The sequence below is a fragment of the Enterobacter sp. MGH 38 genome (assembly GCF_000492855.1).
GTDB lineage: Bacteria > Pseudomonadota > Gammaproteobacteria > Enterobacterales > Enterobacteriaceae > Enterobacter > Enterobacter hormaechei_C.
Genome location: NZ_KI535608.1, coordinates 1,851,053 through 1,965,922 on the forward strand (window position 1 = coordinate 1,851,053; position 114,870 = coordinate 1,965,922).

Here is a 114,870-nt window from a genome sequence, read left to right on the forward strand (position 1 = left end):
CCGAGTTTCTCGAAGATCTTCCCGAGCTTCTCTTCCAGAGTCGCCGCGGTGAATGGCTTCACCACGTAGCCGCTTGCGCCCGCCTGTGCAGCGGCAATAATGTTCTCTTTCTTCGCTTCTGCGGTCACCATCAGCACCGGCAGAGAGGCCATGCCTGCATCCGCGCGGATGGTTTTCAGCAGTTCGAGACCGTCCATGTTCGGCATGTTCCAGTCGGAAATCACAAAGCCAAACCCGCCAGCCTGGAGCTTGTTCAGCGCATCCACCCCGTCTTCTGCTTCTTCAACATTGTTGAAGCCCAGCTCTTTCAGCAGGTTGCGCACAATGCGACGCATGGTGGAAAAGTCATCCACAACCAAAAACTTAAGCTCTTTATCCGCCATAAAATAATACTCCTGAGTCAAATACGTATTGCCTGTCCGGCACTGATTTTCGCCAGCATCTGCTGGCTTACCTGGCTAAGATCGACCACTTCGCTTACGCCACCCATATTGATGGCCTCGCGCGGCATGCCGAACACCACACAACTTGCTTCATTCTGCGCAATCGTCCAGGCGCCAGCCTGGTGCATCGCAAGCATTCCGGCGGCGCCGTCGTTACCCATCCCCGTCAGGATCACCCCAACGGCGTTGCGCCCCGCATGTTTCGCCACCGAATGAAACAGCACATCCACCGACGGACGGTGCCGGTTAACCGGCGGCCCGTCATGAATTTTGACTTGATAGTTCGCCCCGCTGCGCGCCAGCTCCATGTGCTTGTCACCCGGGGCGATATAGGCGTGACCCGGCAGCACGCGCTCGCCGTCTTCCGCCTCTTTCACGCTGATCTGGCACAGCTTATTCAGGCGCTCCGCGAACGAGCGGGTAAAGCCCGGCGGCATATGTTGCGTAATCAGAATACCCGGGCTTGAGAGCGGCAATGGCTGGAGTACATGGCGAATTGCCTCTGTTCCTCCGGTTGACGCGCCAATCACCAGCAACTTTTCCGAGCTGAGTAACGGCCCCGCCTTCAGGGTTGCCGGGGCTGCCGTCGGTTTATGCGCGGCAAGCTTCGCCCGGGACGCGGTGCGGATCTTCTCGGCGATCATCTCGCTGTACGCCAGCATCCCCTCGCGAATGCCGAGCTGCGGCTTGGTGACAAAATCCACCGCCCCCAGCTCCAGCGCGCGCAGGGTGATTTCTGAACCCTTACCGGTCAGAGATGACACCATCACCACCGGCATCGGGCGCAGGCGCATTAATTTTTCCAGGAAATCGATGCCATCCATGCGCGGCATTTCAACATCCAGCGTCAGCACGTCGGGGTTATATTTTTTGATTAAATCCCGCGCGACCAGCGGATCGGGCGCTGTCGCCACCATCTCCATATCGCTGTGGCTATTGATGATTTCGGTCATGATCTGACGCATCAGCGCCGAATCATCGACAGACAATACCCTGATTTTACTCATGCTTTTTCCTTACTCAGCGCATATACCGTTTGCCCACGCAGGCTAAACTCACGCACGAGGTTGCTGAAGTTTTCCGAGTGCCCGGCAAACAGTAAACCGTCAGGCTTGAGCAACGGAACAAAGCGACGCAAAATGTCCTGCTGCGTCGTTTTATCAAAATAGATCATCACGTTACGACAAAAAATGGCGTCGAATGGCCCCGGCACGTTGTACTGCTTATCCAGTAAATTAACGGGGGCAAATTCCACGCAGTTCGCCAGCTCCTGGCGTACGCGCACCAGTCCTTCATGCGGGCCGGTACCGCGCATGAAGTAACGCTGTAGCTGCTGGGGAGACAGCGTTTTCAGCTCATCCTGGCGATAAACGCCGTTACGGGCTTTTTCCAGCACTTCCGTGTCGATGTCGCTGGCGTACACTTTCCAGCGACCCGGCGCCATGCCCAGGGTGTCCGCCAGGGTGATGGCCAGCGAGTACGGCTCTTCCCCGGTAGAGGCCGCCGCGCTCCAGACGCGATACTCTCCGCCACGGCGGCGGGCGTGTTCCGCCAGCACCGGGAAGTGATGCGCCTCGCGGAAAAACGCGGTCAGGTTGGTGGTTAATGAGTTGATAAATGCCTGCCATTCGGCGCTGTTCTGGTTCGCTTCGAGCATGCTCAGATAGCGGCCAAAATCGTCCAGCCCCAGCGTGCGCAAGCGCCGCACCAGCCGGTTGTAGACCATGTCTCGCTTATGGTCCGCAAGCACGATCCCCGCACGCTGGTAGATTAACTGACATATCCGACGAAAATGCGCGTCGGACAGCGCGAGGCGCTGTGTCATCTGCAACAATAATGACGTTTGCCCTGAGGGCATGGGTGATGTCATAGCGCCTTCTCAATCACATTCAGGATACAACGGGCACGGCCTGTGACCGTCCGACTTCTGTTACTGCTTCAACGTGCTCTTTCACATTAAATACGGCGACTAACCCGGTAAGGTGATCCGCCTGGTTTGCCAGCTGATCGGTCGCAGCCGCCGCCTCTTCCACCAGTGAGGCGTTCTGCTGTGTAACCTGATCCATCTGTGTAACGGCCTGCGCCACCTGCTCAATACCACGGCGTTGTTCATCAGACGCCGAGGCAATCTCGCCCATAATGTCGTTAACCCGCATCACGGAGGTGACTATCTCGTGCATGGTCTGCGCGGCGGTATCCACCAGCGCGGAGCCCTGCTGAACCCGGGAGACCGACTCTTCTATCAGCCCTTTGATCTCTTTCGCCGCATTGGCGCTGCGGCTGGCGAGGTTTCGGACTTCACCGGCAACCACCGCGAACCCGCGCCCCTGCTCGCCGGCACGCGCCGCTTCCACCGCCGCGTTCAGCGCCAGAATATTGGTCTGGAACGCGATACCGTCGATAACGCTGATAATGTCGCCAATTTTCTGCGAGCTGGCGGCAATCTCCTGCATCGTGCTGGCAACGTGAGAAGCCTGATCGCCCCCACGTTTCGCCGTCATCGCTGCCTGTTTTGACAAGTCGGACGCCTGACGCGCGTTATCGGCGTTCTGGCTTACCGTCGCGGTCAGCTGCTCCATGCTGGCCGCCGTCTGCGCCAGCGATGCCGCCTGCTGTTCAGTGCGGGAAGAGAGGTCGTTATTGCCTGCCGCAATCTCGGAGATCCCGGTATGCATGGCGTAACTGCCCTGGCGAACGTTGCTTACCGTTTCCCGCAGCGAACTCTGCATCGCCTTCAGGCTGGCGAAAATCGCTGATATTTCATTCCTGCCATACACGGCCACCGGACGCGCCAGGTCGCCCTTCGCAATACTGTCGAAGTGACTGCTGACGATGGCCAGCGGCTGGACGATCATTTTGCGCGACCACCACAGCGAGCCGCCGGTCAGCAGGGCCGCCAGGATTACCATAGTCAGGAATATCACCCCTGACATGCGGTAACTGGTACGGCTGTCCGCACCGGCACGCGCCACAAACTGGTTAATATCCTGCTGCCATGCGTTAAAGCTGTCGTCAAACGCCGCCTGAGACGCCTGCACCGGCGCGGTCAGGAAGTCAGAAAGTTGGTTGTTCTCCAGCCACGTCGCCTGATGGTCGAGATCGCCGTACCACACATCAAAGGTCTTTTTCATGGCGACTTTGAGCGCTTTCTCTTTCTCACTGACCGCCTCCTGCGCCGTAAAAGCCTTAAACTGCGCGTCGGCCTGCTTCAGGCTGCTGCGGGCCACAACCATCAGCGCCTTAATATCCTCCGGCGGATAGCTCAGCGCGGTTAACGTCCCTGCTTTGTTCAGCGCAGTGCTTGCCTGCAACAGCACGGCACGCGTTTGTGCCAGTGCGGAGCGCTGCTGATTACTCGTCTCAACTTCCTGCAAATTCTGATAGCCATCGCGAAACGCCCAGAAAGACAACCCGTTACTGCCAACCTGCAAAACCCCACACAGGATCAGAATCAAAAACAGTGTGGTCGAGATACGAATACGATTTAACATCCACGCTCCCATCAAGCGGCAAGCAGCCGCGGTTTAATTGTCAGTCAAAATGTTTCCCAGTTTTCATCTTGTCCGGTCACCGCTGCGCGCGTACGTGCTGTCACGGGCGCCGGGGCTGCTTCGCCGTACACCGACCGCGAGCTGACCGTATTTGTTGTTTTTGAAGTAAGACGGAACGCCGAGACGGCCATTTTCAGGCGGCTCGCCTGGTCCTCCAGCGCAGCGGCCGCGGCAGCGGACTCCTGCACCAGGGCGGCGTTTTGCTGCGTCACACGATCCATTTCCGATACCGCCAGGGCGACCTGGTCAATACCACGACTCTGCTCATCCGATGCAGAGGCGATTTCACCCATGATGTCCGTCACGCGCGTCACGGCATTCACGATGTCATTCATGGTTTCACCCGCACTTTCCACCAGCACCGAGCCGGTATCCACGCGTGAAACAGAGTCTTCAATCAGAGCTTTGATCTCTTTCGCCGCATTGGCGCTGCGGCTGGCGAGGTTACGCACTTCGCCGGCGACTACGGCAAACCCGCGGCCCTGCTCGCCCGCACGCGCCGCTTCAACGGCCGCGTTCAGCGCCAGGATGTTGGTCTGGAAGGCGATGCCGTCGATAACGCTGATGATGTCGGCGATTTTCTTCGAGCTGTCGGCAATGTCATGCATGGTTTTCACCACGCCGTCGACCACCCGACCGCCGCGCTGGGCGGTGTCGGACGCGCTTTCTGCAAGCTGCGACGCCTGACGGGCGTTGTCGGCATTCTGCTTCACGGTCGCGGTGAGCTGCTCCATGCTGGCCGCCGTCTCTTCCAGAGCGGACGCCTGCTGTTCGGTACGGGACGAAAGATCGTTGTTGCCCATCGCGATTTCACTCGTGCCGGTATAGATGGCATCCGCCCCCTCGCGCACGTTGGCGACGGTATCAATCAGCGAACGCTGCATATGGTCGACGCTGGTTGCCAGCTCGGAGATCTCATTGCGGCCAATAACGGACAGCGTTTTCGTGAGATCGCCCCGGCCTATATCACGGATATGGGCAATGACGCGGCCAAGCGGGTTAAGAAGGATATGACGAATGCCGTACCACACGGCCACCAGCACAATGACCAGCGCGAGGGCGAGAACCGCCATCTGCCATTTCGCGAAACGGTAGTCGTTCTGGCTTTGCGTAAAGGCGGAGTGATAAAGCTCGCCACTGGCTTTGGCGTACTCGCCGAGCGCCGCGCCGAGGGCGTTCTGCATTCCCTGGGTCGGCTGCGCGAAATAGGCGTCCATATTGCCCTTCTCCAGGAACTGCACCAGCTCCGTGAGGCCGGCGAAGTAGGCCTGATATTTTTCATCTATGTTCGCGCTCGCCTGCGCCATTGCCGGCTGAGGGGCGATTTTTTTGAAGGCGTCGTAATGTTTCGCCGCGTCTGCCAGCGTGGCGCGCGCATTCTTCAGCAGTTCCGTTTTTGCGCTGCTCTGCTGGTTATTTGGGTCCATCATCATGCGGGCAGACGAGCGGCTCAGGTTGATACGCGTCTGCAACATCAGATCCCAGGTCGTGGTCAGTTCGCTTTGCTGCATTCGCAAATCGTTCGAGGCCGCGAAGCTGTCCTGGTTCTGTTTTAACGACGAGAAAAAGAGGCCGCCAGAAGTAAGCTGAAGAAGTGCGAAAATGACCAGCACCATCATAAGCATTGTGACAACGCGGATACGGTTCAACATACAACACCTTCTCATAGATTTATTAACGGTGTTATCGGCACAGGCCACAGGAACTTTACATTTGCGAAAGGGAAAAGCGCGGGAGTCAGAATGCGACGTCGACAATCAGCGTGTCGGTGTAGGTTCCGGCAGGCGGCGTGGCCTGGCTGGTCAGAACTTTGGCGGTGTAGTTGTAGGTACGTAAAAGCCCGTCCGTACTGACCTGCGATGAGCTGGCGCTGGCCCAGCGCTCGCTGCCGCTGCTACCCCAGCGGTTGCTGGTCGCCTCTTTGTAGATGTCGTAACTCATGAAGTTGCTGCCGCTGACCATACGACGCACGTTGTTCAGGGCATTTGCCCCATTATTAATGCCTATGGTGTAGGTGCTGCCTTTGGTACAGGTGACGGCAACCGACTGTGAAACGGTGGGAAAATTTTGCACCAGCGGCGCGCTGTTAAAATTCACGTCCGGCGTGGTCATGGTGCTGCAATCGTTGGTGACGGTCATGTTGACGAGAATGGAGGTGGTTGCCGTGCCGGTTTGCGGGGTCAGGCACGCACCGACCGCGCCAACAGCGCACACGTTGTAGTTGATGCTGAACGTTAACAACACCTGGTACGGCCCGGCAGTGACGTTCTGCCCCATTACGGTCCGGAAATAAAGGGGAATGTTGTAGCGCCTTGAACCCAGCAGCCCGAGCAGCGTGTTTCCACTCCAGGTATAGGCTTTGCTGATTTGTACTTCACTGTTTCCGCCGCAGCCGGACGCCCCGCACAGGCGCGTAGGAATGACATCGGTAATAGCCGCGTTGTCCGTACGCTTCATGGTCGCCCGGCTATTCGCAAAGACGGATGCCGAAGTGTAATTCAGCGTCACCGAGTCGTTGGTTAACAGGTTGAGAACGGTATCGCAGGTCACCACCAGCGTGCCCGTCGTTTCCACTTCTCCGGTGCCGCTGAGTGCGAACGAGGTGACGCTGCCAAACGAGGCATTCACCGTACTGACGGTACAGGCCGCCCAGCTGCCGCCGGAGCACAGCAGCAGAAGCGCGATTAACAGGCGTCTCACGGCGCCTCCCGACAGGTCAGCGGACCGTAGGTTTGCAGCTTATGCTCAGGGTTTGCGCCAACGGTCAGCGTTGCCGTACACCGTTTACCCTCCGGGGTGATGACCTCAAGCGGATTCACATCGTTGAGGTTTTCCAGCCAGGCGAGGCCGTCATAGCCGACAACCGCGCTGCTGCGGGATGCGCGTCTGACCTGGCTTCCCACCGGGATCGCATTGCCCTGCGCATCGTGCAGAATGACGCTGGCAACCCGCTCCTGCTCCATCGGGAAATCCACCAGATAACCGTTATGCCGACGAATCGCCACCCGACGCTCGGTCTCTTTCAGCCGGGTATCCGCAGGTAAGTTCAGGGTATCAATGCGGTAGCTTGCCGGGTAATAGGCGGAAACGCCGCTGACCAACAGATAACCTTTGTTATTGGTTTTACCAACCGGCTGGTTTTCGTAGCTGACGGGTACGTCCGGATGTCCGTCGGTGCTGATCACCACAAACGCATCGTTGATTTTGTTCGCCGCAAATAGCTCACCGTCCATCAGCACGACAGAACCCATCGCCTCGCCCCACCAGGTCATCATGCCCTTCTCACCGTAGCCGCCGCCCTGTAGCTCCACGTTGTTATTCCGCCAGCCGAGCGTGGCCTGCTGATAGTTACTCGACCGCGACTGGTTGGCCCAGGCCATGTTCCAGCTAAAGCCGCCGTCTGAAGGCATCGAGTGGTTGTAGTTAATGCGTTGAGTGCTGCCTGCGTCAGGAGTGTTTTCAAAGGTGACGGCCGCGCTGTCACGTTCGCCGAGGGGAACCTGCAACGACAGCGCAACCGTCCAGTCGCCCCGCTGCTGGTCACGGCTGGCAGCCAGATAAATACTGCTTGAGTCCCACAAATTACGGCTCCAGGAGAGGTTGAGCAGCTCAGTTTTTTTGCTGTCAAAACTTTCAACCCCGATCCACGCCGCGCCGATATTGCCGTAACCGCCGAGGTTAAAGGTTAAGGAATACTGGTCGGTATTGCGGCTCAGGCTGGCAACGGGGTTATCATTTTCATCATAAACGGTGGGCTGATCGTACAGGGCGAGGTTGCCGAAGCCACGGTCGCGCCGGGTATGCTGGGTCGCTACGCTAAACTCGCTGGTGTTGTACTGATAGCCCCAGTTTATCTGGCCGCCGCTATCGCCGCGCATGCGGCTTTGGGTCCACGAGGTATTTACCACGCCAAAACGCCCGAGCTTCAGCACCGTGCCCGCTCCGCCGAGCGCCAGCGACTCCGCCCCTTCCGCATGCCCCTCCAGCGTCAGCCAGTCGGTCACCCCGTAGCGATACGATCCGCTGCCCGCCGCCGGGCCATAGTCAAAATTCTCAATACCGTAGTTACGCCGCAGGCTGCCCAGCGTCACGGCGCCGTCGCTTAACCCCTGCTTAAGCAGATCGCTGCTGACATAAAACGGCAGCGTGGTACTCACCTGACGACCCAGCGCATCAGTGGTAACCAGCACCGCATCCCCGGCACCGTTGATATACGGCAGATTGGTGAGGGTAAACGGCCCCGGCTGAAGGCGGGTGGAGCCGGAACGGTAGCCATTAATAAAGAGATCGACCGAGGTCGGGACAGCCGCCTCGCCGGAAAACGCCGGCAGCGGCCAGGTCACCAGATCAGGACGCAGGGAGAAGTCGCGCCCGTAGCTGATCCCGCCCATGCGCACGCTGGTGCTCCAGCTCAGCGCATCGCTGATGACGTCCCCGACGGTCCAGGTGGTGGCATCTTCCTCGTTGGTGATCAGAAACGTTGAGTCGTAGCGCACGTACCCTTCCTGCTGCCCGCTGTTACCGGTGAAATTCTGCCGGGCGTAACCCGTCGATGAAAACGAATAATCCTCATTGAAATAGCGGAACTCGTGCCAGACCGACGCCTGGCCGCCCGTGTGCTCGGAATGGTTGGTATAAACGTCGTAATTGAGCAGCGCGCCGCGGCCATAGTGCGGCTTGCTATGCGTGTTCTGTTCGCTGAACGGCGTGATCCGCGCGGCGACCCAGTCCCGGGGGACCGTCAGCAACAGACGCTGGGCCGTGCTGTCGTACTCTGCGCGTACCGACGTAAGCGTCGAGAGATTCACCTCTCCGGCAGGCACATGCGCGGGCGGCAGCCCGGCGCGGAGCAAATCCGCGCCCGAAATAAACCAGGCGCCCTCGCGCTGCGTCACCGGCACCACCAGACCCGTGTCATAGTGGTTCAGCACCAGGGCGAGCTGGAATACTGCTTCGCCGTTCATCGTCCTTGCATCCGGCGGCGGCGGTAAACTGTCGTCACCGGTTTCGGCAAAGGCGCTGGTACTGACGCAAAGCAGGATCATCATCGCCGGTTTCAGTTGACGGGCGTCGATTGCCATTGCGTATCCCTGGCATTAATTTGCGCGCTCATCCGGTTCGGCTGATAAATCCCTGCCGGAAGCGGCCAGCTTCGGGTGCTGCCTGGCAGCACATAACCCAGCAGCCCCTCGGCAACCGTGCGTTTTTGCCCGCCCTGCTCAACCGCAACCTGGCTGAGCCGGACGTGAACATCCCCCTGATTACGGACCTGAAGCGCGGGTTTCCCCCCCTCCTGAACGACCCGCCAGCTCAGCTGTTGGGTGTTCGCCAGCGCGTGGTGTGCCCCTTCGTTGAGGGTGGGGATCCCCTGCCCATAAACAAATAAAGGAATCGAATAGCGCATTTGCAGTTTGAGGCCCATGGACGGTTCCGCTTTGGCATCCGGCTGGGGAATTTCATCCACAATAATGCGGTAGGCCTGCTCAACCCCCGACGGGATCGTCCCCTGCTTGATCAGGCGAATAAGCTGTTTACTGCCTTTAGCGATAGTCACGATCGGCGGGCTGGCGACCACATCCTGCTGGGCGGTGTAACGCTCATATCCGCCCTCCTGTTTCCAGCGCACAATGCGTATCTGCATTGTCGTGGCGCTGTTGCCCTGATTCTGGATCCACAATTCAGTTGCTCTGGCCTCTGCCGAAAGCCACGGATCGATGGGCCACAAAAGAATGGTTGCCGCTGCCTGCGCCTGGCCCGCTGCCAGAGCCGTTGCCCCCAACAGACCCACCAGGCCTGATCGCCTGAAAAATGGCTTCATCGATGTTCTCCCTTTCCTACCATGACAAGGTCACGGTGAGTTGATCTGAATATGTTCCCGGCAGGCTAAACCCCGTCAGGAGCGCGACGCCAAAAAGAGGCAGCGCGATGTTATTGCTGTTGGTATAGGTAATCGGTATGGCCTGGTTAACGCCAATTTCACTGTTCGCGGCCAGTGAGCTGCTGCTGTAGAGCCGGTAACCGACCACCTCTGTCCCGCCTGAACGCGTCATCCGCCTCACAGAGCTATAATTCTGACCGCCGTTAATGCTCATACTTAGCGCCACACCCGGTGTGCAGGCGATGGACAACGCGCCGTCGGCGACAAAGCTGGTGCTGACCGGCGTGTTGTCCACGCCATTGCGGGTTCCAAAATCCAGCGTCCCAAAGCGCCCGCCCGTGCCGGTACTCACCGAGCATCCTGGTACTACCGTCGCGCTCACCCTGAAGGACTGGGATGTCACCGCCCTGGCGTCGCAGATCATCATCAGCCCGACGATCAGGGCCAAAAAAGGGTGCACGACGCCCTCTGCGCTTTCGCGCAGACATAAACACAATGCCTTCATGGCTGAATCAGTAGGTGACGCTGACGTTAATCGTGTCGGTATAGGTTCCCGGTACAACCGTTACGCTATTGCCGCCGCCCGTTATGCGCCCGTAGAGGGTATAGCTGTTCACCCCGCCCGCTGTGGAAGCTACGGGCAACGCGGCGTTGTTAGCAATCACGTTGTTGTACCCGCTGTCGCTATAGAGGCTGTATGCCACGCCCTGTGCCGCATTGGCGGTGTTCACCAGATATCGGGCGGGTGTGCCGGGGGTGCCGACAACGGTTCCGGGTGCGGTCGCGTTGGTGTTGCCGGTGATCGCCACCGTGTAACTGGCAGTGGTACATTGAATGGTAAAGGTATTTCCGCCGCTGGCCCCGGTTAACTGGGTTGTCAGGGTGGAGAATGTCGCAGGATGGGTCCCGAAATCGAGTGTCCCGAAGTTAATGCCGTTTTGCGTTGGCGAGCCGTTGATCAAACAACCGTTCGTCAACGTCAGCGTCGCCCCGATAGTACCGCTACTGGTGACTGCCAGCGCCTGACCGACAGTCGCCGCCGTCAGCAGTGTACCCGCGCAGATAAAAAGAAGTTTTCTTTTCATTTACCACCCTCCAGAAGAAATAATGGTCCGCTTGCCATATTTTATTCATACTGTTCAGTATGTTAGCCCCGCTTAAACATTCCCCGGCGCGGTTACTGAGAATTTAGTTTATGGTTCACGCTTCAACCACTTTCAACGAAGGTGAGACACCCGCCCCCAATTAACAGACTATTAACAAACATTACAAAGAGTTAGCAAAATAAAACGGGCATTATTCTTGCTTAATCTGAGGATATATCGCGTGTAATGTGATCTGCATCACAATATATCGTTATGATAAAAACAACGAATTTCATAAAAATTAAAAACAAGTTGTAACTCACGCAGCTTTACTTCAATTTATGCCTCGAATATTTTCCTGCGCTTAAATAAAAATTTTGTATGCATCGACGCAGGAAACTCTTTTAGCGCATAGAGGATCTTTTTGTGGCAAGTGCAAACAAACTCACGCTCTTCATCGTGATTTTCATGCTGGCGGGTATTCTTTCAGGTGCGGCGATCCATGAGTATGCTTCGTCCGACGCGATACAGGCCTGGTCGGAGAACATTACGCTACTGACCGATATTTTCCTGCGGCTGATTAAGATGGTGATTGCCCCGCTGGTGTTCAGCACCCTGACGGTGGGCATTATGAAGCTGGGTGAAACGTCGACGATTGGGCGCGTCGGGGGTAAAGCGATGGTGTGGTTTATCAGCTCATCCGTGCTTTCCATTCTGGTGGGGCTGTTTATTGTTACCCTTGAACAACCCGGCAGCGGTCTGAACCTGAGCATTCCCACAGAGACGGTTGATACCGGCCTGGCCGTTAGTGGGATGTCGCTGAAAGCCTTCCTGTCACATACCATTCCAACCAGCATTGCCGGCGCGATGGCGAACAATGAGATCCTGCAAATTGTGGTCTTCTCGATGTTCTTCGGCATTGGCGGCGCGTCACTGGGCCAAAAATTCAACGCCCCGCTGGTCGCGGCGCTGGATGTGGTCTCCCACATTATGCTGAAGGTGACGGGCTACGTGATGTACGTTGCGCCGCTGGCCATTTTTGCCGCAATTTCGTCCGTCATTGCCACCCAGGGGCTGGGCATTTTGCTGAACTATGCCTCGTTTATTGGCGGTTACTATGTGGCGATCCTTCTGACCTGTCTGGTATTGCTGGCGGTAGGTTACATGGTGCTGAAAAAAGAGATTTTTCGTCTGGTGGCGATGCTGAAAGATCCGGTGCTGGTCGCGTTTACCACCAGCAGCTCTGAAGCGGCATACCCGAAAACGCTGGAGCAGTTAGCGCGCTTCGGCTGTTCACGTAATATCGCCTCTTTCGTCCTGCCGATCGGCTACTCGTTTAACCTGGTCGGCTCCATGGTGTACTGCTCGTTCGCCTCAATGTTTATCGCCCAGGCGTACAACATTCACCTGAGTTTCACCGAGGTGACGGTGCTGATGTTAACGCTGATGCTGGCCTCGAAAGGCATTGCGGGTGTACCGCGCTCGTCGCTGGTGGTGCTGGCGGCAACCATTCCGAGCTTTAACATTCCGGTGGCCGGGATCCTGCTGCTGATGGGGATTGATCATTTCCTGGATATGGGACGGTCCGCCATTAACGTGCTGGGGAACGGGATTGCGACGGCGATGCTGTCGCAGAATGAAGGGGCGCGGGAAGCGGAGGCAGAGCTGGTGGAGCAGGAGGCGTAAGGATACAAAAGAGCCGGGTGGCGCTGACGCTTACCCGGCTTCATTTTATGCTACATGATTCGCCGCAATATCCAGCAGCGCCATCTCTTCACTGTTCAGCAGCTTCTCAATATTCACCAGAATTAGCATACGCTCGCCGAGCGCACCCAACCCCGTCAGGTATTCCGTCGACAGCGTGACCGCAAACTCCGGCGCAGGACGGATTTGATCTGCGGTCAGCGACAGTACATCAGACACGCCATCCACCACGATCCCCACCACGCGCTGCCCCAGATTCAGGACGATCACCACCGTGTTATCGTTGTACTCCACATCGCCCTGGCTGAACTTCACGCGCAGGTCCACGATAGGCACAATCACACCGCGCAGGTTGGTCACACCCTTGATAAACGCTGGCGTGTTCGCAATGCGCGTTACCTGGTCGTAACCACGAATTTCCTGCACTTTCAGGATGTCGATACCGTACTCTTCATCACCTAAAGTGAAAACCAGGAATTCCTGCCCCGATGGCTCGCCCGCCAGTTTCGTTACGTTACTCATACCGGTCATGTTATTACCTTTTACTTAATCAGGCGGCTGTGTTCGCCACACGTTGTTCACGATTTAATCCCTGAAGTGCCGATACATCGACGATCAGCGCGACGCTACCATCACCCAGGATGGTGGCAGCAGAGATCCCCGGCACTTTGCGGTAGTTACTTTCCAGGTTCTTAACCACCACCTGATGCTGACCAATCAGCTGATCAACCAGCAGCGCGTAGCGGCGTCCGGCGCTTTGCAGGATCACAACGATACCCTGCGTGGCCTCGGTTTTTGCCCCGTCCACTTCGAACACTTTCCACAGTTCCACCAGCGGCAGATACTCGCCGCGTACTTCGAGCACGCGCTCCCCGCCCGCCAGCGGATGCAGATCTTCTTCACGCGGCTGGAGGGACTCCATCACCGCGTTCAGCGGCAGAATAAAGACTTCGTCCGCCACTTTAACGGACATGCCGTCAAGAATGGCCAGCGTCAGCGGCAGCAGGATACGAATCGTGGTGCCTGCACCCTGCTTAGACTGGATCTCAACGTGACCGCCCATCTCCTGAATGTTACGTTTCACCACGTCCATGCCCACGCCACGGCCGGAAACGTCGGTGACCTGCTCTGCGGTTGAGAAGCCCGGGGCAAAAATCAGCATGCCCACTTCTTCGTCCGTCATGTTTTCGTTGACCGCCATTCCCTGCGAGATCGCCTTCGCCAGAATGCGCTCGCGGTTCAGGCCCGCGCCGTCATCGGTCACTTCGATGCAGATGTTGCCGCCCTGATGTTCCGCTGACAGGATCAGGTTGCCCACGGGCGATTTTCCGGCTGCCACGCGATTTTCCGGCAGCTCGATGCCGTGGTCGAGGCTGTTACGCACCAGGTGCGTTAACGGGTCGATAATGCGTTCGATCAGGCTCTTGTCCAGCTCGGTGGAGCTGCCCATCAGCGTGAGTTCGATCTGTTTGTTGAGCTTGCCGGCCAGGTCGCGCACCAGGCGCGGGAAGCGGCTGAAGACATATTCCATCGGCATCATGCGGATGGACATCACCGATTCCTGCAAATCGCGGGCGTTACGTTGTAACTGGCCCATGCTGGTGATGAGATCGCCGTGAGTCACCGGGTCCAGCTCGTTGGAACGCTGGGCCAGCATCGACTGGGTGATCACCAGTTCACCCACCAGGTTGATTAGCTGATCCACTTTCTCCACCGCCACGCGAATGCTCGTGGACTCGCTGGAACGCGCCGCCGGTTTTTCACCGCGGGCCGGGGCAGCCGTCTCTTTTGGCACGGCTTTCAGTGCCGGGGCAGCGGCAACTACCGCAGGGGTATTCTCTGCCGGAGCTGGCGCTTCAACTGCCGCCGCCTCGGTTTCAAACGCAATCTGATCCGCTTCAATCACGAAGCACAGCACTGCCACGATGTCATCCTGACCGATCCCGCCGTCAAGCGTCGCGGCCAGGCTGTCTTTGCCCTTCACCACGTTGCTGAGCGTCGCCAGGTTCCCCAGCTCCTCTTCCAGCAGGTTGACCTCGTTCTCCTTCAGACGTGACAGCACCACGCGCAGTTTTCCTGCGGGCGCGTCAGGCGCCGTAGCGGGTTCGGCCACGGCGTCAACAACGCTCAGTTTTGCCGCAGGGACAGCGGGCGCAGACGCCTCACCTTTGGCTTCCAGCGCTAACTGACGCAGCGCGTTGCAGATGTATTCAAAGCTGGCGGCATCAGGCTCTGCCGAACTTTTATAGGCGTCGAGCTGTTCCTGCATAATATCTTTCGTTTCCAAAAACAGGTTGATAATGTCGGTATTGAGCTGCATCTCACCGCGTCGTGCTTCATCCAGCAGGTTTTCCATTAAATGGGTGGTTTCCTGCAAAATGGTAAATCCAAACGTTCCGGCTCCGCCTTTAATGGAATGCGCCGCACGGAAGATGGCATTGAGCTGTTCTGAGTCCGGCGCCTCGGGCACCAGATCCAGCAAATGTTGCTCCATATCGGCCAACAATTCGTCGGCTTCATCAAAAAATGTCTGGTAAAAATCGGTAATATCCATGCTCACGCTATCACCTCGGATTGGCTGGTGGCGATGTTGGAACGGCAGCCGAAGGGACGGCCCCAGGCTGTTTTAAATCGTCCAGTGACTCATTCTGACTTTCGGCGTTTTCATGCAGGATGGCCTGCTCCGCCTGCTGGTTCAGCACTAAAAGACTGATACGACGGTTGATGGCGTCATCCGGTCCGCGGTCGGTAAGGCGCATGGTTGCAGCCATGCCGACCACGCGCAGGACCTTGCCATCATCAAGCCCACCCGCCACCAGCTCGCGACGCGAGGCGTTGGCGCGATCGGCAGAAAGCTCCCAGTTGCTGTATCCTTTCTCTCCCGTGGCGTACGGGAAATCATCCGTGTGTCCGGACAGGCTAATGCGGTTAGGAATACCGTTCAGTACCGGTGCAATCGCACGCAGAATATCGCGCATGTAGGGCTCGACTTCGGCGCTGCCGGTTTTAAACATCGGCCGGTTCTGGCTGTCGATGATCTGAATACGCAGCCCTTCCTGTACCAGGTCAATTTTCAGATGCGGACGCAGCGCGCGCAGCTTGGGGTCCGCTTCAATCAGCTGATCCAGGTCACCGCGCAGTTTTTTCAGGCGCGCCTGCTCCATCCGTTTTTTCAGCTCGTCGATGTTAGGCTGTTTTTTCACTTCGCCCTGCTGCTGGGTGTAATCATCACCGCCGCCGGGGATCGGGCTGTCGCTGTTCGAAATGCGCGGCCCGCCGGTGACCGCCGTCGCCAGCGGCGTCCTGAAATATTCCGCAATCTGGATAAGCTCTTTCGGGCTGGAGATGGAGATCAGCCACATCACCAGGAAGAACGCCATCATGGCGGTCATAAAGTCGGCGTACGCGATCTTCCAGGAGCCGTGAGAACCGTGCCCGTGCGCCTTATGCTTGCGCTTTTTTACGATGACGATCGGATGGGACTGGTTTTTCATACGTCCTCAGTTGTCGTCTGTTGGTTGGGGTTTTTCACCGCGCGCACGTGCTCTTCCAGTTCGATAAACGACGGACGTTCGCTGGAGTAGAGCGTCTTACGACCAAATTCGACGGCGATCGGCGGGGCATAACCGTTGAGGTTTGAGAGCAGCGTAATTTTCACGCACTGCATCATTTTGGTGGTTTCGGCGCTCTTCTGGCGCAGCACGCTCGCCAGCGGGGAGATAAAGCCGTAGGCCAGTAAAATACCGAGGAACGTCCCCACCATCGCGTGGGCAATCAGCGCGCCCAGCTCAGCCGCCGGGCGATCCGCCGAGGCCAGGGCATGTACCACGCCCATTACCGCCGCCACGATGCCGAACGCCGGAAGCGAGTCGCCCACCAGCGCCAGGCTGTTGGCCGGCACTTCGGATTCGCTCTCATGGGTTTCAATCTCTTCGTCCATCAGGGCTTCAATTTCGAAGGTGTTCATGTTGCCGCTGATGATCAGGCGCAGGTAATCGACGATAAAATCGAGCATCATCGCGTCGGCCAGAATACGCGGGTAGCTGGCGAAAATTTCGCTCTCTTTCGGGTTTTCGATGTCCCGCTCCAGCGAGAACATCCCCTGCTGACGTGACTTCGCCATCAGGCGATAGAGCAGCGCCAGCAGATCCATATACATGCTTTTGGTGTATTTCGAGCGACGAAACAGCAGCGGAATCGCCTTCAGCGTGCCCTTGATCGATTTACCGTTGTTACCAACGATAAAAGCCCCTACCCCTGCACCGCCGATGATGACAAGTTCAGCCGGTTGATAGAGTGCTCCAAGGTGCCCGCCGGTCATCATGTAACCGCCGAAAACTGTACCGAGAACTACCAGGTAACCTAATAAGATAAGCACGACATCATCCTTCCGCTAGTGACTATGGCAGGACGTTCATTTCGAGCGCGAGACCTGAACGCAGGGTAAAAAAAAGCAGCGGTAATCGCTTACCGCTGCTGGAATCTTGCCCACAGGTTCGGGTTAAACAGCGTGTTCGATCTGTTCATCCAGCAGTTGTGGAATAATATCGGCAGCATCCCGGGAAAGTTTACGTCTTTTTACGGCTCGGGATGGAGGCTGGCACAAACTACAGGCGAAGCTGCCCGCAGGCTGATGCGCGTGGGTAATAAAATTGCCGTCACAGCAGTTGCAGCGCGACAATTCAAGCATGCCGCTTTCAACAAAACGCACCAGCGTCCAGGCGCGGGTCAGCGCCAGCAGAGGTCCCTCTTCCTGCTGCGGGCATTGCTCAAGGTAAAGTTTGTAGGCTTTGATCACGGCATCAACGCCGCTGCATAAACCCGTTTTAAGCAGGTACTGCCAGGCGTTACAGAACATGGAAGCATGAATGTTCTGCTCCCAGGTCATGAACCAGTCAGTGGAAAACGGCAGCATGCCTTTTGGCGGCGGGCTACCACGCAATTCTTTGTACAGCTTGATCAGACGACCACGGCTCAACTGCGTCTCGCTTTCCAGCATTTGTAAACGCGCGCCCAGCGTGATGAGTTCCATTGCCAGCTGGATATCACGGGCTTCCTGAACAATGCTTTTTTCGCTCATTGTTAAGCCCTTTTCTTCCGGGCTACGTCATCAGGCTGGCTGATTTCGTTGAGCAGGCGGGTGGAGAGAAGAATACCGGTGTGGATTTGTTGCAGATCGTCCACGCGGGATTCCTGAGTCAGACGCGTAATGGTCTGCGGGTTATCAAAACGGAACTGGCAGACAAGTTGATTGGTTTCAGCCAGCTTGACCATTTGCGGGAGGGTTAATCCACCCAGCATGGTTGCCATCTCTTCGTTAACACCCAGACGAAACATCGCTGACGGTTTGTCCTGACTAATCAAACGCTGCGCGAGCAATAAATACGACAAATTGATGTCATAAATATGTTTTAGCAACTCGGATGTATGCATTTTTCCCATCCCGAATAACCAACTATTATTTTTATGCGGAAAGACCGCACCCCGTGATGTCGCCGGGAAATCACCCGGTATAAAAAGAAAAGGCCAAATGCATAGTTGAATTTAGGTTTGTACGTCGTAAAGCGCGTGACCGGTTAACATGGCCAAAATGTCGGTTACACATTTTATCTTTTCTTACAAATAACTAAGATTTTTCCTAATTCGACGCAAACTCTACTCGTCAGTTTTGACACATACAATGCAGCCCCCCCTGGAATTTAAAAAAAATGTGATCTTCGTCACATAATTTACGCGAATGTAACCCATAAATCCATCAGCACGACTTGTAATTTGACTATTTATTGAGCAACCAAAGCTTGGTTATATTCTTGTGGAACGAATACTCATGCAGAGGGATGAGTGGATCGGGTATGAAAATTGCTATGTCGGAGAAGCGCTGCCCTTCCGCGTCTGAACGGGCGCGAACGTCAGGGAACAGCCAGAGTTAATTAAGTAAAAACAGCAGGTTAAGCTTTCAATTCGAGACAGGAGCTTCCAGGGGTCAGCATCACGCTTGCGTTGACGATCGGTTAACGCGATTTAACAGCACGGAAGGCTAAATGTGTGATTTACGTTAAGTTGTTAATTACTTTCATTTAGCGCCGCCATTTCGTTATTCTTCTTATAAGAATAATTAATGAATAATTATGATAAGGTTCACACTATTGTCGCATGTACCTCTTGCAGAAGCGGCAGATTCGCGGTAAAGCTTGAGAAACGTGTCATTCTGACATAAAAGGAGTGTGTGATGAGTTACTCCCATCTTCTTGTTTCTGTTGCGGTTTCCCCAGAAAGTCATCAACTCGTCGCCCGTGCCGTTTCCATTGCCCGCCCGAACAACGCCCGCATAAGTCTGATCACCCTGGCAGCTGAACCCGAAATGTATAACCAACTGGCAGCGCCTATGCTGGAAGATATTCGTGAGGTTCTTCAGGAAGAAACGCAGCAATTTCTGCGCGAGCTGGTTGAGCGGGCAAACTATCCTGTCCATCAGACGGTGATTGCCACCGGGGAATTAAGTGAACATATTCTCGACATTTGTCGGAAACAGAATATTGACCTGGTCATTTGCGGAAATCATAACCAGAGCTTTTTTTCCCGGGCGGCATGCTCGGCAAAATCCATCGTTTCGTCAAGCCAGGTGGATGTCCTGCTGGTGCCTCTCGGGGGCAATTAATGCCCCCGAAGGAAATCAGGCGAGTTTAGGGAAGGTCGCGATCTTTTTTTGCAGATCACCTTCCTGACTTTGCGGCTGGATCGCGCGTAAATCGTCAATAAAACGCGCCTGCCAGCGGTTGATATCATTCTTGACGATGGTCTCCATCATTTCCGAATGACGTGAAATGCGTTCCGCAAGCGGCATGGTTAACGCGCGATTCAGGGCATTTGCCACGTCATCGCGATCGTAAGGGTTCACAATCAGCGCTGAGGTTAACTCGTTTGCCGCACCGGCAAATTGGGACAGCACCAGCACGCCCGGGTCAGCAGGATCTTGTGCTGCTACATACTCTTTTGCCACCAGATTCATCCCGTCGCGCAGCGGCGTGACCAGCCCGACGTCCGCATAGCGGAACACTTTCATCAGTATTTTGCGCTCAAAATGCTGATTCAGATAGAAAAGTGGAGTCCAGCCGAGCTGGCCATAGCGTCCGTTGATGCGCCCTGCTTCGGTCTCAAGCTGGTGACGAATATCCTGGTAGGCCTGAACCTCACCGCGCGAGGTCGGCGCTATCTGGGTGTAGCGGATCTTGCCATGATGCTGCGGGAATTTATCCAGCAGGGTTTCATAGGCGAGGAATCGCTCCGGCAACCCTTTGGAATAATCCAGTCGTTCAACCGAAAAGATATTCTTAACGTGCTTGAGTTCGTCCTTGAGCTGGGCAAGCTTCGGCGGCAGCGGACCGGAGGCCTGCTCGGCAATTTCGTCTGGCTCAATACCGATTGGGTAGACTTCGGTATGGAAATTTCGTCCCCACGCAGTATGAGATTTACCGCCGTGAGTGACCAGCCGGGTTTTGCCCGACACGCTGTCGAGGAAGGCCAGCCTGTCATTTTCCGTCTGGAAACCGAGCAGGTCGTAATCTGACAGCGCCTCCAGGATCTCCTCGTGCTGCGGCAGCGCCGTAAAGATCTCCGGGGTCGGGAACGGAATATGCAGGAAGAAACCGATTCGGTTATTCACACCCCGTTTCCGCAACTCCCTGGCGAAGGGCAGCAGATGATAATCGTGGATCCATAAGATATCGTCTTCTTCGATCAGCGGCAGTAGTTTATCTGCCAGCAGCGCGTTGACGCGCATGTAGCCTTCATAGGATTCACGCTGGAATTTCACCAGATCCAGACGATAGTGAAACGCTGGCCACAGCACGGCGTTTGAGAACTCGGAATAATATTCATCATAGTCCTTCTCGCTAAGGGCGAAGGAGGCCCACGTGATATTGCCCCGTGACACCTTTTTTAGCGGTTTCTCTTCGTTACTGATTTCCCCGCTCCAGCCAAACCAGAGACCACCCGCGGCTTTGAGGGCACCTAATACCCCGACCGCCAGGCCACCGGCACTGGCTTTTTTATCATCCGGCGGTGCGATGCGATTAGAGACGACGACTAAGCGACCCATAATGATTTCTCCCGTTGTTTTGCGCTATTTGTTGTTGTTGCTGGTTAGCGACGTCAGATATCCACTGCCAGACGCTGGCGACATTTTCCAGCCGCCATCCGGCAATGGTTTCACCAGATCCAACCTTGACAGACATGCCCTGGGCCTGGTTTACCACCCTGAACCCGGCCTCGTCGGTCAGGTCATCCCCAAAAAAGACTGGCGTACGCCCTTTGAACGGCGCTTCCGCCATAAACGCTGCAATGGCAGCGCCTTTGTTAATTCCTGCCGGTTTAATCTCGACCACACATTTACCCGGCTGTAACGCCAGCTCCGGATGGGCTTCGGCCACGCTTCTTGCTATCGAAAATATCGCCGCCTCATGATGGGGCGCCTGACGGTAGTGCAGCGCAAAAGCCATGCCTTTGGCTTCCAGTTCCGTACCGGGAAGCATTTCCAGAGCCGAAGAGAGTTGCGCATGCAGCGCCTGAATCAGCGTGTCGGGGAGTGAAACTATATGCAGTTGATCATGGATATCGCGGCGCTCCGCTCCGTGCACACCGGCCAGCGGAAAGTGATAAGGACTGGCGAGCACGTCCAGCTCGGCCATTGAGCGCCCTGAAATCAATGCCAGTGCCCCCTCGTTCTGTCGGGAGAGCTGCTGCAAATTCTCTAACACCGTGTCCGGTACAACAACGTCATCCGGATGCGGTTCAATCCCGGCGAGCGTCCCGTCGAGGTCAAAAAAGAAAGCAAATTTTCCGGGCAGTACAGGCGGTGCGGTTAACAAGTCAGCCACCCTAATCCTCCTTACAGTGAACAAAACAGCCATGTAAGTATAGACAGTGTGACGGTGCTCGCCATTTAGCAACCGGCCCGTCAGCAAAACTGGCGGGCCGGTCAGGGGGTCAACTATGATTAATAGTTGAGCAGGTTAGTGGCTAAAAATAAATCAGACGGTACGCTTCGCTTTTTGCTTGTAACGGTCGAAGATCACCGCTGCCAGCAGGATCAGGCCGCGTACGACGTACTGAGAGAACGGAGAAATATTGAGCAGGTTCATGGCGTTCTCCACGGTTCCCAGAATCAGGATCCCCGCCACCACATATGAGATTTTTCCGATGCCGCCCTTGAGGGAAACGCCCCCCAAAACGCAGGCTGAGATAACGATCAGCTCATAACCAATGGAGGTCATAGGCTGGCCGCTGGTCATGCGCGACGCCAGAATAATCCCCGCCGCCGCCGATACCAGCCCGGAAAGCACGAAGATAATGATCTTGGTCCGTACGACCGGGACACCCGCCAGACGCGCCGCCTCTTCATTGCCGCCAATCGCCAGGGTATTTCGGCCAAAGGTGGTGCGGTTGAGCAGGAAACCGAACAGGATCAAACAGCCTACCGTCAGCCAGATTGGCGCAGGCAGCCCCAGCCAGTTGGCATAGCCCAGCGTGAAGAAACGCTCGTCTTCGATCCCGACCGCTTTGCCGTCGGAGATGATATAGGCCAGACCGCGCACGATTTGCATGGTCGCCAGCGTCGTAATCAGGGCGTTAATCTTCAGGCGCGCAATGACAAACCCGTTCACCAGGCCGCTCAACACGCCGAGCAGCAGCCCGGCCAGCACGCCGATCCACAGGCTTTCGGTCATGTTGATCACCACGGCAGTGGTGACGCCTGCACAGGCAATCACCGAGGCGACCGACAGGTCAAAATCACCGGAGGCCAGGCAGAACAGCATTCCGCAGGCCACCATGCCGGACATGGAGATAGCCAGCCCCAGCCCCTTCATATTGATGAACGTGGCGAAGTTCGGCACAAAAATCGCGCAGGCGACGAAGAGGGCAGCAAAGACCACCAGCATGCCGTACTGGTCCCAGATGCGGCCAAAACTGAAAGCCGACTTCGGCGCTCCGGATGTAGTAACAGAGGACATCATTGACTCCTTACTCAGGCGACAGCCTGGCTAACTTTAGGCATGGCGAGACTCAACGCCTGTTGTTCATTCGCCTGTTCATGCAGCAATTCACCGGCAATTTCGCCTTCACGCATCACTACAATGCGGTCGGCGACGCCCAGCACCTCGGGCAGATCGCTGGAGGCGAACAGGACCGCCACACCACGTTTTGCCAGTTCATAGATGACGTTATAGATTTCGTGTTTCGCCCCCACGTCAATACCGCGCGTTGGTTCATCCAGCAAAATGACCTTCATATCTTCCGATAGCCAGCGCCCCAGAATGGCTTTTTGCTGGTTACCGCCGGACAGGTTCATGATCAGCTGTTCAGCGCCGGGGGTTTTAATGTTCAGCGAACGGATATGGTGATCCGCGTTGCTCGCCTCCCAGCCGTCGTTAATCAGACATCCCGCGCGGATAAACTTGCGCCGGGCAGAGATGTTGATGTTGTCGCGCACCGAGTGCACCGGAATAATGCCCTCTGCCTTTCGATCCTCCGGGCAGAGCATAATCCCCGCGTTAATCGCCTGCGCAGGCTTCTGAATATCGACCTTTTTCCCGTCGACGAAAACCTGGCCCAGGGTTATGCGCGTCCCGCCAAACAGCCCTTTCATCAGCTCGCTGCGCCCTGCCCCCACAAGGCCAAACAGCCCGACGATTTCGCCGCTGCGCACCGAGAGTGAAATGGGCGTGCGCACGCCTGGGGCTTTGACGTTATCCAGACGCAGACGCTCCGGGCCATACTCGCGCGGTTTCCAGTGGTAAATGTCCCCCAGATCGCGTCCGACCATCGCCTGCACCAGCTGATCGTGATTAACCTGCTGCATATCGGTGAAGGTGCGCACGTAGCGTCCATCTTTAAACACGGTGATGGCATCGCTTAAGGCAAAAATCTCTTCCATACGGTGAGAAACGTACAGAATGATGCGGCCCTCTTTGCGCAGCTCGCGGATCACGCGAAAGAGATTTTCTATTTCACGCGCCGAGAGCGAGCTGGTTGGCTCATCGAAGGCGATAATTTTGGCGTTACGCGCCAGCGCTTTGGCAATTTCCACCATCTGCCACTGGCCGATGGAGAGATACTTAAGGGGCGTTTGCGGATCGACATCCAGCCCAAGGTGCTTGAGCTGCAAGCCCGCTTCATAATTGAGCAGCGAGCGGTTGACCACGCCGCTTTTATGCGGAAGCTGGCCCAGATAGATGTTCTCCGCCACGGTCATTTCAGGAATGAGATGCAGCTCCTGATAGATGATGGCGACGCCCGCATTTAATGCTGCCGTGGTGTCGGCAAAGGCCACCTCTTCGCCGCGAATAGCCAGCGTGCCGGTGGTGGGCGTGTAGTTGCCGCTGAGAATTTTTAGCAGCGTGGATTTTCCCGCGCCATTCTCCCCCATCAGGGCGTGAACCTGGCCGGCATAGCAGTCGAAGCTGATATCGGTCAGCGCGTTTACACCGGGGAACGTTTTACCGATGCCGCGGAAAGAGAGATACGGATCAGACTGTTGCATAACGACTCCGTGATTCCTGTAGTGTGTACGTCTGGCCCCTCACGGTGAGGGAGGGGCGCAATCACAGCGTATTACTTACCGCCCAGTCCTTTTTTCGCCAGCTCCTCTTTGAAGTTATCGCGGGTGATCAGCACCACATCGGTCACTTCAGTGAATTTCGGCGGTTCAGCCCCTTTGGTCACCCAGTTGTAGAGCATTTCGCTGGATTTATAGCCGTGGACATCCGGGCTTGGCAGCAGTGAGCCATAGAAGCCGGTCGCCTGCGCTTTAGACAGTTCGCTCACGGCGTCAACGCCGTTAATGCCGATCCCGATCACGTCCGGTGCTTTAAAGCCCTGGCCTTCCGTTGCACGCACGCCGCCCAGTACGGTGTTGTCGTTCATCCCCACCACCAGCCAGTGCTTCACTTCCGGATGCTGGACGAGCATGGAGTTCGCCGCATCAAAGGCGCCCGGAATATCGTTGGATTTGGTCGGGACTTTGTAGATCTGTTTTTCCGGGAAGCCAGCCGCTTTCAGGGCGTCCATGGACCCGGTGGTACGACGACGGGCAGTGTCCAGCTCGTCAGCGGTAATGGCCATCACGGCGGTCTCTTTGACATCCCAGCCGCGTTTTTGCATCTCTTTATAGAGCTCCTGGCCCTGACGCTCACCGATTTTAGTGGCCGCCATCATTACCAGCGGAACGGTATCCATCGGTTTACCTTTGGCGTTCACGAACTGATCGTCCACCGCAATCACTTTCATGTCGTAACCGCGCGCTTTCGCGGCAATCGCTGACCCCAGTTTTGGATCCGGCGTACAGATAACGAAACCTTTCGCACCGCTGGCCGCCAGGCTATCAATGGCGTTCAGCGTTTTCTCACCGTCAGGTACGGCGATTTTAATTACCTCAAATCCCAAATCTTTTCCGGCTTTATCAGCAAATTTCCATTCGGTCTGGAACCACGGTTCTTCAGGCTGTTTAACCAGAAAACCGAGCTTTAAATTTTCAGCGATAGCGGATTGTGACATAACGGCAGCCAGGCCGATGGCCGCCAGCGCTTTAGTAAATTTGTGCATGGTAAACTCCAGCTTAAGCATTCTTATCTGTAGGGAATAATGGCGAACAACTTATTTAATCGGACTTAAAACAAGGCATTAGCGCTTACCTTGTTATAAGCGTTATTGCTGGAGATAGTTTTAGCGGGAAATTAATCATCCATAAGAGAGCGACATCACACCGCAGAATTACAGTAATTGCGTACATAAATTCAGCGAAAAATGACATAAAAAAGGACGTAATTGTCCTACAAATGGAAAGGAGTTAAGCAGGATTATCCATAAGGTCAGCTAAGAAATCCCTGTAAGCCGGACGCCTTAGCGTCCGGCAGAAAATTTACCAGCGGTAATAGATGTGTTCAGCATGATCGCGCACGGGGGCGTCGTCACCCAACAAATGAGCAGAGAGCGTCAGCGCAAAGTCAAAAGCGTGCCCCAGCCCCTTGCCGCTGATGAGGTTATTATCCTCCACGACCGGCGCATCTACATATACTCCATCATCAACGCTCTGCCACAGATCGCCGGAACAGACGTAGCGGCGCCCCTTCAGTAGCCCGTTACCGCCCAGCACCCGCGCGGCCGCAGAGCAGATCGGGCAGATAAGTTTGCCGTGCTCGTCATGCGCGGAAACAAAGCGGATCACCTCCTGGTTAGCAGCAAGATTGACGCTCCCCTGCGGCCCACCGGGCAATACGACCGCGTCATACAGCTTATTAATGCGCTCCGTTAACGTACTGTCAGCCACCATGGGGATATTATGGTAACTCACTACCGCACGGGACTCCGCGCAGGCCAGCGTCTCCACCTCAATCTGTAAACGCCGCAGAATATCAATAGTGATAATCGCTTCTGCTTCTTCAAAACCAGGTGCCAGCAGCACCGCAACGTTAGCCATCATAAACCTCAAATAATGAAACAATGTAAAACATCGTTTCATTTTCTCGCGTTATCAGATCACAATCTTGCGCCGCGATCACAGAACCGTATATTGAGTGAAAATTGATTTAGCTCAAATTTGATACGACAGGATATATTTGCAAATATTATTTCTGATTTATCACTTTTACAGAATTTCCCGCCAAAGAACGTTTCCTGAAACGATAAAAATGAGCAATATTGATTTTACACCCTTTTAAATCAACACGTTATATAATTACCAATCTCGTAACCTTCTTTCTATTCTGGGCTATATTTAAATTTGTAATCTATGGTAAACACAGCCCAATTAAGAGTTTTCTTAAGTCGAAGAGAAGCGTAAGCTTATTTAAATCGAACACAGGAAGTGAATTTTCGAGTTTTTACCTTGCAGAAATCTATTTCTGCCATTCAATCGTCAATACCTGCCGGGTCAGGTTAAGTAGCGGACATCAAGTCCCACAGTCAATAAGGATATGAGAATGACTACCCAAACGATGATGCAAAAACTGAATGCCCAGATGAACCTGGAGTTTTATGCTTCAAATCTGCATCTGCATTTGAGCGCGTGGTGTTCCAGAAAAAGCCTCAACGGCACTGCCACCTTCTTTCGTACTCAGGCGCAAAGTAACGTCACGCACATGATGCGTGTCTTTAACTTTTTGAAAGCTGTCGGGGCAAACCCTACCGTCAAAGAGCTTGAAACGATTGAAGATAATTACACTTCTCTGGAAGAACTGTTCCAGAAAACGCTCGAAGAGTATGAGCAACGCTGTGCGAAGCTGAGCAAACTGGCTGATGAAGCCAAAGCGCAACAGGACATCATTACCCTCACGTTTTTACGCGATATGGACAGAGAGCAGCAGCAGGATGGCATGCTGCTGAAGACGCTCGCAGATGAAATCCGCAACGCGAAACGTGCGGGGATTTGTCTGGAGCAGACGGACCGCCATCTTCTCGACATAGCTACCGTGCAACACCACTAAGTCCCTTCACCCGCTCCCGTCAGGGGGTGGGTACCAACTCCCTGCTTTTGCTGACATTTAACAAATCAGATCTTGCTCCCAATGAATAACCACACATCGTGTAATGATTTGTTTAATTACATTCATTGACGAGGGAGCATCATGATCACCATTGAGTTTATTGTCATTATCCTCTGCCTGCTGATAGGCACCCGCTTCGGCGGGATGGGCCTGGGGCTGATAAGCGGTATCGGCCTGTTTATTTTAAGTTTTGTCTTTGGTCTGCAACCCGGTAAACCGCCCGTTGACGTGATGCTCACAATCCTCGCCGTCATCGGCTGTGCGGCCACGCTACAGACCGCCGGTGGCCTTAATGTAATGATGCAGTTTGCAGAGCGCCTGCTGCGTAAACATCCCCAACACATCACCCTTCTCGCACCGTTTACCACCTGGATGTTGACCTTCCTCTGCGGGACCGGTCACGTCGTCTACACCATGTTTCCCATTATCGCGGATATCGCCCTGAAAAAAGGCATTCGCCCGGAACGGCCGATGGCGGTGGCCTCGGTGGCCTCTCAGATGGCGATCACCGCCTCCCCCGTTTCCGTGGCCGTCGTTTCGCTGGTCTCGATTCTTGGTGCGCAGCACGGCATCGGTCACGCGTGGGGGATCCTCGAAATCCTCGCCGTTTCCGTACCGGCCTCACTGTCTGGCGTCGCCATTGCGGCACTGTGGAGCCTGCGCCGGGGGAAAAACCTCGCAGACGATACTGAATTTCAGGAAAAGCTGAAAGATCCGAAACAGCGGGAGTTTATCTATGGAGGAACGGAGACGTTGATGGATCAGCGTTTCCCGAAACAGGCCTACTGGTCCACGTGGATCTTCTTCGCCGGAATTGCCGTAGTGGTCCTGCTGGGTGCGCTGCCCGAGCTGCGTCCGGCGTTTGAGATCAAAGGCAAAATGACGGCCCTGTCGATGAACCTTGTCATTCAAATGATGATGCTGATCGCCGGGGCCATCATGCTGATGACCTGCAAGGTGAATGCGTCGGCCATTTCAAACGGGGCGGTATTTAAGGCGGGGATGGTCGCGATTTTCTCGGTGTTTGGCGTGGCGTGGATGAGCGATACCTTTTTTCAGGCGCATCTCGACGAGCTAAAAATGGCGCTGGAGGGGGTGGTGAAGAGTCATCCCTGGACGTATGCCATCGTGCTGTTCCTGGTATCAAAACTGGTCAACAGCCAGGCTGCGGCCTTGACCGCGGTAGCCCCGATGGGGTTGATGCTGGGTATCGATCCGAAAATGCTGGTGGCCTTCTTCCCGGCATCCTACGGCTACTTTGTGCTGCCGACCTATCCGAGCGATCTGGCCTGTATCGGATTCGATCGCTCCGGTACCACCCGCATCGGTAAATTCATCATCAACCACAGCTTTATTCTGCCGGGGCTGATTGGCGTCAGCTGTGCCTGCGTGGTGAGCTATCTGCTGGTGCAGTCGTTCTTCTGATCCTTCTGCGGGCGACAGGCTTTGTCGCCCTTCGACGTAAAAGCAGAAAAGGGTTTCTAATTTTAAAACATCGATTTATTTTAGTGTGACTCACCCTGCGGTGTGAAGCGGAGTTCAATCAGCGCAATCGCTTTCTGGATCGCGCGGAGCGTAACCGGGTCCGCCGCAGCAGGATGGTTGGTGAAATCGATGTTTTTCAGTTGGGTCGACATCTTTTCGCGTACCTCAACCGGCGCGATAACGTCAATCACATCAAGGATTTGTTTGATAACCAGCTGGCAGGCGACGACGTCAGATACCAGTTCCTGATCGGCGCTCAGGTTTTGTGACATGGGGTTCTCCTTATTCAAAGGCCGCCATAGTAGCAAAACAGACGCCCTTCCATCTCCCTCTCGTCGTCCGCAGACATAAAAAAACCTGCCGAAGCAGGTTTTTTTATCAGAACATCGCACCCGGTGGGACGTCTTTAAACGTTGTGCAGTAGTTTGCCCACATGCTTTTCAGGATTTTGCGCAGTTTCATTATGTTGCTCCAGTAACGTGTTATGCAGGTGTTATTATCAATACGCTTATAATATGACCACCATCACAAAAATCAACCATTTTGTGACCTGCATCACGGTTATTAAACCCTCAGTGCTGCTGGTTTGTTAAAAAAAGCCATGATAAATCCGCACGTTACAGGCTTATAAATTCCAGTAAATGTTTATAAAATTTTTTGAGCGGGCAGGAAGAGAATGAGTGAAAACGTATCCGGCAAAGAGAGCCGTGGATTATCGCCTGCGGCGCTGCTGGTGGCCGGTGCTTTCTTTATGGAGTTTCTGGACGGGACGGTGATTGCCACCGCGCTGCCGGACATGGCAAAAAGCTTCGGTGTACAGGCCGTGGATCTGAATATCGGCATCAGCGCCTACCTGATCACCCTGGCCGTGCTGATCCCCGCCAGCGGCTGGATCGCCGACCGCTTCGGCGCGCGAAAAGTGTTTGCCCTCGCGCTGGCAATCTTCACGCTGGCCTCGGTATTTTGCGGCCTGTCCACCACGCTCGATCAGTTCGTCGCGATGCGCGTCCTTCAGGGCATGGGTGGCGCGCTGATGGTGCCCGTGGGTCGCCTGGCCGTGCTACGCACCACGCCAAAACATCAGCTCATCACGGCAATCGCCACCCTGACGTGGCCTGCGCTGGTCGCGCCGATCATCGGCCCGCCGCTGGGTGGGTTCATTACCAGCTATGCCGACTGGCGCTGGATCTTCTTTATTAACGTGCCGCTGGGGATAATCGCCATTTTGCTGGCACTGCGCATCATTCCAGACCTGCATGAAGATACGCGCCGACCGTTTGATTTACCGGGTTTTGTTGTCACCACCCTTGCCATGGTGAGCCTGGTTTATGCGATGGAGTTGATGGGCGCAGAGCCACTGCGGACAGGATTAACCGCCACGCTGTTTATCGTCGGTATCGTCGCGTTAAGTCTGGCACTGCGTCACTTTAAGCGGGCAACCTGGCCGATGATCAGACTCGATGCGATGCAGGTGCCGACGTTTCGCGTCACCCTGTACGGCGGATCGCTGTTTCGCGCCTCCATCAGCGCGGTTCCGTTCCTGTTACCGCTGATGTTCCAGGTCGGCTTTGGCATGGACGCGTTCCATTCGGGCCTGCTGGTGCTGGCGGTTTTCGTTGGCAATCTCACCATTAAACCGGCGACGACGCCGCTTATCCGCAGCCTGGGGTTTAAACGGCTGTTGCTGATTAACGGTGCGTTGAATGTCCTGGCGTTGCTGGCCTGCGCGTTTCTGACGCCGCAGACGCCCGCGTGGCTCGTCATGCTGATCCTCTATCTGGGCGGCGTTTTCCGTTCGATTCAGTTTACAGCCATCAGTATGCTGGCTTTTGCGGATGTGCCATCGGTGCAGATGAGCTATGCCAATACTCTGTTTTCAACCGCAACGCAGCTTGCCGTGGGGCTTGGGATCACGCTCGGGGCGATTGGTATTCGTATCGGGGAAAAAGTCAGTGAGGCGATGGGGATTGCCGGCATGCCGGGAATGAGCTTCCGGCTGGCATTTGTGGCGATCGCACTAATCTGCCTGGTGGGAATGGTTGACACGCTGCGTCTGACCAAAGATGCAGGCAGCGCGGTCTCATCGAAAAAGTAACGCTATCTGCCGGGCAGGCAACGCACCGCCCGGCAAAACGGAATCAGCCAACAATACCGCGCACGAAGGCTTCGATCTCTTTGTCCTGGCAGTTCTCGAAGAAGCACTGCTGGAAGCGCTGGCCTGAGACGGCGGTTTTAACCAGCTCAGGATCGATTGCTCGCAGGGTATCCAGATAGTTTTCTTTCACCACCGCCGCTTTCACCTGGTTCAGGATCCCGGCGTTACGCACCTGCGGCTCTTTACGCTCTGGTGGATAACCTTCGCCATTGCGTCCGGTAAACGCTTTCTCAAAGATAAAGCGTACGTTCAGTTCTGCCCCCCAGCCGAAGCCCTTCGCAAAAGGCAGAGAAAGCGCGTTACCGTTGTTGATTTGCGCAAACAGGAAGGCATCCGCAGGATCGATGCAGTAACCGCAAATCACACCCGGATGGATGTTCAGGGACATCAACGCGCCCTGCCCGGTACCGCAGCCGGTGACAACAAAATCGACAGCTTTAGCGTTAAGCAGAATGCTCGCCATGATGCCCAGGTGAATATAGGTGAGATGATGATCGTTCTCATCACTCATACCGACGTTATAGACCGGGAAACCTTTCTCATCAGCAACGGCTTTCAGCTCATTAAGGATGATGGGATTTTTAGCGGCCTGGCTGTTTTCCATCATCAGTGCAATTTTCATCTTGTCTCTCCTGAATGCATGGCGGGCGATCCCGCTGTGGATACTTTTTCCACTTAACCTTACTATCAAACAAACACACTTTCAAATTAAGTGAAAACTTGTTTTAAAAAACAAAGATGCGCTCACAATTTCGCGCGGTGGCCCGGCTCGTTGCACAGTGAGAGGGCAGATCCTCCGGCTATTCCGGCCATTGCGTCACATCGCGTTGGTTACAATGGCGTATTTCCCGTCACGCAGAGTGAACCATGAAACGTATAATCATAGCCGGAACGATCCTGTTGCTCGCCGGGTGCAGTATCAACCGTCAGGCAGAAATCAGCAGTACGGATGCCCCAAACGGAATTGTGCGCCTCGACTATGGCCAGGCCATGCTGCAAAACGCCTGGTCTGATGAGTATGTTAATAACGGTACGGCAACCAAAGCCTGTCAACATATGGGGTACGCCACTGCGTCAGCCTACGGGCAGCCAATTAAAACCTGCACCCTGATCAGCGGTTCACTCTGTCTGAACGAAAGTGTGACCATTCAGTATAAATGTCAGGGATATGCTGTTACCTCTTCCAGCCAGAATCCGTGGTATTAACCGCTACTGCCAGTCATGCTGGCAGTTTATTTAATAAGAACTAAAACAATTCTCATTAATAAATATAAATATCGGCAATGCGTTTTATTCCCATTCGTATTTTTAATAAAGAAATATTTATTTTACTTTTTGCAAATAATTAAATAACAAATTATAGTGTCGCTCATCGTGAACCAGAATTAATAAACCGGAGCTGCACCATGTTAAAAACTGAAATGATCGACAAGCTCAATGCGCAAATGAATCTTGAGCTTTTTTCTTCCCTGCTTTATCAGCAGATGAGCGCCTGGTGCAGCTATCACAGCTTTGAAGGAGCGGCCGCCTTCCTGCGTCGTCATGCCCAGGAAGAGATGACGCACATGCAGCGTCTGTTTGATTACCTGACGGACACCGGCAGCCTGCCGCGTATTGATAACGTGGCATCCCCTTTTGCCGAATACGGCTCTCTTGATGAACTGTTCCGCGCCACCTATGAGCACGAACAGCTGATCACCCAGAAAATTAATGAACTGGCTCATGCCGCCATGACCAGCCAGGATTATCCAACCTTTAATTTCCTTCAGTGGTATGTGGCTGAACAGCACGAAGAAGAGAAGCTGTTTAAATCCGTGCTGGATAAATTATCTCTGGCAGGTAAATCCGGGGAAGGTCTGTACTTCATTGATAAAGAGCTGTCGACGCTCGACACGCAGAATTAACAGAAAAGCGGTGCTGAGTTTTCAGCACCGTTTTATTTAATGACGGCAAATTTTACTTTCGTGAGTGGAAAATCCGTCTGCTGCCGGAATGAATTTTCCGCGCGCCGCCAGAAACGCCACCAGCTCCGCGGCCGTCATCTCCGAAGCTGAACAGGTATGGAAACGCGCCGCTTCGCCAAAGCGGGCATGTATCGCCTCAACCAGACTCTCCTCCGTATACCGCTCACCTGACTCAATCATCATATTCAGCACGTCGTGTCCGTGAATTGACATGGTTACCTCTCGTAAATAAAAAGCAGACTAAACGCTCCCTCCACGGCACGCTTTGCGCTGGCTCAGGTTACCCTTTTCTTTTTGTAAATTAATTTTTACACCCTATGTAACGGTGATTTGACGAGACCGGGCTTTTCCCTTACTCTGCGCCGCAGAATGAGTCGCGGTATGGAAGCGTTGTAGAGGAAAGCGTGAAGAACAGAACTCTGGGAAGTATTTTTATCGTCGCCGGAACGACAATTGGCGCAGGAATGTTGGCCATGCCGTTGGCTGCCGCTGGCGTCGGGTTTGGGGTTACCGTAGTGCTGCTGGGCGGTCTGTGGGCCCTGATGTGTTACACCGCGCTATTATTGCTGGAGGTTTATCAGCATGTCCCTGCCGATACTGGCTTAGGCTCCCTGGCTGCACGCTATCTTGGACGCTACGGGCAGTGGATCACCGGTTTCAGCATGATGTTCCTGATGTACGCCCTGACTGCCGCTTACATCAGCGGCGCCGGGGAGCTGATTGCGTCAAGTATCAATGACGGCTTCGGTGCGTCGCTTTCACCGGAAACAGGCGCCATTGTCTTTACGCTGATCGGTGGCGGCGTGGTTTGCGCGGGCACATCGCTGGTCGATCTGTTTAACCGTTTTTTGTTCAGCGCCAAAATTCTTTTCCTTGTTGTGATGCTGGTGCTGCTGGCACCGCATGTTCACAAGATTAACCTGCTCTCCCTCCCGCTGGAGAAAGGTCTGGCGCTTTCGGCCATCCCGGTTATTTTCACCTCCTTCGGTTTTCACGGCAGCGTACCGAGCATCGTGAGCTATATGAACGGTGATATTCGCAAGCTACGCCGCGTCTTTGTTATCGGCAGCGCCATTCCGTTGATTGCTTACCTGTTCTGGCAGCTGGTAACGCTGGGCAGTATTGATTCCAATACTTTTATCGGCCTGATGGCAGAGCATTCTGGTCTGAATGGATTCCTGGTTGCCCTGCGTAACGTGGTGGCCTCTTCACACGTGGAGCTGGCGGTACATCTGTTTGCAGACCTGGCGCTGGCAACCTCCTTCCTCGGCGTGGCGCTTGGCCTGTTTGACTATATGGCGGATCTGTTCCAGCGGCGCAATACCGTTGCGGGACGCTTACAGACGGGGGCGATGACCTTCCTGCCGCCGCTGGCCTTCGCGCTCTTTTACCCGCGCGGGTTTGTGATGGCGCTGGGGTATGCCGGCGTGGCGTTATCGGTACTGGCCCTGCTGCTGCCTTCCCTGCTGGCGTGGAAGAGCCGCCAGCAACATCCGCAGCAGGGGTATCGCGTGGCGGGCGGTACGCCAATGCTGTGCGTGGTGTTTGGGTGCGGCGTGGCGATTATTCTGGTGCAGATTTTGATTGCAGCGGGGATGCTGCCGGAAGTGGGATAACTTATTTATACAGGTCCTGAGGTACTGTTCCGTTCACCTTAAGATCAACAGAATATAAATTTTTCACAGCATGTGAACGGGATAAGGGGGCCGCCGCGGCCCCCTTATCAATCCCCGCGGCCCCGCGGAAAATCGGTGCTTCGCACTGCGCTCACCTCCCGACCATCTGCCTGCGGTCGGCTCAACTCGACATCCTGTCTCGATTCGCCTCTGGCCGCCATCCATGGCGTCCAGCCCTTGTCATCTGGTCTCCGGTTCGCCGATTTTAGCGGGGACTCAACACCCGTGCCCCATTCAGGCCACAGTAATTAATGATTTAATGCAGGCAGCAGCTTTTAAACTTCTTCCCACTCCCGCACGGGCACGGGTCGTTACGCCCCACCTTCGACCCGTTCACGATCGGCTTTTTCGCTTCCGGCTGCTGCGGGTTAGCCACCCAGTAGTTATACAAGCGCAGCGCCGCAGGCTGAATGCTCTCGATGCTGGCCATATACTCCTCTTCGGTCAGCGCATCCAGCTTCTCGCTGTTCTCTTCCGTCCCGTGCAGGGCAATCACCGCCAGGTCCGCTTCCAGCGCTTCCGGCAGGGATGACCAGTCCGTCAGCGCCACGCCGCGCATGTAGCCATAGCACCACTCTTCCACCACGGTATAGCTCTGACCGTCAACGTCGTTATAGCCAAACAGCGGTTCAAACTGATCCGGGTATTCGCTCAAACGCTCGGCAATATCGTTCATGTGCTTAAAGCAGAGATCGATAAAACGGTTCATCTCACGATCGTTTTTCCAGCGAGGAATATATTTCTCACCACCCCAGACCGCCACCAGCCAGGTGTCGGGCTCCACCACAACGGGACCGGAAAGTACTGCGGTAAGCATGCCGTCCAGTTCGGACACGTCAATCACGGATGCATCGTCGTGACCGTAAGAGATTAATGTCTCTTCCAGCCACGCCATCTCGCTTTCATTTAATGGGCCTTCAGCCATTGCTGATACTCCTGATAAAAAAAACGATCCTGACATATATCGCCGCGCGTGCCTATCTGAAGTTTAGGTCTTTATTGCTGCAAAAACGTGCAAATCGTGACCGTTGCACAACTTATGGGCTTTGTTGTTAAGGAGATGTGATCTCCGCTGTAAATTCATATCATCCCGCAAAGGCGCATAAAACGGCGCTCTATACTCAACGTGTTGTGACCCGGTCAAGGGATTAACCATTCTGGCAACCTTTTTGCTTAATGTTCTGCGCGCTTCGCGGTGCGTGGGATCCTCGCCGTATTAAGCATGAGATTGCTTCTAAAGTGCATTTTGTTCTCGCTCTTGTTTTTGGATTTACGATGCCATCAGGCGTTCGGGTTTATACCTGGTGCAAAAACCTCTTTGCTAAGGAACATAATAATGTCGCTGAAATTTACCAAAACTCCCCTCTCCCTGGTGCTGGCCGGTTGTCTGGTGACGGCCTTTTCCGCGCAGGCCGATATCGTCATCGGCGTGGCCGGGCCGTTCACAGGCCCGAACGCAACCTACGGCGATCAATACTGGCATGGCGCTACGCAGGCGGCGGAAGACATTAACGCCGCCGGCGGGATCAACGGTGAGAAAATCAAACTGGTTCAGGGCGACGACGCCTGCGAGCCCAAACAGGCCGTCGCCGTTGCCAACCGCTTAGTCGATCAGGATAAGGTGAAAGCGGTCGTCGGCCACTTCTGCTCTTCGTCGACCATGCCCGCCTCCGAGGTCTATAGCGATGCCGGGATCCTCTCCATCACTCCCGGCTCAACGAACCCACTGATTACCGAACGTGGCATGAGCGACATATTTCGCATGTGCGGACGTGACGACCAGCAGGGCCAGGTCGCCAGCGATTTTATTCTTGATAAGCTGAAAGCCAAACGGGTGGTCATCATCCACGATAAAGACACCTACGGTCAGGGGCTGGCGGATGCCACTAAAGCGGCGCTGGCGAAACGCGGCGTTAAGGAGGTGATGTACGAAGGGTTGTCCCGCGGGGAGAAAGACTTTAACGCGCTGGTGACCAAAATCGGCGCACAAAAACCGGACGTGGTGTTCTTCGGGGGCTGTCACCCGGAAGCGGGCCCGCTGGTTCGCCAGATGCGTGAACAGGGCGTGCAGGCGAAGTTCTTCTCGGGAGACTGTATCGTCAATGAAGAGATGGTCACCGCCGCCGGTGGGGCACAGTACACCAACGGTATTTACATGACCTTCGGTAAAGATCCGCGCCTGATCCCGGACGGAAAAGCCGTCATCGAGAAATTCCGCACCGGTAAATTTGAACCTGAAGGGTACACCCTCTACGCCTACGCGTCTGTGCAGGCTATCGCGGCGGCATTCAAGGCCACGAAAGGGACGGATTCCGCAAAAGCCAGCGAGTGGCTGAAGGCCAACCCTGTCGACACGGTGATGGGTAAAAAAGCCTGGGACAGCAAAGGTGACCTCAAAGTCTCTGACTACGTGGTCTACCAGTGGGATGACAAAGGCAAATATAAAGAAGTGCCATAACGGGACGGAATCTGCTCAGCGCCGGCAGGTCTGACTGTCGGCGTAACCCTTATTCAGGTGCGCGACCATGAGTACATTCTTTCTGCAACAATTAATTAATGGCTTAACGCTGGGGTCGGTCTACGGTCTTATCGCCATCGGCTACACCATGGTGTACGGCATCATCGGTATGATCAATTTCGCCCACGGCGAAGTGTATATGATCTCCGCCTATCTCTCGGCCATTGGCCTGGCCCTGCTGGCGTTTTTTGGACTCCACTCCTTTCCGCTGCTGATCCTGGGGACGCTGGTTTTCACCATCGTGGTCACTGGCGTTTATGGCTGGACGATTGAGCGCATCGCCTATAAGCCGCTACGCAACTCGACGCGTCTGGCGCCGCTGATTTCGGCCATCGGGATGTCGTTGATACTGCAAAACTACGTCCAGCTCAGCCAGGGCCCGCGCCAGCAGGGCGTGCCCACCATGCTTGATGGCGTGCTGCGTTTTCACCTTGGCGAAGGGTTTGTCCAGATAACCTATACCAAAGTCTTTATCCTCATCGCCTCGTTCGCGGGCATGCTGGTGCTGACCTGGATTATCAACCGTACCCGCTTAGGACGCATGTGCCGTGCGGTACAGCAGGATCGTAAGATGGCCTCCATCCTGAGTATCAACACCGACAGAATAATTTCGCTGGTGTTTGTTATCGGCGCAGCCATGGCCGGGCTGGCGGGCGTGCTGATCACCATGAATTACGGCACCTTTGATTTTTACGTCGGGTTTGTTATCGGCATCAAGGCCTTTACGGCGGCGGTGCTGGGCGGCATCGGCTCTTTGCCCGGTGCGATGCTTGGCGGGCTGATTCTGGGCGTCGCAGAAGCGCAATTCTCCGGGATGGTGAACTCGGATTATAAAGACGTGTTCTCGTTTGGATTGCTGGTCTTAATTCTGATCTTCCGTCCTCAGGGGCTGCTGGGCCGCCCTGTCGTGGCTAAAGTGTAAGGAACAACGCGATGACCTCTGACGGTTTTTCCCTGAAGCGCTGCATTCTGGACGCAATTTTTTCCGGAATGATCGCCCTGATTATTTTCGGCCCGATTGCGGGTGTGATACTGGATGGTTACAGCTTTACCTTTGACGGCCAGCGGCTGGCGTGGATTGTTGGCACGGTGATGGTGGGACGTTTTTTGCTGAGCTCCTTTTCAGCTACGGCGGCCGGAAGACGTTTACAGACGCGGTTTGAATCCGACAATGCGGGCGTGTATGTCCGGCCGCCGGCGTATAAAAGCCGCATGCGCTGGATCATTCCGCTGATTGTCACGCTGGCGATCTGCTTCCCGTTTGTAGCAACGAAATACCTTCTGACGGTTGCCATTCTCGGACTGATCTACGTCCTGCTCGGTCTTGGGCTGAACATTGTTGTTGGCCTGGCAGGGCTGCTGGATCTGGGTTATGTCGCCTTCTATGCCATCGGCGCTTACGGGCTGGCGCTCGGGTATCAGTATCTGGGGCTTGGGTTCTGGAGCATGCTGCCGCTGGCGGCGCTAATGGCCGCGGGCGCAGGCGCCCTGCTTGGCTTTCCGGTGTTGCGCATGCACGGGGATTATCTCGCCATCGTCACGCTCGGGTTTGGCGAGATCATCCGCCTGGTGCTGAACAACTGGCTTACCTTCACCGGAGGGCCTAACGGCGTTTCAGCCCCTGCCCCAACCTTTTTTGGCCTTGAGTTTGGCCGACGCGCCAAAGAAGGCGGCGTCCCCTTCCACGAGTTCTTCGGCCTGACCTATAACCCCAACATGAAGTTTATTTTCATCTATGCGGTACTTTTCCTGGTAGTCATGCTGGTGCTCTACATTAAACACCGGCTGACCCGAATGCCCATTGGACGGGCGTGGGAAGCGCTCCGTGAGGATGAGATTGCCTGCCGTTCCATGGGGCTGAATCACGTTCTGGTCAAACTCTCGGCCTTCACCCTGGGCGCATCGACGGCAGGTATCGCCGGGGTGTTTTTTGCCACCTACCAGGGGTTTGTTAACCCGACCTCTTTCACCTTTTTTGAATCGGCCCTGATCCTCGCCATTGTGGTCCTGGGCGGGATGGGCTCCACCGTCGGCGTCGTACTGGCCGCCTTTGTGCTGACCGTCACGCCGGAACTGCTGCGCAGCTTTGCGGAATACCGGGTGCTGCTGTTTGGCATGCTGATGGTGGTGATGATGATCTGGCGTCCTCGCGGTCTGATCCGCATCAACCGCAGCGGATTTACCGTGCGTAAAGGAGTGGCGCCATGAACGCAACGATTTTACGTGTAGAACATCTGATGATGCACTTCGGCGGGATCAAGGCCTTAAACGACGTCAATCTTGAGGTGCTGCGCGGCTCCATTACCGCACTCATTGGGCCTAACGGCGCAGGAAAAACGACCGTCTTTAACTGCCTGACCGGTTTCTACCGGGCCTCCGGCGGCAACATTCTGTTCAATGCACGAAATAAAACCACCAATGTCATTCAGGTGCTCGGCCAGAAATTCCAGCCGGGCGACTGGCTCAACCCGGCGCAGCTTGGTCAACGCCTGTTCTATAAAATGTTTGGCGGCACGCATCTGGTGAACCGCGCGGGTCTTGCGCGCACGTTTCAGAACATCCGCCTGTTCCGCGAGATGTCGGTGGTGGAAAACCTGCTGGTGGCACAGCACATGCGCGTCAACCGCAATCTGCTGGCGGGGGTGCTGAATACCCCTGCGTATCGTCGGGCAGAGAACGATGCGCTGGACCGGGCGTTTTACTGGCTGGAGGTGGTGGATCTGGTGGATTGCGCGAACCGTCTGGCCGGGGAAATGTCCTATGGTCAGCAACGACGCCTCGAAATCGCCCGCGCCATGTGTACCGGCCCGGAGATGATTTGTCTCGATGAACCTGCTGCCGGCCTGAACCCGGTGGAGACGCACAAGCTGAGTGAGATCATCCGGTTCCTGCGCGACCACCATGACATCACGGTTTTGCTGATCGAGCATGATATGGGGATGGTGATGGGCATTTCAGATGACATCATTGTGCTCGATCACGGCGATGTAATTGCCAGAGGTAAACCGGCTGAGATTCAGCACAATGAAAAAGTGATTGCCGCGTATCTGGGCACCGACGAAAGCGAGGTAAATCTGTGAGCGAACCGATGCTTCAGTTTCAGGATGTGGATGTTTTCTACGGGGTGATCCAGGCGTTGAAGCAGGTTTCGCTTGAGGTTAACAAAGGGGAAACCGTGGCCCTGATTGGCGCTAACGGCGCGGGGAAGTCAACATTACTGATGTCTGTCTTTGGTCAGCCCCGGATCCGCAACGGGCAGATCCTCTTCTGCGGCGAGGATATCAGCCACAAATCTACCCACTATGTTGCCACCGGCGGCATCGCGCAGGCACCTGAGGGACGACGCATTTTCCCGGATATGTCTGTAGAAGAGAACCTGCTGATGGGGACAATCCCCGTCGGCAATCAGCATGCAGCGGAAGATATGCAAAGCATGTTCGACCTCTTCCCTCGCCTCAAAGAGCGACGTAACCAGCGGGCGATGACGCTTTCAGGCGGTGAACAGCAAATGCTGGCTATCGCCCGCGCGCTGATGAGCCGTCCTAAACTTCTGCTGCTGGATGAACCCAGCCTCGGCCTCGCGCCAATCGTGGTTAAACAGATCTTCCAGACGCTGCGCGAACTGGCCCGTAACGGAATGACGATTTTTCTGGTCGAGCAGAATGCGCACCACGCGCTGAAGTTGTCCGACCGCGGCTATGTGATGGTTAACGGCCAGATTCGGTTAAGCGGCAGCGGCGAGGCGTTGCTGAAGGATCCGGAGGTGAGGAAGGCGTACCTGGGTGGAGTGTGAAACGAAAAGGCTATAGTGAGAAAAACTCACAGTGATTGCCATTATTAATCGTTTTTCTGATGCGACCGCATTCAAATATCATCTTCACGACCCGCCTTTGCGCGGGTCGATAAAACGTTCAGCCGCAAACTGAATAATAATGATAAGAGGATCCGGGGCAAATATGACACTTGATGCGTTATATCAGTTATTGAAAACTGTATTACCACCTGACACCGATTCAGCCGATGATTTACAGGATTTTATGGCCATGCTTATGGCGACGAAACATCACTCTGAGGCTCTGTCACCGTTTGCGCAGCGCGTATACATGCTATCCGTTGCCCATCGCGACCCTAAGCAAGCGGCTGCGCTGATTTCAGCCTGTCATCCTGAAGCAGGAAAGCCCCTTCCGCTGCTCGACTTCTCCGGCTGGCCGGACGTGCGTTACGCCACGTCGGGTGAATTACAGACGCCCGAGACTGAAGAATATTTTCACAGAATTTCGTCTGCCGCCACGCTATTACGCGCGGCAATCATTGACGCTGAGCAACAGAAAAACACGCCAGCATTTTATATTCTGGATAAGGTACTCAGCCTGAACAGCGCTTTGCCAGAACGTTATAAAAAGATGGCAAACATATCTTATTCATAACGGTATTAATAAACCCGACTGTCATCGTATTCCAGATAATCGATATCCAGCGCCGGAACGACCGGGGTATGGTTTTGCAGCCAGGCCAGAAGATGCTGAATGCTCTCTCTTTTGAGTGAATTTTTTGGCCAGACGAGGTAGTAGCCATCCCCCGTCGCAATAGCTTCCCTGAACGGCAGGCCCAGCAGGCCACTTTTCAGGGCATCAAGCGTGAGATGCAGGTCGGCGATAGCGATGCCGTGCCCGTTCATCGCGGCAATACTTCCCTGTTCAAGGGTATCGAACACCATACCGCTGCTCATATCGAGCCCCGGGAACAATCCTGTTCTTCGCAGCCAGCGCCGCCAGTCACGTCTGTCCGGTGAAGGATGGATCAAATCGCATTGCGGAAGCCGTTGCCGGGCCGGTTCGATAAGTGATGGAGTACAAACCGGGATAAGCCATTCATGAAAAAGCAGCTGACTTTCCGTTGTGTCACCAAAACGGCCATTACCAAGAAGGATGGCGCAGTCGTAGGGCTCAAGATTGAAATCAACGGTATCAATGTCCATCCAGACGCTGGCAATCTCAACCTGTGGTTTTGCATGGTTGTTGCGAAAAGATCGCAGCACGTCGAGAAGCCATCTCATGGTCAGGGTGCTGGGTGCTTTTAACCGCAGCAGGTGGTTTTCACTGCGAAATGCCCGGCAGGCCCATTCAATGCTCGTGAAGCTCTCGTTCAGCTGTCCGGCAAGCACTTGCCCGGCTTCAGTGACCTCCACGCGAGGACCTTGCCTTTTGAAAAGCTCGCAGTCGAACCACAGTTCAAGGGTACGAACATGTCTGCTGACCGCACCCGGCGTAATATTGAGCGTTTCAGCGGCTTTACTGAAGGAGTTCAACCGCGCAGCAACTTCAAACGCACGCAGTGCATACAATGGCGGTAAAGACATAACGTCCCTTAAATGAAAATTTCATTATGCTAAAACTTGTTCCGGGGCAACGCCAGCAAGTAAATTATGGAGAAAAACAATGATCCCCAATATACCGAGTCATATCGATAGGGGTCAAAATCGATATGCAAAAAGCTGCGGACAAACTCGTAGCCATTAGCAAAGATGTTTATCTGAACGGCTGCAACAGCGATTACAAACACCATATATGCGATAAATAGCGGGTATTTATGCAGCCTGTTAACTTTTAGTTTCCCGAGATAGAGCAAGAAAAAAATTGCAACAGATACAACAAAATAGACGATGGCAGGCCAAACGGGTGGATGAAGCGAAAATTCTAATTCTTGTGACATAATCAATTCTCTTTAGCTATCTGGTACATCTGCCATCCCGTAATGCTCCCAGTGGTCAAATCCAGCGCCATTGCGGTTTTAGATGCCCCTTGCCAACCGTAGTTCATATCCTGTACGTTCGAGAGCTTGTCGCCGGAGAACAATGTTTTGATCATTTGTTGATACCCTTGCCCAGCCCATTTGCAAGCTCTTCCACTTTTTCTAAGGAAAATCCAAATGAAGTTATCTGCGAAGCTGCCGCAGGGCAATCGATGAAACGGAGATATAAGAATTTACGCGATAAGGAAACGCCCTCAACGCATAATGATCGAAAAATTATGGTTGTGCATGGGTCAGGCACGAAAAATAAGATTTGTTGTCAGGAAGGGGGAATTGCAGGCACAAAAAAACCACCTTTCGGTGGTTTCACGACACTGCTTATTGCTTTGATTATTCTGTTTTTTCCCATGGTAGCCGGAGTGGGACTTGAACCCACACAGCGCGAACGCCGAGGGATTTTAAATCCCTTGTGTCTACCGATTCCACCATCCGGCCAGGGAAGAAAGTGGAGGCGCGTTCCGGAGTCGAACCGGACTAGACGGATTTGCAATCCGCTACATAACCGCTTTGCTAACGCGCCTTAAATCTGTTGTCTTTCGACCTGCACCCGCAAACTGCCGATGCTTTAATCTGGAGCGGGAAACGAGACTCGAACTCGCGACCCCGACCTTGGCAAGGTCGTGCTCTACCAACTGAGCTATTCCCGCATGTCATCAAGTAACTATTTAACGACTTCCTAACCACTTGATTTCATTATCGTCCGGCTAACTGTGCCGCCGTTCGATGCGTTGCATTCTACTGATATGACGTTATGAGTCAACGTTATTTTTTGCATCTCAGGATCGTTTGCTGAAAATTAAGCCGAAACGATCACTGTTCAAGCAAATCACCGCGCGCAGCGTTCAAATATTGCAGCATTGACCACAATGTCAGCACCGCCGCAACCCACAGCAGACCAATGCCGGCCCACTCTACCCAGGCATTCGGACGCCACAGCATCCACACCAGCGCCGCCATCTGCGCAGTGGTTTTAACTTTCCCAATCCAGGACACCGCCACGCTGCTGCGTTTACCCAGCTCCGCCATCCACTCGCGCAGGGCAGAGATAATAATCTCACGTCCAATCATGGTCGCGGCAGGCAGCGTCACCCACCAGGTATGATAATGTTCCGCCACCAGCACCATCGCGATTGCTACCATCACCTTATCCGCAACCGGATCGAGGAACGCGCCAAAGCGGGTGCTCTGGTTCCAGCGACGCGCCAGATAACCGTCAAACCAGTCCGTCACGGCAGCGATCAGGAAAATAAGCGCACAGGCAAAAGGCGCCCAGACGACCGGCAGGTAAAATGCCAGGACGAAGAACGGAATGAGCACAACGCGAAAGAGAGTGAGCAACGTAGGGATATTAAATCGCATGATGACGGTAACTGTCTGTTGTCAGTAAAATTTAGCTCTATGTTGCTACAGAGCCCTCAATGTTTCAACGAGTAGTAGATCTTTTCTGCCAGCCCTTGCGAAATACCCGGCACTTTTGCAATTTCTTCCATACTGGCGTTGAGTAATCCTTGCAATCCGCCCATATACTTCAACAGCATCTGGCGACGTTTTGGCCCGACGCCTTCAATCGTCTCAAGGGTACTGGTATTTTTCACTTTCGCCCGTTTTTTACGGTGCCCGCTGATGGCATGATCGTGCGACTCATCGCGAATATGCTGGATCACGTGCAGCGCAGGGGAATCCGGCGGCAGGCTAAAGCCCTCGCCTTCCGGCTCAAAGAACAGCGTTTCCAGGCCAGCCTTACGATCTGCCCCCTTCGCTACCCCTAGCAGCAGCGGATGGTTCTTGTCCCACTCTACGTCGAGCGATTCGAATACCGCCTTCGCCTGCCCCAACTGCCCTTTCCCGCCGTCGATAAGGATAACGTCCGGGATTTTGCTCTCTTCAATCGCTTTACCATAGCGACGGCGCAGCACCTGGTTCATGGCGGCATAATCGTCACCGGGCGTAATGCCGGTGATGTTATAGCGACGATACTCTGCCCGCAGGGGGCCATTCGCATCAAAGACCACACACGACGCCACGGTCTGCTCACCCATCGTATGGCTGATGTCGAAGCATTCCATGCGTTTCACTTCCGGCAGCTTGAGCAGCGTAGCAAGGGCGGTTAAACGCTGGCTGACGGTCGACTGCTGGGACAGTTTGGTGGTCAGCGCCGTGGCGGCATTGGTTCGCGCCAGCTTCAGATAACGTGCGCGATCGCCCCGCGGTTTCGTCTGGACATTCACCCGGCGGCCTGCCAGCTCTGAAAGCGATTCCGCCAGCAGGGTTTTATCGTCGAGCGTGAAGTCTAGAAGGATCTCCGAGGGCAGCGTACGCATCTGGCTGCCCTGCAAATAAAACTGGCCGACGAAAGTCTCCACCACTTCACCCAGCTCGGTGCCGCCAGGCACTTTCGGGAAGTAGCTGCGGCTGCCGAGCACTTTACCCTGACGAATAAACAGCACGTGAACGCAGGCCAGACCGGCGTCAAAGGCTACGCCGATAACATCGAGGTCGTCGCCCGTATTAGAAACAAACTGCTTCTCGGTCACCCTGCGCACCGCCTGGATCTGGTCGCGGATGCGTGCGGCCTCTTCAAATTCCAGCGCCGCGCTGGCTTTTTCCATACGAGTAATCAGTTGCGTCAGCACCTGATCGTCTTTCCCGGCTAAAAACAGGCGGACATATTCCACCTGCTGCGCGTACTCTTCTTCGCTTACCAGCCCTTCAACGCACGGCCCCAGGCAGCGGCCAATCTGATATTGCAGGCACGGCCGGGAACGGTTGCGGTAGACGCTGTTTTCACACTGGCGAACGGGGAAGATTTTTTGCAACAGCGCCAGCGTTTCGCGTACGGCATAACCGTTCGGGAAAGGGCCAAAGTATTCACCCTTCGCATGCTTAGCGCCACGATGCATCGCCAGGCGAGGATGGGTATCACCGCTCAGGAAGATAAACGGGTAGGACTTATCATCGCGCAGCAGGACGTTGTAGCGCGGCTGATACAGCTTGATATAGTTGTGCTCAAGCAGCAGCGCTTCCGTTTCCGTGTGCGTCACGGTGACATCAATGTTGTGGATGAGTGCGACCAGTGCTTCGGTTTTACGAGAGGCAAGATTGCTGCGGAAATAGCTGGAAAGGCGTTTTTTCAGATCTTTTGCCTTACCGACATAGATAACCGTACCGCCAGCGTCGTACATTCGGTAGACGCCCGGCTGGCTGGTGACGGTTTTCAGAAATGCTTTTGAATCGAACGCTTCACTCACTGACTTATTAACGACTCCGCATTGCACAAACCATGGCGAATGGCCAGGTGAGTCAGTTCGACATCACCGTGAATGTTCAATTTACTGAACATCCGATAGCGATAGCTGTTGACCGTTTTCGGGCTGAGATTCAACTGCTCTGAGATCTCATTCACCTTCTGACCTTTAGTGATCATCAGCATAATCTGCAATTCGCGCTCAGACAAACTGGCAAACGGAGATTCCGTTTTTTCCGGTTCAATCTGACTCAGAGCCATCTGTTGAGCAATATCAGAAGCGATGTAACGCTGCCCGGCGTATACGGTGCGGATCGCATTGACAACTTCCTGCGGCGCGGCGCCTTTACTGAGATACCCGGCAGCACCCGCCTGCATAACCCTGGCAGGCAGCGGATTTTCGGTATGGACGGTCAGCATGATAACTTTGGTATCAACGAACATGCGCGCGATTTTGCGCGTGGCTTCAAGCCCGCCAATACCGGGCATGTTCATATCCATCAGCACCACGTCTGCGGAGTTAGCGCGACACCATTTGACGGCATCTTCGCCACAGCACGCCTCGCCGGCAACTTTAATACCCTTTATATCTTCAAGAATGCGTCGTATCCCTGCGCGCACCAGTTCGTGGTCATCAACAAGAAGGACGTTGATCAAAGGAAATGTCTCCAGAATAGGGATAACGCTACTGACTGCTAATTGGGTTTATATTAACGGTTTTCCATGCAAGATTAAAACGCTAAAAAATCGGCTATACGATTCTGGTCTCGTTTTTGGAAATTAGGCTGTACAGCAAGTGGAAAGAAAACCCTTGTCCGCTAGGCTTTTACCGCTATTTTCTAGCATCGATATTCAAAAAGTTACTAAAACAGTTGTTAACCCAAACGAAAAAGAGCGCGCGATTTTTTGTAACAACAATTAACGAATGACGAACCGGGGATAAACATTTAATTGCCGCTAACATATTGGACAGAGTACCTTCATAATCCGCGTCGACCAATAATCGCGGCGCGACAAGTATAAAAAACAACCACTGCATTTTTTGCCATAGCTTGTGGTATACTCCGCCGCCTTAACTTTCATCGTCGCGCTCATGCGCTGTTTTATAATGAGGAAAATAAATGAGCACACCTGAATTTGCCACTGCCGAGAATAACCAGGAACTGGCACAGGAAGTAAACTGCCTGAAGTCGCTGCTGACGCTTATGCTACAGGCGATGGGCCAGGCTGATGCTGGTCGTGTGATCATTAAAATGGAAAAACAGATCGCGCAGATGGAAGACCAGGCGGAATCCGCTGTTTTTGCCAATACGGTTAAGCAAATTAAACAAGCCTACCGCCAGTAACAAAAACGGCTGGATGCAAAGCATTCAGCCGTTTTCTCGTCTGACACGCAGAACGTGATATCAGTCAGATAAGCCCCGTCGCCGCGGCATAACACGCTATCTGGATCTTATTCGGTGCGTTGAATTTCTTCTGCATATTCTTCTGGTGGAAATTGACGGTATTTTCCGAGATGGAAAGAATGATGGCGATTTCTGCCGACGTCTTCCCTTCTGCGGTCCACTTCAGAATTTCCCGTTCACGCTTGCTGAATTTCATTTCAGGCGGCATCACCGTCTCATGTTCAAAGCGCAACAGCGTAGTGAGCGCCATCTGGACCAGCATTTGTAAACGCAGCTCAACTTCTTCACTGGATATCGAGTGTGCCTGTAAGCTGGTACATGACACGGAAAGGAAACCGAGCGCATGATTTGGCATCATCAGACACTGCGTTATTCCCTTGCGTAAACCGTGGTCCCGCGCGCCGTCCCATAATTGCTGGGCATCCGTGAATAATTCATCCGTCCAGGGCAAATGTCCCTGAATGAAATTCTCCGGCTTCAGTACCGGGTCAATGGCGAAATAATTCTCGGATTGATATTGCGCCATCCATTGTTGCGGATAACTGGAATGGACGGAGGTTCGCGGGCGGGTAAATGGCACAGGGTGTCGAACACAAAGCGCATAATAATCGAATTCAAGCGCCTGCGTTTGTCGCTGAAGTTCCTGATATACCTCGTCAGCACAGGTCATTTGCTGAAACCGGAGGACGCATTCCCGTCGCCAGGTGAAAAAGTCTATATCCCTCATACTTGCCGAATGAAGCCTCTGATAAAGATAATCATTATTATGGTGAATATAACCTAACACATTTAGCATGATAATTTATATAAAATATCGGCCACAGGCAGATTATCTTTAATTTGGCGATGGCTTATCCACTTCAGGCGGAATAAAAAAGCAACAGAACGGAGTTTAAGGGAGGATAATTTGCTCCAGAAGCGGCATCTGGAGCAAATTGAACGCTAAAATGCTACTCCATTAAGAATTTTTCAAGGAACTGGCGGGTACGGGGCTGCTGCGGATTGGCAAACAGCGCTTTAGCTGGCCCCTGCTCAACTATTCTCCCCTGATCCATGAAAATAGCCCGATCGGCAACGTCGCGGGCGAAGCTCATTTCATGCGTCACAATCACCATCGTGCGTTTCTCCTGCGCCAGCTGTCGGATGGTGTTCAGCACTTCCCCGACCAGCTCAGGATCGAGCGCGGATGTGGGTTCGTCAAACAGGATCACATCCGGGCGCATCGCCAGCGCGCGCGCAATGGCGACACGCTGCTGCTGCCCGCCAGATAAGCGACGCGGATAGCTCGTCTCCTTCCCTGCCAGGCCAACCTTCGCCAGCAGCTCGCGGGCGCGGACCGTGGCGTCTTCCTTAGGTTCCCCCTTGACGATGACAGGACCTTCAATAATGTTTTCCAGCACCGTGCGGTGCGGGAAGAGATTAAAGCTCTGGAACACGAAGCCGACATGCTGGCGCAGGCGGCGAATCAGCCCTTTTTGCTGGCTGATAGGTTTCCCGGTATCAATGGTGATATCACCCACGCGGATCGTCCCGCCTTCGGGCTGCTCCAGTAAATTGATGCTGCGCAGCAGCGTGGTTTTGCCTGACCCGCTCGGGCCGATAATTGCTACCACTTCGCCCTGCTCAACCTCAAGATCAATGCCATGCAGCACCGTTTGCCCGTGGAATTTTTTCACCAGGTTTTTGACGTCAATTGCACTCATTTTGGATCACGCTCCTGGCGGTTAAGCTGGTTTTCAAAATAGTTTTGCAGAGCGGACAGCACCGTCGCCATCACCCAGTAAATCAGCGAGGCCGCCAGATACATAGTAAACACTTCCAGCGTACGCGAGGTGATCAGCTGCGCCTGACGGAACAGCTCCGGCACCTGAATGGTCGCCGCAAGGGAGGTGTCTTTCACCAGGCTGATAAAGCTGTTGCTCAGCGGCGGCAGCGCCACGCGCGCCGCCTGGGGCAGGATCGCCCGGCGCAGCGTCTGCCACGGGGTCATCCCGATACTGGCCGCCGCTTCCCACTGCCCTTTATCGATGGAGGAGATCGCCGCACGCAGCGTTTCAGAGGTGTACGCCGCCGTATTCAGCGACAGGCCAATCATCGCCGCCGGGATCGGATCCAGCTCGATACCGAACTGTGGCAGCCCGTAGTAAATCATAAACAGCTGGGCGATAAGCGGCGTTCCGCGGAACACGGAGATGTAAAACCGCGCCAGCCATCGCACCGGCCAGATGTTGGACATGCGCATCAGTGCCAGCACAAACCCGAGCACCAGCCCGAAGAACATCCCGCCGATACTGAGCTGTAAAGTAAACACCGCGCCTTTAAGCAAGAACGGCAGCGAATCAATAACCAGTTGAATACTTTCTTGCATTATTATTTTTCTACCTGATTTTTAGACATGAGGATGATAGGCAAACAGCGCAGGCGCTCCGCCAGTATGAACAAACAAAATAGGTCCTTCATCCTTAAAGCGCTTCCGGGCGATGCCGTCGATCAGGCCCGCCATTGCCTTACCGGTATAGACCGGGTCAAGCAGAATACCTTCGAGACGGGCCAGCAGCTTAACGGCCTCCATCCCTTCATCATTGGGGGTGCCATAGCCCGGCGCGAAATAGTCATCCCACAGCAATATTTCCGCCTTCGCCTGAAGCGCAAGCTGTTCAGCCACCGCCTGTTGCAGGGTGACGACTTTCGGCTTTTGGTCCGCAACGCTTCTGGAAACCGTCACGCCAATCAGCTCGACCTCCGGCATCAGCTGCTCAAGCCCGACCGCTAAACCGGCATGGGTCCCCGCACTGCCGGACGCCACCACCACCGAGGATAAACTTATCGCGCCTTCGCACTGCTGAGCGATTTCCAGCGCGCTCTCAACATAGCCGAGGGCACCCAACGCATTCGAGCCGCCAACCGGGATCACGTACGGACGAAAACCCTGCGCTTCCAGACGCGTCGCCAGCTCGTCGAGCTGTGCTGCCGGGTCGGTCAACGCGTCGACCATTTCAACCTGCACGTTGAACAGATCCAGCAGCAGACGGTTACCGTTAGTCAGGTAATTCTCTGCCTGCGTCCCGATCGGGTTCTCCAGCAGGGCTACGCAGTGGAGCCCCAGCTTTGCCGCCACTGCCGCCGTCTGGCGAACGTGGTTAGACTGAATTGCCCCGGCGGTGATCAGCGTATCCGCCCCCTCGCGCAGGGCATCGGCGGCGAGAAATTCCAGCTTGCGCAGCTTATTTCCGCCCATCGCCATGGGCGTCACATCGTCACGCTTAATGAAAATATCGCGCCCCAGATAGTCAGAAAATCGCGGCAGATACTCCAGCGGCGTGGGTGCGCCGATAAATTCCAGACGGGGAAAGCGCGTTAAATTCTGTAGTGACATGGTTCCTCCGGTCACGCAAACAATTGTTATTTCATTATGCACGCAGACGCGCGAGAAATAAAAAAGGCGCTTTTAAAAGCGCCTTTTTTTGTCAGTCAGAGATTTATTTCGTCACGTCTGCGCCGAACCACTTCTCAGAAAGCGCCTTCAGGCTACCGTCTTTCTGCATCTCAGCAATGGCGCCATCGATGGCTTTCAGCAGATCCTCGTTACCCTTACGCACCGCCACGCCGGACTCCTGACGGGAGAACGCATCACCCGCGACAGCCAGGGTATTGTTGGTTTTCTTCACCAGATCCAGCGCTGCCAGGCGGTCCACCAGAATGGCGTCGATACGGCCTACGCGCAGATCCTGGTATTTCGTCGGGTCATCATCGTAGGTACGGATGTCCACGCCCTGCACGTTCTGGCGCAGCCACTCTTCGTAGTTGGTGCCCAGACCGACGCCGACTTTCTTACCTTTCAGATCCGCTGCGGACTTGATGCTGCCTTCGTTACCTTTCTTCACCAGCGCCTGAATACCGGACACGGTGTACGGCGTGGAGAAGTCATACTTCTTCTTACGTTCGTCAGAAATGGTTACCTGGTTAATCACCACGTCAATACGTTTGGAATCCAGTGACGCCAGCATCCCATCCCATTTGGTGGGTTTCAGGGAGGCTTTAACGCCGAGGTGTTTTGCCAGCTCCTGCGCAAACTCCACTTCAAAACCGGTCAGTTTACCGTCGTCACCCTGGAAGCTGAACGGAGGATATGTTCCTTCCAGCCCAACCAGCAGCGTGCCGCGCTCTTTAACTTTGTTGAGCAGATTCTCTGCCGCGAACGTTTTCACGCTCATCCCCGCGACCAGCGCAACGGCCATCATCCCCATCAGCGCCTGACGACCCAGAAGTGCTAATTTCATAAGTACTCCGATACAGTGGAATTTTTGAGTAGTGTAGAGAAATCGCCTGCAACGTCAAAGGCGGCTGCGCTACATCTTATTCTTTTTTAATATATATCAGAAGTTGTTCCGGCGCGGACTTTCTGCTTTATGACGCCCGGCATCTGGACTTTATATTGTGCATACTTTCGCAGCGCGATGCGGTAATTGTTGGTACTGGTGGCTGGCAGCCAGGGCTCCAGATTTTCATCCAGGTATCCGGTCGTCAGCAGATCGCGGGAGATATTTTGCATGGTCAAATGCTGACCCAGGCGGCGCAGGCGAACCACGTATTCACGCACGGTGCCGTGACTCATCTCGGTTTGTTCAAACAGGAACTGCTTGAAGCCGATAATATCGAAGAAGTCGCTTTGCTCTTTGCAATGGAGATCGCCACAGAAACGGCAAAGCGCTACCCACTCTTTTTGCTCTTCAAGCCAGGCGGCTTCATCCATCAGCGTGTCGAGGCGGGAAATCGCAATCTTATTCACGATTTCACCGCGACGAACCAGCGTGATGCGGTCGAGTAATTTTTTACAGTGGGCGCAATGCGTCTGGCTGTGTTTAAAGTCTTTCAGGTAGCGGCTTAAAGGCCGTCTTTTAGATTGCTGCACCGTCATGATAACTCCTGGTTGTCAATACGTTGTGCGGCATTTCCAAGGCGAATGACTCACCTATAACTTACCCAGTTTGGTGCGCAGGCGTTTAATGGCCTGGCTGTGCAGCTGGCTCACCCGTGACTCGCCCACCTCCAGCACGGCACCAATCTCTTTGAGATTGAGCTCTTCCTGGTAATAGAGGGTTAACACCAGTTGCTCACGTTCCGGTAAAGCTTCAATCGCTTCCATCACGCGCTGGCGTAAATTCCCTTCCAGTAAGTGGTGTAACGGGTTTTCTTGCTGATGTTCATCCGTCACCAGCTCGATGCTATCGCCATGCTCTTCGCGCCACTCATCATAAGAGAAGAGTTGGCTGTTATTGGTATCGAGCAACATCTGACGATATTCTTCAACAGGAATGCCCAGACGTTCCGCCACTTCGGTTTCCGTCGCGTTGCGCCCCAGTTCCTGTTCCAGCTGCCCCATCGCATGCGCCACTTCGCGCGCGTTGCGGCGAACGCTGCGCGGCACCCAGTCGCGGCTGCGCAGCTCGTCCAGCATCGCACCACGAATACGCTGCACTGCGTAAGTCGTAAATGCCGTTCCTTGCAGAGCGTCGTACCGGTCAACTGCATTCAATAACCCGATACCGCCCGCCTGTAGCAGATCGTCCAGTTCCACGCTCGCCGGCAAACGCACCTGGAGGCGCAATGCTTCGTGACGCACCAGCGGAACATAACGCTGCCACAGCGAGTGTTTATCCATTACACCTTCAGCGGTATAGAGTGAATTCACGATAAACAGCCCTGCGTTAGTTGAGTTATCGGCATGATTATCCGATTCTGGAGGGGTTTTAATCGGGTGAATAGTGGGTGAAATGAGGGGTTATTTGGGGGGTTACGCTTGTGCGTGGATAGAAAAAACCCCGCCGAAGCGGGGTTTTAGCTTAATCAGGTGATTAGCCTTGCAGCAGAGACAGAACCTGCTGAGGAACCTGGTTAGCTTTGGACAGCACGGAGTTACCGGCCTGCTGGATGATCTGCGCTTTAGACATATTTGACACTTCGGTCGCATAGTCGGCGTCCTGAATACGGGACTGCGCTTCAGACAGGTTGGTGGTGGTGTTGTTCAGGTTGGTTACCGCAGAGCTCAGACGGTTCTGTACCGCACCCAGAGAAGAACGGAATTCGTCTACTGATGCGATTGCAGAGTCCAGCGCGGCCAGAGGGCTGGCTGTTTTAATGACAGAATTATCATTCACAGCATTAGTAGTGGTCGTTACTACAGCTTTGTCTACAGTAGCTGGTGAGGCAGTGGCATCACCTTTAGTGAATGCAACGGTTGCCTTAGTGTAGTTACCATCTGCATCCTTAGTTGCGTACTGAGTATCACCGTTTTTATCTTCATAAGTATACAAGTCGACAGCGTTGCCAGAAGCATCTTTAATGTCTGCGCTAGCAACTGTTACGTCATCAGTACCATCTTTACCTGTTACATTCGAGCCAACCGCAGTGAAACCACTGGTTACGTTGAAGTCATTGAGGCCCAGTTTAGTTGAATTGATTTCTCTTAAGTTAATTGAGATAGTCTCGCCATCATTCGCACCAACCTGAATTTTCATTTCCCCGGTTTTAGACAGCACATTCACGCCGTTGAACTGAGTCTGCTTGGAAACACGGTCGATCTCTTCCAGGCGGGATTTAATTTCATCCTGGATTGAAGACAGGTCAGAATCAGAGTTAGTACCGGTCGTTGCCTGAACGGTCAGTTCACGAACACGCTGAAGGTTGTTGTTGATTTCAGACAGTGCGCCTTCAGTGGTCTGCGCCAGAGAGATACCGTCGTTAGCGTTACGTGCAGCCTGAGTCAGACCTTTGATGTTAGAGGTGAAGCGGTTAGAGATTGCCTGGCCCGCAGCGTCATCTTTCGCGCTGTTGATACGCAGACCAGAAGACAGACGCTCGATAGAAGAAGACAGAGCGGACTGGTTCTTGTTGATGTTGTTCTGAGTGATCAGCGAGAGGCTGTTGGTATTAATGACTTGTGCCATGATTTCGATTCCTGTTGTTCATCAAATCTGTTTGGTTAGATTTGGGTTTCCACCCTTCGGCTTCATCGCCGTCAAAAGTGTTATCGTCTGGTCCAAACCAACCTTTAGATTTTTTTTCAGGATCGCGTTAATTTTTTTAGCCACGGAAAAGCTCTTCTCTATTACCGTTATTCCCGCCATTAAAAAAAAGAAATTAACCGTAAACTTTCCCCCATAAAAGCCGATAACCCCACTATTCGTTCTACGTGTCGATAGATTAAGGAATAAATATGGCAAGTATTTCATCATTGGGGATTGGATCGGGTCTTAAGTTAGCAGACATTCTGGATAGTCTGACCAAGGCCGAAAAAGAGCAGCTGACGCCGATTTCCAAACAACAGTCATCTTATACCGCCAAGCTGAGCGCTTACGGCACGTTGAAGAGTTCACTGGAAGCCTTTCAGACTGCCAACACCGCGCTGAATAAAGCCGACCTGTTTACGGCGACCAGCACGTCGAGCAGCTCCACGGCATTCAGCGCCACCACTACCGGCAGCGCGATTGCCGGTAAATACACCATCAGCGTGTCGCAGCTGGCGCAGGCGCAAACCCTGACGACCAAAAACGCGCAGCCGGATACCAAAACGGCCATTGCCACGGCTGACAGCAAGATCACCTTTACCGCCGGTAACGGTAAAGATCCGGTGACCGTCGATATCAGCGCGGCAAACTCCTCGCTGACCGGCATTCGCGATGCGATTAACAAAGCTGACGCCGGCGTGACCGCCAGTATTATTAACGTCGGTAATGGTCAGTATCGTCTGTCCATCACCTCCACCGAAACCGGGGCGGACAACGCGGTCAGCATCAGCGTGAGCGGCGACAGCGCCCTGCAATCCTTTATGGGTTACAACGGCACCAGCACCGACGCCAGCAACGGCATGACGGAAAGCGTCACCGCGCAGAACGCGAAGCTGAAGGTGAATAACGTCGATATCGAAAACAGCAGCAACACCATCAGCGATGCGCTGGAAGATATCACCCTGAACCTGAACGATGTCACCACCGGTAACCAGACGCTGACGATCGCTAAAGATACGTCGAAAGCGGAAACGGCGATGAAAGCCTGGGTGGATGCCTACAACACCCTCCAGGACAGCTTTGCATCGTTAACCAAATATACGGCGGTTGATGCGGGTACAGATGCGCAGGACTCCAGCAACGGCGCCCTGCTCGGAGACAGTACGCTGCGTACTATCCAGACGCAGCTGAAAACCATGCTGGGCAACTCCGTCGGCGGAACCGCCTATAAAACGCTGTCTCAGGTCGGTATTACTTCCGATCCAAGCACGGGCAAGCTGGAGCTGGATAGCGACAAGCTGAAAAAAGCGCTGACGGAGAACCCGGCTGCCGTGAAAGATTTGGTTGTGGGTGACGGTAAAACCACCGGGATCACCACCACCATGGCCACCCATCTGACTGACTGGCTTTCCAGTAAAGGGATTATTCAGGCTGCCAAAGATGGCGTAAGCAAAACGCTGAACAAGCTGACGGATCAATATAACTCAGTAAGCGAACGTATTGACGCAAGAGTGGCACAGTACAAAGCCCAGTTTACCCAACTGGACGTACTGATGACCTCGCTGAACAACACCAGCAGCTACCTGACGCAGCAGTTCGAAAATACGTCCAGCAACAAGTAGTAAACGCTAATCAGACCCGAGGGGGATAACATGTACGGCGCAAAAGGCACGCAAGCCTACGCAAAGATAGAAGTTGAAAGCGCGGTGATGAGCGCCAGCCAGCAGCAGCTGGTTATCATGCTATTTGATGGAGCCCTCAGCGCGCTGGTACGCGCGCGTCTGTTCCTGGCAGACGGTAATATCCCGGCAAAAGGGCTGGCGCTCTCAAAAGCCATCAACATTATCGAAAACGGGCTGAAGGTTGGCCTGGTGGAAAATAATGGGGATGAGCTTACGCAAAACCTGATTGCCCTTTATGCCTATATGGTACGTCGCCTCCTGCACGCCAACGTGAATAACGACGCCAGCGCCATCGAAGAGGTGGAAAACCTGCTGCGCAATATCGCTGACGGGTGGAAGGAGGTTGCCGGTACGCCACAACTGATGCAGGACGCCGTCTAATGAGTAACGCACCGCAACTTTATGCCCTTTATCAGCAACTCCTTGAGCAGAGCCAGTTGATGTTGCGACTGGCCCGGCAGGGACTATGGGATGATCTGATCATCTGTGAAACCGACTATGTTAATGCGGTGCACTCACTGGCTCGTCTCACTCAGGAAAGTGAACCTTCGACGCAGATTCAGGAGCAGCTTCGCCCGACGCTGCGGGTGATCCTGGACAACGAAGGCCAGGTAAAAACGTTGCTGCAAGCCAGAATGGATGAGCTGGCGAAGCTGGTCGGGCAATCTTCCATCCAGAAAACCGTTCTCTCCACCTACGGTAACCAGGGCGGTCATGTCCTGGTTCCGCAAAGTAATAGCGATATCAATTAGCCATTTAACTGGCGGGCAAACGTTAACCGTTTCGTTCGCCAGGCATTTCTGCCAAACCTGCTCCATACTTGAGTTTCGCGACCTCATGGAGATGGTGCATGCGCAACCCAACACTTTTACAATGTTTTCACTGGTACTACCCCACCGGCGGTGAACTGTGGCGAGAAGTCACGGCATTAGCCCCCAATCTGAACGAAATCGGCATCAATATGGTCTGGTTACCGCCGGCCTACAAAGGGGCATCCGGCGGCTATTCCGTCGGGTATGACTCTTATGACCTTTTCGACCTCGGTGAGTTTGACCAGAAAGGCAGCGTCGCCACCAAATACGGCGATAAAGCCCAGTTGCTGGAGGCCATCAACGCCTTAAAAAGTAACCAGATTGCGGTGCTTCTGGACGTGGTGGTCAACCACAAAATGGGGGCCGATGAGAAGGAACCCGTCCGCGTGCAGCGCGTGGATGCGCAGGATCGCACCCAAATCAGCGATGAGATCATCGAATGCGAAGCCTGGACGCGCTACACCTTTCCCGTTCGGGCCGGCCAGTATTCGCAGTTCATCTGGGATTACAAATGCTTTAGCGGTATCGACCACATTGAAAACCCCAATGAGGACGGTATCTTCAAAATCGTGAACGACTACACTGGCGAAGGCTGGAACGATCAGGTCGACGACGAGATGGGCAATTTCGATTACCTGATGGGTGAAAATATTGATTTTCGCAACCACGCGGTGACGGAGGAGATCAAATACTGGGCGCGCTGGGTGATGGAGCAAACCCACTGCGACGGCTTCCGCCTTGACGCGGTAAAACACATCCCGGCCTGGTTCTATAAAGAGTGGATTGAGCACGTCCAGGAGGTGGCCCCGCAGCCGCTGTTTATCGTGGCGGAATACTGGTCACACGAAGTGGATAAATTGCAGCACTACATCAATCAGGTGGACGGCAAAACCATGCTGTTTGATGCGCCACTGCAAATGAAATTTCACGAAGCCTCACGCCAGGGACGCGACTACGATATGAGCCAGATTTTCACCGGTACGCTGGTGGAAGCCGATCCGTTCCATGCCGTGACGCTGGTTGCCAACCACGACACCCAACCCTTGCAGGCGCTGGAAGCCCCGGTTGAAGCCTGGTTCAAACCGCTGGCCTACGCGCTCATCCTGCTGCGTGAAAACGGCGTGCCGAGCGTGTTCTACCCGGATCTTTTTGGCGCCAGCTATGACGACACCGGCGGGGATGGCGAGACGTATCACATCGATATGCCGGTGATTGAACAACTCCACGAGCTTATCCTCGCCCGGCAGCGTTTTGCCCACGGCGTGCAGACGCTGTTTTTCGATCATCCAAACTGCATTGCGTTCAGCCGCAGCGGGACTGAGGAGCACCCGGGCTGTGTGGTGGTGCTGTCGAATGGTGATGACGGCGAGAAGACGATCTGCCTCGGGGAAAATTACGGCAATAAGACCTGGCGTGATTTTTTAGGCAACCGCGAGGAAACCGTGACCACGGCGGCGGATGGCGAAGGGACGTTCTTCTGTAACGGGGGAAGCGTCAGCGTCTGGGTGATTGAGGACGCGCTGTAGGGCTGGAACAGTGCGGTCTGCGGACCCGCTCCCGAAGCGTACGCCATCCTCACAAAATAATGTCTGCACAGACGGCCCCCTCTCCCTTGAGGGAGAGGGCTGGGGTGAGGGGGAACATACGGCTCTGGTGGTCATTCCGTTCACGTTATGTTCCTTGCTACTCTGTCACAACATAACCGGTGAACGTGCCAGGGTGGCTCAGTCGCCACCACCCTGGCGACCCGGGCTTCCGGCGGAAAATCGCCGCTTCGCGGTGCCTTCGGCTTATTCCTTCCGGCTTATCGGGGACGGGCGGAGGTAACATCCCTGTAAAGCCCGCCCTCTCGGCGCATCCCTGCGCCTCGCCCCGGCCTACAGGAAACGCCTCAGCGATTTACAGCCGGACCAGAGCATCGCTGAAAGCCTTCAGTCGTTCTCAAACAAGTTTTTTGCTTCGGGTTAAAAGTTACGGAAGCTTACTCTCCAGCGGATTCTTACTCAGGTAATCTGCGCATTCCACCGTTGGACGGTCAACCTTGTACAGTTCCATACCGTCATACTCCAGCGCCGCCCCATCACGCTCCAGCGGATAGACATCCAGCTTACGCGTCACGTTATAATAATCATCTGAACGCAGCATGATCTTACCCGGCACCGCGATAACGCGCTGCCACTGACGGCAATCCAGCGTATCCCCTTCTGGCGTCACCACCAGCGTGGCGATCGCTTCCGGGCTCACCATCGCGCTCTGCGGCCCTTTCGACTGCCAGTAACCTGCCAGTTGCGAAGGTACCGGGTGCTTAATCACTTCCTGATAGTTATCTACCTGAACACATCCCGCTAACGTCAGCATCGCAGCCACAATTGCTACTTTTTTCATCATCTTTCCTGCATGCGAAGAAAAAAATATTGTGGCATTAAAGCCATCAGGCTGCCAGCGTAAGATAGGTATTGATTAAACCTGCATGCCCATCACTTCCTGGTATGCCGACACCAGCTTGTTACGCACCTGCAACCCCATCTGCAATGACACCGACGCTTTTTGCAGATCGGCCATCACATCGTTGAGCGCCACGCCGGGTTCGCCAAGGGTAAATCTCTCAGCCTGGGTACGGGCCGCGTTTTGCTTGTCGCTGATCCGGTCCAGCGCCGCATGCAGTTGACCGGCGAAACTGACGCCCGGCGGCTGGTCAGCCACGCTCTGATTACGGGCGGTCATCGCCGTTGCCTGTAACTGACTGAGTACCCCTTCAATGCCCTGTATAGCCATGACTCTCCCCTGGATGGTTTTTTACGAGGTCAAGACTAACAGCTTGTCAATAAGATAATGGCGGTAAATAGCGTTAAAAAACCAGGTTATTTGACGCATAGAAAATCCCGAATCATCAAATAATGGCAGGGCCATCAGTATGGAACTTTTGTCGTGTTTGCCGACCCGGGAGTCAGTTTTGTTTCTCTACACGAATAACGTAAACCACCAGGATTTAAGAGGTGCGCAATGAGTGCGACAGCAGCATCGACAGCGCCACAGAATAAATCACTCGAGTGGATGAACCGCCTTCGCGCCAACCCTAAGATCCCGTTGATTGTGGCAGGCGCTGCCGCCATTGCGATCGTTGTCGCGATGGTCTTATGGGCAAAAAGCCCCGATTACCGCACGCTCTACAGCAACCTTTCCGACCAGGATGGCGGTGCCATCGTCACCCAGTTGACCCAGATGAACATCCCGTATCGCTTTGCCGATAACGGCGGTGCACTTGAAGTACCGGCAGATAAAGTGCACGAGCTTCGCCTGCGTCTCGCCCAGCAGGGGCTGCCGAAAGGCGGCGCGGTTGGGTTTGAGCTGCTGGATCAGGAAAAATTCGGCATCAGTCAGTTCAGCGAGCAGGTTAACTACCAGCGCGCGCTGGAAGGTGAGCTGGCCCGTACGATTGAAACCTTAGGCCCGGTGAAAAGTGCCCGTGTGCACCTGGCGATGCCTAAGCCGTCCCTGTTTGTCCGCGAACAAAAGTCCCCTTCTGCCTCTGTGACCGTTAACCTCGAACCTGGCCGTGCGCTGGATGAAGGGCAGATCAGCGCCGTCACGCACCTGGTCTCCAGCGCGGTGGCCGGTCTGCCGCCAGGTAACGTCACGCTGGTGGATCAGAGCGGTCATCTGCTGACGCAGTCCAACACCGCCGGGCGCGATCTCAACGACGCCCAGCTGAAATACGCCGCCGACGTGGAAGGCCGTCTTCAGCGTCGCATTGAAGCGATTCTGGGCCCGGTGGTCGGCAGCAGCAATGTGCACGCGCAGGTCACCGCGCAGATTGATTTCTCGAATAAAGAACAGACCGAAGAGCAGTACGCTCCGAACGGGGATGCCTCCCGCGCCGTGTTACGCTCGCGTCAGATCAATGAGACGGAACAGGTCGGCGGCCAGTATCCTGGCGGTGTGCCGGGCGCGCTCTCTAACCAGCCTGCGCCTGCCAACGCCGCGCCAATCTCCACCCCGCCGGCAAACCCGCAGAACGGTCAGCAAACGAATCAGCAGACGACCTCGACCGCGAACAGTACCGGCCCGCGTAACAGCAGCCGTAACGAAACGACCAACTACGAAGTCGACCGGACCATCCGCCATACCAAACTGAACACGGGCGATATTCAGCGTCTCTCTGTTGCCGTGGTGGTGAACTACAAAACGCTGCCGGACGGTAAACCGCTGCCGCTCACGGCGGAGCAGATGAAGCAGATCGAAGATTTGACCCGCGAAGCGATGGGCTTCTCTGAAAAACGTGGCGATACCCTCAACGTTGTGAACTCACCGTTCAACCCGGTGGATGAGACCGGTGGCGAACTGCCGTTCTGGCAACAGCAGGCGTTCTTCGATCAGCTGATGTCCGCAGGCCGCTGGCTGCTGGTGCTGATTGTCGCGTGGCTGCTGTGGCGTAAGGGCGTTCGTCCTCAGCTACAGCGTCGTGCTGAAGCCGAGAAAGCCGCGCTGGAACAGAAGAACGCGCGTCCGGACGAGGAAGAAGCGGTTGAAGTTCGTCTCAGCAAAGATGAACAGATGCAGCAGCGTCGTGCTAACCAGCGCATGGGCGCAGAGGTGATGAGCCAGCGCATTCGCGAAATGTCAGATAACGATCCGCGCGTCGTCGCGCTGGTCATCCGCGGTTGGATGGGTAACGAACATGAGTAATACGCTTACAGGCACCGATAAGAGCGTCATCCTGCTGATGACCATTGGGGAAGATCGCGCGGCGGAGGTGTTTAAACACCTCTCCCAGCGAGAAGTGCAGATCCTCAGCGCGGCGATGGCCAACGTGCGCCAGATCTCTAACAAGCAGCTGACCGAGGTGCTGGCGGAGTTTGAGCAGGAAGCCGAGCAGTTTGCCGCCCTCAACGTCAACGCCAACGAATACCTGCGCTCCGTGCTGGTTAAGGCGCTGGGCGAAGAGCGCGCCGCCAGCCTGCTGGAAGATATTCTCGAAACGCGCGACACCGCCAGTGGGATCGAAACGCTCAACTTTATGGAGCCGCAAAGCGCCGCCGATCTTATTCGCGACGAGCACCCGCAGATTATCGCCACCATTCTGGTCCACCTCAAACGGGGCCAGGCGGCCGATATTCTGGCGCTGTTCGACGAGCGCCTGCGCCACGACGTGATGCTGCGTATCGCCACCTTCGGCGGCGTCCAGCCAGCCGCGCTGGCGGAGCTGACCGAAGTGCTGAACAACCTGCTCGACGGCCAGAACCTCAAGCGCAGCAAAATGGGCGGCGTGAGAACGGCAGCGGAAATCATCAACCTGATGAAAACGCAGCAGGAAGAGGCGGTTATTACGGCGGTACGCGAGTTCGACGGCGAGCTGGCGCAGAAAATTATCGACGAGATGTTCCTGTTCGAAAACCTGGTCGAAGTGGACGACCGCAGCATCCAGCGCCTGCTCCAGGAGGTGGACTCCGAATCGCTGCTTATCGCCCTCAAAGGCGCCGAGCAGCCGCTGCGCGAGAAGTTCCTGCGCAACATGTCCCAGCGTGCGGCCGATATCCTGCGCGACGACCTGGCCAACCGTGGCCCGGTGCGTCTGTCTCAGGTGGAAAACGAACAGAAAGCGATCCTGCTTATTGTTCGTCGACTGGCCGAAACCGGCGAGATGGTGATTGGCAGCGGAGACGACACCTATGTCTGATGAACTGTCGTGGAAGCGCTGGACGCCTGACGACCTCTCCCCTCCCAGCGCAGAGTTCACCCCTGCCGTTGTGTCGTCCGACGAGGGCGACGCCGGGGCGGGCGAACCCGAGCTGAGTGAAGAGGAACAGCGCGCCCAGTTGCTGGCCCAGATGCAAATGCAGGCGCACGAACAGGGCTTCAATGCAGGGATGAACGAAGGCCGTCAGACCGGGCACGCACAGGGTTATCAGGAAGGGCTGGCGAAAGGTTTAGAGCAGGGCATCGAGCAGGCGCGCCAGCAGCAGGCGCCGCTACATGCCCGCATGCAGCAGCTGGTGAGCGAGTTTCAGCACACGCTGGATGCGCTCGACAGCGTGATTGCCGCGCGCCTGATGCAGATGGCGCTGGAGGCGGCCCGTCAGGTGATCGGCCAGACGCCGATAGTGGATAACGCCGCGCTGATTAAGCAGATCCAGGGGCTACTCCAGCAGGAGCCGCTGTTCAGCGGCAAACCGCAGCTGCGCGTTCATCCTGATGATTTGCAGCGCGTGGAAGAGAGCCTCGGCGCGACGCTGAGCCTGCACGGCTGGCGGCTGCGCGGCGATCCGTCACTTCATCATGGAGGCTGTAAGGTCTCGGCGGATGAGGGCGATCTGGATGCCAGCGTCGCGACCCGCTGGCAGGAACTGTGCCGCCTGGCGGCACCGGGAGTCGTCTGATGACCGCTCGCCTTACGCGCTGGCTTAACACGCTTGATAATTTTGAAACGAAGATGGCGCAGCTGCCATCCGTTCGTCGTTATGGACGCCTGACGCGCGCCACCGGTCTGGTTCTGGAAGCCACGGGGCTGCAACTTCCGCTCGGCGCCACCTGCGTGATTGAGCGTCAGGACGGGGGCGACACGCGTGAAGTGGAAAGCGAAGTGGTCGGGTTCAACGGTCAGCGCCTGTTTCTGATGCCCCTTGAAGAAGTGGAAGGGATTTTGCCCGGCGCCCGCGTCTACGCGAAAAACATTAGCGGTGACGGCCTGCAAAGCGGCAAACAGCTGCCGCTCGGTCCGGCGCTGCTGGGCCGCGTCCTGGACGGAAGCGGAAAACCGCTCGATGGCCTGCCCTCCCCTGATACCACCGAAACCGGCGCGCTGATCACCCAACCCTTCAACCCGCTGCAACGCACGCCAATCGAGCACGTACTGGATACCGGCGTGCGGCCGATTAACGCCCTGCTCACGGTGGGACGCGGCCAGCGTATGGGGCTGTTTGCCGGCTCCGGCGTGGGTAAATCGGTCCTGCTCGGCATGATGGCGCGTTATACCCAGGCGGACGTGATCGTCGTGGGGCTGATTGGTGAGCGTGGTCGCGAAGTCAAAGATTTCATCGAAAACATTCTGGGTACGGAGGGCCGCGCCCGCTCGGTGGTGATCGCCGCGCCTGCGGACGTGTCGCCGCTGCTGCGTATGCAGGGTGCCGCCTACGCCACGCGTATTGCGGAAGATTTCCGCGACCGGGGCCAGCACGTTCTGCTGATTATGGACTCCCTGACCCGCTACGCGATGGCGCAGCGTGAGATTGCACTGGCCATCGGCGAGCCGCCCGCGACCAAAGGCTACCCGCCGTCGGTCTTCGCCAAGCTCCCGGCGTTGGTTGAGCGCGCGGGGAACGGCATCAGCGGCGGCGGCTCCATCACCGCGTTCTATACGGTACTGACCGAAGGTGATGACCAGCAGGACCCGATTGCCGACTCCGCACGCGCGATCCTCGACGGCCATATCGTGCTGTCGCGCCGTCTGGCCGAAGCCGGGCACTACCCGGCGATTGATATTGAAGCGTCGATCAGCCGTGCGATGACGGCCCTGATCACCGAGCAACACTACGCCCGCGTGCGTAACTTCAAACAACTGCTCTCCAGCTTCCAGCGCAACCGCGATCTGGTAAGCGTCGGGGCGTACGCCAAAGGCAGCGACCCGATGCTCGATAAAGCGATTGCCCTCTGGCCGCAGCTGGAGGCATTTCTGCAACAGGGTATTTTTGAACGCGCCGACTGGGAAGATTCCCTCCAGGCACTGGAGCTGATTTTCCCGCAGGTGTAACACAGGTGGAGGGCGAAGGTCATGGCGCAGAACAGCGCGTTATCAACGCTGAAAGATCTGGCTGAAAAAGAAGTTGATGATGCCGCATTGCAGCTTGGTGCAATGCGACGCGGGTGCCAGCAGGCTGAAGAACAGTTGAAGATGTTAATCGACTATCAGCATGAATATCGCACCAACCTTAACACCGACATGACGCAGGGCATTGGTAGCCAGCGCTGGATTAACTATCAGCAGTTTATCCAGACGCTGGAAAAGGCGATTGAGCAGCATCGCCAGCAGCTTAACCAGTGGACGCAAAAAGTCGATACCGCGCTGAATTTCTGGCGCGAGAAAAAACAGCGGTTGCAGGCCTGGCAAACCCTACAGGACCGGCAGATTGCAGCCTCGACCCTGGCGGAAAACCGTCTGGATCAGAAAAAAATGGATGAGTTTGCCCAGCGCGCATCAATGAGGAAACCTGAATGATCACACTGCAACAACTGCTGATGACCGACAGCGACCCGTCCGGCGGCACGCTTGCCGGGAAAGGCGCTGAGGGCGCGCAAGATTTTCTCTCTCTGCTGGCGGGCGCGCTGACCGAGACCACTGGCAAAGGCAAAGATGCCCCGCTGACGCTGGCGGATCTGAAAGCGGCGGGCAGCAAGCTCTCGACAGCGGCAAAGGAAAAAAACGGTGATACCACGCTCCAGGCCAAAATCGCCGAACTGCTCTCCCGTCAGGAGACTCTAACTGATGAAGATACCGCCGTCTCCCTGCAAAGCCTCGTCTCCGGCCTGAAACCCGCCGCGAATACGGATGCGCTGAAGGCGCTGACCCAGCCGGAGGCGAAAACAAACAGCGAGACCACGACTGAAGAAGAGGAGCTGGCCGGGTTAAGCGCGCTGATGGCGATGTTACCGCACCAGCAGACCACCACCCCGGTAGCGACGCAGCCTGCGAGCACCGGGGAGATCGCCCCCCGTGCCGCCCTCCCCTCTGCGCTAGCCCAGACGGATAACGGCCAGCATCAGCCGCTTAGCCATGCGTTAACGGGTCAGGAAAAAATGCCGGTTCAGGACAGCGACACCTCGCTGCCCGCCACGGCAGCCGTTACGCCAGCCGTCGCCGCCGTCGCGGAGAAGCAGGACGTAGCGAGCGCGGCGTCGCCTGCCGCCAGCCCAACCGCGACGCTGGCCCCGATCGTCAGTCACCTGGCGCCTTCACAGCCTGCCGCTACCGTTGCGACAGCGCCGGTGTTAAGCCAGCCGCTGGGCACGCACGAATGGCAGCAGAATCTGAGCCAGCACATCACCCTGTTCACCAGACAGGGACAGCAGACCGCAGAGCTGCGTCTGCACCCGGAAGATCTGGGTCAGGTGCAAATTTCGCTTAAGCTGGATGACAACCAGGCACAGTTGCAGATGGTTTCGCCCCACAGCCACGTTCGCGCGGCGCTGGAAGCGGCCCTGCCGATCCTGCGCACGCAGCTTGCGGAAAACGGCATTCAGCTTTCCCAAAGCAGCGTCAGCAGCGAGGGCTTTACCGGGCAGCAGCAGTCCTCATCCGGGCAGCAACAGCACGCTTCGCGTTCCGGCCAGCATGGCGGGTTTAACGATGAGAGTGAAGAGTTATTGCCTGCCCCTGCCGCCCTGCAATCCGCCGCGCGCGGCAGCCGTGCCGTAGACATCTTTGCCTAAACGCCAGAGGTAACGTGATTATCCCCGTCTTTTCCACGCTTTGACCTAAGCCGGACACGGGATAATCACCGTATTAAGCTGTACCGAAACAGGAAGCTCGTATCAGATGACAGACTCCGCTATCACCAAAAAAAGCAAGCGTTCCATCTGGATCCCGCTGCTGGTGTTGATTACCCTCGCGGCCTGCGCCACCGCAGGCTACAGTTACTGGCGTATGCAGCAGGAACCCTCCAGCGCGGCCGCCAAAGCTGAAGCGCCGCCTCCACCGGCGCCGGTCTTCTACCCGCTGGATACGTTCACCGTGAACCTGGGCGATGCGGATCGCGTGCTTTACGTGGGTATTACGCTGCGTCTGAAAGATGAAGCGACCCGTGCACGTCTGAACGACTACCTGCCAGAAGTGCGTAGCCGTCTGCTGCTGCTGTTTTCTCGTCAGGATGCCTCCGCGCTCGCCACCGATGTGGGCAAGCAAAAGCTGGTCGATGCCATCAAACAGACGCTGGCGACCCCGCTGGTAAACGGCCAACCTAAGCAGGAAGTCACTGACGTTCTGTATACAGCCTTCATTCTGCGGTAACGACATGGGCGACAGTATTCTTTCTCAGGCAGAAATCGATGCGCTGCTCAACGGCGACAGCGATAAGAGTGACGAACCGAAACCGGGTCTGACCGGCGACGATAATATTCGTCCCTACGATCCCAATACCCAGCGTCGCGTGGTGCGCGAGCGTTTACAGGCGCTGGAGATCATCAACGAACGTTTCGCACGTCAGTTCCGTATGGGGCTGTTTAACCTGCTGCGTCGTAGCCCGGATATCACCGTCGGTGCCATCCGCATTCAGCCGTATCATGAGTTTGCCCGCAACCTGCCGGTGCCAACCAACCTTAACCTGATCCATCTGAAACCGCTGCGCGGTACCGGCCTGGTGGTGTTCTCGCCAAGCCTGGTGTTCATCGCAGTGGACAACCTGTTCGGTGGCGATGGCCGTTTCCCGACCAAAGTGGAAGGCCGGGAGTTTACCCATACCGAACAGCGCGTGATTAACCGCATGCTGAAGCTGGCGCTGGAATCCTACAGCGACGCGTGGAAAGCGATTAACCCGCTGGAAGTGGAGTACGTGCGTTCCGAGATGCAGGTGAAATTTACCAACATCACCACCTCCCCGAATGACATCGTCGTGAATACCCCGTTCCACGTCGAGATCGGCAACCTGACGGGTGAGTTCAACATCTGCCTGCCGTTCAGCATGATTGAACCGCTGCGCGAACTGCTAGTGAACCCGCCGCTGGAGAACTCACGTCACGAAGATCAGAACTGGCGTGAGAACCTGGTGCGTCAGGTGCAGCACTCGCAGCTGGAGCTGGTAGCCAACTTTGCCGACATCTCCATGCGGTTATCGCAGATCCTGAAATTACAACCCGGCGACGTTTTGCCGATAGATAAACCCGACCGCATTATTGCCCATGTGGATGGCGTACCCGTGCTGACAAGCCAGTACGGCACGATTAACGGCCAGTATGCGTTACGCGTTGAGCACTTGATCAACCCGATTTTGAATTCGCTGAATGAGGAACAGCCCAAATGAGTGACATGAACAATCCGTCCGATGAAAACAGCGGAGCACTGGACGATCTGTGGGCTGACGCGTTAAACGAGCAGAAAACGACGCCGACGAAAAGCGCGGCAGACGCGGTCTTTCAGCAGTTAGGCGGCGGCGACGTCAGCGGCACGTTGCAGGACATCGACCTGATTATGGACATTCCGGTCAAGCTCACCGTTGAGCTGGGTCGCACCCGCATGACCATTAAAGAGCTGCTGCGCCTGACGCAGGGTTCCGTGGTGGCGCTTGACGGTTTAGCGGGTGAGCCGCTGGATATTCTGATCAACGGCTACCTGATTGCACAAGGCGAAGTGGTGGTGGTGGCCGATAAATACGGCGTACGTATCACCGACATCATTACCCCTTCCGAACGTATGCGTCGTCTGAGCCGTTAAGTATGAAAACCCAGGCAACACTGTCCGCGCCCTCCGCCGTACCCGGCTCACCGCTGCTCCAGGTGAGCGGCGCGCTGTTCGGTATTATTGCCTTTATCCTTATCGCCGCCTGGCTGGCAAAGCGTTTCGGTCTGGCGGGGAAAACGGCCGGTACCCGCGGGTTGAAGGTCAGCGCCAGCACCCCGCTAGGACCGCGCGAACGCGTGGTCATTGTGGAGGTGGAAGATGCGCGACTGGTGCTGGGCGTGACCGCCTCCAGCATTAACGTTCTTCACACGCTGCCCCCTGCGCCTGCCACGGTGGAGGCTAACGCCCAGGCCCCTGCGGATTTCCAGTCCGTTATGAAGAGTTTGCTCAAGCGTCCCGGGAGATCCTGATGCGCCGTTTGTTATTCCTTACGCTGGCAGGCCTGGGCCTGTTCGCGCCCTCTGTGTATGCGCAACTGCCGGGGCTGGTTTCCACGCCGCTGGCGAACGGGGGACAAAGCTGGTCCCTGTCCGTGCAGACGCTGGTGTTCATCACCTCGCTGACCTTTATCCCGGCGATCCTGCTGATGATGACCAGCTTCACCCGCATCATCATTGTGTTTGGTCTGCTGCGAAATGCGCTCGGCACACCGTCCGCACCGCCCAATCAGGTGCTGCTGGGTTTAGCCCTGTTCCTGACCTTTTTCATTATGTCGCCGGTTATCGACAAGATTTACACCGAGGCGTACCAGCCGTTCAGCGAAGATAAAATTTCCATGCAGGTTGCCCTGGAAAAGGGGGCTCAGCCATTACGTGAATTTATGCTTCGCCAGACGCGCGAAGCGGATTTGGCCCTGTTTGCCCGTCTCGCTAACACGGGCGAGTTACAGGGACCGGAAGCGGTGCCGATGCGCATCCTGCTGCCAGCGTATGTCACCAGCGAGCTGAAAACCGCGTTCCAGATTGGCTTCACCATTTTCATTCCGTTCCTGATTATCGACCTGGTGATCGCCAGCGTCCTGATGGCGCTCGGGATGATGATGGTTCCGCCCGCGACCATTGCCCTGCCCTTTAAGATCATGCTGTTCGTGCTGGTCGACGGCTGGCAGCTGCTGGTCAGCTCGCTGGCGCAGAGTTTCTACAGTTGAGGAGCGCGCAATGACGCCTGAGTCGGTCATGATGATGGGCACGGAGGCGATGAAAGTCGCGATTGCTGTCGCCGCGCCCCTGCTGCTGGTTGCGCTAGTCACCGGTCTGATTATCAGTATTCTCCAGGCCGCCACGCAGATTAACGAAATGACCCTGTCGTTCATCCCGAAGATCATTGCCGTCTTCGTGGCGATTATCGTTGCCGGGCCATGGATGCTCAATTTGCTGCTGGACTATATGCGCAACCTGTTCACCAATCTGCCTTACATCATCGGCTGACGGACGATGCTGCATTTCACCAGCGATCAGTTTGTTCAGTGGCTCGGGATCTATTTCTGGCCGATGCTGCGCATCATGGCGCTGATCTCCACCGCCCCCATACTCAGTGAAAAGTCGGTGCCTAAACGCGTCAAAATTGGGCTGGGCATGGTTATCACGATTATCGTTGCCCCTTCCCTGCCGGCGGTGGATATTCCGATTTTTTCCCCGAACGCCGTCTGGATTGCCCTGCAACAGGTGATGATTGGCGTGGCGGTCGGGTTCACGATGCAGCTCGCCTTCGCCGCGGTACGAACGGCGGGTGAACTTATCGGTTTGCAAATGGGCCTGTCTTTCGCGACGTTCGTTGACCCGGGCAGCCACCTGAATATGCCCGTGCTGGCACGTATTATCGACCTGCTGGCGATGCTGTTGTTTCTCTCGTTCAACGGCCACCTGTGGCTCATCTCGATGCTGGTGGACACCTTCCACACGCTGCCGATTGGCGACAACCCGGTCAACAGCAACGCGTTTCTGGCGCTGGTGAGGGCTGCCGGGCTGATCTTCCTCAACGGGCTGATGCTGGCGCTGCCGATCATTACCCTGCTGCTCACCGTTAACCTCGCATTAGGTTTACTCAACCGAATGGCTCCGCAGCTGTCGGTATTCGTCATCGGCTTTCCGGTGACGTTGACGGTTGGCCTTTTATTAATGTCATTATTGATGCCACTTATCGCCCCCTTCTGCGAACATTTATTCAGTGAGATATTCAATCTGTTAGCGGATATTGTTAGCGAACTTCCACGCAAATAATAACCCGCAGTGTTTGCAATGTCTTTCTGAGGATATTCCTAAAATTAATCTCGAAAAACATCTACCAGGATATATCTGACGCGGTTTAAATGTTTCTAACCACCTCACAATACTTAATATTTACTTTACTTTAAGATGATTCCTGGCAAATTATACGTAACTTTACGGGATAGTGAGTTCGCCTGAAAGTCTTTGTCATGCTCACAGGTTTTATTAGATTTTTTCCATCCCGTATGGCTGTTTATGAGCTCTCAGGCAGGTGGTGAATTATCGTTACGCATTGAGTGAGGGTATGCCATGTCAACGATCATTATGGATTTATGCAGCTACACCCGGCTAGGGTTAACCGGGTACTTAGCAAGCAGAGGGGTTAGAAAGAGAGACATCAACGATGCACACACCGTTGAAGAACTCGCAGCCGCTTGTGACGCCCACAAGCCCGGCGTGGTGTTTATTAATGAGGACTGTTTCATTCACGACCCCGCTAACAGTCAGCACATTAAGCAGATCATTAATCAGCATCCTAAGACCCTGTTCATTGTTTTTATGGCGATCGCCAATATTCATTTCGATGAGTATTTGTTGGTGCGTAAAAACTTATTAATCAGCTCGAAATCGATTAAACCAGAGTCACTTGATGACATTCTGGGCGATTATTTGAATAAAGAAGTTAAGAATGTAGGGGCGATTAACTTACCCACCCTATCATTAAGCAGAACTGAATCAAGTATGCTAAGAATGTGGATGGCTGGACAAGGGACAATTCAGATCTCAGACCAGATGAATATCAAGGCAAAAACAGTATCGTCACACAAAGGAAATATTAAAAGGAAAATTAAAACGCATAATAAGCAAGTGATATACCATGTCGTACGCCTGACAGATAATGTGACGAATGGGATTTTCGTTAATATGCGCTAATTTGCACGGCCATGTTGTACCCTACCTTGATCTCTGGCCTGGCCAGAGATTTTGCTTTTAAGCAGCCGGAGCCGGGGAGAAGACGCCCCCGACGCCGCCCTATTCCGCCGTTTCCACAAAGATCCCATCCGGGTGCCCCAGTTCGTTGAAGAACCAGATGCCGAGCGGGTAATCTTCCAGCGACACCAGATACATTGTGCCTTCATTAAACTCTTCTATTGCCAGAACCACGCCCGGGCGGCGCGGCCCACCGTCCGTTTTGACGGTTACCCGATCGTTGACCTTCATACATTCCTCCTGTGGTTTTGAGCCAGTGTAGAACAAATTACATTGCCTGGCATCGCCGCCTGGCGCGAATGGCGTTTTTGTGTGCGGTCTATACTTAGCTGTTGAGACGGTTAAATGAGGAGCCCGCCATGAAGACTGACAAAGAGTACAGCGACACCATTAAGCGTGAGGTTGAAGTGGATGTCGATGCCCTGCTTGCCGCCATCAATGAAATTAGTGAGTCCGAAGTTCATCGCGCGGAGGATAATTCAGACCGTGTCGTGGTCAATGGTCGGGATTACCATACCTACCGTGAACTGGCTGAAGCATTCGAGCTGGATATCCATGACTTTAGCGTCTCGGAGACGAACCGCTAAGACGAAAAAAATCCCGGTCATGGGGATGACCGGGATCAAACTTGCTTATGCAAGAAGCACTTGTAAATTCGTTACACCAGGAAATCTGATGCAGGTAAGACGTTATCCCCAACAGAATTGTCTTACAAGCATATATTCTCTTAGCGAATATTATATTTTATACATGTGAATTTTGGTTATGAGTATAAACCTGCGCCGCGTGTGGGTTTGTCGGGATCGTTTCCACTTAAACGGCGCTTCAATGCCTATTTTTTTTAAGATTTTTCTTAGGAAAAAGCATCATCCGGGAGACATTATGCCTTCGCTTGAGGAGACTCTTCTTGTCTTTACCGACCTCGACGGCACGCTGTTGGATTTTCACACCCTTGACTGGCAGCCTGCGGCCCCGTGGCTGGAAAAATTAATGGATGAACAGATACCGGTCATTCTGTGCAGCAGCAAAACCGCGTCCGAGATGGATGACATCCAGCAGGAACTGGGGCTTGGCGGGCTGCCCTACATTGCGGAAAACGGCGCGGTGATCCAGCCTGACGTACGGTGGGAAAACGCCGCACGGTTCATCTCAGAAAAGAAGCATGACGATATCCGGCAGTGTATTGCCCGGGTACGCCAGGAGATGCATCTGAAATTCACCACCTTCGATGATGTGGACGAGCACGTAGTCGCCGAATGGACCGGGCTGAGCCGTCCCCGTTCGGTGCTTGCGCGCAAGCACGAGGCTTCCGTGACGCTGATCTGGCGTGACAGTGATGAACAAATGAGATACTTTGCCGCCGAACTCGCCCGGCAGCGGCTGAAGATCGTCCAGGGTGCACGCTTCTGGCATATTCTGGACACCTGCTGCGGCAAAGACGTGGCGGTTCACTGGCTTGTGGACCAGTATCGCCTGCACGAGGGCTACGAACCGACGACGCTAGGCCTGGGCGACGGCCCCAATGATGCCCCGCTGCTGGACAGCGTAGGCTTCGCCGTGGTGGTGAAAGGCTTCAACCGGGAGGGTATCAGCCTTATAAACAACGATCCAGCCCGGGTTTATCACACTCAGCACACCGGGCCGACCGGCTGGTGCGAGGGACTTGATTACTTTTTGAGGTGATCTTGCCAGATGACCCGGTTACGCCCGCGCTGTTTCGCCTCATACAGACGCGCATCGGCGGTGGATTGCAGATTTTCGAAGTGATAATTGCCCTTCTCCTGCGCACCAGAGACGCCAAACGACGCACTCACGCGCAGGGTGGTACTTTTCTTAATCAGGATCTCTTTGCTGTCGATACGCTCGCGGATCTGCTCTGCGACTTCCGCCGCCTCTTCAAGCGTCATGCCGGGCAGCACCACACAGAACTCTTCCCCCCCGACGCGTCCGGCAATATCTTTATCACGGAGGGTGCTGGCAATCAGCCCCGCGGCATGGGACAACACCTTATCACCCGCCTGATGCCCGAACCGATCATTGATACTCTTGAAGCAGTCAAGATCGATCTGAATGACCGAGAAAGGCAGCGACTGCTGTTCACACTGCTTCGCCAGTATTTTCGCCTGATCAAACAGCGATCCACGATTATTCAGCCGGGTCAGAGGGTCATGCCAGGCCTGCCATTGCAGCGAGTTCTGCATCGAATACATATTACTGACCATGCGCCGGATCACCAGCCATGAGATGAGCAGCATCGCGGTGAACAGCGCCCAAAGCAATGCCAGCACAATGCTGATGCTACCGAAATCGCCGCGCACCCCTTCATCCAGGGTGTGCACGCGCAGGATGACGCCATCAAAATGGTCAAGACGCTCCCAGCTGACAAAACGACTCCCCAGACGAATGCCGCCTTCGGAATCCGATTCTATCGCGTGCGCTATCTGGGCTAATTCGCGCGCGTCAAAATGATTAACGTCCACAGCAGGTGACTCAGATGTCGCAAGCAGGGTAAGCCGGCTGTCATACAGCTGGTATTCCCCTTCCGGGTTATCGCCCACGGCTTCCACCAGCAGGCGACGCAGGGTGGCAAAGGTGAAATCCATCGCCACCACGCCATACCAGACGTGATGGTAATAAACCGGCACGCTGGCGGTAATCAGCGGCTTTTTGCCCACAAAAGAGGAAGGCGGCGAGATAAACCAGCGCACGGCACGCGCACGGTTTTCACGCTCGGACTGTTGGGTAAACCAGGGCTGAGTGACCAGATGATAATAGCGCTGCACGATATCGCTGGAATTTCCCGGCGTATCCGTTTCCAGAAAGAATCCGGCGCGAGAGACATAAATCACGCGCTCTTCGTTGCGGGAAGGGCTGGATGCCAGACGCAGTAAATACCCCACTTCAAGCGCCGCGGACAATTCATTATCAAGGTACTCATCATCACGGTTCAGAAGAGTGGTCTTTTCAACGAAGGCATCCGAAACACCGTTGATCGGTAATGTGCGCCGTTTATCAACCGCAATTTGCCAGGTGGGAGACGTGCGCAAATGCGCAAAACGCTTTACCGCATCATGCAGCGCGCCAAACGCCAGCGGCGTTTCCAGCGCATCATGCATGCTGTGGCGAAAAAACAGCATTTTATCGACGCTGAACTGAAGCTGTCTGTCCAGCGCACTGGCAACCGTTTCCAGATGGTTACGCTGGCTGGAGATATAAGCATCTTCCAGTACCACAACTTCGCGCCAGGTCAGGAGAGTGGAAAAAATCAGGACAACGATAAAACAGAGGTTAACAATCAAACTGGGATTGCTACGCTTATGCAGCCACTGCAAAAAAGATTGTTTTACAACAAAGGTATCGTGCTGCACACACACTCCCTGATTGTCGCTCACCATCCGATATGATAAGTCTTCTGCCAGTAAAAACGCCCGGCAAGGCCGGGCGTTGTGTGATTAAGCCTTGTCGCGTTTTTGCCTTTTATTAGCAGGCTGAAGCTCGTCTTCACGAAAAGCCTCCCGCTTAATGCCGTATCCATCATGCCACCGACACTCCACCATTCCGCTGGAATACCCGGTGACGATCATGCCTGACCACCATTTTTAGGCTTAACTTCATCACTGATCAAAAAGACCATACCTGCCTCCTGTATCAGGGTGAAACGTTTTCAATTTAGACGAGGAATAGTCTTTTTGCACCCGGGGTCAGCAATAATTAATGCGATTTCCCGCGTACTTTTTCAACCAGCTTAACAACGGCTACCACAATCAGACCGACGAGAAAGCCCAGCACGAGGTTAAGCAATGTGGGCAGGATCGCAGCGACTACCGCTCCCTGGCCTGACGCAAAATGTTCAATCATGTGATGCAGCGAAGCAACACCGTGCACGATAATTCCACCGCCGACCAGGAACATTGCCAGGGTTCCCACCACCGATAAGGTTTTCATCAGCCACGGCGCTACCACCAGCAGGCTTTTCCCGATGCCGCGCGCAATTGCGCTGGATTTTTTTTCCAGCCAGAAGCCGATATCGTCCAGCTTGACGATCAGCCCGACCAGACCATAAACCCCTATCGTCACGAGGATCGCAATGCCGGACAGGATCAGCACCTGGTTCATCAGAGGGGCTTCTGAGACGATCCCCAGCGTAATCGCCACAATTTCGGCCGAGAGGATGAAGTCAGTACGGATCGCGCCTTTGACCTTATCGCGCTCGAACGTTTTTGGATCCTGCGCGGCCAGCGCTTCCAGACGCTGCTGGCGCATTTCCGGGGTGTCTTTCTCTTTGCGTGCAGCGAACATATGCAACACTTTTTCGGCACCCTCGAAGCACAGGAACGCCCCGCCAATCATCAGCAGGGGCGTAATGGCCCAGGGTATAAAGGCGCTAATCAGCAACGCCAGCGGAACGAGGATCACCTTGTTAATAAAGGACCCTTTCGCTACGCCCCACACCACCGGCAACTCACGGTTCGCCCGCACGCCGCTGACCTGCTGCGCGTTCAACGACAAATCATCTCCCAGTACCCCGGCGGTTTTTTTCGCCGCCAGTTTTCCCATAACCGAAATGTCATCCAGCAAGGTGGCGATATCATCCAGCAATGTTAATAAGCTACTTCCTGCCAAAATCTCTATCCTTCTTTTTTTGCTAATTAAGTGAATAGTATGGAACAAAACTCACCGCCCGGAAACAGGCACCTCACGTCAACAAAAATTTCACATTAACTACACAATTAAAGCACTCGCCAGCCCGATAGTTTTGGCGTTAACTATGAGCGAACTTTTTATTTCGTCGTGAGGGACTATGCGTTTTCGGCATTTATTACCGCTCATTGGAGCACTCTTTTCTCTTTATATCATCTGGGGATCCACCTATTTTGTCATTCGTATAGGCGTGGAAAGCTGGCCCCCGCTGATGATGGCCGGTATTCGTTTCCTTACGGCCGGCGTGCTGCTGATGGCATTTTTATTGCTGCGCGGCCACAGGCTACCGCCGCTGCGTCCCCTGCTTAACGCCGCCCTGATTGGCCTGCTGCTGCTGGCGGTGGGCAATGGCGCGGTAACCGTCGCCGAGCACCAGAACGTACCGTCGGGCATCGCCGCCGTGGTCGTCGCGACCGTGCCGCTGTTTACGCTCTGCTTTAGTCGTCTCTTCGGGATCCGCACCCGTAAGCTCGAATGGCTGGGCATCGCGATTGGGCTTGTGGGTATCATCCTGCTGAACAGCGGCGGTAACCTGAGCGGGAACCCCTGGGCTGCCGTTCTGATCATGATCGGCTCCATGAGCTGGGCCTTCGGCTCGGTCTACGGTTCCCGCATCGAGCTGCCTTCCGGGATGATGGCGGGTGCCATTGAGATGCTCGCGGCAGGCATTGTGCTGCTGATGGCCTCCGCGTTGACGGGTGAAAAACTGACGGCGATGCCAGACCTTTCAGGTTTCCTGGCCGTCGGGTATCTGGCGCTGTTTGGCTCCATTATCGCTATCAGTGCCTATATGTACCTGATTCGCAACGTCTCACCGGCGGTTGCCACCAGCTACGCCTACGTTAACCCGGTGGTGGCCGTGCTGCTGGGTACCGGTTTTGCGGGCGAAGTGCTGTCGACGATTGAATGGCTGGCGCTGGGCGTGATTGTCTTTGCCGTGGTGCTGGTCACGCTGGGTAAATATTTGCTGCCCGCGAAACCGATTGTTACGAGGTGTGAGGTGGAGAAACCGTGATCGGGTGAATGCCCTGGGTATCGATCTGCGCGGCCTGACCGCCGCCGCAGATCCACTCTTCCAGCCGCTCCGTCAGTTCCACGTCATTCAGCTTCATTCTTCCGCGCAGCGCGCACTCCCAGACAATCAGCACCCGCCAGCCCTGAGCGTAAAGCTGCGAAACATCGCGTTTATCACGCTCGACGTTCCTGCCAATTTTGTCCAGCCAGAAGTCGGTGCGTGTCGCCGGGACTTTAAACAGATAGCAGTCATGATGATGCCAGAAACAGCCGTGGGTAAAGATGATGCACTGGTACGCGTCGATGACGAAATCAGGACGCCCGGCAAGCGTGGCATCCTGAACCCTGAATTCAAACCCGACGGCGGTCAGGAGGCCCGCGATCCGTTTTTCGATCGCGGTATCACGCGTGCCGATGGCACGCATGTTTTTACTGCGCGTGGCCTTATTGTGAACGTCCGCCATTGACGGCCTCACTCTGACGAAGCTGAACGGCCTTGCTGATACGTGAGGCCAGCAGTTTAGCTACGGCGGCAAAGGCGGGCACTACCACCGAGTTGCCAAACTGACGATAGGCCTGGGTGTCCGACACGGGGATGCGAAAACTGTAGCCCTGCGGCGTCTCAAAGCCCATTAAGCGAGCGCACTCGCGCGGCGTTAAGCGCCGCGGTCGGTGCTGTTGGTTCTGTGGATCGTCGAAATCTTTTTCGCCCAGCGCCTTATCCCAGCCCCGATCGATAAGAATTTCCGCGCCATCTTTGTAATAGCGCGCCGACAGCGTACGCGTCACGCTGTCAGGATTAAGCGGATTGACCATGCCAAACCCAAAGCCATTGCCTTTGGCCTGATGCTTTTTGGCATAGCGATAGAGGTATTTCCACAGCACCGGGGTCAGAATGAATTTTGCATCGACGGCCGGCTCCAGCAGATCGGCTACCGTCGGGCGGCGCGCCGGATACAGCGAAGGCAAATCACGCAGCGTAAAATCGCCTTTCAGGTTGAGATCGCGGCGGAAGCCCACCAGCACAATACGTTCGCGGTGCTGTGGCAGGAAGTGTTTACCGTCGATAATTTTCGGATCGTCCGGCCCCATATCCTCTGCATCCGCCACGTCGTAACCCAGTTCATCCAGCGTTTGCATGATAATGCGGAAGGTTTTGCCGCCGTCATGACTCTTTAAATTCTTGACGTTCTCCAGCACAAAAATTGCCGGGCGGCGGGCATCAATAATCCGGGCAACGTCAAAAAACAGTGTGCCCTGCGTATCACAGGCAAAGCCGTGTGCGCGTCCCAGCGCGTTCTTTTTCGACACGCCAGCCAGCGAGAACGGCTGACACGGAAAGCCTGCCAGCAGCACATCGTGCGCCGGAATGGTATTGCGAATGTGTTCGGCGGCCTCTTCATCGCTGACGCCAGTTTTGTGGCTCAGCGTGACATCACGAATATCCGCGTTGAACTGGTGCGCGTCGGGGTCGCAATACCAGTTGGCTTTATAGGTACGGACGGCATGTTTATTCCATTCACTGGTGAACACACACTGCCCGCCAATAGCTTCAAAGCCATGGCGAATGCCGCCGATACCGGCAAAGAGATCGATAAATCGAAAGGCATAATTCGGATGCGCAGCAGGAGGACGCGGCAGCAGGTTGCGCAGATAACGGAACTCGCCGTCGCTCAGGCGGTGCCCTGCCCTGTCGCTTATCAGCAACCGCTTGAGTATCGCCGGGCTCCAGTGACTCTCGCCATGGGCCACCAGCTGGTTTGCCAGCGTTTTAGCATCATACATTTCCAGCAGCTGACGCAGGAGTGCCTGCACGGCTGCCGTTGATTTCTCAACCCGCTCAGGCGCGGGCACAGTCACTGATCGATTTTCCTGCATTCTCTTAACCGGACAATAAAGACAGAAAACAGAGTACCACAGTTCAGGATCGCACACTGCGACGGAAATGGGTCAATATCTGGCTGTCGGTTCCGAGGTAATCGCCCTGTAATTCGGCACTCAGCTTCGCCATAAACTGGATCAGAAAATCGGCATTGTGACGCGCAAGTTTGCGCCCCCGCGCGGTTTGCATAGTGTCCGGCAGGCGCAGGAGTTTGGTCTGAAAGTGGTCGAGCGCGAAGGCTTTATCATCCAGCGCTCGTGTTCCGGCGAACGGGTCGTCGGCATCAAACAGCGCGGCGCCCAGCGCACCGGAGACGGCAAAGACGCGCGCCAGGCCGATAGCGCCTAACGCCTCCAGCCGGTCGGCATCCTGCACAATTTTGGCCTCCAGGCTTTGCGGCGCGATACCGGCACTGAAGCTGTGCGCTTCAATAGCATGCTCAACGGCTGCATAACGATCCGGCGGAAAATCAGGAAAGTCGCGACTGAGGATCTCGCGCGTTTTTCGCGCTGCCAGCCGCGAGGAGTGGCTACGTTCCGGGTGATTTTTCGGCAGGCTGACAATGTCATGGAAGTAGCATGCGGTCAACACAACCAGCGGATCGCTATCCTCGTCAGCCATAATACCCTGCGCCGTCATCCAGACGCGGCGAAAATGGGCGATATCGTGCGCCGCATCATCAGTAAAATGATTTTCGTCGAGCCAGCGCTCATAACGGTGCTGCCACTGCGCAAGTTCCATCATCCCATCCTGTTGCTCAAAGAGAGTGAATTATAATACATCCGAATCAAAATCTTTAATAAATAGAATTACGAAATACTTAATAATAATTACCCGCTATATTTTCAATTAATTAATTCACATGAAAAATAAAGAGATAAAAAGAAATATTTTGTAATATTTTTACCAGTTTAATTACATTTATTTTTGAACCTAAATAATAATCCATAGAATAGTATCAGCCATGTAGTTACGGAGGGTAATTACATATATTCAGACAATTTATATTTAAAGGGAATATATAATGAAAAGAAAAGTTCTGGCAATTCTCGTACCCGCGTTATTAATGGCTGGCGCAGCAAATGCAGCGGAAATGTATAACAAAAACGGCAACAAAGTTGACCTGTACGGTAAGGTTGATGCGCGTCATACCTTCTCCGACAACCCAGGCGACGACGGCGATGAAACCTATGTACAGGTGGGTTTCAAAGGCGAAACGCAGATCACGAACGACCTGACAGGTTACGGCCAGTGGGAATATAAAACCTACGCTAACGATACCGAAGGCGCAGGCGACACCTCTTTTAACCGTCTGGCCTTTGCTGGCCTGAAATACGGCGAATATGGCTCATTCGATTATGGCCGTAATTACGGCGTCGTGTATGACGTTGAAGCCTGGACAGATATGCTGCCGGTATTTGGTGGCGACTCCTATACCTGGACCGACAACTATATGGTTGGCCGTACTAACGGTGTGGCGACCTACCGTAATAATGACTTCTTCGGTCTGGTCGACGGCCTGAACTTTGCGCTGCAATACCAGGGTGCTAACGAAGGTGCTAACGCAAACGAAAATCAGGAAGGCACCAAAAACGGTCATGATGATGTTCGTTTCCAGAACGGCGACGGCTTCGGTATGTCTACCTCTTATGACTTCTCTGGCGATCTGTCTGGTCTGAGCCTGGGTGCTGCATACTCTTCTTCTGACCGTACTAACGAACAAGTCGGTGCGGGTAGAAATAACGCCCACTTTGCTGGCGGTGAAACAGCCGAAGCATGGACCATTGGCGCGAAATACGATGCCAATAACATCTATCTGGCGATGATGTACGCTGAAACCCGCAACATGACCCCATACGGCGATTATGGTATTGCGGATCAGACTCAGAACTTCGAAGCAGTGGCACAGTATCAGTTCGACTTCGGTCTGCGTCCATCCCTGGCATGGGTTTACTCTAAAGGTAAGGACATGACTTATCCAGGCTACGCTGGCAACCCGCAGGGTCAGAAAGGCGACATGGATCTGGTTAACTACATCGACGTGGGCATGACCTACAGCTTCAACAAGAACTTCTCCACCTATGTTGACTACAAAATCAACATGCTGGACAACGATGAACGCTTCTACGAAGCGAACGGTATTTCTACCGATGACATCGTTGGCGTAGGCATGACCTACCAGTTCTAAGCACTATCAAAATTAAAGCCCGCGATGCGGGCTTTTTTTATTTGACGCTGAAATGTTATGGCGCTTCCTGCAAGGCCAGGCGAACAAACCCGTTATTCTGCGCCAGCAATTCATGCGCTTTCCAGGCATTCAGACCCGTCAGCACCATCAGTACCGCCGTTTTGCACTGGTGGTTACAGCTTTCCAGCGCGGCCTTCGCCTGCGCCCGGCTACATCCCCCCGCTTCCATCACAATGGCAATTTGTCGTTCGGCCCATCTGGTGTTGCTTGCCTCCAGATCAACGCGCAGGTTGCTGTACACCCGTCCTGTCCGTACCGCCAGACCGGTGGTGATCATATGCAGGATCATGCTTTGCGCAATGCCTGCTTTAGCGTTGGTATACCCGGCCACCACATCCGCGCCCAGATCGGGAGCAATGACCATACTCGCCAGCTGCGCCGCTTCACTTTGCGCATCCTCAGTAATGAGCGCAACCGTTGAGCCCAGAGACCACGCATGACGCATCGCGCCCCAAACCCATGGCGTTTTGCCGCTGACGGACAGCGCCAGCATCATGTCATGCTCGCCAAATTCTATCGTCTGAAGGTCGGCAACGCCGCGCGCGTAGCTTCCGGCGTTATCACCTGCTGTTAACGCAATGACGGGGTGTTTGCCCGGCGCAAACGCTTCTGCCGCCTGCTCAGCCATGCGTCCGGACGCACCCGCGCCGGTCAGCACCAGACGTCCGCCGTGGCTAAGCGTCGCCGCCGCGTTATCCACCACGCGAGCCAGCATACTTAAGTGAGGGGTAAGTGCAGAAGTGATTTGTGCGTCATCCTGGTGTATGACGTTAAGCATATCCAGCGTCGATAATCTGTCGATGTTCATCGTGCTGGCGTGCCGTCTTTCCCTGGCCGTACCGGTAAGCATAATGCTCATAAACTGCCTCCTTATTATGAGTACCCACACACTATAAAGTGTTTTATATAGGTCACCTGAGAGGAGGCTCACGAAACGCCTCTCTTTACATGGCTTTATGAAACGCCCGTCATCAGCGATAATTAGCCCTTTCTTTTTCATCGCGGAGTGTTAATGAGCGATTTGCAGCCTTTCCCCCCGACGCGCAAGCGCCCTATGAAGCTGAATACGCTGGTTACGCTGATGGTGTGCGCGATTATCGGCTCGGTGCTGCTGGTGGTCTTCGCGCTCTACTCTGTGCAGATCACCCGCGCCACGCGCGATGACGTGAAAGATACCGCGCTGGGTATCGCCCGGACGCTGGCCGACAGCCCGGAGATCAAGCGTGGCCTGATGGAATCACCGCAGGCTGGCATCATCCAGCCGATTGCCGAGGCGGTGACGAAGCGCAACGACCTGCTGTTTACCGTGGTCACCGACCTGCGTGGGATCCGTTATTCCCATCCAAACGAAGCGCTGTTAGGTTTGCATTTTATTGGCGACGATCTGACGCCCGCCCTGGAAGGGAAAGAGAACGTCTCCGTTAACCGCGGTGCGCTCGCGGAAGCGCTGCGCGTCTTTACGCCCGTGTATGACGACCAGCACGAACAGATCGGCGTGGTGGTGGTGGGTATTTCGCTGAATAAAGTTGAAGATCAGATTGCCCGCGGGCGGCTCAACGCCGTGTGGACCATCTTATTCAGCGTTCTGATGAGCTCAGTGGCGATCTGGGGTCTGGTCCGGGTTCTGAAACGTATCCTCTTTGGGCTGGAGCCTTACGAGATCTCAGCCCTCTTTGAGCAGCGCCAGGCCATGTTGCAGTCCCTGCGCGAAGGCGTGATGGCCGTGGATATGCACGGGCGCGTGACGATGATTAACCACACCGCCAGAGAGATTTTGCTCCTGAGCTCGGGTGAGCACTCCGAGAGCAGCGGCGAACCACTGCTGGCCAGCCTGCGGGAAGTGGCGAAAACCGGCATTGCTCGCCAGGATCAGGAGATCGGCTGTAACGGACGGCTACTGCTGTGCAACATGGTCCCCGTGAAAAGCCAGAATCAGGTGATCGGGGCAATCAGCACCTTCCGCGATAAGACCGAAATCAGCCAGTTAATGCAGCGTATCGATGGCATGGTCAACTATGTTGATGCCCTGCGCTCCCATACGCATGAGTTTATGAACAAGCTGCACGTGATCCTCGGCCTGCTGCACATGAAGCGCTACGATAAGCTGGAGGAGTACATCATCCAGACCGCGCAGAATTATCAGACGGATATCGGCGCGATACAGCGCAAAGTTAAATCGCCGGTCATTGCGGGTTTCCTGCTGGGTAAAATTAACCGCGCCAAAGAGGCTGGAGTGACCCTGACGCTGGCGGAGGAGAGTCAGCTTCCTGACACCGCCAATGAAGAGCAGGTTGCGGTGCTGATCACCGTGCTGGGCAATTTAATCGAAAATGCCCTGGATGCGATGGAAGGCCAGCCGGAAGGCGAGATCGGCCTGCTGCTGCATTATCAGAACGGCTGGCTGAGCGGTGAGGTCAGCGATGACGGTCCCGGTATTGATCCCGAGCGGCTGGAGGCTATTTTTACAAAGGGCTACTCAACAAAAGGTGAAAACCGCGGCGTTGGGCTGTTCCTTGCGCGTCAGCAGATCCAGAATCTGGGCGGAGATATTACCGTCGAGTCTGAACCTGGCGTATTTACCCAATTTTTTGTTCAGATCCCCTGGGATAGCGAGAGGAATATCGCGTGATAAATGTGTTAATTGTCGATGATGACGCCATGGTAGCCGACCTCAACCGTCTGTATGTTAACCGCGTTGAGGGTTTTAGCTGCTGCGGCGTCGCTTCCACGCTCAACCAGGCCGAGGCGTTGATCGCCAACCCAGGCCAGCCGATCGATCTGGTGCTGCTGGATGTCTATATGCAGCAGGATAACGGGCTGGATCTGCTCCCCATCATTCGCGCGTCGGGTCGCCCGATTGACGTCATCATGATCTCGTCGGCCTCCGACGCCGCAACAATCCAGACGTCCATGCACTATGGCGTGGTGGATTACCTGATTAAACCGTTCCAGTTCCCGCGTTTTGAAGAGGCGCTGAACGGCTGGAAGGCAAAGCGCAGCCTGATGGGATCGCATCAGTATTATGAACAGGCCGACGTCGACAGGCTGATCCACGGCGGCGCGCCGGAGCTGGCTGACAGCAAAAAATTACCGAAAGGCCTAACGCCGCAGACGCTGCGCACCATTTGCCAGTGGATCGACAGCCATCCGGAGATAGAATTTTCCACCGACGATCTGGCGAATGCGGTCAACATTTCCCGCGTCTCCTGCCGCAAATACCTGATCTGGCTGGCGCAAATTAATATCCTGTTCACCAGCATTCATTACGGCGCTACCGGCCGACCGGTATATCGCTACCGTTTGCAGCCGGAACAGGTCGGACTGCTCAAACAGTACTGCCAGTAATTCGGTAGCTGTCGTCCAGAAGGGTAAAACGGAAGTGGTGCATCGAGGAGATCACCACTTCTTTTGTTTTGGTGACAAAAATGGCTTCAATATCGGGGCGCGAACGCAGCGCGGCGCAGCCCTTTTCCACACCCATGCCGTAGATCAGCGTGGTCCAGATATCGCCGTCGAGAGAGTCTGGCGAAATAATCGTCACGCTGTCCAGTTCGTTATCCAGCGGGTAGCCGGTGCGCGGGTCAAGTATGTGGTGATAACGTTTGCCGTTCTGCTCGAAATAGCGCTCATAGGTGCCTGACGTCACCACCGACCGGTTCTCTACCGTCATAGCGCCAATCAGCGCGTCACCGGCGAACGGTTTTTTCAGGCCGACGCGCCAGCCGCCCTCCGGCGAACCTAACGTCTGGACGTTGCCGCCAAGGTTGATCAACCCGAGTTCGGCGCCCTCTTTATGCAGGTAATCCCGCACCCTGTCGGCGATATAGCCTTTAGCAATAGCACCCAGATCGATCTCCATTCCCTGGCGAGTAAGAAACACGCTGCTATTGGCTTCATCCAGTACCACGTCCGCAGGATCCGTGATGCCCATCAAGGCGGCGATCTCGTCCGCGGGCGGTACCGCGTCCCCCTTAAAGCCAATTTTCCAGCATTTCACCAGCGGGCCGATCGCCAGGTTAAAGGCGCTGTCTTTAAGCAGGCTTGCCGCTTTCGCGCAGCGGATCAGCTCAAACACCGGACGACTGACGGCAACCGGATGCTGGCCGGCCGCATGGTTGATGTCCATTACCTGGGAGTGCGCACGGTTAACGGTGAGCAGATCTTCGTACTGTTTGATCAGGCGAAACACGCGGGAGGCAAGCGCTTCGTCATGCGAAAAGAGTTTCAGGAGGATGGGCGATCCCATCAGAACGGCGGAGTAGCTGTAAACGCGATGGCTATCAGGCATTGCATGAGTCCTCAGGTGTAGCCCCGGCAGGCACCGCGCCGCCGGGGAAACAGGAGCCTTACCGTGTTTTCGAACGCATAGCCGCCTGATGTCCTGCAAGCGTACCAAAAATAATGATATCTGCCACCGCATTACCGCCGATGCGGTTACCGCCGTGGATGCCACCAACAACCTCACCCGCAGCAAACGCTCCCGGCAATACGTTATGGTTGCTGTCCAGCACGCAGGTATCGGTATTGATGGTCACGCCGCCCATGGTGTGGTGAACCCCTGGTGCAATCTGAATGGCGTAGAACGGCCCTTCGTTGATTGGCGCACGCAGCGCGGTGGTACGTCCAAAGTCGTCATCGTGCTGTTTCTCCACAAAGCCGTTGTAGCGTTCCAGCGTTGCCAGGAACTGGTGGTGATCCATCCCCAGCGCTTCCGCCAGGGCTTTTGGCGAACTGGCGCTGGTAACAAACCCTTTCGCGATGTACTCATCCGCGGCTTTATTTTTGACGCGAACATGCTCGTCAAAGACGATGTAAGCGTATTTCTCCGGCAGCGCGATGATTGACGCCGAGACTTTATCGCGGGTCTCCATTTCGTTAAAGAATCGGTTGCCCTGCTGGTTTACCAGAATCGCCCCGCCGCCGCGGATGGATTCGGAAATCAGATACGACGTTTTCTGCTCAACGGTTGGGTGGATCTGAATTTCGCCCATATCCACTGTGCCCGCACCGATACGCTCCAGCAGCGCGATACCGCCCCCGGTCGCCCCTTTGTGGTTAGTGGTAACGAACCCTGCCAGATCCGGACGGTATTTCACCACCATCTGGCTGTTGGCGCTGAAGCCACCCGTTGCGACAATCACGCTTTTGGTTGCCACGGTGAGGGTTTCGTTCTCTTCGGTGGTCAGACGCACGCCGGTCACTTCGCCGTTTTCGAAGATGATGTCGCTCACGGAGGTATCCAGCATCACCTCGATGTTGCGCTTGTTGACGTTACGCACCAGGCCGCTGATCAGATACCCGCCCACTGCGGAACCGTCTTTCGGACGGTGCGTACGGTCGATGCTCATCCCGCCGGTGGTGGTGATGTCGTTCAGCATAATGCCGCGCGTTGCCAGCCATTCGATGGCCTGCGGCGCGTTCTCGACAAAGCGACGCAACAGTTCAGGGTTGTTCTTATTGCCACCGCCTTTCAGGCTTTCCTGGTAGAACAGCTCTTTGCTGTCCTGAATGCCCTTCACGCGCTGGAAGCGGGTCTCCGCCGCGTTCATCCCGGCAGAGGCTTTAATGGTGTTCCCGCCAATAGTCGGCATTTTCTCAACGATCAGCACGCTCGCGCCTTCGTCGTGAGCCTGAATCGCCGCCGCCAGACCGGCGCCGCCGCTGCCGACCACCACCACGTCCACGCTTTTAGTCTCATTCGGGTCAGCGCCCTCTTCTGCCGCCAGCGCTTTGCTGGATTTCAGCATCGCCTTCGAGACCGCTTTTTTCACCGCCTCGCTTTGGCTGGTCGCGCCGGTGATAGCATCCACGTGCGGAGTGTTGGCATCAAGAATTCGGGTACGGATCTCTTCGAAGCTGGTGACAAACTCGACGTCTTCACTCGGGCCGGAGGCCAGTTCGATATCGGCGATGCGGTCGGTTTCGAGGCTGACGTTAATTACCAGTTCGTTAGCATCGTCCTGCACTTTTTCAATAAAGGTGCCCGGTTTGAATTTAGATTCGCCCATGCTCATGTCGCGGATCATCGCTTCCACCAGCGAGAAGCGCCACAGCGGTTCCGGGATGCTCAGTTCTTCGCGTCGGGTACTGTCCATAAACAGCTCCAGGCTTTCGCCCGCCGCGATGCGATCGGTCCAGTCCGGATAGGCGATGGTGGCACGACCAACGGCAATCAGGTCGTAACCGTGATCCAGCGCTTCATTCACATCCGTGGCATTCACCACGCCGCCAACGCCCATCACCGGTACCTGAGCCAGCGTGTCTGAGCGCATGGCGCAGTATTTTTCGATAAGTGGCGTCGGGTCCTGAGTATCGACGATAGAAGGACGCAGGGCGGCGCCAAGGGAAAAGTGGAGATAATCCACCCCGCGCGCGGCCAGTTTTTCCAGCAGATACAGGGTATCTTCGAAGCGAATGCCCGGGACTTCCAGCTCTTCCGGAGAGAAACGGTAGCCAATGATAAACGCGTCGTCCGCGTACTGGCGCACCATCTTGTGGGTAATGTCCAGCACCGCCAGCGGGAATTTCGCGCGGTTTTCGCGGCTGCCGCCCCACTCGTCGTCGCGCTGGTTGGAGTTCGGGGAGAAGAACTGCTGGATCAGATAGGTATTCGCCCCGTGGATTTCGACGCCGTCGAACCCGGCCTGAATTGCGCGGCGCACGGCTTCGCCAAACTTGCCGATCATGCCTTCCACCTCTTCCGCGGTCAGGGCAACCGGCGTGGCGGCACCGTCACGCGGCGCGGCAACGGCGCTTGGGCCAACCGGCGTGCGACCGCCGATCAGTTTTGGGTCGACCATACGGCCGCCGTGGTAGATTTGCAGCAGGGCTTTGGAGCCTTTTGACTTGATGGCGTCAGCGATTTTTGCCAGCCCGGCGATTTTCTCGTCGTTATCAATGCCAATTGCGCCCGGGAACGCCAGGCCGAGATCGTCAACAAAACAGCACTCAACGATGATGGTGCCGATGCTGCCCGCGCGGGCGCGGTAGTACTCCACCAGCTCGCTGGTCACGGTGCCATCGTAATAACCGGTACAGGTTGTCATCGGGGCCATTAACAAACGGTTTTTCAGTTCAGTACCATTCGGTAATGTGAAGGGGCTTAAAATACGTTCGTTAGTGCTCATAATAGAAACTCCAAACTTTAAAAATTAAGAATTCGTTATCGGGATGATTTTTTATTTCGTGTTTTTTGCCGATGTCATGATAGTAATATAAAGCTTTTTTTAGTTTATAAAGCCATTACGTTAGTTAATAAACTATTTAATCCCTTCGATAACATTAATAACACATTGGTGTTAGCGCGAATGTTTTACTCGTTCACAATAATTTAAAAAAAGTTAAATCACAAAAGGTCAAACCAATACACCACAACTACCAAAAAACCAAATAAAACAACAACAAGAAAAAGCACCAAAATTTAAATGTTATAGTTTTGATACATAAAATGCGTAAAATCAGCGAATAACCACACTACTCAGAGTGGTTATTATAAAAAATATAAAAATAGCCATTCAGTTCCGTTTTTTTGATCGTGATCAATAGTTATGGCATTCAAAAGAGCAATATAAAAACATCATCATTTTTTATTTAGCGCAAACAAAAATGCGTTAAATCGCTATTACTGAAAACACAAAAACGCACCTTAAATAACTAAAAAAAGCAAAACGAATAAAGCAATCGAATTTGTGTTTTCGCTGTACGACGAATTTTTGACAACTTAAGACGTGAAACTATGAATACAAAAACTGCTGTAACGCCTCCTGCGGCGAATCTGGCATCAAATGGAACAGCAAAACGACTGCTGATGATGGCTTTGCCCGTCATTGTTGCCGTCCTGCTGTTGTTTGTTCCCGTTCCGGACGGGCTGCCGCCTTATGCGTGGCACTACTTCGCCATCTTTGTTGGCGTCATCGTCGGGTTGATTTTCGAACCTCTGCCGGGCGCCGTGATCGGTCTTACCGGCGTCGTGGCGATTGCGCTGTGCAGCCAGTGGGTGCTCTTTAGCCCGGAACAGCTGGCTGACCCAAAATTCAAGCTGGCGGGCGCCTCCTTTAAATGGGCGGTCAGCGGGTTTGGTAACTCCACCGTCTGGCTGATTTTCGGTGCCTTTATGTTCGCCGCAGGCTACGACAAAACCCGCTTCGGCCGCCGCCTGGCGCTGATACTGGTGAAATATCTGGGCCGTCGCAGCCTGACGCTCGGTTACGCCATTACCTTCGCAGACCTGCTGCTGGCCCCGTTTACCCCGTCCAATACCGCGCGCAGCGGTGGGACCATCTACCCGATCATCGCCAACCTGCCGCCGCTGTACGGTTCAAAACCCAACGACCCAAGCGCGCGCAAAATCGGTTCGTATCTGATGTGGGTGGCAATTACCGCGGCCTGTATCACCAGCTCGATGTTCCTTTCCGCTCTGGCACCTAACCTGCTGGCGCTGGCGCTGGTAAAAAGCACGGTCGGAATTGATATCTCCTGGGGGACCTGGTTCCTCGCCTTCCTGCCGCTGGGTATTCTGCTGATCCTGACCATGCCGCTGCTGGCTTACTGGTTCTACCCGCCGGAAGTGAAGGTAAACAACGAAGTACCGTTGTGGGCGACCCGTGAACTGGAAAAACTGGGCAAACTGTCGCGCAATGAGATCCTGCTGCTGGTGTTCGTGTGCTGTGCGCTGCTGATGTGGATCTTCGCCGCCGCATGGATTGAGCCCGCGATGGCTGCCCTGCTCATCGTCGGCCTGATGCTGTGGACCGGCGTACTGGAGTGGAACGACATCACCGGCAACAAAGCCGCCTGGAACACCTTCGTGTGGTTCGCCACCCTGGTGGCGCTGGCGGACGGCCTCTCCTCCACCGGCTTTATCAGCTGGCTGGGTAAAGAAGGCGGCCTGCTGATGAGCGGTATCTCTCCGGGCGTGGCGACCATCGTCCTGCTGCTGGCGTTCTACCTGCTGCACTACCTGTTTGCCAGCACCACCGCGCACACCACGGCGCTGCTGCCGGCGATGCTGACCATCGCCTCCACCATTCCGGGCATGAATATGGAAGTGTTCGTCCTGCTGATGGTGACCTCACTGGGCGTGATGGGGATCATTACCCCCTACGGTACGGGTCCAAGTCCGATTTACTACGGTAGCGGTTACCTGCCAACCAAAGACTACTGGCGCCTCGGCACCATCTTCGGTGCCATCTTCCTGGCGGCCCTGCTGCTGATTGGTTACCCGTGGATGTCCATGATGTTCTGATTCCTGACCGCCGGACATATCCTCCGGCGGTTTTATTTTTGTGGAGCAAGCTATGTCAAACAAACCCTTTATTTACCAGAACCCCTTCCCTCTCGCGCATGACGACACCGAATACTATCTGCTGACCAAAGAGCATGTCTCCGTTGCCGAGTTCGACGGTCAGGAAGTGCTGAAAGTGGAGCCGGAAGCCCTGACCCTGCTGGCGCAGCAGGCTTTCCACGACGCCGCGTTTATGCTGCGTCCGTCTCATCAGAAGCAGGTTGCCGCCATTCTTAACGATCCGGAAGCCAGCCAGAACGATAAGTACGTTGCCCTGCAATTCCTGCGCAACTCCGAAATTGCGGCGAAAGGCGTGCTGCCCACCTGTCAGGATACCGGTACGGCAATCATTATGGGTAAGAAAGGCCAGCGCGTCTGGACCGGCGGCGGCGACGAAGCGGCGCTGAGTCAGGGCGTGTATAACACCTATATTGAAGACAACCTGCGCTACTCGCAGAACGCGGCGCTGGATATGTATAAAGAGGTGAATACCGGCACCAACCTGCCCGCGCAGATCGACCTCTACAGCGTTGATGGTGACGAGTATAAATTCCTGTGCATGGCGAAAGGCGGCGGTTCCGCCAACAAAACTTATCTGTATCAGGAAACCAAAGCGCTGATCACCCCGGCGAAGCTGAAAAATTATCTGGTTGAGAAGATGCGGACCCTGGGCACCGCGGCCTGCCCGCCTTACCATATCGCCTTCGTTATCGGCGGCACCTCTGCGGAAGCCACGCTGAAAACCGTCAAGCTCGCCTCTGCGCGCTACTACGATGGCCTGCCAACCGAAGGCAACGCGCACGGCCAGGCGTTCCGCGACGTCCAGCTCGAGCAGGAACTGCTTCAGGAAGCGCAAAACCTCGGCCTGGGCGCGCAGTTTGGCGGGAAATACTTCGCGCACGATATTCGCGTAATCCGTCTGCCGCGCCACGGCGCCTCCTGCCCGATCGGCATGGGCGTCTCCTGCTCCGCTGACCGCAACATCAAGGCGAAGATTAACCGCGAGGGGATCTGGATTGAGAAGCTGGAGCACAATCCGGGCCAGTATATTCCTGAATCCCTGCGCCAGCAGGGAGAAGGCGACGTGGTAAGCATTGATCTGAACAAGCCGATGCCCGACATTCTGGCGCAGCTTTCCGCGCACCCGGTATCCACCCGCCTGTCGCTGAGCGGCACCATCATCGTGGCGCGTGACATCGCTCATGCGAAGCTGAAAGAGCTGCTCGACAACGGGGAAGAACTGCCGCAGTACGTTAAAGATCACCCGATTTACTATGCAGGCCCGGCGAAAACGCCAGAAGGTTACGCGTCTGGCTCCTTAGGCCCAACCACCGCCGGGCGTATGGACTCCTACGTAGACTTACTGCAATCCAACGGTGCGAGCATGATCATGCTGGCCAAAGGTAACCGCAGCCAGCAGGTCACCGACGCCTGTCATAAGCACGGCGGCTTCTACCTCGGCAGCATCGGCGGCCCTGCGGCGGTGCTGGCGCAAAACAGCATCAAGAGTCTGGAGTGCGTGGCGTATCCTGAACTGGGAATGGAAGCCATCTGGAAAATTGAAGTGGAGAACTTCCCGGCGTTTATCCTGGTGGATGACAAAGGCAACGACTTCTTCCAGCAGATCCAGAATAAACAGTGCAAAGGGTGCTCACAGCGCTGAGCGTTTCCATAACGCCGGAAGCTGCGAGAGCGTATCGTTGATCAACCCGCGCTTGTCGCTGCCCGGCTTCCAGATGGTGACCATCGTCTGGCTTATCCCCTGGCTGCCCACTTCGGTGGGCAGCCTTTTTACGTTTTTCCACTGCGTTGCGTGAAGATGGGTCGGCAAAAATCCCCAGCCGCAGCCCTGCTCCAGCAGGCCGCGCAGCATCTCCAGTTCGTTAGTGAAAAGCGTGTGCCCTGAAATTTGCAGGCGACGGGCAACCGGCTCGTCTGACGCGGCATGCATAACCACCTGTGGAACCAGAGAGAGAGCGAGCAGCGACACCGGCGACGCAACCTCCGCAAAAAGCGCCGTTGCGGCGTAAAAATCCATTTCGATCGCCCCCAGCGCCCGCCACTCCATCTCATTGCCCACGCTGCGGTTGCGCGCCTGGCAGATCCCCAGATCGGCCTGACCGTTCGCCAGCATGGCTTCCGCCTCATCGCGCGATGCGCTGGTCAGGCTCAGGCGGATCTTTTTCGTCGCCAGCGTAGCGATCAGCGCCTGCAAAAAGGCTCTGGGGGTGAACGGATCGTAAACGAGGGCAATGTCCTGCTTCGCGCTGTCCGGTACCGTACGGGCAAACGCCTCAAACGCTTTGACCTGCCGCATCAGCAGGTGCGCCTGCCGCTGAAGCTGCTCCCCCTCCGGCGTCAGGCGCAGGCTACGCCCCTCCCGCAGGAACAGCGCGTAGCCCAGCCCATCCTCAAGGAAATCGATCAGATCCCGCAGGGTTGTACGATCTTTGCCGAGTTTACTGGCCGCCTTCATCAGGCTGCCGTGCTCAGCGACGGCGGTGAACGCCTCAAGCTGGGCAAAGGAATAGATCAGTGATGCCACGTCATTCTCCACGCGATTTTTCCGGGGGATTTTCCCCCATAACGCGTTTTTTATTATAGGCCTCAGGTTCTTAAACTGAAGTCCTTCCTGAGCCAAACGAGATAAATATGAAAATCAAAACAAACCGCACGCTGCTCGCGGCGCTGGTTATCAGCAGCCTGCTCTCGCCCGCCGTCATGGCGGCCTGCAACGGTACCGAACTCACGACCTGTCCGGCGCCTTTCGATGCCAGACTCCCGGACGCACATACCATGCTCACCTGGAGCCAGGCCGATCGCGTGGTGGGCTTTCGCAATGACTACCGCAACTACGCGGGCGATGTGTTCCGCCACGGCAACGCTACGCCACTGCTGCCCGCAGAAAAACCGCTCACCGATGCCCGCTATCAGGTGAAGGGTAAGATTTACAATCTTCAGGATTACCTGAAACGCCAGAACGTCAGCGGCATGCTGGTGCTGAAAAATGGCAAAGTGGCCTATAAATATCTGGGAGAAGGCAATACCGACTCTACGCTCTGGACGTCGCGTTCCGTGGGCAAATCCGTGGTCTCCGCGCTGGTGGGTGTTGCGATTAAAGAAGGGAAAATCCACTCCCTGGACGACCTTGTCACCCAATACGAACCGGATTTAAAAGGCACCGCCTGGGAGGGCGTAACGCTGAAACAGCTCATCACCCACACCTCGGGCGTGGCGTGGACTGAAGATTACACCAACGCGCAATCTGACTTCGCCCGGCTTACCGAATGCGAAGCGAAACCGGGCACCTACGACTGTGTGCGCACCCTGGTGAAGGGGTTACACCGTGAACACCCGGCGGGCGAAAACTGGTCCTATTCCTCGGGTGGTGCCTGGCTGTTAGGCGATGTGCTTGAGCGCGCCACCGGCATGACGCTCGCGGCGTATCTGGAGAAAAGCATCTGGCAGCCGTACGGTATGGCGAGCGACGGCGTGTGGCATGCCTACAGCAAAGGCCAGCACGACGTGGGTGCGCATGGGTTCAACGCCACGCTGGAAGACTGGGGGCGTTTCGGGGAGTTTATCCTGCATAACGGTACCCTGCCGGACGGAAAGCAGATCCTCCCCGAGGGCTGGGTGAAACAGTCCTCAGCCTGGACACAGGCCAAAGGATCGGTGTCCGAGGCGCATCCGAAGGGGTTGTACGGCTACCAGTGGTGGAACAACGAAGTGCCAGTCACCGCCACAAATGTGGAGCCGAAAGTCGAAAATTCGCTGAAGGATTCCCTGTGGGCGCTGGGTATTTTTGGGCAGATGATCATGGTTAATCAGAAAGAAAATCTGGTTATCGTCCAGTGGTCCACCTGGCCGCAGGCAGAGCCGTCATTCAGCGCCCAGCCGCTGGAAGCGTCGCTGATGTTTAGCGCGATTGCGAACGCGCTGCGCTGATAATCCCAAGCCAGGCCCCGCCTGGCTTCTCATCTGCGCGGTGTCACAAAACTGATATATCAGCGACTTAGCGAAATGTGGTAAATAAAAGATCATCGAAATGTTAAGTTATTGTTGAATATGTAAATACTGGTCAACGCATTGTCATTAATGCACCACACGCATCGGTTTATGCGCTATTTGCGCTTATTAATTTCCACTTCCTGATCCAGTTTTCAGAAACAGACGAGCATAACGTCGCTATAAAACTGGAGATAATCATGGTTTCCTCAACCTCACCTGCAACGGTTCGTGCGAAAGCGGGCGCGATTTTCCGCGTCACGTCGGGCAACTTTCTTGAGCAATTCGACTTCTTTCTGTTCGGCTTTTATGCCACCTACATCGCCCATACTTTTTTCCCGGCAAGCAGTGAATTTGCGTCACTGATGATGACCTTCGCCGTCTTTGGCGCGGGCTTCCTGATGCGTCCGATCGGGGCCATTGTGCTGGGGGCTTACATTGATAAAGTGGGCCGCCGTAAAGGGCTGATCGTCACCCTGTCGATTATGGCCGCCGGAACCTTTCTGATTGTGCTGATCCCTTCTTATCAGAGCATTGGCCTGTGGGCACCGCTGCTGGTGCTGACCGGCCGCCTGTTGCAGGGTTTTTCGGCAGGTGCCGAGCTGGGCGGGGTTTCGGTTTATCTGGCGGAGATCGCCACGCCGGGCCGCAAGGGTTTCTATACCAGCTGGCAGTCAGGTAGCCAGCAGGTCGCCATTATGATCGCGGCGGCGATGGGCTTCGCGCTGAATGTGGTGCTGGAAGAGAGTGCCATTCGCGAATGGGGGTGGCGTATTCCGTTCCTGTTTGGCTGTCTGATTGTGCCGTTCATCTTTTTCCTGCGCCGCAAGCTCGAAGAGACCGAGGAATTCAGCGCCCGTCGCCACCATCTGGCGATGCGTCAGGTCTTCACAACGCTGCTCGCCAACTGGCCGGTCGTCGTCGCGGGCATGCTGATGGTGGCGATGACCACCACCGCGTTTTACCTGATCACCGTTTACGCGCCGACCTTCGGTAAAAAAGTCCTGATGCTCAGCGCGTCGGACAGTCTTCTGGTCACGCTGCTGGTGGCGGTGTCCAACTTCATCTGGCTGCCGGTGGGCGGCGCGCTGTCGGATCGCTTCGGGCGTAAACCGGTGCTGATCGCCATGACGCTGCTGGCGCTGGCAACCAGCTATCCGGCGCTGACGATGCTGGCGGCAGCCCCGAGCTTCTCAATGATGCTGACCGTGCTGCTGTGGCTCTCTTTCCTCTACGGTCTGTATAACGGCGCGATGATCCCGGCCCTGACTGAGATCATGCCAGCAGAGGTGCGCGTGGCGGGCTTCTCGCTGGCTTACAGCCTGGCAACGGCGGTCTTTGGCGGTTTCACGCCGGTGATTTCGACTGCCTTAATTGAGTACACCGGCGACAAAGCCTCTCCGGGCTACTGGATGAGCTTTGCCGCCGTTTGCGCCCTGCTGGCAACGCTCTATCTCTATCGTCGTCGCACGTTAATCCTGCAAACTGCCGTTAAGGAGTGATCCCTCATGCTTACATTCAGAACGGTGATTGCCGCCCTGACCTTCGCCACCCTCAGCGCGGGCGCGCTTGCGCAGGATGTGACGGTGATGATTTCTGGCGGCTTCAAAGCGGCGCTGGAGAAGCTGACGCCGCAGTACGAAGCGCAAAGCGGCGACAGGCTCATTGTGATCTCCGGCCCGTCGATGGGCAAAACGCCGCAGGCCATTCCGGCCCGGCTCGCCCGGGGCGAAAAAGCGGACGTGGTGATTATGGTGGGCGATGCGCTGGCGAAACTGGAACAGGATCGCAGGACGGCGGCGGGCTCCCGCGTGGAGCTGGCGGATTCGCCCGTCGGGATGGTCGTCAAAGCGGGCGCGCCGGTGCCGGATATCAGTACGGTGCCTGCCCTGCGGCAAACGCTGCTGAAGGCGCATTCCATGGCTTATTCCGACAGCGCCAGCGGCCGGTATGTTGAGAGCCAGCTGTTCCGTAAGCTGGGCATAGACGGCCAGGTCCATGATAAAGCGCACCGGGTTGAGCGTATCCCGGTGGCGTCTGAAGTGGCAAAAGGGAAATACGACCTCGGCTTTCAGCAGGTGAGCGAGCTTCTGCCGGTCCCGGGGGTGACGTTTGTCGGTAAGTTGCCTGACGACATGCAGTACATTACCCGTTTCGCCGGAGCCGTAACGCAGAAGGCCGACCATCCTGAACAGGGAAAAGCGCTGCTGACTTTTCTCGCCTCGCCACAGGCCGCCAGCGTCATTACGGCAACGGGCTTAACGCCCGTCAGTGCACCTCGCGATACTGCTCGGTAATCAGCGTTTCGAGTTCGGCAGCAATATAGGACTGGATCCGACCGCGGCGGCGGATCAGCCCCACGGTTCGCCTGACTTCAGGCTCGGTTAAAGGTACCGACGTCAGCAGCGAATGCTCTGCGCGGGGCATTGACATGGCGGGAACGGCCGCAATGCCGATCCCGGCTTCAACCATCCCCAGCATGGTCGTCACGTGCCGCGTTTCGCAGATGCTGGGGCGCTCAGGCCGAATATGCCCGACCCGCTGGTCGAGAAGATTGCGGTTGCCGGAGGTCTTATCCAGACCGATATAATCCTGCTGATAAAAAGCCTGCCACGTCAGGCTTTTTCTTTTTGCAAGCGGGCTGTCGCGTCGGCAGGCGGCCACGTAGACATCCTCCACCAGCGGGACAAACTCGATGTCGGGCTGCAAACTCCGGGCAAAGCAGATACCAAAATCCGCCTGTCCGCGGGTGACGGCCTCGATAACATTTCCGGCGCTGCTGTCGATCAGTTTTATGCGCACGCGGGGGTAACGGGACTGAAAGCGGCGGATCACATCCGGCATAAAGTAACAGGCGGCTGACGGCACCGTCGCCACGGTGATTAGCCCCGTGCGCTCTTCGCTGGCCTTATCGATATCCGAAAGCATGGACTCCACGTCAGCAAGCAGTTGCCCGCACCGGTCGGCAAAGGTCTGTCCATACAGGGTCAGCGTGACGCGCCGGGTGGTTCTGTCGAACAGTTTTGTCCCCAGTGCCGCCTCCAGCTTTTCAATTCTGCGACTCAACGCCGACTGGGAAAGGCAGATAGATTCTGCCGCAAGACGGAAATTGCCGTATTCCAGTAAAGCGCGGAAGGCATAGAGATCGTTGAGGTCAAAATTGACGGGCATACTGACGGGATCCTTAAGCACGGTAGGGTAAGAAGAGATTTATCATAGCCGCGCACGACATACTTCACAAAATGAAGGGGATACCCCTAAAGCGCTATCAACCTGACGGCACATAGTGATAGTTTATGCGGGCTGGATTCCTCTTAAACAGGCCGCCACTCTGCATGCAGCCGATGAGGAGTGTCATACTGCTTAACAGAGTATGTTGGCATGCTAACAGCCCCTGACCTTTCCATTTTGTTCACGTGCGAGTAACGAGCAAAGCGATGATTAAGTGGCCCTGGAAAACGAACGACGCTGGTCGAAATATGGCGCTCCCCTGGGATGAGGCTCTGGCGATCCCCGTGCTGGCGAATCTCTTGCCTGAAGAGCAATCAAAGCTGATTCAGCTGGCCGAGCGTTTTTTACAGCAAAAACGGCTGGTACCGCTACAGGGCTTCGAACTGGATCCGCTTAAAAATTCGCGCATCGCCCTGCTCTTCTGCTTGCCGGTGCTGGAGCTGGGTATCGAATGGCTGGATGGCTTCCACGAAGTGCTGATCTACCCGGCGCCGTTCATCGTCGATGATGAGTGGGAGGATGACATCGGGCTGGTGCACAACCAGCGTATGGTGCAGTCCGGGCAGAGCTGGCAGCAAGGGCCAATCATCCTCAACTGGCTGGATATTCAAGACTCGTTCGATGCCTCGGGCTTCAACCTGATCATTCACGAAGTGGCGCATAAGCTGGATACCCGTAACGGCGATCGCGCCAGCGGCGTGCCGCTGATCCCGCTGCGTGAAGTCGCGGGATGGGAGCACGACCTGCACGCGGCGATGGAAAACATTCAGGATGAGATCGACCTGGTGGGTGAAAGCGCGGCCAGCATTGATGCCTACGCCGCGACCGATCCCGCCGAGTGCTTTGCGGTGCTGTCCGAGTATTTCTTTAGCGCACCTGAGCTTTTTGCCCCGCGCTTCCCGGCGCTGTGGCAGCGTTTTTGCCAGTTTTATCAGCAGGATCCACTCCAGCGTCTGCGGCAAAGTGAGGACGCAGCCAGCACATCCTCTCATCCGTTCCACTAATGTTTAAGGGGTACGATCGGTCGATCGTACCCACACGCTCACCGCGAGAAACAGCAGTGCCATTCCCCATGCGGCAGTAATCAAAAACTGCTCACCGTAAAAGCGCGTCACCACGGGTACCAGCAGCGCGCTGGCCCCGTAGCCCAGCGTATGGCTGGTGGCGATCACCCCTGCGCCTTTGCCCGTCGTCAGCCGATCGTTGAGCAAAAGCTGGTATCCCGGCGTTGCCATGGCGGCCCCCAGCGAAGTGATGACAATGCCCACGTAGAATAGGGCTAAACTGGCGAGAGACATCAGCCCAAGACCCGCCACCATCAGCACTGCGGCAATTAAGAGTAAAACTCTCGGGGTAAAATGCTGCGGGCGTACCACCAGAAACTGCGCCGCCAGGGTCGCCAGGGCGGCCAGACTCAGCAATAGCGCGACATGATGGCTGATTTGCACGGCATCGCCATTGAATAACGGATGAAGATGCGGCGATAAGCCAAGCTGCATCAGGCTGACCAGCGCTGCCAGCAGCAGCGCCAGCACCAGGAAAGGCAGCATGGAGGCCTGTAACCGCGTCGACTGGTGCGCCACCGGCGGCAGCGGGGGATCGGCGGCTTCGCGCAGCACCAGCAGCAGCGCGATCAACGGCGCCAGCGCCATCAGCCAGAGCGGTGCGACCGGGCTGACGCCGAGCATCAGCGCGGCAAGAGGCGGGCCCAGCAGACGCCCGCAGCTCAGGCCAGAGCTTATCGTCGCCAGCGCCGCCATCCTTTTATCCAACCCCGCGCGTTGAATGGCCCACGTCTGGGCCGCAGGCACCAGCCCTGATACCGTCAGGCCGTACAGCATGCGCGACAGAACCAGGCCCGCCATTCCCCAGAGGGCATTCAGCGCGCCGTTCGCCATCGCCCAGACTACCAGCGCCATCACGACGAAGCTCGCCAGGTAGCCGCCCAGCGAGGCCAGCATAACGATCTTACAGCCGTGCCGCTCGCTCTGGCGTCCCCACCAAGGCGATGCGGGTAAAAAGAGCATCGAGCCGAACATCAACAGCCCGGCCCAGACGGAGAGCGACAATCCGGTCAGGGAGACCAGCTGCGGCAGCATGACCAGCAAACCGTTTTGTCCAATACCTAATAAACCGGCGCCCAGTGCCAGGGGCCAGTTAGCTTTGGGGGCCACAACGTCAGTGAGATTCTCGGTACGGGTGCGCATAAAATTGTGAAGATAATGTCAATAAATGTGTGGAAATTATGAAGTTTATGAAAACAAATATTGCAAAAATAGTTGCCACTGTAAACAGAATGAATATCATAACGAGAATTATTATCAGTCATGGAATGAGGTACAACTATGCGTACTCTGCCCCGCTCCGCCGGTACAGATGTTGCGGCCCAGTGTTTTTTGAACGCGCTACTGCGCGAAACGAAGGACTGGCACTATCTTCCCGCAACCCGTGCGGATGAGTTATCGCAGATTCATATCCCGCTCTCCCCAACCCAGGCCATTCGGGTTCCGGTACGCTATTTCTCCCCCACACAGCATCACCAGTATCGTTTCCCGGCAACGCTGATTCAGGCCGACAGCGACAGCGGTGACACGGTCACATTCCATCAACTGATTGATTTAATTATTGAAAAAGAGACGGTTAAAGGCGCTCTGGATGCCGATACGCTGGCTCGCTTTAAGCAGCGCGTCCTGGAAAGCCATACACACACCTGGCAGGCCATTGATTTACGCCACAACTGGGCAAACCTGCGCGATAAGCCGCTGACCTTTGCCGAAGCGGAACAGGCGCTGCTGGTCGGCCATGCTTTTCATCCTGCCCCAAAGTCGCACGAGCCGTTTAACGAGGCCGAGGCGCGTCGCTATCTGCCGGATTTCGCCTCCCGCTTCCCGCTGCGCTGGTTTGCGGTTGAGCATGAGCTGATTACCGGCGACAGCCTGAATGTCTCCCTGCGGGAACGTCTGCTGCGCTTTGCAGCGCAGAGCGCGCCGGCTCTTCTCGGTCACTTCACCGACACCTGCTGGCTACTGCCGATGCACCCATGGCAGGCCGACTATCTGCTGGAGCAGGACTGGTGCCAGCGTCTGGTAGAAAAAGGCGCCCTGCGCGATCTGGGCGAAGCCGGTGCGCCATGGCTACCCACCAGCTCTTCCCGCTCGCTGTACAGTGAAACCAACAGCGACATGATTAAGTTTTCCCTGAGCGTGCGGCTGACCAACTCCGTGCGCACGCTGTCGGTGAAAGAGGTTAAGCGCGGCATGCGCCTGGCGCGGCTGGCGAAAACGGCACGCTGGCAGGAACTTCAGGCGCGCTACCCGACCATGCGCGTGATGCAGGAGGACGGCTGGGCGGGGCTGCGCGATGAGCACGGCGTCATTCAGGAAGAGAGCCTGATGGCCCTGCGCGTCAATCTGCTGTTCGATACCCCTGAAACGCAAACCAACGTGCTGGTGAGCCTGACCCAGGCCGCGCCGGACGGCGGCGACAGCCTGCTCGCCGCGGCGGTGCGTCGTCTGAGCCAGCGTCTGGACTTACCCCTCGCCCAGGCCGCGCGCTGCTGGCTGGACGCCTACTGCGACCGCGTATTGCTTCCGCTGTTCAGCGCCGAGGCGGACTACGGTCTGGTCCTGCTGGCGCACCAGCAAAATATCCTCGTTGAGATGCAGCAGGATTTCCCCGTTGGACTGATCTACCGTGACTGCCAGGGCAGCGCCTGGACCGAAGGGGCCGACGCGTGGCTGAATGAGGCAGGTGAAACCGAAGTTGAAAACCGCTTCGGTGAGAGCCAGCTGCTGCGCTACTTCCCTTATTACCTGCTGCTGAACTCTACCCTTGCCGTCACCGCCGCGCTCGCCGCTGCCGGTTTCGACAGCGAAGAGAACCTGATGTCCCGCGTGCGTGACGCGCTGGCCGAACTGCGCACGACGGCGAAGCAGACCCGCTGCCTTGATTATGTGCTCGACAGCCCGACCTGGAACTGTAAAGGCAACTTCTTCTGCTATCTGCACGATCGCAACGAAAACACCATCGTCGATCCGGCGGTGATCTATTTCGACTTCAGCAACCCGTTTTATAAGGAGAAGGCGTGATGGCAAACGCGAATATCGTCCATTCCGGCTACGGCTTTCGCTGCACGGTCACGGAACAAAACCTGCCGCTGACGCTGGGTCTCGACGGCAGCGCGGTGATGGAGCGGCTGATCGGGCTCCCGGACGGCTGGCTGGTGGACGCCCTCGACCAGCTGTTTGTTGCCGCGCCCGCCCTGACCGGCATTACCCTGCCGTGGGCAGCCTGGCAGGATGAACCTCAGGCGCAGGCGCTGTTTAGCCTCGTTCACGGAGATTATCTGGCGCGTGAAATTTTCTGGCAGCTGCCGCTGTGGCTGAAAGGCGAACGCCCGCAGGCGAGCGGCGGAATGCAGTTTGACGAAAGCCGTCAGCTGTACTTCCCGCTGCGCCCTCACCGCCCGCAGGGCGAGGTGTATCGCCGTTACGATCCGCAGATTAAGCGCACCCTGAGCTTCCGCGTGGCGGACGTGGCGCTGGACGGCGAGCGTTTTACCCGCTGGATGAACACCCCACGCGTGAACGCTTTCTGGGAGATGGCCGGCCCGCAGGCCGAGCAGGAGAACTACCTGCGTCGCCAGCTCGACTCGACCTATTGCTATCCGGTGATCGGCTGCTTTGACGATCAGCCATTCGGCTATTTTGAACTCTACTGGGCGGCGGAAGACCGCATTGGCCGCCACTATCGCTGGCAGCCCTTTGACCGCGGGCTGCATATGCTGGTGGGCGAAGAGAACTGGCGCGGAGCGCAGTGTATCCGCAGCTGGCTGCGCGGCCTGAGCCACTATCTGTATCTCGATGAACCGCGCACGGCGCGCATTGTGGCGGAACCGCGCTTCGACAACCAGCGTCTGTTCCGCCATCTGGCGTCCGCCGGTTTCGACACGGTGAAAGAGTTCGACTTCCCGCACAAACGCTCCCGCCTCATCATGAGCGAGCGTCATCGCTTCTTCCACGAGGTGGAACTGTGAACGCGCTCTGGCAGAAAGTGAACCGCGAGATGGTGGCGAAGATCCTCGCCGAACTGGAATATGAACGCATCCTGCGCGCCGAGCCGGTTTCGACGGACTACTGGCGCATCAGTATGGGCAACGCGTGCTGGCAGTTTCGCGCCACGCGTGGGATCTGGGGCTGGCTGCATATTGACCCTGATACCCTGACCACCACCAGCGGCGCGGCGGTCGAAGCGGAAAACGCGCTGCTGCAACTGGCCACCGTACTGGAGATGAGCGACGCGCAAACGGCGGAGCACATGGAAGATCTCTACGCCACGCTGCGGGGCGACATGCAGCTGTTGCAGGCGCGTGAAACGCTGGATGCCGATGCGCTGATCCACCTTGACCCGGACGAGCTACAGTGCCTGATGCGCGGTCACCCGAAGTTTATTTTCAATAAGGGACGCCGCGGCTGGGGGCTGGATGCCCTGCGCCTGTACGCGCCGGAATATCGCGGGCGTTTTCGCCTGCACTGGGTCGCCGTGCAGCGCGATCGTCTGGTCTGGAGCAGCGACGCCGATTGCGATATTAACGCCCTGCTCTCCAGCGCCATGGACGATGCCGAGCGCGAGCGGTTCGACGCCCGCTGGCAGGAGCTGGATCTGGATGATAGCTGGCTGCCGGTGCCGCTGCACCCGTGGCAGTGGCAGCAAAAAATTGCCATTCATTTCCTGGCGCAGCTCGCACGCGGTGAAATGGTGGAGCTGGGTGAGTTCGGCGATGAGTATCTGGCGCAGCAGTCCCTGCGCACGCTGACCAACGCCAGCCGTCGCGCGCCGTATGACATCAAGCTGCCGCTGACCATCTACAACACCTCCTGCTATCGCGGTATTCCGGGCAAGTATATTGCCGCCGGTCCGCTGGCCTCGCGCTGGCTACAGCAGCAGTTTGCCAGCGATGCCACGCTGATTCGCTCCGGGGCGCAGGTGCTTGGCGAACCCGCTGCCGGATATCTGTCGCATCCGGGTTATGCCGCATTGCCTGAGGCGCCGTACCGCTATCAGGAGATGCTGGGGGTGATCTGGCGCGAGAACCCATCCTGCTATTTACAGGATGGTGAACAGGCGGTGCTGATGGCGGCGCTGATGGAAACCGATAATCAGGGGCGCCCGCTGATTGACGCATGGATCAAACGCTCGGGGTTAACCGCTGACGCATGGCTGGAAAAGCTGTTTGAGGCGACGGTGATCCCCTTCTATCACCTGCTCTGTCGCTACGGGGTGGCGCTCATCGCCCACGGCCAGAACGTCACGCTGGTGATGAAAGATTACGTTCCGCAGCGCATTTTGCTGAAGGATTTCCAGGGCGATATGCGCCTGGTGGATGAAGATTTCCCGCAGGCGCAGAGCCTGCCGGAGCAGGTAAAAGCGGTGACGGCGCGCCTCAGCGCGGATTACATCATCCACGACCTGCAAACCGGCAACTTTGTCACGGTGCTGCGCTTTATATCCCGCCTCACCCTGCAATGCGGCGTGAATGAAACCCGCTTCTATCAGATCCTGGCGCTGGTGTTACATCGTTATATGGCCGCCCATCCGGATCTTGCGGCGCGCTTCGCGAAGTTCGACCTGTTTAAGCCGCAGATTATTCGCGTGATCCTCAACCCGGTCAAACTGACCTTCTCTGAACACGACGGTGGCAGCCGCATGCTGCCGAACTACGTCTGCGATCTTGATAACCCTCTTTTTCTGGTCTCCCGGGAGTCAGCGCAATGAAAACCTATGATTTCATCGGCATTGGTATCGGTCCGTTCAACCTCAGTATTGCCGCGCTGGCGGAGGGGCTGGACGGTTTTAGCTCGCTGTTTCTTGAACGCAAGCCGCACTTCTCCTGGCACCCGGGGATGATGGTGCCGGACTGCCATATGCAGACCAGCTTCCTGAAGGATCTGGTCAGCGCCGTAGAGCCAACCAACCGCCACAGCTTCCTGAACTACCTGGTACAGCGCAAAAAGTTCTACCGTTTCCTCACCACCGAGCAGCGCACCGTGTCGCGCGAGGAGTTTGCCGACTACCTGTGCTGGGCGGCGGATAACCTCACCAACCTGGCCTTCAGCCAGCAGGTACAGCAGGTCAGCTTTGATGAGCAAAACGGCCTGTTTGAGATCGTGACCCAGCGGGATCGCTTCCTGGCGCGGCACGTCTGCGTGGGGATTGGGAAGCAGATCAATCTGCCAGACTGCGTCACCGCGCAGGACGATACCTGCTTCCACGCCAGCGAAATGATGCTGCGCACGCCGGATTTATCGGGCAAGCGCGTCACCGTCGTCGGCGGCGGCCAGAGCGGTGCGGATCTGTTTTTGAATATCTTCCGTGGGGAATGGGGCCAGCCGCTGAGCCTCAACTGGGTGTCGCGCCGCAACAACTACAACGCGCTGGATGAAGCCGCGTTTGCTAACGAGTATTTCACGCCAGAGTATGTGGACAGCTTCTCGACCCTCGATGACGACGCCCGACGTCAGATGTTGCAGGAGCAGAAAATGACCTCCGACGGGATCACCACCGAGTCCCTGCTGGCGATTTACCGCGCCATGTACCACCGTTTCGAAGTGCTGCGTGAAAAACCCTGGGCGCACCTGATGCCGTCCCGCTCGGTGACGGCGCTGACGCGCCAGGAAACCGGACCTCGCCTCAGCATCCAGCATCACCTGGACGGCGGGCGCGAACAGCTTGAAAGCGACGTGGTGATTTTCGCCACCGGCTACCGCGCCGTGCAGCCTGCTTTTCTCGCCCCGCTCTCTTCCCGACTGCGTCTGGATGAGGATGAAGCCTTCTGCATCAACAACGATTTTACCCTTGAATGGGACGGCCCGCAGAGCAACCGCCTGTTTGCCGTGAATGCCGGGATGCACCGTCTCGGTATTGCCGAACCCCAGCTCAGCCTGATGGCCTGGCGCGCGGCGCGAATTTTGAATCGCGCTCACGATGACGAGCCGTTTGAGCTGGCAACCACCCCCGGCGTGATCCACTGGCGGAGCACCACCAGCCCGGAGAGCAGCCAGGTTTTTAAATCATTAATAAAGACCACCGAGTACTGACACACACATTCAGGATCAACATAACAATGAAACGTTCTCATCTTTGGGTTTTAAATCCGTGCTTGCTTGCCATGCTTTCTACCTCTGCGTGGGCGGAAGAACAAAAGGAAGAAGATATTGTGGTCTCCGCCAGCCGGGCACATCGCAGCGTGGCAGAGATGGCGCAAACCACCTGGGTTATTGAGCGGGCGGAAATTGAACAGCAGGTTCAGGGCGGGAAAGAGATTAAAGACGTTCTGGCCCAGCTGATCCCCGGCATGGACGTCAGCAGCCAGGGACGTACCAACTACGGCATGAACCTGCGCGGTCGCTCCATGATGGTGATGGTGGACGGCGTACGTCTGAACTCGTCCCGCAGCGACAGCCGCCAGCTCGACTCTATCGATCCGTTCAACATTGACCGCATCGAAGTGATCTCCGGCGCCACCTCGCTGTACGGCGGCGGCAGTACCGGCGGGCTGGTGAACATCGTCACCAAAAAAGGCCAGCCGGAGACCGAAGTGGAGTTCCAGACCGGGGCAAAAAGCGGGTTTAACAGCCATAACGACCATGATGAGAACGTCTCCGCAGCCGTGAGCGGCGGCAATGACAACGCCTCTGGTCGTCTGTCGGTCTCCTATCAGCGCTACGGCGGCTGGTATGACGGCAACGGCGACGAGGTGATTATCGATAACACCCAGACCGGCTTGCAGTATTCCGACCGTATCGACGTGATGGGGACAGGCACCATCAACATCGACGATCATCAGCAGCTCCAGTTAACCACGCAGTACTACAAGAGCGAATCTGACGGCAAGCACGGCCTGTTCCTTGGGGAGAATTTCGCTGCGGTCACGGGCGATGCCAAAGCCTATAACAAAGACAACCTGAACTCTGACCGTATCCCGGGCACAGAGCGTCACCTGATCAACCTGCAATACTCGAACACCGATTTCTGGGGTCAGGATCTGGTTGCGCAGATTTACTACCGTGACGAGAGCCTGACCTACTACCCGTTCCCGACGCTGAGCAAAGGCGCGGTGACCAGCATTGGCGCGTCCCAGCAGAAAACCGATTTTTACGGCGGCAAGCTGACGCTGAACAGCAAGCCGATGGACGACCTGACCCTCACCTGGGGCGTGGATGCCGACCATGAAACGTTCGATGCCAACCAGCAGTTCTTCGACTTAAGCAAAGCGGCGGCGAGCGGCGGCATGGAGCTGGACAATGCCTACAACGTGGGCCGTTATCCGGGTTACAGCATTACCAACCTCGCGCCGTTCCTGCAAGCCAGCTATGACATTGACGCCATCACCCTGAGCGGCGGCGTGCGTTATCAGTACACCGAAAACAAGGTGGACGATTTTGTCGGTTACGCCCAGCAGCAGGCAATCGCCACGGGCAAAGCCACCTCCGCTGACGCGGTGCCGGGCGGGAAAACCGACTACAACAACTTCCTGTTTAACGCCGGGATCCTTGGACGTCTGACCGAACAGCAACAGCTGTGGTTTAACTTCTCCCAGGGCTTCGAGATCCCGGACCTGGCGAAGTACTACGGCTCCGGCACCTATCAGCTGGTCGATGGTCACTATCGTCTGCAAAACAGCGTCAATGTGAACGACTCAACGCTGGACGGGATTAAGGTCAATGCTTACGAGCTCGGCTGGCGCTTCACCGGCGATAACCTGCGTACCCAGGTGGCGGCATACTACTCGCTCTCGGATAAAACCATCACCATCAACAAGAGCGACATGACCATCAACCTGGAGGACGACAAACGTCGTATCTATGGGGTTGAAGGCCAGGTGGACTATTTCTTTACCGACAGCGACTGGAGCACCGGGGCGAACTTTAACGCCATCAAGTCCGAAACGCGTGAAAACGGGAAATGGGAGAAGCTGACGGTCGACAGCGCCAGCCCGTCTAAAGCCAGCGCATGGGTCAACTGGGCGCCGGGCGACTGGACGCTACGCGTGCAGAGCACACAAACCTTTGACGTGTCTGACGCCGACGGTAAGAAGATTGATGGCTATAACACCGTTGATTTCCTGGGTAGCTACGCCCTGCCGGTGGGCAAAGTCAGCTTCAGCGTGGAGAACCTGCTGGACAAAGACTACACCACCGCCTGGGGCCAGCGCGCACCGGGGCTGTATAGCCCAACCTACGGCGCACCGGGTCTTTATACTTATAAAGGCCGTGGACGTACGTTTGGTCTGAATTACTCCGTTCTGTTCTGATCCTGCGCGCCGCCTGTCTGCGGGCGGCGCGATTTGCTGTGCAATTTGAAAGCAAATTTGCTATTAAATCATCGGTTTGCTGAAATTGTCGACAAACGAACAAAAACGGTGTTTTCCCCTTTGACAAGGCGCACGCAGGTCGATAATATGCGCCTCGTTCACACGATTCCTCTGTAGTTCAGTCGGTAGAACGGCGGACTGTTAATCCGTATGTCACTGGTTCGAGTCCAGTCAGAGGAGCCAAATTTGAAAAGCCTGCTTTTAAAGCAGGCTTTTTGCTTTTGTGGGTTCGGTAAATTTGCCGGGTGGCGGCTGCGCCTTACCCGGCCTACTGATTAGCGACTAAATCTGATAATCAATCGCCACCTCTTCCGGCTCCATCACCTGGCGTTTGATCTCATCCACCGACAGCCCCGCGTTGCATAGCTCAATAAAACGCCACACGTAGTTACGCTGAAGCTGCCCGCGCTTTAGCCCCAGCCAGACGGTATTCGCATCGAACAGGTGACGCGTATCCAGACGCACCAGATTTCCGGCCTCATATTCTCCGCCAGACTGCTCGGCCACCAGGCCAATCCCCAGCCCTAACTCGACGTAGGTTTTGATCACGTCGGAATCCTGCGCGCTCAGCACCACGTCCGGCGTGAGCCCTTTACGCTTGAACGCTTCATCAATGCGCGAGCGCCCGGTAATGCCCTGCCGGTAGGTAATCAGCGGCCATTTGACGATCTCTTCCAGCGTCAACGGCGAAACCTGATTCAGCGGGTGATCGGCGGGTAACAGCAGGCTGTGGTGCCAGCGGAACCACGGGAACGCCACCAGCAGCGGGTCGTTGCTCAGCCGTTCACTGGCGATACCGATATCGGCCCCGCCGTTATGCAGCAGCACTTCGATTTCCTGCGGCGTGCCCTGGATCAGTTCGAGACGTACGTCCGGGAAGATCTCACGAAATGCTTTGATAACCGTCGGAAGACTGTAGCGCGCCTGTGTATGGGTGGTGGCGATAGTCAGCACACCGGAAGCGTCGTTGGTAAAGAGATCCGCCAGCCGGCGAACGTTGCTGGCCTCGTTGAGAATGCGCTCAGCGATGGTCAGCAATGCCTTGCCTGGCTCGGTCATACCCAGCAGGCGCTTGCCGCGACGGATAAAAATCTCAATGCCTAACTCCTCCTCCAGCTCGCGGATATGCCGGCTGACGCCCGACTGAGAGGTGTAAAGCATATTGGCGACTTCGGTCAGGTTGTAATCCCGCCTGGCCGCCTCACGAATAATTTTAAGTTGCTGGAAATTCACAATTCACTCCGGCGCATCTGACATAAGGCTATTGTTAGAGTCAGCCGGGCTGGAGAACAAATAATAAAAACCAGCATCTTATGCTTATTTGGAATATCAGCTGACCAGTTGCAGCTCGCGATTTTCCAGCGACGGCTTACTGACCAGAGACATCAGGATCTCTTTCACCGCCTGCGCCTGCGGTGACAGGGAGCCGCGCGCGGACATATTTAACGACAGCGGTAAGCTCATGGATGGCGTGGTGATACGCGCCATCCAGCCGTTTGCCGCGCTGCACAGTGAACGTGCGGCAGACTCGGGCAGAACCGTTACACCCATGCCGCTGGCAATGGCGGCAGTCAGCGTGGAGATGGAGTCGATCTCGCCGATGATCTTCGCCGTCAGACGGCGCAGCGAAAACGCTTCGTCAACGCGCACGCGCACGGCACTGTAGTCGCGCGGCAGAAACAGGTTCATCTCTGCCACAGCGGTTAAATCAATGCTCTGGCCAGGGCAATCACGGGTACCGACCAGATAAAGATCTTCCTTCAGCAGCGGCTGGCTGGTGATCCCGGCAACCGGGGAGCGATCGTACAGCACCGCCATATCCAGCTGACCGTTGAGCAGTTTGTCATTGAGCACGGAACCACTGTTCTCATGCAGATAAACCAGCACTTCCGGTAGCTCTGCGCGCACCGCCTGAAGCAGCGGCATGGTTACCGACGATGCGGCCGTTCCCGGCGCCAGCCCGATGGAGACATGGCCACTCAGGGTCTGACCCACATTGTGCACGGCCAGCTGCGCCTGTTCACACTGACGCAGGATCGTGCGGGCATGGGTATATAAAATTTTTCCCGCTTCGGTAGGCGTTACGCCGCGCTTGGTGCGGATCAACAGTTGCTGGTCCATTTCGCCTTCCAGAGTCGCGACCTGCTGGCTCAGCGCAGGCTGCGCGATATGCAGCACTTCAGCCGCCTGGGTCAGGCTGCCGATATCGACGATTTTTACGAAGTATTTCAGTCGTCTTAAGTTCATGTTGCCCCCTGTTCGAAAATAGCGTGCCGGTAACGGCTGTGTTGTTAAACAGGTTTTGCAATATGGATGCCAGTTTTTTGCAGCGGGTGTATGTCTCTGCTAAGCGGCTGAAAATAAGGAAAGCCAATCACTGATGCCTGTTTTGAGATGGGGACAACGGTTTCCGATCTGCCCCATTCGGGGTATATCTGCACAATAATGGTGCATTCCGTTGGCAAAAACGTCACTTTGCTGGTTTTGTCAGCAAACAGTCTAAAGTGGGCGATCCATCCTTTGACAAGGCGTACGGAGGTCGATAATATGCGCCCCGTTCACACGATTCCTCTGTAGTTCAGTCGGTAGAACGGCGGACTGTTAATCCGTATGTCACTGGTTCGAGTCCAGTCAGAGGAGCCAAATTTGAAAAGCCTGCTTTTAAAGCAGGCTTTTTGCTTTTCTGCGTTCGGTAAGTTTGTCGGGTGGCGCTCCGCTTACCCGACCTACGGTACTCAAGGCCCGGCAAGCGAAGCGCTACCAGTCATAGCAAGCTTCACCGGCATCCCCGACCGCCGTTCCAGTTCAGCGCCCGCCCCTTCACTTATCAGCTGCGTCCTTTGTGCGGCTGAAATGGGCAGCGGCACCTTATTTGTCGATTCAAATTCCGCGCGATTGCGTGAAAGCGGCTCGTGAACCTCTACCCAACGGCTACCGTCCGGCTCCGTGGTCACTTTTACGGGCTGATCGATAAGCTGTACCCGCGTCCCCACCGAAACGTTATCGAACAGGTATTTGATATCGTTATTACGCAGGCGAATGCAGCCCTGGCTGACGCGCAGACCAATGCCGAAATTTGAGTTAGTACCGTGGATCGCGTACAGCCTGCCGATATAAAGGGCATACAGCCCCATCGGGTTATCCGGCCCGGCGGGAACGAACGCGGGCAACGTTTTCCCTTCCTTCGCGTAAGCGCGTCGCGTATTTGGCGTGGGTGACCAGGTTGGGCCTTCCTGTTTGCGCTCAACGGCGGTTACCCAGTTACGCGGCGTTTCGCGCCCGGCCTGACCGATGCCAATAGGCAGCACCTCAACCGTGTTGCTGCCGGGTGGATAATAGTAAAGCCGCATTTCCGCGACGTTCACCACAATTCCCTCACGCACCGTTGGCGGCAGAATAAGCTGCTGGGGTACCGCAAGCTGTGTTCCGGCTCGCGGTAAAAACGGATCCACCCCCGGGTTGGCTTCCAGCATATTGCTCAACCCCTGTCCGTGCTGCGCTGCAAACGCTTCGAGCGGCAGAGTATTGCCCTCAGGCACGGTGATGGTGATCGGCACCCCCACCAGGCGGCTGCCCTCGGGAGGGAGGGGGTAGGTTACAGCAGATGCAGCGGGAACCAGAATACCAAGCGTAAAAACGAACGAGGCAAATCGAATCATAGTGTTCTGTACTCAGTCAAAGAGAAAGCCTGCCGGTGGGCAGGCTTAGCCTGCTCATTCAGTCATCTTTTCGTCGTGCGCCATCTCCGGGTAAGGACTTTTTCTGCTTCAACAATCATGAACATCGCAAACCCAATCAGGAAGGTAATGATCCAGTAGCGGAACGGTAGCGCTTCGGTACCGAACAGCATTTGCATGAACGGCGCATAGATGATCAGAAGCTGAAGGGCCAGAAGTACGCCGCTCACGATCCATATCCCCTTATTAGCCAGCAGACCTTTACTCAGGGAGAAGCCGTCAGTGACGCGGCAGTTGAGCATGTAAAACCACTGGGCGGTGACCAGCGTTTGCAGCAACACGGTGCGGATGAACTCCGGCGAGTAGCCGCGAGGTTGCAGCCAGGCCTCCAGCACAAAGGCGCTGATGGCAATCATCAGGCCGACAAACACCACTCGCCAGATGGCATAACCGTCCATCACATGCAGGTTAGACTTACGCGGCGGCCGGTTCATGATGTCCTTCTCACCCGCTTCAAACGCCAGGCCAAACGACAGCGTTGCCGAGGTTGCCATGTTCATCCACAGGATCAGTACCGGTGTTAACGGGATCAGGTTCCCCGCCAGCAGGGCAATAATGATCAGCAGGGCCTGGGCGATGTTGCTCGGGATAACGAACAAAATGGTCTTTTTCAGGTTGTCGTAGACCCGACGCCCTTCATGGACCGCCCGGGCAATGGTGGCAAAGTTATCATCCGTTAACACCATATCGGCGGCTTCTTTGGTGACTTCAGTACCTTTGATCCCCATCGCGATGCCGACATCCGCCCGCTTCAGCGCAGGCGCATCGTTCACCCCGTCCCCGGTCATTCCGACCACTTCCTGCTTACTTTGCAGCGCCTGCACCAGGCGGAATTTATCTTCCGGGCTGGTTCGGGCAAAGATATCGTATTTTTGCGCCGCCTCGCTCAGCTGGTGGTCGTCCATCGCTTCCAGCTCGCGCCCGGTAATGGCGCTCGCCGCGTTGCCAATACCCAGCATCTGTCCAATGCTCATCGCCGTTTGTGGATGATCCCCGGTAATCATTTTCACGCGAATGCCCGCCTGCAAGCAGTCGGCAATGGCCGAAATGGCTTCCGGGCGCGGGGGATCCATCATGCCCGCAATGCCGAGCAGTATGACCCCCTCTTGCAGATCCGCATGCGTCAGCTCGCGCTGCCCGCTGGCGGCCGGTTTCCAGGCCGCAGCCACCATGCGCAATCCCTCGCGCGCATACTCTTCAATCTTCTCTTCCCAATAGTGCAGGTTGAACGGCTCCAGCCCGTTTTGGGTCTGCTGGTGCTGGCAAAGACGGAAAAGGACGTCCGGCGCACCGGTGATTAACATCACCTCTTCGTCGCCCAGGCGATAGAGGGTGGACATGTATTTATATTGCGAATCGAATGGGATTTTACTGCGCAATTCGGCGTCAATTGTCGGAAGCGGGATTTTGGCCGCCAGCACCTTCAGCGCGCCTTCGGTTGGCCCGCCGGTGATTTTCCATAGCCCCTGCTCATCTTTGATCAGTTGGCTGTCATTACAGAGATCGACGGTGCGCAGATAGCGCTCAAGCACAGATCCCTGGGTCACGGTGACCGGTGTTGGATCGTCAACAGGGTGAATAGCGCCCACCGGTTCGTAACTGTCTCCCTCGACGCGGTAGGTGGTGTCCGCGGTAATCACCGCTTTTACCGTCATCTCATTCATGGTCAGGGTGCCGGTTTTATCCGAGCAGATAACCGTCATCGCCCCCAGCGTTTCCACGGTAGGCAGCTTGCGAATAATCGCCTTGCGACGCGCCATCGCCTGCACGCCCAGCGAGAGGATGATCGAGATAATGGCCGGTAATCCTTCCGGCACCGCCGCCACCGCAAGGCTAATCAGCGACAGCACCAGCTCTGAAACGGGCATATCGCGGAAGATGAGGCTGAAAACGAACAGCGCCAGCATCATCACCAGAATGGTGATAAAAATGGTCTTGCCGAGCTTGTCCATTTGCACCATCAACGGGGTACGGTGTTTTTCAATGTCTGACATCATCTGGTTGATATGGCCGAGTTCGGTCTCCCCACCGGTTGCCACCACCAGCCCTTTTCCCCCGCCGGAGCTGACGGTGGTGCCCGAATACAGCAGATTGTAACGGTCACCTAACGGGAGTTCGCCGCTGAGCACATCGCTGCTTTTCTCCACTACCGTGGATTCGCCGGTGAGAATAGCTTCTTCCACCCGCAGGTTGTGCGCCTCTATCACGCGAAGATCGGCAGGAATGCGATCCCCGGCGCGTATCACCACGATATCTCCGGGCACCAGCGCTGTCGTCGGGATAGTTTCATGGTTGCCCTGCCGGATGACCACAGCCTCGCTGGAGAGCATATTACGAATGCTTTGCAGCGATTTCTCCGCATTGCTCTCCTGAATATGGCCAATCAGGGCGTTAATGATAGCCACCCCAAGAATGACAAACATATCCACCCAGTGTCCCATTATCAGCTTCAGCAGCGCCGCCGCCAGAAGGACGTAAATAAGGACATCGTTGAAATGGGCCAGAAAGCGCAGCCAGCCGGGTTTACCCGGTTTTTGCGGTAAGGCGTTTTCGCCGTATTTTTCCAGCCTGGCGGTCGCTTCTGTACTGCTGAGTCCGTCGAGGCTGGATTGGATATTTGTCAGGGTTTCATCAACGGTCTGTTGATAATACGGGCGGTGAGGCTTTTCTGTTATCATCGTTCCTTCCTCGGGTTCTTTTCAGAAATCACCTTGCTTTCATGTCATTAACGAATAACGAAAACAGGAACATGCGCATAACGAACGATACTCGCCGCCTCTGACCCTAATAAATGGGTTTGAATATTGGGATTACGCGATCCCACAATAATCGCACCGACGTTAAGTTCAT

109 protein-coding genes, 5 tRNA genes and 2 pseudogenes (2 of these 116 only partly in view) are annotated in these 114,870 nt (G+C 55.6%); 52 read left to right on the plus strand and 64 right to left on the minus strand.

Features of this window, described 5'->3' with window-relative positions; translation table 11 throughout:
- The 10 genes from cheY to L384_RS02735 form a co-directional block, all read right to left on the minus strand.
- A protein-coding gene (gene cheY / locus L384_RS02780) for a chemotaxis response regulator CheY (RefSeq protein ID WP_000763862.1) crosses the window boundary here: on the minus strand, window positions 1-383 show its 5' portion. The gene continues 7 nt to the left of window position 1, outside the view; 383 of the gene's 390 nt are visible here — the first part of the coding sequence; it begins with the start codon at window positions 381-383; its stop codon lies beyond the left edge, outside the window.
- A gap of 17 nt (window positions 384-400) precedes the next feature.
- A complete protein-coding gene (locus tag L384_RS02775) occupies window positions 401-1,450 on the minus strand; it encodes a protein-glutamate methylesterase/protein-glutamine glutaminase (RefSeq protein WP_023324884.1) in 1,050 nt (349 codons plus the stop codon).
- Window positions 1,447-2,313, minus strand: coding sequence for a protein-glutamate O-methyltransferase CheR (gene cheR / locus L384_RS02770; RefSeq protein ID WP_003859714.1), 867 nt, complete (start codon window positions 2,311-2,313; stop codon window positions 1,447-1,449). Before cheR ends, L384_RS02775 begins: the two co-directional genes overlap by 4 nt.
- 19 nt (window positions 2,314-2,332) lie before the next feature.
- Window positions 2,333-3,934, minus strand: a complete 1,602-nt coding sequence (gene tap, locus L384_RS02765) for a methyl-accepting chemotaxis protein IV (RefSeq protein ID WP_023324885.1) — start codon at window positions 3,932-3,934, stop codon at window positions 2,333-2,335.
- A gap of 44 nt (window positions 3,935-3,978) precedes the next feature.
- Entirely contained in the window at window positions 3,979-5,646 is a 1,668-nt protein-coding gene (gene tar / locus L384_RS02760) for a methyl-accepting chemotaxis protein II (RefSeq protein ID WP_023324886.1), read from the minus strand.
- Window positions 5,647-5,731: 85 nt separating this feature from the next.
- Window positions 5,732-6,694: a Csu type fimbrial protein gene (locus L384_RS02755; protein WP_023324887.1), complete on the minus strand. Its 963-nt coding sequence runs from the start codon at window positions 6,692-6,694 to the stop codon at window positions 5,732-5,734.
- A complete protein-coding gene (locus tag L384_RS02750) occupies window positions 6,691-9,075 on the minus strand; it encodes a fimbria/pilus outer membrane usher protein (RefSeq protein ID WP_023324888.1) in 2,385 nt (794 codons plus the stop codon). The genes L384_RS02755 and L384_RS02750 overlap by 4 nt, the downstream gene beginning before the upstream one ends.
- Entirely contained in the window at window positions 9,051-9,812 is a 762-nt protein-coding gene (locus tag L384_RS02745) for a fimbrial biogenesis chaperone (protein WP_022651454.1), read from the minus strand. Before L384_RS02745 ends, L384_RS02750 begins: the two co-directional genes overlap by 25 nt.
- 16 nt (window positions 9,813-9,828) lie before the next feature.
- Complete coding sequence (locus L384_RS02740) at window positions 9,829-10,377, minus strand: Csu type fimbrial protein (RefSeq protein WP_032609535.1); 549 nt, start codon at window positions 10,375-10,377, stop codon at window positions 9,829-9,831.
- A gap of 7 nt (window positions 10,378-10,384) precedes the next feature.
- The gene (locus L384_RS02735) at window positions 10,385-10,957 is read right to left on the minus strand and encodes a Csu type fimbrial protein (protein ID WP_003859701.1); all 573 of its coding nucleotides are present in this window, start codon (window positions 10,955-10,957) and stop codon (window positions 10,385-10,387) included.
- 426 nt (window positions 10,958-11,383) lie between these two features.
- Between L384_RS02735 and L384_RS02730 the strand changes: the two genes are divergently transcribed.
- On the plus strand, window positions 11,384-12,643 hold the full coding sequence (locus L384_RS02730; protein WP_003859700.1) for a dicarboxylate/amino acid:cation symporter: 1,260 nt from the start codon (window positions 11,384-11,386) through the stop codon (window positions 12,641-12,643).
- 45 nt (window positions 12,644-12,688) lie between these two features.
- Here the strand turns inward: L384_RS02730 and cheW are convergent, their stop codons facing one another.
- The 6 genes from cheW to flhD form a co-directional block, all read right to left on the minus strand.
- Entirely contained in the window at window positions 12,689-13,192 is a 504-nt protein-coding gene (gene cheW, locus L384_RS02725; RefSeq protein ID WP_003859699.1) for a chemotaxis protein CheW, read from the minus strand.
- Window positions 13,193-13,211: 19 nt separating this feature from the next.
- A complete protein-coding gene (cheA, locus tag L384_RS02720) occupies window positions 13,212-15,221 on the minus strand; it encodes a chemotaxis protein CheA (protein ID WP_003859698.1) in 2,010 nt (669 codons plus the stop codon).
- 4 nt (window positions 15,222-15,225) lie between these two features.
- Window positions 15,226-16,155, minus strand: coding sequence for a flagellar motor protein MotB (gene motB / locus L384_RS02715; protein WP_023324889.1), 930 nt, complete (start codon window positions 16,153-16,155; stop codon window positions 15,226-15,228).
- Complete coding sequence (motA, locus tag L384_RS02710) at window positions 16,152-17,039, minus strand: flagellar motor stator protein MotA (protein ID WP_023324890.1); 888 nt, start codon at window positions 17,037-17,039, stop codon at window positions 16,152-16,154. The genes motB and motA overlap by 4 nt, the downstream gene beginning before the upstream one ends.
- Window positions 17,040-17,162: 123 nt before the next feature.
- Window positions 17,163-17,741, minus strand: a complete 579-nt coding sequence (flhC, locus tag L384_RS02705; protein WP_003859695.1) for a flagellar transcriptional regulator FlhC — start codon at window positions 17,739-17,741, stop codon at window positions 17,163-17,165.
- A 2-nt stretch (window positions 17,742-17,743) separates the two neighbouring features.
- Window positions 17,744-18,094, minus strand: coding sequence for a flagellar transcriptional regulator FlhD (gene flhD, locus L384_RS02700; RefSeq protein WP_003859693.1), 351 nt, complete (start codon window positions 18,092-18,094; stop codon window positions 17,744-17,746).
- Between the two features lie 796 nt (window positions 18,095-18,890).
- Here flhD and uspC point away from each other — a divergent pair.
- The gene (uspC, locus tag L384_RS02695) at window positions 18,891-19,319 is read left to right on the plus strand and encodes a universal stress protein UspC (RefSeq protein ID WP_003859692.1); all 429 of its coding nucleotides are present in this window, start codon (window positions 18,891-18,893) and stop codon (window positions 19,317-19,319) included.
- Between the two features lie 15 nt (window positions 19,320-19,334).
- Here the strand turns inward: uspC and otsA are convergent, their stop codons facing one another.
- From otsA to L384_RS02665, 6 genes are all read right to left on the minus strand, one after another.
- Window positions 19,335-20,759: an alpha,alpha-trehalose-phosphate synthase gene (otsA, locus tag L384_RS02690; RefSeq protein ID WP_003859691.1), complete on the minus strand. Its 1,425-nt coding sequence runs from the start codon at window positions 20,757-20,759 to the stop codon at window positions 19,335-19,337.
- Window positions 20,734-21,537 carry a trehalose-phosphatase gene (gene otsB, locus L384_RS02685; protein ID WP_023314361.1) on the minus strand — a complete coding sequence of 268 codons (804 nt, stop codon included), beginning with the start codon at window positions 21,535-21,537 and terminating at the stop codon, window positions 20,734-20,736. The genes otsA and otsB overlap by 26 nt, the downstream gene beginning before the upstream one ends.
- Window positions 21,538-21,690: 153 nt before the next feature.
- The gene (gene araH, locus L384_RS02680) at window positions 21,691-22,671 is read right to left on the minus strand and encodes an arabinose ABC transporter permease AraH (protein WP_003859689.1); all 981 of its coding nucleotides are present in this window, start codon (window positions 22,669-22,671) and stop codon (window positions 21,691-21,693) included.
- Window positions 22,672-22,685: 14 nt separating this feature from the next.
- Entirely contained in the window at window positions 22,686-24,200 is a 1,515-nt protein-coding gene (araG, locus tag L384_RS02675) for an L-arabinose ABC transporter ATP-binding protein AraG (protein WP_023324891.1), read from the minus strand.
- A gap of 71 nt (window positions 24,201-24,271) precedes the next feature.
- Window positions 24,272-25,261 (minus strand): arabinose ABC transporter substrate-binding protein AraF, encoded by a 990-nt coding sequence (araF, locus tag L384_RS02670; RefSeq protein ID WP_003859687.1) that lies wholly within the window; start codon window positions 25,259-25,261, stop codon window positions 24,272-24,274.
- Window positions 25,262-25,577: 316 nt separating this feature from the next.
- A complete protein-coding gene (locus L384_RS02665) occupies window positions 25,578-26,135 on the minus strand; it encodes a DJ-1/PfpI family protein (RefSeq protein ID WP_003859686.1) in 558 nt (185 codons plus the stop codon).
- A gap of 502 nt (window positions 26,136-26,637) precedes the next feature.
- Here L384_RS02665 and L384_RS02660 point away from each other — a divergent pair.
- Together L384_RS02660 and L384_RS02655 are read left to right on the plus strand one after the other, a co-directional pair.
- Window positions 26,638-27,141, plus strand: a complete 504-nt coding sequence (locus L384_RS02660; RefSeq protein ID WP_003859685.1) for a non-heme ferritin-like protein — start codon at window positions 26,638-26,640, stop codon at window positions 27,139-27,141.
- A gap of 141 nt (window positions 27,142-27,282) precedes the next feature.
- A complete protein-coding gene (locus L384_RS02655; protein WP_023324892.1) occupies window positions 27,283-28,626 on the plus strand; it encodes an anaerobic C4-dicarboxylate transporter in 1,344 nt (447 codons plus the stop codon).
- A gap of 80 nt (window positions 28,627-28,706) precedes the next feature.
- Here the strand turns inward: L384_RS02655 and L384_RS02650 are convergent, their stop codons facing one another.
- Window positions 28,707-28,958, minus strand: coding sequence for a DUF2766 family protein (locus tag L384_RS02650; RefSeq protein ID WP_003859683.1), 252 nt, complete (start codon window positions 28,956-28,958; stop codon window positions 28,707-28,709).
- Between the two features lie 106 nt (window positions 28,959-29,064).
- On the minus strand, window positions 29,065-29,148 hold the full coding sequence (azuC, locus tag L384_RS22565; protein WP_003859682.1) for a stress response protein AzuC: 84 nt from the start codon (window positions 29,146-29,148) through the stop codon (window positions 29,065-29,067).
- A gap of 214 nt (window positions 29,149-29,362) precedes the next feature.
- Between azuC and L384_RS02645 the strand changes: the two genes are divergently transcribed.
- A complete protein-coding gene (locus L384_RS02645; protein ID WP_023324893.1) occupies window positions 29,363-30,781 on the plus strand; it encodes an MFS transporter in 1,419 nt (472 codons plus the stop codon).
- 43 nt (window positions 30,782-30,824) lie between these two features.
- On the opposite strand, the gene L384_RS02640 is transcribed toward L384_RS02645, so the two are convergent.
- Window positions 30,825-31,463 carry an RpiB/LacA/LacB family sugar-phosphate isomerase gene (locus tag L384_RS02640; RefSeq protein ID WP_003859680.1) on the minus strand — a complete coding sequence of 213 codons (639 nt, stop codon included), beginning with the start codon at window positions 31,461-31,463 and terminating at the stop codon, window positions 30,825-30,827.
- A gap of 245 nt (window positions 31,464-31,708) precedes the next feature.
- Between L384_RS02640 and yecR the strand changes: the two genes are divergently transcribed.
- Together yecR and ftnA are read left to right on the plus strand one after the other, a co-directional pair.
- On the plus strand, window positions 31,709-32,047 hold the full coding sequence (gene yecR, locus L384_RS02635) for a YecR family lipoprotein (protein ID WP_003859678.1): 339 nt from the start codon (window positions 31,709-31,711) through the stop codon (window positions 32,045-32,047).
- A 200-nt stretch (window positions 32,048-32,247) separates the two neighbouring features.
- Window positions 32,248-32,745 (plus strand): non-heme ferritin, encoded by a 498-nt coding sequence (ftnA, locus tag L384_RS02630; RefSeq protein ID WP_003859676.1) that lies wholly within the window; start codon window positions 32,248-32,250, stop codon window positions 32,743-32,745.
- Window positions 32,746-32,781: 36 nt separating this feature from the next.
- On the opposite strand, the gene L384_RS02625 is transcribed toward ftnA, so the two are convergent.
- On the minus strand, window positions 32,782-33,018 hold the full coding sequence (locus L384_RS02625; RefSeq protein WP_003859673.1) for a YecH family metal-binding protein: 237 nt from the start codon (window positions 33,016-33,018) through the stop codon (window positions 32,782-32,784).
- Window positions 33,019-33,209: 191 nt separating this feature from the next.
- On the opposite strand from L384_RS02625, the gene tyrP reads away from it, so the two are divergent.
- The gene (gene tyrP, locus L384_RS02620) at window positions 33,210-34,421 is read left to right on the plus strand and encodes a tyrosine transporter TyrP (protein WP_032628311.1); all 1,212 of its coding nucleotides are present in this window, start codon (window positions 33,210-33,212) and stop codon (window positions 34,419-34,421) included.
- Window positions 34,422-34,737: 316 nt separating this feature from the next.
- Here tyrP and L384_RS02615 read toward each other — a convergent pair whose 3' ends face one another.
- A complete protein-coding gene (locus L384_RS02615) occupies window positions 34,738-35,406 on the minus strand; it encodes a YecA/YgfB family protein (protein WP_003859671.1) in 669 nt (222 codons plus the stop codon).
- Between the two features lie 411 nt (window positions 35,407-35,817).
- Here L384_RS02615 and L384_RS02610 point away from each other — a divergent pair, with 411 nt between their 5' ends.
- From L384_RS02610 to L384_RS02585, 6 genes are all read left to right on the plus strand, one after another.
- Window positions 35,818-36,939, plus strand: a complete 1,122-nt coding sequence (locus L384_RS02610) for a branched-chain amino acid ABC transporter substrate-binding protein (RefSeq protein ID WP_003859669.1) — start codon at window positions 35,818-35,820, stop codon at window positions 36,937-36,939.
- A gap of 67 nt (window positions 36,940-37,006) precedes the next feature.
- Window positions 37,007-37,921 carry an ABC transporter permease subunit gene (locus L384_RS02605; RefSeq protein ID WP_023324895.1) on the plus strand — a complete coding sequence of 305 codons (915 nt, stop codon included), beginning with the start codon at window positions 37,007-37,009 and terminating at the stop codon, window positions 37,919-37,921.
- 11 nt (window positions 37,922-37,932) lie between these two features.
- Window positions 37,933-39,207, plus strand: a complete 1,275-nt coding sequence (livM, locus tag L384_RS02600; protein ID WP_023324896.1) for a high-affinity branched-chain amino acid ABC transporter permease LivM — start codon at window positions 37,933-37,935, stop codon at window positions 39,205-39,207.
- Complete coding sequence (locus tag L384_RS02595) at window positions 39,204-40,079, plus strand: ATP-binding cassette domain-containing protein (protein WP_023324897.1); 876 nt, start codon at window positions 39,204-39,206, stop codon at window positions 40,077-40,079. Before livM ends, L384_RS02595 begins: the two co-directional genes overlap by 4 nt.
- A complete protein-coding gene (locus L384_RS02590; protein WP_017384431.1) occupies window positions 40,076-40,792 on the plus strand; it encodes an ABC transporter ATP-binding protein in 717 nt (238 codons plus the stop codon). The genes L384_RS02595 and L384_RS02590 overlap by 4 nt, the downstream gene beginning before the upstream one ends.
- A gap of 163 nt (window positions 40,793-40,955) precedes the next feature.
- Entirely contained in the window at window positions 40,956-41,426 is a 471-nt protein-coding gene (locus tag L384_RS02585; protein WP_023314369.1) for a hypothetical protein, read from the plus strand.
- 5 nt (window positions 41,427-41,431) lie between these two features.
- On the opposite strand, the gene L384_RS02580 is transcribed toward L384_RS02585, so the two are convergent.
- From L384_RS02580 to uvrY, 9 genes are all read right to left on the minus strand, one after another.
- Window positions 41,432-42,358 carry a LysR substrate-binding domain-containing protein gene (locus L384_RS02580; protein ID WP_023324898.1) on the minus strand — a complete coding sequence of 309 codons (927 nt, stop codon included), beginning with the start codon at window positions 42,356-42,358 and terminating at the stop codon, window positions 41,432-41,434.
- Between the two features lie 29 nt (window positions 42,359-42,387).
- Entirely contained in the window at window positions 42,388-42,711 is a 324-nt protein-coding gene (locus L384_RS02575; RefSeq protein WP_003859653.1) for a hypothetical protein, read from the minus strand.
- A gap of 2 nt (window positions 42,712-42,713) precedes the next feature.
- Window positions 42,714-42,866: a hypothetical protein gene (locus L384_RS22570; RefSeq protein WP_023324899.1), complete on the minus strand. Its 153-nt coding sequence runs from the start codon at window positions 42,864-42,866 to the stop codon at window positions 42,714-42,716.
- A gap of 292 nt (window positions 42,867-43,158) precedes the next feature.
- Window positions 43,159-43,245, minus strand: a tRNA-Leu gene (locus L384_RS02570).
- An 11-nt stretch (window positions 43,246-43,256) separates the two neighbouring features.
- Window positions 43,257-43,330, minus strand: a tRNA-Cys gene (locus tag L384_RS02565).
- A 51-nt stretch (window positions 43,331-43,381) separates the two neighbouring features.
- Window positions 43,382-43,457 (minus strand) — tRNA-Gly (locus L384_RS02560).
- A gap of 163 nt (window positions 43,458-43,620) precedes the next feature.
- A complete protein-coding gene (gene pgsA / locus L384_RS02555; protein WP_003859652.1) occupies window positions 43,621-44,169 on the minus strand; it encodes a CDP-diacylglycerol--glycerol-3-phosphate 3-phosphatidyltransferase in 549 nt (182 codons plus the stop codon).
- Window positions 44,170-44,225: 56 nt separating this feature from the next.
- Window positions 44,226-46,058: an excinuclease ABC subunit UvrC gene (gene uvrC, locus L384_RS02550; RefSeq protein ID WP_003859650.1), complete on the minus strand. Its 1,833-nt coding sequence runs from the start codon at window positions 46,056-46,058 to the stop codon at window positions 44,226-44,228.
- Window positions 46,055-46,711, minus strand: coding sequence for a UvrY/SirA/GacA family response regulator transcription factor (gene uvrY / locus L384_RS02545; RefSeq protein ID WP_003859647.1), 657 nt, complete (start codon window positions 46,709-46,711; stop codon window positions 46,055-46,057). The genes uvrC and uvrY overlap by 4 nt, the downstream gene beginning before the upstream one ends.
- A 464-nt stretch (window positions 46,712-47,175) precedes the next feature.
- Between uvrY and L384_RS02540 the strand changes: the two genes are divergently transcribed.
- On the plus strand, window positions 47,176-47,400 hold the full coding sequence (locus L384_RS02540; protein WP_003859644.1) for a DUF2594 family protein: 225 nt from the start codon (window positions 47,176-47,178) through the stop codon (window positions 47,398-47,400).
- Between the two features lie 64 nt (window positions 47,401-47,464).
- Here the strand turns inward: L384_RS02540 and sdiA are convergent, their stop codons facing one another.
- The 8 genes from sdiA to L384_RS02505 form a co-directional block, all read right to left on the minus strand.
- Window positions 47,465-48,187 (minus strand): transcriptional regulator SdiA, encoded by a 723-nt coding sequence (sdiA, locus tag L384_RS0121385; RefSeq protein WP_003859639.1) that lies wholly within the window; start codon window positions 48,185-48,187, stop codon window positions 47,465-47,467.
- A gap of 223 nt (window positions 48,188-48,410) precedes the next feature.
- Complete coding sequence (gene tcyN, locus L384_RS02535) at window positions 48,411-49,163, minus strand: L-cystine ABC transporter ATP-binding protein TcyN (RefSeq protein ID WP_023324901.1); 753 nt, start codon at window positions 49,161-49,163, stop codon at window positions 48,411-48,413.
- On the minus strand, window positions 49,160-49,828 hold the full coding sequence (tcyL, locus tag L384_RS02530; RefSeq protein WP_003859632.1) for a cystine ABC transporter permease: 669 nt from the start codon (window positions 49,826-49,828) through the stop codon (window positions 49,160-49,162). Before tcyL ends, tcyN begins: the two co-directional genes overlap by 4 nt.
- Window positions 49,829-49,849: 21 nt before the next feature.
- Window positions 49,850-50,836 carry a D-cysteine desulfhydrase gene (gene dcyD, locus L384_RS02525; RefSeq protein WP_023324902.1) on the minus strand — a complete coding sequence of 329 codons (987 nt, stop codon included), beginning with the start codon at window positions 50,834-50,836 and terminating at the stop codon, window positions 49,850-49,852.
- Window positions 50,837-50,939: 103 nt separating this feature from the next.
- Window positions 50,940-51,740, minus strand: a complete 801-nt coding sequence (tcyJ, locus tag L384_RS02520) for a cystine ABC transporter substrate-binding protein (RefSeq protein WP_003859627.1) — start codon at window positions 51,738-51,740, stop codon at window positions 50,940-50,942.
- Window positions 51,741-51,826: 86 nt separating this feature from the next.
- The gene (fliZ, locus tag L384_RS02515; protein WP_015570235.1) at window positions 51,827-52,378 is read right to left on the minus strand and encodes a flagella biosynthesis regulatory protein FliZ; all 552 of its coding nucleotides are present in this window, start codon (window positions 52,376-52,378) and stop codon (window positions 51,827-51,829) included.
- Window positions 52,379-52,432: 54 nt separating this feature from the next.
- Complete coding sequence (locus L384_RS02510) at window positions 52,433-53,152, minus strand: RNA polymerase sigma factor FliA (RefSeq protein WP_003859623.1); 720 nt, start codon at window positions 53,150-53,152, stop codon at window positions 52,433-52,435.
- A 163-nt stretch (window positions 53,153-53,315) separates the two neighbouring features.
- Window positions 53,316-54,407, minus strand: a complete 1,092-nt coding sequence (locus L384_RS02505; protein WP_023324903.1) for a FliC/FljB family flagellin — start codon at window positions 54,405-54,407, stop codon at window positions 53,316-53,318.
- Window positions 54,408-54,676: 269 nt separating this feature from the next.
- On the opposite strand from L384_RS02505, the gene fliD reads away from it, so the two are divergent.
- The 4 genes from fliD to amyA all read left to right on the plus strand — a co-directional run bounded on the left by fliD (window position 54,677) and on the right by amyA (window position 58,487).
- Complete coding sequence (fliD, locus tag L384_RS02500; protein WP_023324904.1) at window positions 54,677-56,089, plus strand: flagellar filament capping protein FliD; 1,413 nt, start codon at window positions 54,677-54,679, stop codon at window positions 56,087-56,089.
- Between the two features lie 30 nt (window positions 56,090-56,119).
- Window positions 56,120-56,530, plus strand: coding sequence for a flagellar export chaperone FliS (gene fliS / locus L384_RS02495; protein WP_003859616.1), 411 nt, complete (start codon window positions 56,120-56,122; stop codon window positions 56,528-56,530).
- Window positions 56,530-56,901 (plus strand): flagella biosynthesis regulatory protein FliT, encoded by a 372-nt coding sequence (gene fliT / locus L384_RS02490; protein ID WP_003859615.1) that lies wholly within the window; start codon window positions 56,530-56,532, stop codon window positions 56,899-56,901. Before fliS ends, fliT begins: the two co-directional genes overlap by 1 nt.
- A gap of 98 nt (window positions 56,902-56,999) precedes the next feature.
- Window positions 57,000-58,487 (plus strand): alpha-amylase, encoded by a 1,488-nt coding sequence (gene amyA, locus L384_RS02485; RefSeq protein ID WP_003859614.1) that lies wholly within the window; start codon window positions 57,000-57,002, stop codon window positions 58,485-58,487.
- A gap of 445 nt (window positions 58,488-58,932) precedes the next feature.
- Here the strand turns inward: amyA and yedD are convergent, their stop codons facing one another.
- Together yedD and fliE are read right to left on the minus strand one after the other, a co-directional pair.
- Window positions 58,933-59,346 carry a lipoprotein YedD gene (gene yedD / locus L384_RS02480; protein ID WP_003859613.1) on the minus strand — a complete coding sequence of 138 codons (414 nt, stop codon included), beginning with the start codon at window positions 59,344-59,346 and terminating at the stop codon, window positions 58,933-58,935.
- A gap of 75 nt (window positions 59,347-59,421) precedes the next feature.
- Window positions 59,422-59,736 (minus strand): flagellar hook-basal body complex protein FliE, encoded by a 315-nt coding sequence (gene fliE / locus L384_RS02475; protein WP_003859612.1) that lies wholly within the window; start codon window positions 59,734-59,736, stop codon window positions 59,422-59,424.
- A gap of 228 nt (window positions 59,737-59,964) precedes the next feature.
- On the opposite strand from fliE, the gene fliF reads away from it, so the two are divergent.
- The 14 genes and pseudogenes from fliF to rcsA all read left to right on the plus strand — a co-directional run bounded on the left by fliF (window position 59,965) and on the right by rcsA (window position 71,487).
- Complete coding sequence (gene fliF, locus L384_RS02470; RefSeq protein WP_017383346.1) at window positions 59,965-61,647, plus strand: flagellar basal-body MS-ring/collar protein FliF; 1,683 nt, start codon at window positions 59,965-59,967, stop codon at window positions 61,645-61,647.
- On the plus strand, window positions 61,640-62,638 hold the full coding sequence (gene fliG, locus L384_RS02465) for a flagellar motor switch protein FliG (RefSeq protein WP_003859608.1): 999 nt from the start codon (window positions 61,640-61,642) through the stop codon (window positions 62,636-62,638). The genes fliF and fliG overlap by 8 nt, the downstream gene beginning before the upstream one ends.
- Window positions 62,631-63,338: a flagellar assembly protein FliH gene (gene fliH / locus L384_RS02460; protein WP_003859606.1), complete on the plus strand. Its 708-nt coding sequence runs from the start codon at window positions 62,631-62,633 to the stop codon at window positions 63,336-63,338. Before fliG ends, fliH begins: the two co-directional genes overlap by 8 nt.
- Window positions 63,338-64,708 (plus strand): flagellar protein export ATPase FliI, encoded by a 1,371-nt coding sequence (fliI, locus tag L384_RS02455; RefSeq protein WP_003859604.1) that lies wholly within the window; start codon window positions 63,338-63,340, stop codon window positions 64,706-64,708. Before fliH ends, fliI begins: the two co-directional genes overlap by 1 nt.
- A 21-nt stretch (window positions 64,709-64,729) precedes the next feature.
- Window positions 64,730-65,173 carry a flagellar export protein FliJ gene (fliJ, locus tag L384_RS02450; protein WP_006811155.1) on the plus strand — a complete coding sequence of 148 codons (444 nt, stop codon included), beginning with the start codon at window positions 64,730-64,732 and terminating at the stop codon, window positions 65,171-65,173.
- Window positions 65,170-66,384 carry a flagellar hook length control protein FliK gene (gene fliK, locus L384_RS02445; RefSeq protein ID WP_023324905.1) on the plus strand — a complete coding sequence of 405 codons (1,215 nt, stop codon included), beginning with the start codon at window positions 65,170-65,172 and terminating at the stop codon, window positions 66,382-66,384. Before fliJ ends, fliK begins: the two co-directional genes overlap by 4 nt.
- Window positions 66,385-66,490: 106 nt before the next feature.
- Entirely contained in the window at window positions 66,491-66,961 is a 471-nt protein-coding gene (gene fliL, locus L384_RS02440; RefSeq protein WP_003859598.1) for a flagellar basal body-associated protein FliL, read from the plus strand.
- Between the two features lie 4 nt (window positions 66,962-66,965).
- Window positions 66,966-67,970 carry a flagellar motor switch protein FliM gene (gene fliM, locus L384_RS02435; protein WP_003859594.1) on the plus strand — a complete coding sequence of 335 codons (1,005 nt, stop codon included), beginning with the start codon at window positions 66,966-66,968 and terminating at the stop codon, window positions 67,968-67,970.
- On the plus strand, window positions 67,967-68,380 hold the full coding sequence (fliN, locus tag L384_RS02430) for a flagellar motor switch protein FliN (protein ID WP_003859592.1): 414 nt from the start codon (window positions 67,967-67,969) through the stop codon (window positions 68,378-68,380). The genes fliM and fliN overlap by 4 nt, the downstream gene beginning before the upstream one ends.
- Window positions 68,381-68,382: 2 nt before the next feature.
- The gene (gene fliO, locus L384_RS02425; RefSeq protein WP_003859591.1) at window positions 68,383-68,757 is read left to right on the plus strand and encodes a flagellar biosynthetic protein FliO; all 375 of its coding nucleotides are present in this window, start codon (window positions 68,383-68,385) and stop codon (window positions 68,755-68,757) included.
- Window positions 68,757-69,494, plus strand: a complete 738-nt coding sequence (gene fliP / locus L384_RS02420; RefSeq protein WP_003859589.1) for a flagellar type III secretion system pore protein FliP — start codon at window positions 68,757-68,759, stop codon at window positions 69,492-69,494. The genes fliO and fliP overlap by 1 nt, the downstream gene beginning before the upstream one ends.
- Before the next feature lie 10 nt (window positions 69,495-69,504).
- A complete protein-coding gene (fliQ, locus tag L384_RS02415; RefSeq protein WP_003859587.1) occupies window positions 69,505-69,774 on the plus strand; it encodes a flagellar biosynthesis protein FliQ in 270 nt (89 codons plus the stop codon).
- A 6-nt stretch (window positions 69,775-69,780) separates the two neighbouring features.
- Window positions 69,781-70,573, plus strand: a pseudogene (fliR, locus tag L384_RS02410) (flagellar biosynthetic protein FliR); the annotation flags it as partial.
- A gap of 290 nt (window positions 70,574-70,863) precedes the next feature.
- Window positions 70,864-71,487 carry a transcriptional regulator RcsA gene (gene rcsA / locus L384_RS02405; RefSeq protein ID WP_003859584.1) on the plus strand — a complete coding sequence of 208 codons (624 nt, stop codon included), beginning with the start codon at window positions 70,864-70,866 and terminating at the stop codon, window positions 71,485-71,487.
- 99 nt (window positions 71,488-71,586) lie between these two features.
- Here the strand turns inward: rcsA and dsrB are convergent, their stop codons facing one another.
- Window positions 71,587-71,775: a protein DsrB gene (dsrB, locus tag L384_RS02400; RefSeq protein ID WP_003859583.1), complete on the minus strand. Its 189-nt coding sequence runs from the start codon at window positions 71,773-71,775 to the stop codon at window positions 71,587-71,589.
- A gap of 128 nt (window positions 71,776-71,903) precedes the next feature.
- On the opposite strand from dsrB, the gene yodD reads away from it, so the two are divergent.
- Window positions 71,904-72,131, plus strand: a complete 228-nt coding sequence (yodD, locus tag L384_RS02395; RefSeq protein WP_017383339.1) for a YodD family peroxide/acid resistance protein — start codon at window positions 71,904-71,906, stop codon at window positions 72,129-72,131.
- Window positions 72,132-72,426: 295 nt separating this feature from the next.
- Complete coding sequence (locus tag L384_RS02390; RefSeq protein WP_003859579.1) at window positions 72,427-73,227, plus strand: mannosyl-3-phosphoglycerate phosphatase-related protein; 801 nt, start codon at window positions 72,427-72,429, stop codon at window positions 73,225-73,227.
- On the opposite strand, the gene dgcQ is transcribed toward L384_RS02390, so the two are convergent.
- From dgcQ to L384_RS02380, 3 genes and pseudogenes are all read right to left on the minus strand, one after another.
- Entirely contained in the window at window positions 73,212-74,912 is a 1,701-nt protein-coding gene (dgcQ, locus tag L384_RS02385; protein ID WP_003859577.1) for a cellulose biosynthesis regulator diguanylate cyclase DgcQ, read from the minus strand. The two genes, L384_RS02390 and dgcQ, sit on opposite strands and share 16 nt — an antisense overlap.
- A gap of 84 nt (window positions 74,913-74,996) precedes the next feature.
- A pseudogene (locus L384_RS0121390) lies at window positions 74,997-75,178 on the minus strand (DUF2158 domain-containing protein).
- A gap of 77 nt (window positions 75,179-75,255) precedes the next feature.
- Window positions 75,256-76,167 (minus strand): DUF808 domain-containing protein, encoded by a 912-nt coding sequence (locus L384_RS02380; RefSeq protein ID WP_023324906.1) that lies wholly within the window; start codon window positions 76,165-76,167, stop codon window positions 75,256-75,258.
- A 178-nt stretch (window positions 76,168-76,345) separates the two neighbouring features.
- Between L384_RS02380 and yedA the strand changes: the two genes are divergently transcribed.
- Window positions 76,346-77,260 (plus strand): drug/metabolite exporter YedA, encoded by a 915-nt coding sequence (gene yedA, locus L384_RS02375; protein WP_023324907.1) that lies wholly within the window; start codon window positions 76,346-76,348, stop codon window positions 77,258-77,260.
- Here yedA and L384_RS02370 read toward each other — a convergent pair.
- The 3 genes from L384_RS02370 to L384_RS02360 are packed head-to-tail and all read right to left on the minus strand — an operon-like array spanning window position 77,232 to window position 79,882.
- Window positions 77,232-77,723 carry a very short patch repair endonuclease gene (locus tag L384_RS02370; protein WP_023324908.1) on the minus strand — a complete coding sequence of 164 codons (492 nt, stop codon included), beginning with the start codon at window positions 77,721-77,723 and terminating at the stop codon, window positions 77,232-77,234. The genes yedA and L384_RS02370 overlap by 29 nt on opposite strands.
- Entirely contained in the window at window positions 77,704-79,137 is a 1,434-nt protein-coding gene (locus tag L384_RS02365; protein ID WP_057979973.1) for a DNA cytosine methyltransferase, read from the minus strand. The genes L384_RS02370 and L384_RS02365 overlap by 20 nt, the downstream gene beginning before the upstream one ends.
- 43 nt (window positions 79,138-79,180) lie before the next feature.
- Window positions 79,181-79,882 carry a phosphohydrolase gene (locus tag L384_RS02360; protein ID WP_023324909.1) on the minus strand — a complete coding sequence of 234 codons (702 nt, stop codon included), beginning with the start codon at window positions 79,880-79,882 and terminating at the stop codon, window positions 79,181-79,183.
- 283 nt (window positions 79,883-80,165) lie between these two features.
- Between L384_RS02360 and ompC the strand changes: the two genes are divergently transcribed.
- Complete coding sequence (gene ompC / locus L384_RS02355) at window positions 80,166-81,329, plus strand: porin OmpC (RefSeq protein WP_023324910.1); 1,164 nt, start codon at window positions 80,166-80,168, stop codon at window positions 81,327-81,329.
- A 55-nt stretch (window positions 81,330-81,384) separates the two neighbouring features.
- On the opposite strand, the gene L384_RS02350 is transcribed toward ompC, so the two are convergent.
- Entirely contained in the window at window positions 81,385-82,248 is an 864-nt protein-coding gene (locus L384_RS02350) for an N-acetylmuramic acid 6-phosphate etherase (protein ID WP_023324911.1), read from the minus strand.
- A 153-nt stretch (window positions 82,249-82,401) separates the two neighbouring features.
- Between L384_RS02350 and L384_RS02345 the strand changes: the two genes are divergently transcribed.
- A complete protein-coding gene (locus L384_RS02345) occupies window positions 82,402-84,018 on the plus strand; it encodes a sensor histidine kinase (RefSeq protein WP_023324912.1) in 1,617 nt (538 codons plus the stop codon).
- Window positions 84,015-84,734, plus strand: coding sequence for a two-component system response regulator DcuR (gene dcuR / locus L384_RS02340; RefSeq protein ID WP_003859556.1), 720 nt, complete (start codon window positions 84,015-84,017; stop codon window positions 84,732-84,734). The genes L384_RS02345 and dcuR overlap by 4 nt, the downstream gene beginning before the upstream one ends.
- On the opposite strand, the gene L384_RS02335 is transcribed toward dcuR, so the two are convergent.
- Together L384_RS02335 and L384_RS02330 are read right to left on the minus strand one after the other, a co-directional pair.
- The gene (locus tag L384_RS02335; RefSeq protein ID WP_023314423.1) at window positions 84,715-85,677 is read right to left on the minus strand and encodes an FAD:protein FMN transferase; all 963 of its coding nucleotides are present in this window, start codon (window positions 85,675-85,677) and stop codon (window positions 84,715-84,717) included. The two genes, dcuR and L384_RS02335, sit on opposite strands and share 20 nt — an antisense overlap.
- A gap of 58 nt (window positions 85,678-85,735) precedes the next feature.
- On the minus strand, window positions 85,736-88,516 hold the full coding sequence (locus L384_RS02330; RefSeq protein WP_023324913.1) for a flavocytochrome c: 2,781 nt from the start codon (window positions 88,514-88,516) through the stop codon (window positions 85,736-85,738).
- A 608-nt stretch (window positions 88,517-89,124) separates the two neighbouring features.
- Between L384_RS02330 and L384_RS02325 the strand changes: the two genes are divergently transcribed.
- Both L384_RS02325 and fumA read left to right on the plus strand, forming a co-directional pair.
- On the plus strand, window positions 89,125-90,633 hold the full coding sequence (locus tag L384_RS02325; protein WP_023314425.1) for an anion permease: 1,509 nt from the start codon (window positions 89,125-89,127) through the stop codon (window positions 90,631-90,633).
- Between the two features lie 52 nt (window positions 90,634-90,685).
- On the plus strand, window positions 90,686-92,335 hold the full coding sequence (fumA, locus tag L384_RS02320) for a class I fumarate hydratase FumA (protein WP_023324915.1): 1,650 nt from the start codon (window positions 90,686-90,688) through the stop codon (window positions 92,333-92,335).
- On the opposite strand, the gene L384_RS02315 is transcribed toward fumA, so the two are convergent.
- Window positions 92,324-93,229 (minus strand): LysR family transcriptional regulator, encoded by a 906-nt coding sequence (locus tag L384_RS02315; protein ID WP_032628314.1) that lies wholly within the window; start codon window positions 93,227-93,229, stop codon window positions 92,324-92,326. The two genes, fumA and L384_RS02315, sit on opposite strands and share 12 nt — an antisense overlap.
- 95 nt (window positions 93,230-93,324) lie before the next feature.
- Here L384_RS02315 and L384_RS02310 point away from each other — a divergent pair, with 95 nt between their 5' ends.
- From L384_RS02310 to L384_RS02300, 3 genes are all read left to right on the plus strand, one after another.
- Window positions 93,325-94,620: a serine hydrolase domain-containing protein gene (locus tag L384_RS02310; protein WP_023324917.1), complete on the plus strand. Its 1,296-nt coding sequence runs from the start codon at window positions 93,325-93,327 to the stop codon at window positions 94,618-94,620.
- 260 nt (window positions 94,621-94,880) lie between these two features.
- The gene (locus L384_RS02305; RefSeq protein ID WP_003859542.1) at window positions 94,881-96,182 is read left to right on the plus strand and encodes an MFS transporter; all 1,302 of its coding nucleotides are present in this window, start codon (window positions 94,881-94,883) and stop codon (window positions 96,180-96,182) included.
- Window positions 96,183-96,188: 6 nt separating this feature from the next.
- Window positions 96,189-96,977, plus strand: coding sequence for a substrate-binding domain-containing protein (locus L384_RS02300; RefSeq protein WP_023324918.1), 789 nt, complete (start codon window positions 96,189-96,191; stop codon window positions 96,975-96,977).
- Here the strand turns inward: L384_RS02300 and L384_RS02295 are convergent.
- Window positions 96,949-97,851: an L-proline-binding transcription factor PsrA gene (locus L384_RS02295; protein ID WP_003859540.1), complete on the minus strand. Its 903-nt coding sequence runs from the start codon at window positions 97,849-97,851 to the stop codon at window positions 96,949-96,951. The two genes, L384_RS02300 and L384_RS02295, sit on opposite strands and share 29 nt — an antisense overlap.
- Before the next feature lie 266 nt (window positions 97,852-98,117).
- Here L384_RS02295 and mtfA point away from each other — a divergent pair, with 266 nt between their 5' ends.
- Complete coding sequence (gene mtfA / locus L384_RS02290; RefSeq protein ID WP_003859539.1) at window positions 98,118-98,915, plus strand: DgsA anti-repressor MtfA; 798 nt, start codon at window positions 98,118-98,120, stop codon at window positions 98,913-98,915.
- Window positions 98,916-98,918: 3 nt separating this feature from the next.
- On the opposite strand, the gene L384_RS02285 is transcribed toward mtfA, so the two are convergent.
- Entirely contained in the window at window positions 98,919-100,118 is a 1,200-nt protein-coding gene (locus L384_RS02285) for an MFS transporter (protein WP_023324919.1), read from the minus strand.
- 138 nt (window positions 100,119-100,256) lie between these two features.
- Between L384_RS02285 and L384_RS02280 the strand changes: the two genes are divergently transcribed.
- The 6 genes from L384_RS02280 to L384_RS02255 all read left to right on the plus strand — a co-directional run bounded on the left by L384_RS02280 (window position 100,257) and on the right by L384_RS02255 (window position 108,466).
- Window positions 100,257-101,999, plus strand: a complete 1,743-nt coding sequence (locus L384_RS02280; protein ID WP_023324920.1) for an IucA/IucC family protein — start codon at window positions 100,257-100,259, stop codon at window positions 101,997-101,999.
- Entirely contained in the window at window positions 101,999-102,946 is a 948-nt protein-coding gene (locus L384_RS02275) for a GNAT family N-acetyltransferase (protein ID WP_023324921.1), read from the plus strand. The genes L384_RS02280 and L384_RS02275 overlap by 1 nt, the downstream gene beginning before the upstream one ends.
- Entirely contained in the window at window positions 102,943-104,685 is a 1,743-nt protein-coding gene (iucC, locus tag L384_RS02270) for an IucA/IucC family protein (protein WP_023324922.1), read from the plus strand. The genes L384_RS02275 and iucC overlap by 4 nt, the downstream gene beginning before the upstream one ends.
- A complete protein-coding gene (locus L384_RS02265) occupies window positions 104,682-106,007 on the plus strand; it encodes a lysine N(6)-hydroxylase/L-ornithine N(5)-oxygenase family protein (RefSeq protein ID WP_023324923.1) in 1,326 nt (441 codons plus the stop codon). The genes iucC and L384_RS02265 overlap by 4 nt, the downstream gene beginning before the upstream one ends.
- A gap of 26 nt (window positions 106,008-106,033) precedes the next feature.
- Complete coding sequence (locus L384_RS02260) at window positions 106,034-108,223, plus strand: TonB-dependent siderophore receptor (protein WP_023324924.1); 2,190 nt, start codon at window positions 106,034-106,036, stop codon at window positions 108,221-108,223.
- A 167-nt stretch (window positions 108,224-108,390) separates the two neighbouring features.
- Window positions 108,391-108,466, plus strand: a tRNA-Asn gene (locus L384_RS02255).
- Between the two features lie 99 nt (window positions 108,467-108,565).
- Here L384_RS02255 and cbl read toward each other — a convergent pair.
- Together cbl and nac are read right to left on the minus strand one after the other, a co-directional pair.
- Window positions 108,566-109,516: an HTH-type transcriptional regulator Cbl gene (gene cbl / locus L384_RS02250; RefSeq protein ID WP_003859532.1), complete on the minus strand. Its 951-nt coding sequence runs from the start codon at window positions 109,514-109,516 to the stop codon at window positions 108,566-108,568.
- 96 nt (window positions 109,517-109,612) lie between these two features.
- Window positions 109,613-110,530, minus strand: coding sequence for a nitrogen assimilation transcriptional regulator NAC (gene nac, locus L384_RS02245; protein WP_003859531.1), 918 nt, complete (start codon window positions 110,528-110,530; stop codon window positions 109,613-109,615).
- Window positions 110,531-110,850: 320 nt separating this feature from the next.
- On the opposite strand from nac, the gene L384_RS02240 reads away from it, so the two are divergent.
- Window positions 110,851-110,926, plus strand: a tRNA-Asn gene (locus L384_RS02240).
- A 92-nt stretch (window positions 110,927-111,018) separates the two neighbouring features.
- On the opposite strand, the gene ldtA is transcribed toward L384_RS02240, so the two are convergent.
- The 3 genes from ldtA to L384_RS02225 all read right to left on the minus strand — a co-directional run.
- A complete protein-coding gene (gene ldtA, locus L384_RS02235; protein WP_023324925.1) occupies window positions 111,019-111,942 on the minus strand; it encodes a L,D-transpeptidase in 924 nt (307 codons plus the stop codon).
- Between the two features lie 62 nt (window positions 111,943-112,004).
- Window positions 112,005-114,698 carry a cation-transporting P-type ATPase gene (locus tag L384_RS02230; protein ID WP_023324926.1) on the minus strand — a complete coding sequence of 898 codons (2,694 nt, stop codon included), beginning with the start codon at window positions 114,696-114,698 and terminating at the stop codon, window positions 112,005-112,007.
- A gap of 47 nt (window positions 114,699-114,745) precedes the next feature.
- On the minus strand, window positions 114,746-114,870 hold the 3' portion of the coding sequence (locus L384_RS02225) for a universal stress protein (protein ID WP_023324927.1). Its footprint extends 307 nt past the window's final position; the window shows 125 of its 432 coding nt (coding positions 308-432); its start codon lies beyond the right edge, outside the window; the stop codon is at window positions 114,746-114,748.

Excerpts from the sequence above, each read along its gene's own strand:
- L384_RS02775 (WP_023324884.1), bottom strand. The coding sequence starts at position 1,450 with ATGAGTAAAATCAGGGTATTGTCTGTCGATGATTCGGCGCTGATGCGT.
- cheR (WP_003859714.1), bottom strand. The coding sequence starts at position 2,313 with ATGACATCACCCATGCCCTCAGGGCAAACGTCATTATTGTTGCAGATG.
- tap (WP_023324885.1), bottom strand. The coding sequence starts at position 3,934 with ATGTTAAATCGTATTCGTATCTCGACCACACTGTTTTTGATTCTGATC.
- tar (WP_023324886.1), bottom strand. The coding sequence starts at position 5,646 with ATGTTGAACCGTATCCGCGTTGTCACAATGCTTATGATGGTGCTGGTC.
- L384_RS02750 (WP_023324888.1), bottom strand. The coding sequence starts at position 9,075 with ATGGCAATCGACGCCCGTCAACTGAAACCGGCGATGATGATCCTGCTT.
- L384_RS02745 (WP_022651454.1), bottom strand. The coding sequence starts at position 9,812 with ATGAAGCCATTTTTCAGGCGATCAGGCCTGGTGGGTCTGTTGGGGGCA.
- L384_RS02740 (WP_032609535.1), bottom strand. The coding sequence starts at position 10,377 with ATGAAGGCATTGTGTTTATGTCTGCGCGAAAGCGCAGAGGGCGTCGTG.
- L384_RS02735 (WP_003859701.1), bottom strand. The coding sequence starts at position 10,957 with ATGAAAAGAAAACTTCTTTTTATCTGCGCGGGTACACTGCTGACGGCG.
- cheW (WP_003859699.1), bottom strand. The coding sequence starts at position 13,192 with ATGACCGGTATGAGTAACGTAACGAAACTGGCGGGCGAGCCATCGGGG.
- motB (WP_023324889.1), bottom strand. The coding sequence starts at position 16,155 with ATGAAAAACCAGTCCCATCCGATCGTCATCGTAAAAAAGCGCAAGCAT.
- flhC (WP_003859695.1), bottom strand. The coding sequence starts at position 17,741 with ATGAGCGAAAAAAGCATTGTTCAGGAAGCCCGTGATATCCAGCTGGCA.
- flhD (WP_003859693.1), bottom strand. The coding sequence starts at position 18,094 with ATGCATACATCCGAGTTGCTAAAACATATTTATGACATCAATTTGTCG.
- uspC (WP_003859692.1), top strand. The coding sequence starts at position 18,891 with ATGAGTTACTCCCATCTTCTTGTTTCTGTTGCGGTTTCCCCAGAAAGT.
- otsA (WP_003859691.1), bottom strand. The coding sequence starts at position 20,759 with ATGGGTCGCTTAGTCGTCGTCTCTAATCGCATCGCACCGCCGGATGAT.
- araH (WP_003859689.1), bottom strand. The coding sequence starts at position 22,671 with ATGTCCTCTGTTACTACATCCGGAGCGCCGAAGTCGGCTTTCAGTTTT.
- araG (WP_023324891.1), bottom strand. The coding sequence starts at position 24,200 with ATGCAACAGTCTGATCCGTATCTCTCTTTCCGCGGCATCGGTAAAACG.
- araF (WP_003859687.1), bottom strand. The coding sequence starts at position 25,261 with ATGCACAAATTTACTAAAGCGCTGGCGGCCATCGGCCTGGCTGCCGTT.
- L384_RS02665 (WP_003859686.1), bottom strand. The coding sequence starts at position 26,135 with ATGGCTAACGTTGCGGTGCTGCTGGCACCTGGTTTTGAAGAAGCAGAA.
- L384_RS02660 (WP_003859685.1), top strand. The coding sequence starts at position 26,638 with ATGACTACCCAAACGATGATGCAAAAACTGAATGCCCAGATGAACCTG.
- L384_RS02655 (WP_023324892.1), top strand. The coding sequence starts at position 27,283 with ATGATCACCATTGAGTTTATTGTCATTATCCTCTGCCTGCTGATAGGC.
- L384_RS02650 (WP_003859683.1), bottom strand. The coding sequence starts at position 28,958 with ATGTCACAAAACCTGAGCGCCGATCAGGAACTGGTATCTGACGTCGTC.
- azuC (WP_003859682.1), bottom strand. The coding sequence starts at position 29,148 with ATGAAACTGCGCAAAATCCTGAAAAGCATGTGGGCAAACTACTGCACA.
- L384_RS02645 (WP_023324893.1), top strand. The coding sequence starts at position 29,363 with ATGAGTGAAAACGTATCCGGCAAAGAGAGCCGTGGATTATCGCCTGCG.
- L384_RS02640 (WP_003859680.1), bottom strand. The coding sequence starts at position 31,463 with ATGAAAATTGCACTGATGATGGAAAACAGCCAGGCCGCTAAAAATCCC.
- yecR (WP_003859678.1), top strand. The coding sequence starts at position 31,709 with ATGAAACGTATAATCATAGCCGGAACGATCCTGTTGCTCGCCGGGTGC.
- ftnA (WP_003859676.1), top strand. The coding sequence starts at position 32,248 with ATGTTAAAAACTGAAATGATCGACAAGCTCAATGCGCAAATGAATCTT.
- L384_RS02625 (WP_003859673.1), bottom strand. The coding sequence starts at position 33,018 with ATGTCAATTCACGGACACGACGTGCTGAATATGATGATTGAGTCAGGT.
- L384_RS02615 (WP_003859671.1), bottom strand. The coding sequence starts at position 35,406 with ATGGCTGAAGGCCCATTAAATGAAAGCGAGATGGCGTGGCTGGAAGAG.
- L384_RS02610 (WP_003859669.1), top strand. The coding sequence starts at position 35,818 with ATGTCGCTGAAATTTACCAAAACTCCCCTCTCCCTGGTGCTGGCCGGT.
- L384_RS02605 (WP_023324895.1), top strand. The coding sequence starts at position 37,007 with ATGAGTACATTCTTTCTGCAACAATTAATTAATGGCTTAACGCTGGGG.
- livM (WP_023324896.1), top strand. The coding sequence starts at position 37,933 with ATGACCTCTGACGGTTTTTCCCTGAAGCGCTGCATTCTGGACGCAATT.
- L384_RS02595 (WP_023324897.1), top strand. The coding sequence starts at position 39,204 with ATGAACGCAACGATTTTACGTGTAGAACATCTGATGATGCACTTCGGC.
- L384_RS02585 (WP_023314369.1), top strand. The coding sequence starts at position 40,956 with ATGACACTTGATGCGTTATATCAGTTATTGAAAACTGTATTACCACCT.
- L384_RS02580 (WP_023324898.1), bottom strand. The coding sequence starts at position 42,358 with ATGTCTTTACCGCCATTGTATGCACTGCGTGCGTTTGAAGTTGCTGCG.
- L384_RS02575 (WP_003859653.1), bottom strand. The coding sequence starts at position 42,711 with ATGTCACAAGAATTAGAATTTTCGCTTCATCCACCCGTTTGGCCTGCC.
- L384_RS22570 (WP_023324899.1), bottom strand. The coding sequence starts at position 42,866 with ATGATCAAAACATTGTTCTCCGGCGACAAGCTCTCGAACGTACAGGAT.
- pgsA (WP_003859652.1), bottom strand. The coding sequence starts at position 44,169 with ATGCGATTTAATATCCCTACGTTGCTCACTCTCTTTCGCGTTGTGCTC.
- L384_RS02540 (WP_003859644.1), top strand. The coding sequence starts at position 47,176 with ATGAGCACACCTGAATTTGCCACTGCCGAGAATAACCAGGAACTGGCA.
- sdiA (WP_003859639.1), bottom strand. The coding sequence starts at position 48,187 with ATGAGGGATATAGACTTTTTCACCTGGCGACGGGAATGCGTCCTCCGG.
- tcyN (WP_023324901.1), bottom strand. The coding sequence starts at position 49,163 with ATGAGTGCAATTGACGTCAAAAACCTGGTGAAAAAATTCCACGGGCAA.
- tcyL (WP_003859632.1), bottom strand. The coding sequence starts at position 49,828 with ATGCAAGAAAGTATTCAACTGGTTATTGATTCGCTGCCGTTCTTGCTT.
- dcyD (WP_023324902.1), bottom strand. The coding sequence starts at position 50,836 with ATGTCACTACAGAATTTAACGCGCTTTCCCCGTCTGGAATTTATCGGC.
- tcyJ (WP_003859627.1), bottom strand. The coding sequence starts at position 51,740 with ATGAAATTAGCACTTCTGGGTCGTCAGGCGCTGATGGGGATGATGGCC.
- fliZ (WP_015570235.1), bottom strand. The coding sequence starts at position 52,378 with ATGACGGTGCAGCAATCTAAAAGACGGCCTTTAAGCCGCTACCTGAAA.
- L384_RS02505 (WP_023324903.1), bottom strand. The coding sequence starts at position 54,407 with ATGGCACAAGTCATTAATACCAACAGCCTCTCGCTGATCACTCAGAAC.
- fliD (WP_023324904.1), top strand. The coding sequence starts at position 54,677 with ATGGCAAGTATTTCATCATTGGGGATTGGATCGGGTCTTAAGTTAGCA.
- fliS (WP_003859616.1), top strand. The coding sequence starts at position 56,120 with ATGTACGGCGCAAAAGGCACGCAAGCCTACGCAAAGATAGAAGTTGAA.
- fliT (WP_003859615.1), top strand. The coding sequence starts at position 56,530 with ATGAGTAACGCACCGCAACTTTATGCCCTTTATCAGCAACTCCTTGAG.
- amyA (WP_003859614.1), top strand. The coding sequence starts at position 57,000 with ATGCGCAACCCAACACTTTTACAATGTTTTCACTGGTACTACCCCACC.
- yedD (WP_003859613.1), bottom strand. The coding sequence starts at position 59,346 with ATGAAAAAAGTAGCAATTGTGGCTGCGATGCTGACGTTAGCGGGATGT.
- fliE (WP_003859612.1), bottom strand. The coding sequence starts at position 59,736 with ATGGCTATACAGGGCATTGAAGGGGTACTCAGTCAGTTACAGGCAACG.
- fliF (WP_017383346.1), top strand. The coding sequence starts at position 59,965 with ATGAGTGCGACAGCAGCATCGACAGCGCCACAGAATAAATCACTCGAG.
- fliG (WP_003859608.1), top strand. The coding sequence starts at position 61,640 with ATGAGTAATACGCTTACAGGCACCGATAAGAGCGTCATCCTGCTGATG.
- fliH (WP_003859606.1), top strand. The coding sequence starts at position 62,631 with ATGTCTGATGAACTGTCGTGGAAGCGCTGGACGCCTGACGACCTCTCC.
- fliI (WP_003859604.1), top strand. The coding sequence starts at position 63,338 with ATGACCGCTCGCCTTACGCGCTGGCTTAACACGCTTGATAATTTTGAA.
- fliJ (WP_006811155.1), top strand. The coding sequence starts at position 64,730 with ATGGCGCAGAACAGCGCGTTATCAACGCTGAAAGATCTGGCTGAAAAA.
- fliK (WP_023324905.1), top strand. The coding sequence starts at position 65,170 with ATGATCACACTGCAACAACTGCTGATGACCGACAGCGACCCGTCCGGC.
- fliL (WP_003859598.1), top strand. The coding sequence starts at position 66,491 with ATGACAGACTCCGCTATCACCAAAAAAAGCAAGCGTTCCATCTGGATC.
- fliM (WP_003859594.1), top strand. The coding sequence starts at position 66,966 with ATGGGCGACAGTATTCTTTCTCAGGCAGAAATCGATGCGCTGCTCAAC.
- fliN (WP_003859592.1), top strand. The coding sequence starts at position 67,967 with ATGAGTGACATGAACAATCCGTCCGATGAAAACAGCGGAGCACTGGAC.
- fliO (WP_003859591.1), top strand. The coding sequence starts at position 68,383 with ATGAAAACCCAGGCAACACTGTCCGCGCCCTCCGCCGTACCCGGCTCA.
- fliP (WP_003859589.1), top strand. The coding sequence starts at position 68,757 with ATGCGCCGTTTGTTATTCCTTACGCTGGCAGGCCTGGGCCTGTTCGCG.
- fliQ (WP_003859587.1), top strand. The coding sequence starts at position 69,505 with ATGACGCCTGAGTCGGTCATGATGATGGGCACGGAGGCGATGAAAGTC.
- rcsA (WP_003859584.1), top strand. The coding sequence starts at position 70,864 with ATGTCAACGATCATTATGGATTTATGCAGCTACACCCGGCTAGGGTTA.
- dsrB (WP_003859583.1), bottom strand. The coding sequence starts at position 71,775 with ATGAAGGTCAACGATCGGGTAACCGTCAAAACGGACGGTGGGCCGCGC.
- yodD (WP_017383339.1), top strand. The coding sequence starts at position 71,904 with ATGAAGACTGACAAAGAGTACAGCGACACCATTAAGCGTGAGGTTGAA.
- L384_RS02390 (WP_003859579.1), top strand. The coding sequence starts at position 72,427 with ATGCCTTCGCTTGAGGAGACTCTTCTTGTCTTTACCGACCTCGACGGC.
- yedA (WP_023324907.1), top strand. The coding sequence starts at position 76,346 with ATGCGTTTTCGGCATTTATTACCGCTCATTGGAGCACTCTTTTCTCTT.
- L384_RS02370 (WP_023324908.1), bottom strand. The coding sequence starts at position 77,723 with ATGGCGGACGTTCACAATAAGGCCACGCGCAGTAAAAACATGCGTGCC.
- L384_RS02365 (WP_057979973.1), bottom strand. The coding sequence starts at position 79,137 with ATGCAGGAAAATCGATCAGTGACTGTGCCCGCGCCTGAGCGGGTTGAG.
- L384_RS02360 (WP_023324909.1), bottom strand. The coding sequence starts at position 79,882 with ATGGAACTTGCGCAGTGGCAGCACCGTTATGAGCGCTGGCTCGACGAA.
- ompC (WP_023324910.1), top strand. The coding sequence starts at position 80,166 with ATGAAAAGAAAAGTTCTGGCAATTCTCGTACCCGCGTTATTAATGGCT.
- L384_RS02350 (WP_023324911.1), bottom strand. The coding sequence starts at position 82,248 with ATGAGCATTATGCTTACCGGTACGGCCAGGGAAAGACGGCACGCCAGC.
- L384_RS02345 (WP_023324912.1), top strand. The coding sequence starts at position 82,402 with ATGAGCGATTTGCAGCCTTTCCCCCCGACGCGCAAGCGCCCTATGAAG.
- L384_RS02335 (WP_023314423.1), bottom strand. The coding sequence starts at position 85,677 with ATGCCTGATAGCCATCGCGTTTACAGCTACTCCGCCGTTCTGATGGGA.
- L384_RS02330 (WP_023324913.1), bottom strand. The coding sequence starts at position 88,516 with ATGAGCACTAACGAACGTATTTTAAGCCCCTTCACATTACCGAATGGT.
- L384_RS02325 (WP_023314425.1), top strand. The coding sequence starts at position 89,125 with ATGAATACAAAAACTGCTGTAACGCCTCCTGCGGCGAATCTGGCATCA.
- fumA (WP_023324915.1), top strand. The coding sequence starts at position 90,686 with ATGTCAAACAAACCCTTTATTTACCAGAACCCCTTCCCTCTCGCGCAT.
- L384_RS02310 (WP_023324917.1), top strand. The coding sequence starts at position 93,325 with ATGAAAATCAAAACAAACCGCACGCTGCTCGCGGCGCTGGTTATCAGC.
- L384_RS02305 (WP_003859542.1), top strand. The coding sequence starts at position 94,881 with ATGGTTTCCTCAACCTCACCTGCAACGGTTCGTGCGAAAGCGGGCGCG.
- L384_RS02300 (WP_023324918.1), top strand. The coding sequence starts at position 96,189 with ATGCTTACATTCAGAACGGTGATTGCCGCCCTGACCTTCGCCACCCTC.
- L384_RS02295 (WP_003859540.1), bottom strand. The coding sequence starts at position 97,851 with ATGCCCGTCAATTTTGACCTCAACGATCTCTATGCCTTCCGCGCTTTA.
- mtfA (WP_003859539.1), top strand. The coding sequence starts at position 98,118 with ATGATTAAGTGGCCCTGGAAAACGAACGACGCTGGTCGAAATATGGCG.
- L384_RS02285 (WP_023324919.1), bottom strand. The coding sequence starts at position 100,118 with ATGCGCACCCGTACCGAGAATCTCACTGACGTTGTGGCCCCCAAAGCT.
- L384_RS02280 (WP_023324920.1), top strand. The coding sequence starts at position 100,257 with ATGCGTACTCTGCCCCGCTCCGCCGGTACAGATGTTGCGGCCCAGTGT.
- L384_RS02275 (WP_023324921.1), top strand. The coding sequence starts at position 101,999 with ATGGCAAACGCGAATATCGTCCATTCCGGCTACGGCTTTCGCTGCACG.
- L384_RS02265 (WP_023324923.1), top strand. The coding sequence starts at position 104,682 with ATGAAAACCTATGATTTCATCGGCATTGGTATCGGTCCGTTCAACCTC.
- L384_RS02260 (WP_023324924.1), top strand. The coding sequence starts at position 106,034 with ATGAAACGTTCTCATCTTTGGGTTTTAAATCCGTGCTTGCTTGCCATG.
- nac (WP_003859531.1), bottom strand. The coding sequence starts at position 110,530 with ATGAACTTAAGACGACTGAAATACTTCGTAAAAATCGTCGATATCGGC.
- ldtA (WP_023324925.1), bottom strand. The coding sequence starts at position 111,942 with ATGATTCGATTTGCCTCGTTCGTTTTTACGCTTGGTATTCTGGTTCCC.
- L384_RS02230 (WP_023324926.1), bottom strand. The coding sequence starts at position 114,698 with ATGATAACAGAAAAGCCTCACCGCCCGTATTATCAACAGACCGTTGAT.